At 66.3% G+C, this 111,461-nt stretch carries 104 protein-coding genes and 1 tRNA gene (1 of these 105 only partly in view); 49 read left to right on the top strand and 56 right to left on the bottom strand.

Annotation, left to right across the window (positions count from 1 at the left end):
• Positions 1–176 precede the first annotated feature (176 nt).
• From sdhC to ACFSM0_RS00795, 5 genes are all read right to left on the bottom strand, one after another.
• Positions 177–575, bottom strand: a complete 399-nt coding sequence (gene sdhC, locus ACFSM0_RS00775; RefSeq protein WP_377385726.1) for a succinate dehydrogenase, cytochrome b556 subunit — start codon at positions 573–575, stop codon at positions 177–179.
• Positions 576–866: 291 nt separating this feature from the next.
• The gene (locus tag ACFSM0_RS00780) at positions 867–1,904 is read right to left on the bottom strand and encodes a MaoC family dehydratase (RefSeq protein WP_377385729.1); all 1,038 of its coding nucleotides are present in this window, start codon (positions 1,902–1,904) and stop codon (positions 867–869) included.
• A 3-nt stretch (positions 1,905–1,907) separates the two neighbouring features.
• On the bottom strand, positions 1,908–2,111 hold the full coding sequence (locus ACFSM0_RS00785; protein WP_377385732.1) for a DUF1737 domain-containing protein: 204 nt from the start codon (positions 2,109–2,111) through the stop codon (positions 1,908–1,910).
• The gene (locus ACFSM0_RS00790) at positions 2,111–2,662 is read right to left on the bottom strand and encodes an NnrU family protein (protein WP_377385735.1); all 552 of its coding nucleotides are present in this window, start codon (positions 2,660–2,662) and stop codon (positions 2,111–2,113) included. The genes ACFSM0_RS00785 and ACFSM0_RS00790 overlap by 1 nt, the downstream gene beginning before the upstream one ends.
• A gap of 11 nt (positions 2,663–2,673) precedes the next feature.
• A complete protein-coding gene (locus ACFSM0_RS00795) occupies positions 2,674–3,543 on the bottom strand; it encodes an HpcH/HpaI aldolase/citrate lyase family protein (RefSeq protein ID WP_377385738.1) in 870 nt (289 codons plus the stop codon).
• A 247-nt stretch (positions 3,544–3,790) separates the two neighbouring features.
• Between ACFSM0_RS00795 and ACFSM0_RS00800 the strand changes: the two genes are divergently transcribed.
• Positions 3,791–4,558, top strand: a complete 768-nt coding sequence (locus ACFSM0_RS00800; protein WP_377385741.1) for a class I SAM-dependent methyltransferase — start codon at positions 3,791–3,793, stop codon at positions 4,556–4,558.
• A 108-nt stretch (positions 4,559–4,666) separates the two neighbouring features.
• On the opposite strand, the gene ACFSM0_RS00805 is transcribed toward ACFSM0_RS00800, so the two are convergent.
• Positions 4,667–5,401 carry a sulfite exporter TauE/SafE family protein gene (locus tag ACFSM0_RS00805; protein ID WP_377386163.1) on the bottom strand — a complete coding sequence of 245 codons (735 nt, stop codon included), beginning with the start codon at positions 5,399–5,401 and terminating at the stop codon, positions 4,667–4,669.
• 251 nt (positions 5,402–5,652) lie between these two features.
• Between ACFSM0_RS00805 and mdh the strand changes: the two genes are divergently transcribed.
• The 9 genes from mdh to lpdA all read left to right on the top strand — a co-directional run bounded on the left by mdh (position 5,653) and on the right by lpdA (position 16,754).
• Positions 5,653–6,615 carry a malate dehydrogenase gene (mdh, locus tag ACFSM0_RS00810; protein WP_377385744.1) on the top strand — a complete coding sequence of 321 codons (963 nt, stop codon included), beginning with the start codon at positions 5,653–5,655 and terminating at the stop codon, positions 6,613–6,615.
• 278 nt (positions 6,616–6,893) lie between these two features.
• A complete protein-coding gene (sucC, locus tag ACFSM0_RS00815) occupies positions 6,894–8,087 on the top strand; it encodes an ADP-forming succinate--CoA ligase subunit beta (protein ID WP_377385746.1) in 1,194 nt (397 codons plus the stop codon).
• Positions 8,088–8,092: 5 nt separating this feature from the next.
• On the top strand, positions 8,093–8,593 hold the full coding sequence (locus tag ACFSM0_RS00820; protein WP_377385749.1) for a hypothetical protein: 501 nt from the start codon (positions 8,093–8,095) through the stop codon (positions 8,591–8,593).
• A gap of 29 nt (positions 8,594–8,622) precedes the next feature.
• Entirely contained in the window at positions 8,623–9,507 is an 885-nt protein-coding gene (gene sucD / locus ACFSM0_RS00825) for a succinate--CoA ligase subunit alpha (protein WP_377385752.1), read from the top strand.
• 107 nt (positions 9,508–9,614) lie between these two features.
• The gene (locus ACFSM0_RS00830; protein WP_377385755.1) at positions 9,615–10,256 is read left to right on the top strand and encodes a hypothetical protein; all 642 of its coding nucleotides are present in this window, start codon (positions 9,615–9,617) and stop codon (positions 10,254–10,256) included.
• Positions 10,257–10,268: 12 nt separating this feature from the next.
• Positions 10,269–10,652, top strand: a complete 384-nt coding sequence (locus ACFSM0_RS00835; RefSeq protein WP_377385758.1) for a hypothetical protein — start codon at positions 10,269–10,271, stop codon at positions 10,650–10,652.
• Between the two features lie 71 nt (positions 10,653–10,723).
• On the top strand, positions 10,724–13,693 hold the full coding sequence (locus ACFSM0_RS00840) for a 2-oxoglutarate dehydrogenase E1 component (RefSeq protein ID WP_377385761.1): 2,970 nt from the start codon (positions 10,724–10,726) through the stop codon (positions 13,691–13,693).
• 3 nt (positions 13,694–13,696) lie between these two features.
• Positions 13,697–15,241 carry a 2-oxoglutarate dehydrogenase complex dihydrolipoyllysine-residue succinyltransferase gene (odhB, locus tag ACFSM0_RS00845; RefSeq protein ID WP_377385764.1) on the top strand — a complete coding sequence of 515 codons (1,545 nt, stop codon included), beginning with the start codon at positions 13,697–13,699 and terminating at the stop codon, positions 15,239–15,241.
• 124 nt (positions 15,242–15,365) lie between these two features.
• Positions 15,366–16,754: a dihydrolipoyl dehydrogenase gene (lpdA, locus tag ACFSM0_RS00850; RefSeq protein ID WP_377385767.1), complete on the top strand. Its 1,389-nt coding sequence runs from the start codon at positions 15,366–15,368 to the stop codon at positions 16,752–16,754.
• Positions 16,755–16,839: 85 nt separating this feature from the next.
• Here the strand turns inward: lpdA and ACFSM0_RS00855 are convergent, their stop codons facing one another.
• Both ACFSM0_RS00855 and ACFSM0_RS00860 read right to left on the bottom strand, forming a co-directional pair.
• Positions 16,840–17,343 (bottom strand): acyl-CoA thioesterase, encoded by a 504-nt coding sequence (locus tag ACFSM0_RS00855; RefSeq protein WP_377385769.1) that lies wholly within the window; start codon positions 17,341–17,343, stop codon positions 16,840–16,842.
• A gap of 95 nt (positions 17,344–17,438) precedes the next feature.
• On the bottom strand, positions 17,439–17,786 hold the full coding sequence (locus ACFSM0_RS00860) for an ArsR/SmtB family transcription factor (protein WP_377385772.1): 348 nt from the start codon (positions 17,784–17,786) through the stop codon (positions 17,439–17,441).
• 212 nt (positions 17,787–17,998) lie between these two features.
• On the opposite strand from ACFSM0_RS00860, the gene ACFSM0_RS00865 reads away from it, so the two are divergent.
• From ACFSM0_RS00865 to ACFSM0_RS00885, 5 genes are all read left to right on the top strand, one after another.
• Positions 17,999–18,343 (top strand): AtpZ/AtpI family protein, encoded by a 345-nt coding sequence (locus ACFSM0_RS00865; RefSeq protein WP_097068398.1) that lies wholly within the window; start codon positions 17,999–18,001, stop codon positions 18,341–18,343.
• 2 nt (positions 18,344–18,345) lie between these two features.
• A complete protein-coding gene (locus tag ACFSM0_RS00870; RefSeq protein ID WP_245860850.1) occupies positions 18,346–19,113 on the top strand; it encodes a F0F1 ATP synthase subunit A in 768 nt (255 codons plus the stop codon).
• Between the two features lie 81 nt (positions 19,114–19,194).
• Positions 19,195–19,431: a F0F1 ATP synthase subunit C gene (locus ACFSM0_RS00875; protein ID WP_013066486.1), complete on the top strand. Its 237-nt coding sequence runs from the start codon at positions 19,195–19,197 to the stop codon at positions 19,429–19,431.
• A 74-nt stretch (positions 19,432–19,505) separates the two neighbouring features.
• On the top strand, positions 19,506–20,066 hold the full coding sequence (locus ACFSM0_RS00880) for a F0F1 ATP synthase subunit B' (RefSeq protein WP_377385779.1): 561 nt from the start codon (positions 19,506–19,508) through the stop codon (positions 20,064–20,066).
• Between the two features lie 4 nt (positions 20,067–20,070).
• Positions 20,071–20,628 carry a F0F1 ATP synthase subunit B gene (locus ACFSM0_RS00885; protein WP_377385782.1) on the top strand — a complete coding sequence of 186 codons (558 nt, stop codon included), beginning with the start codon at positions 20,071–20,073 and terminating at the stop codon, positions 20,626–20,628.
• Between the two features lie 374 nt (positions 20,629–21,002).
• Here the strand turns inward: ACFSM0_RS00885 and ACFSM0_RS00890 are convergent, their stop codons facing one another.
• Both ACFSM0_RS00890 and lepA read right to left on the bottom strand, forming a co-directional pair.
• The gene (locus tag ACFSM0_RS00890; protein WP_377385785.1) at positions 21,003–21,923 is read right to left on the bottom strand and encodes a manganese-dependent inorganic pyrophosphatase; all 921 of its coding nucleotides are present in this window, start codon (positions 21,921–21,923) and stop codon (positions 21,003–21,005) included.
• A 105-nt stretch (positions 21,924–22,028) separates the two neighbouring features.
• The gene (lepA, locus tag ACFSM0_RS00895; protein WP_377385787.1) at positions 22,029–23,828 is read right to left on the bottom strand and encodes a translation elongation factor 4; all 1,800 of its coding nucleotides are present in this window, start codon (positions 23,826–23,828) and stop codon (positions 22,029–22,031) included.
• Between the two features lie 165 nt (positions 23,829–23,993).
• On the opposite strand from lepA, the gene ACFSM0_RS00900 reads away from it, so the two are divergent.
• Positions 23,994–24,182, top strand: coding sequence for a heavy-metal-associated domain-containing protein (locus tag ACFSM0_RS00900; protein WP_377385790.1), 189 nt, complete (start codon positions 23,994–23,996; stop codon positions 24,180–24,182).
• Between the two features lie 210 nt (positions 24,183–24,392).
• The gene (locus ACFSM0_RS00905) at positions 24,393–24,689 is read left to right on the top strand and encodes a hypothetical protein (protein ID WP_377385793.1); all 297 of its coding nucleotides are present in this window, start codon (positions 24,393–24,395) and stop codon (positions 24,687–24,689) included.
• Here the strand turns inward: ACFSM0_RS00905 and ACFSM0_RS00910 are convergent.
• The gene (locus ACFSM0_RS00910) at positions 24,674–25,123 is read right to left on the bottom strand and encodes a low molecular weight protein-tyrosine-phosphatase (protein WP_377385796.1); all 450 of its coding nucleotides are present in this window, start codon (positions 25,121–25,123) and stop codon (positions 24,674–24,676) included. The two genes, ACFSM0_RS00905 and ACFSM0_RS00910, sit on opposite strands and share 16 nt — an antisense overlap.
• Before the next feature lie 28 nt (positions 25,124–25,151).
• On the opposite strand from ACFSM0_RS00910, the gene ACFSM0_RS00915 reads away from it, so the two are divergent.
• Both ACFSM0_RS00915 and rpmB read left to right on the top strand, forming a co-directional pair.
• Positions 25,152–25,850 (top strand): NAD-dependent deacylase, encoded by a 699-nt coding sequence (locus ACFSM0_RS00915; RefSeq protein WP_377385799.1) that lies wholly within the window; start codon positions 25,152–25,154, stop codon positions 25,848–25,850.
• A gap of 134 nt (positions 25,851–25,984) precedes the next feature.
• Entirely contained in the window at positions 25,985–26,272 is a 288-nt protein-coding gene (gene rpmB / locus ACFSM0_RS00920) for a 50S ribosomal protein L28 (RefSeq protein ID WP_377385802.1), read from the top strand.
• Positions 26,273–26,326: 54 nt separating this feature from the next.
• Here rpmB and meaB read toward each other — a convergent pair whose 3' ends face one another.
• Positions 26,327–27,319, bottom strand: coding sequence for a methylmalonyl Co-A mutase-associated GTPase MeaB (meaB, locus tag ACFSM0_RS00925; RefSeq protein WP_377385805.1), 993 nt, complete (start codon positions 27,317–27,319; stop codon positions 26,327–26,329).
• A gap of 122 nt (positions 27,320–27,441) precedes the next feature.
• On the opposite strand from meaB, the gene ACFSM0_RS00930 reads away from it, so the two are divergent.
• On the top strand, positions 27,442–28,176 hold the full coding sequence (locus ACFSM0_RS00930; protein ID WP_377385808.1) for a DUF3108 domain-containing protein: 735 nt from the start codon (positions 27,442–27,444) through the stop codon (positions 28,174–28,176).
• A gap of 7 nt (positions 28,177–28,183) precedes the next feature.
• Positions 28,184–30,622 carry an ATP-dependent helicase HrpB gene (gene hrpB, locus ACFSM0_RS00935; RefSeq protein ID WP_377385811.1) on the top strand — a complete coding sequence of 813 codons (2,439 nt, stop codon included), beginning with the start codon at positions 28,184–28,186 and terminating at the stop codon, positions 30,620–30,622.
• Here hrpB and ACFSM0_RS00940 read toward each other — a convergent pair.
• The 3 genes from ACFSM0_RS00940 to ACFSM0_RS00950 all read right to left on the bottom strand — a co-directional run bounded on the left by ACFSM0_RS00940 (position 30,619) and on the right by ACFSM0_RS00950 (position 33,432).
• Entirely contained in the window at positions 30,619–31,164 is a 546-nt protein-coding gene (locus ACFSM0_RS00940; RefSeq protein ID WP_377385814.1) for an isochorismatase family protein, read from the bottom strand. The two genes, hrpB and ACFSM0_RS00940, sit on opposite strands and share 4 nt — an antisense overlap.
• Before the next feature lie 87 nt (positions 31,165–31,251).
• A complete protein-coding gene (gene argF / locus ACFSM0_RS00945) occupies positions 31,252–32,178 on the bottom strand; it encodes an ornithine carbamoyltransferase (RefSeq protein WP_377386166.1) in 927 nt (308 codons plus the stop codon).
• A 72-nt stretch (positions 32,179–32,250) separates the two neighbouring features.
• A complete protein-coding gene (locus tag ACFSM0_RS00950; protein WP_377385817.1) occupies positions 32,251–33,432 on the bottom strand; it encodes an aspartate aminotransferase family protein in 1,182 nt (393 codons plus the stop codon).
• Positions 33,433–33,915: 483 nt separating this feature from the next.
• Between ACFSM0_RS00950 and ACFSM0_RS00955 the strand changes: the two genes are divergently transcribed.
• The 6 genes from ACFSM0_RS00955 to ACFSM0_RS00980 all read left to right on the top strand — a co-directional run bounded on the left by ACFSM0_RS00955 (position 33,916) and on the right by ACFSM0_RS00980 (position 41,487).
• Complete coding sequence (locus tag ACFSM0_RS00955; protein WP_377385820.1) at positions 33,916–35,877, top strand: heme lyase CcmF/NrfE family subunit; 1,962 nt, start codon at positions 33,916–33,918, stop codon at positions 35,875–35,877.
• Between the two features lie 4 nt (positions 35,878–35,881).
• On the top strand, positions 35,882–36,340 hold the full coding sequence (locus tag ACFSM0_RS00960; protein ID WP_377385823.1) for a cytochrome c-type biogenesis protein: 459 nt from the start codon (positions 35,882–35,884) through the stop codon (positions 36,338–36,340).
• Positions 36,341–36,678: 338 nt separating this feature from the next.
• Positions 36,679–37,449: an enoyl-CoA hydratase-related protein gene (locus ACFSM0_RS00965; protein WP_377385826.1), complete on the top strand. Its 771-nt coding sequence runs from the start codon at positions 36,679–36,681 to the stop codon at positions 37,447–37,449.
• 62 nt (positions 37,450–37,511) lie between these two features.
• Positions 37,512–37,597, top strand: a tRNA-Leu gene (locus tag ACFSM0_RS00970).
• A gap of 80 nt (positions 37,598–37,677) precedes the next feature.
• Positions 37,678–39,468, top strand: a complete 1,791-nt coding sequence (locus ACFSM0_RS00975) for an ABC transporter transmembrane domain-containing protein (RefSeq protein ID WP_377385829.1) — start codon at positions 37,678–37,680, stop codon at positions 39,466–39,468.
• Between the two features lie 126 nt (positions 39,469–39,594).
• On the top strand, positions 39,595–41,487 hold the full coding sequence (locus tag ACFSM0_RS00980; RefSeq protein WP_377385832.1) for an acyl-CoA synthetase: 1,893 nt from the start codon (positions 39,595–39,597) through the stop codon (positions 41,485–41,487).
• A 30-nt stretch (positions 41,488–41,517) separates the two neighbouring features.
• On the opposite strand, the gene trmD is transcribed toward ACFSM0_RS00980, so the two are convergent.
• The 7 genes from trmD to ffh all read right to left on the bottom strand — a co-directional run bounded on the left by trmD (position 41,518) and on the right by ffh (position 46,599).
• Positions 41,518–42,333 carry a tRNA (guanosine(37)-N1)-methyltransferase TrmD gene (trmD, locus tag ACFSM0_RS00985; RefSeq protein WP_377386169.1) on the bottom strand — a complete coding sequence of 272 codons (816 nt, stop codon included), beginning with the start codon at positions 42,331–42,333 and terminating at the stop codon, positions 41,518–41,520.
• 119 nt (positions 42,334–42,452) lie between these two features.
• Entirely contained in the window at positions 42,453–43,268 is an 816-nt protein-coding gene (locus ACFSM0_RS00990) for a hypothetical protein (RefSeq protein WP_377385834.1), read from the bottom strand.
• On the bottom strand, positions 43,265–43,774 hold the full coding sequence (gene rimM, locus ACFSM0_RS00995; protein WP_377385837.1) for a ribosome maturation factor RimM: 510 nt from the start codon (positions 43,772–43,774) through the stop codon (positions 43,265–43,267). The genes ACFSM0_RS00990 and rimM overlap by 4 nt, the downstream gene beginning before the upstream one ends.
• A 75-nt stretch (positions 43,775–43,849) precedes the next feature.
• The gene (gene rpsP / locus ACFSM0_RS01000; protein ID WP_377385840.1) at positions 43,850–44,203 is read right to left on the bottom strand and encodes a 30S ribosomal protein S16; all 354 of its coding nucleotides are present in this window, start codon (positions 44,201–44,203) and stop codon (positions 43,850–43,852) included.
• A gap of 44 nt (positions 44,204–44,247) precedes the next feature.
• Positions 44,248–44,544, bottom strand: coding sequence for a chorismate mutase (locus tag ACFSM0_RS01005; RefSeq protein WP_097068521.1), 297 nt, complete (start codon positions 44,542–44,544; stop codon positions 44,248–44,250).
• Positions 44,541–45,080, bottom strand: a complete 540-nt coding sequence (locus ACFSM0_RS01010) for a GNAT family N-acetyltransferase (protein ID WP_377385843.1) — start codon at positions 45,078–45,080, stop codon at positions 44,541–44,543. Before ACFSM0_RS01010 ends, ACFSM0_RS01005 begins: the two co-directional genes overlap by 4 nt.
• Before the next feature lies 1 nt (position 45,081).
• Positions 45,082–46,599: a signal recognition particle protein gene (ffh, locus tag ACFSM0_RS01015; protein ID WP_097068523.1), complete on the bottom strand. Its 1,518-nt coding sequence runs from the start codon at positions 46,597–46,599 to the stop codon at positions 45,082–45,084.
• 228 nt (positions 46,600–46,827) lie between these two features.
• Between ffh and ACFSM0_RS01020 the strand changes: the two genes are divergently transcribed.
• Entirely contained in the window at positions 46,828–47,751 is a 924-nt protein-coding gene (locus ACFSM0_RS01020) for a LysR family transcriptional regulator (RefSeq protein ID WP_377385847.1), read from the top strand.
• 10 nt (positions 47,752–47,761) lie between these two features.
• Here ACFSM0_RS01020 and ACFSM0_RS01025 read toward each other — a convergent pair whose 3' ends face one another.
• Genes ACFSM0_RS01025 through ACFSM0_RS01040 form a run of 4 tightly spaced genes read right to left on the bottom strand, consistent with a single transcriptional unit; the run spans position 47,762 to position 52,616 of the window.
• Positions 47,762–48,934 carry an OpgC family protein gene (locus ACFSM0_RS01025; RefSeq protein WP_377385850.1) on the bottom strand — a complete coding sequence of 391 codons (1,173 nt, stop codon included), beginning with the start codon at positions 48,932–48,934 and terminating at the stop codon, positions 47,762–47,764.
• On the bottom strand, positions 48,927–50,750 hold the full coding sequence (mdoH, locus tag ACFSM0_RS01030; RefSeq protein WP_377385853.1) for a glucans biosynthesis glucosyltransferase MdoH: 1,824 nt from the start codon (positions 50,748–50,750) through the stop codon (positions 48,927–48,929). The genes ACFSM0_RS01025 and mdoH overlap by 8 nt, the downstream gene beginning before the upstream one ends.
• A 4-nt stretch (positions 50,751–50,754) precedes the next feature.
• Positions 50,755–50,970 carry a hypothetical protein gene (locus ACFSM0_RS01035; RefSeq protein WP_377385855.1) on the bottom strand — a complete coding sequence of 72 codons (216 nt, stop codon included), beginning with the start codon at positions 50,968–50,970 and terminating at the stop codon, positions 50,755–50,757.
• A complete protein-coding gene (locus ACFSM0_RS01040; protein WP_377385858.1) occupies positions 50,967–52,616 on the bottom strand; it encodes an OpgD/OpgG family glucan biosynthesis protein in 1,650 nt (549 codons plus the stop codon). The genes ACFSM0_RS01035 and ACFSM0_RS01040 overlap by 4 nt, the downstream gene beginning before the upstream one ends.
• A 395-nt stretch (positions 52,617–53,011) precedes the next feature.
• On the opposite strand from ACFSM0_RS01040, the gene ACFSM0_RS01045 reads away from it, so the two are divergent.
• Complete coding sequence (locus tag ACFSM0_RS01045; RefSeq protein ID WP_377385861.1) at positions 53,012–53,863, top strand: asparaginase domain-containing protein; 852 nt, start codon at positions 53,012–53,014, stop codon at positions 53,861–53,863.
• 43 nt (positions 53,864–53,906) lie between these two features.
• On the opposite strand, the gene ACFSM0_RS01050 is transcribed toward ACFSM0_RS01045, so the two are convergent.
• Positions 53,907–54,407, bottom strand: a complete 501-nt coding sequence (locus ACFSM0_RS01050; RefSeq protein ID WP_377385863.1) for a DUF4405 domain-containing protein — start codon at positions 54,405–54,407, stop codon at positions 53,907–53,909.
• Positions 54,408–54,563: 156 nt separating this feature from the next.
• On the bottom strand, positions 54,564–55,799 hold the full coding sequence (pepT, locus tag ACFSM0_RS01055) for a peptidase T (RefSeq protein ID WP_377385866.1): 1,236 nt from the start codon (positions 55,797–55,799) through the stop codon (positions 54,564–54,566).
• A gap of 103 nt (positions 55,800–55,902) precedes the next feature.
• Here pepT and ACFSM0_RS01060 point away from each other — a divergent pair, with 103 nt between their 5' ends.
• Together ACFSM0_RS01060 and ACFSM0_RS01065 are read left to right on the top strand one after the other, a co-directional pair.
• Complete coding sequence (locus tag ACFSM0_RS01060) at positions 55,903–58,212, top strand: Tex family protein (RefSeq protein WP_377385869.1); 2,310 nt, start codon at positions 55,903–55,905, stop codon at positions 58,210–58,212.
• Positions 58,213–58,311: 99 nt separating this feature from the next.
• Positions 58,312–58,455 (top strand): hypothetical protein, encoded by a 144-nt coding sequence (locus tag ACFSM0_RS01065; RefSeq protein WP_377385872.1) that lies wholly within the window; start codon positions 58,312–58,314, stop codon positions 58,453–58,455.
• A 3-nt stretch (positions 58,456–58,458) separates the two neighbouring features.
• On the opposite strand, the gene ACFSM0_RS01070 is transcribed toward ACFSM0_RS01065, so the two are convergent.
• Positions 58,459–59,268 carry a division plane positioning ATPase MipZ gene (locus ACFSM0_RS01070; protein WP_377385875.1) on the bottom strand — a complete coding sequence of 270 codons (810 nt, stop codon included), beginning with the start codon at positions 59,266–59,268 and terminating at the stop codon, positions 58,459–58,461.
• 353 nt (positions 59,269–59,621) lie between these two features.
• On the opposite strand from ACFSM0_RS01070, the gene ACFSM0_RS01075 reads away from it, so the two are divergent.
• Both ACFSM0_RS01075 and ACFSM0_RS01080 read left to right on the top strand, forming a co-directional pair.
• The gene (locus ACFSM0_RS01075) at positions 59,622–63,383 is read left to right on the top strand and encodes a sensor domain-containing protein (RefSeq protein WP_377385878.1); all 3,762 of its coding nucleotides are present in this window, start codon (positions 59,622–59,624) and stop codon (positions 63,381–63,383) included.
• 145 nt (positions 63,384–63,528) lie between these two features.
• Complete coding sequence (locus ACFSM0_RS01080) at positions 63,529–64,143, top strand: class I SAM-dependent methyltransferase (protein WP_377385881.1); 615 nt, start codon at positions 63,529–63,531, stop codon at positions 64,141–64,143.
• A 53-nt stretch (positions 64,144–64,196) separates the two neighbouring features.
• On the opposite strand, the gene ACFSM0_RS01085 is transcribed toward ACFSM0_RS01080, so the two are convergent.
• From ACFSM0_RS01085 to ACFSM0_RS01140, 12 genes are all read right to left on the bottom strand, one after another.
• The gene (locus ACFSM0_RS01085) at positions 64,197–64,775 is read right to left on the bottom strand and encodes a CHAP domain-containing protein (RefSeq protein ID WP_377385883.1); all 579 of its coding nucleotides are present in this window, start codon (positions 64,773–64,775) and stop codon (positions 64,197–64,199) included.
• A 154-nt stretch (positions 64,776–64,929) separates the two neighbouring features.
• On the bottom strand, positions 64,930–66,312 hold the full coding sequence (locus tag ACFSM0_RS01090; protein ID WP_377385886.1) for a glutamine synthetase family protein: 1,383 nt from the start codon (positions 66,310–66,312) through the stop codon (positions 64,930–64,932).
• 171 nt (positions 66,313–66,483) lie between these two features.
• Complete coding sequence (gene nhaD, locus ACFSM0_RS01095; RefSeq protein WP_377385889.1) at positions 66,484–67,809, bottom strand: sodium:proton antiporter NhaD; 1,326 nt, start codon at positions 67,807–67,809, stop codon at positions 66,484–66,486.
• 297 nt (positions 67,810–68,106) lie between these two features.
• Entirely contained in the window at positions 68,107–69,771 is a 1,665-nt protein-coding gene (locus ACFSM0_RS01100) for a urocanate hydratase (protein WP_377385892.1), read from the bottom strand.
• Entirely contained in the window at positions 69,764–70,864 is a 1,101-nt protein-coding gene (locus ACFSM0_RS01105) for a DUF917 domain-containing protein (protein ID WP_377385894.1), read from the bottom strand. Before ACFSM0_RS01105 ends, ACFSM0_RS01100 begins: the two co-directional genes overlap by 8 nt.
• Entirely contained in the window at positions 70,861–72,102 is a 1,242-nt protein-coding gene (locus ACFSM0_RS01110) for a Zn-dependent hydrolase (protein ID WP_377385897.1), read from the bottom strand. Before ACFSM0_RS01110 ends, ACFSM0_RS01105 begins: the two co-directional genes overlap by 4 nt.
• Entirely contained in the window at positions 72,099–73,481 is a 1,383-nt protein-coding gene (locus ACFSM0_RS01115; protein WP_377385899.1) for a dihydroorotase, read from the bottom strand. The genes ACFSM0_RS01110 and ACFSM0_RS01115 overlap by 4 nt, the downstream gene beginning before the upstream one ends.
• A gap of 9 nt (positions 73,482–73,490) precedes the next feature.
• Complete coding sequence (locus ACFSM0_RS01120) at positions 73,491–74,234, bottom strand: ABC transporter permease (protein ID WP_377385901.1); 744 nt, start codon at positions 74,232–74,234, stop codon at positions 73,491–73,493.
• Entirely contained in the window at positions 74,234–75,160 is a 927-nt protein-coding gene (locus ACFSM0_RS01125; protein ID WP_377385904.1) for an ABC transporter ATP-binding protein, read from the bottom strand. The genes ACFSM0_RS01120 and ACFSM0_RS01125 overlap by 1 nt, the downstream gene beginning before the upstream one ends.
• Positions 75,157–76,341: an ABC transporter permease gene (locus tag ACFSM0_RS01130; protein WP_377385907.1), complete on the bottom strand. Its 1,185-nt coding sequence runs from the start codon at positions 76,339–76,341 to the stop codon at positions 75,157–75,159. Before ACFSM0_RS01130 ends, ACFSM0_RS01125 begins: the two co-directional genes overlap by 4 nt.
• 90 nt (positions 76,342–76,431) lie before the next feature.
• Positions 76,432–77,343 (bottom strand): glycine betaine ABC transporter substrate-binding protein OsmF, encoded by a 912-nt coding sequence (gene osmF / locus ACFSM0_RS01135; RefSeq protein WP_377385910.1) that lies wholly within the window; start codon positions 77,341–77,343, stop codon positions 76,432–76,434.
• Between the two features lie 37 nt (positions 77,344–77,380).
• Positions 77,381–79,009: an aromatic amino acid lyase gene (locus ACFSM0_RS01140; protein WP_377385913.1), complete on the bottom strand. Its 1,629-nt coding sequence runs from the start codon at positions 79,007–79,009 to the stop codon at positions 77,381–77,383.
• Between the two features lie 106 nt (positions 79,010–79,115).
• Here ACFSM0_RS01140 and ACFSM0_RS01145 point away from each other — a divergent pair, with 106 nt between their 5' ends.
• On the top strand, positions 79,116–80,318 hold the full coding sequence (locus ACFSM0_RS01145) for a LysR family transcriptional regulator (RefSeq protein WP_377385916.1): 1,203 nt from the start codon (positions 79,116–79,118) through the stop codon (positions 80,316–80,318).
• Between the two features lie 15 nt (positions 80,319–80,333).
• Here ACFSM0_RS01145 and ACFSM0_RS01150 read toward each other — a convergent pair whose 3' ends face one another.
• The 3 genes from ACFSM0_RS01150 to ubiA form a co-directional block, all read right to left on the bottom strand.
• Positions 80,334–80,669: a cation:proton antiporter gene (locus ACFSM0_RS01150; protein ID WP_377385919.1), complete on the bottom strand. Its 336-nt coding sequence runs from the start codon at positions 80,667–80,669 to the stop codon at positions 80,334–80,336.
• Positions 80,670–80,679: 10 nt separating this feature from the next.
• Positions 80,680–83,070, bottom strand: coding sequence for an OmpA family protein (locus ACFSM0_RS01155; protein WP_377385921.1), 2,391 nt, complete (start codon positions 83,068–83,070; stop codon positions 80,680–80,682).
• A gap of 61 nt (positions 83,071–83,131) precedes the next feature.
• Positions 83,132–84,115 carry a 4-hydroxybenzoate octaprenyltransferase gene (ubiA, locus tag ACFSM0_RS01160; protein ID WP_377385924.1) on the bottom strand — a complete coding sequence of 328 codons (984 nt, stop codon included), beginning with the start codon at positions 84,113–84,115 and terminating at the stop codon, positions 83,132–83,134.
• A gap of 11 nt (positions 84,116–84,126) precedes the next feature.
• Between ubiA and ACFSM0_RS01165 the strand changes: the two genes are divergently transcribed.
• From ACFSM0_RS01165 to ACFSM0_RS01175, 3 genes are all read left to right on the top strand, one after another.
• Complete coding sequence (locus ACFSM0_RS01165; RefSeq protein WP_377385927.1) at positions 84,127–84,852, top strand: 16S rRNA (uracil(1498)-N(3))-methyltransferase; 726 nt, start codon at positions 84,127–84,129, stop codon at positions 84,850–84,852.
• Between the two features lie 26 nt (positions 84,853–84,878).
• Complete coding sequence (locus ACFSM0_RS01170; protein WP_377385930.1) at positions 84,879–85,349, top strand: hypothetical protein; 471 nt, start codon at positions 84,879–84,881, stop codon at positions 85,347–85,349.
• A gap of 64 nt (positions 85,350–85,413) precedes the next feature.
• Complete coding sequence (locus ACFSM0_RS01175; protein ID WP_377385933.1) at positions 85,414–86,784, top strand: glutamate--cysteine ligase; 1,371 nt, start codon at positions 85,414–85,416, stop codon at positions 86,782–86,784.
• Positions 86,785–86,928: 144 nt separating this feature from the next.
• Here the strand turns inward: ACFSM0_RS01175 and ACFSM0_RS01180 are convergent, their stop codons facing one another.
• Genes ACFSM0_RS01180 through ACFSM0_RS01205 form a run of 6 tightly spaced genes read right to left on the bottom strand, consistent with a single transcriptional unit; the run spans position 86,929 to position 91,363 of the window.
• A complete protein-coding gene (locus ACFSM0_RS01180) occupies positions 86,929–87,348 on the bottom strand; it encodes a DUF805 domain-containing protein (protein ID WP_377385936.1) in 420 nt (139 codons plus the stop codon).
• A gap of 48 nt (positions 87,349–87,396) precedes the next feature.
• Positions 87,397–88,008, bottom strand: a complete 612-nt coding sequence (plsY, locus tag ACFSM0_RS01185) for a glycerol-3-phosphate 1-O-acyltransferase PlsY (RefSeq protein WP_377385940.1) — start codon at positions 88,006–88,008, stop codon at positions 87,397–87,399.
• Positions 88,008–89,297 (bottom strand): dihydroorotase, encoded by a 1,290-nt coding sequence (gene pyrC / locus ACFSM0_RS01190; protein ID WP_377385942.1) that lies wholly within the window; start codon positions 89,295–89,297, stop codon positions 88,008–88,010. Before pyrC ends, plsY begins: the two co-directional genes overlap by 1 nt.
• On the bottom strand, positions 89,294–89,920 hold the full coding sequence (locus ACFSM0_RS01195; RefSeq protein ID WP_377385945.1) for a hypothetical protein: 627 nt from the start codon (positions 89,918–89,920) through the stop codon (positions 89,294–89,296). Before ACFSM0_RS01195 ends, pyrC begins: the two co-directional genes overlap by 4 nt.
• On the bottom strand, positions 89,917–90,402 hold the full coding sequence (locus ACFSM0_RS01200; protein WP_097068573.1) for a hypothetical protein: 486 nt from the start codon (positions 90,400–90,402) through the stop codon (positions 89,917–89,919). The genes ACFSM0_RS01195 and ACFSM0_RS01200 overlap by 4 nt, the downstream gene beginning before the upstream one ends.
• On the bottom strand, positions 90,395–91,363 hold the full coding sequence (locus ACFSM0_RS01205; RefSeq protein WP_097068574.1) for an aspartate carbamoyltransferase catalytic subunit: 969 nt from the start codon (positions 91,361–91,363) through the stop codon (positions 90,395–90,397). Before ACFSM0_RS01205 ends, ACFSM0_RS01200 begins: the two co-directional genes overlap by 8 nt.
• 94 nt (positions 91,364–91,457) lie before the next feature.
• On the opposite strand from ACFSM0_RS01205, the gene ACFSM0_RS01210 reads away from it, so the two are divergent.
• From ACFSM0_RS01210 to ACFSM0_RS01220, 3 genes are all read left to right on the top strand, one after another.
• A complete protein-coding gene (locus ACFSM0_RS01210) occupies positions 91,458–92,297 on the top strand; it encodes a uracil-DNA glycosylase (RefSeq protein ID WP_377385948.1) in 840 nt (279 codons plus the stop codon).
• 168 nt (positions 92,298–92,465) lie between these two features.
• Positions 92,466–93,935 carry an efflux RND transporter periplasmic adaptor subunit gene (locus tag ACFSM0_RS01215; protein WP_377385951.1) on the top strand — a complete coding sequence of 490 codons (1,470 nt, stop codon included), beginning with the start codon at positions 92,466–92,468 and terminating at the stop codon, positions 93,933–93,935.
• A 3-nt stretch (positions 93,936–93,938) separates the two neighbouring features.
• Positions 93,939–97,379: an efflux RND transporter permease subunit gene (locus tag ACFSM0_RS01220; RefSeq protein WP_377385953.1), complete on the top strand. Its 3,441-nt coding sequence runs from the start codon at positions 93,939–93,941 to the stop codon at positions 97,377–97,379.
• 3 nt (positions 97,380–97,382) lie between these two features.
• Here ACFSM0_RS01220 and ACFSM0_RS01225 read toward each other — a convergent pair whose 3' ends face one another.
• Positions 97,383–98,177 (bottom strand): protein-disulfide reductase DsbD domain-containing protein, encoded by a 795-nt coding sequence (locus ACFSM0_RS01225; protein WP_377385956.1) that lies wholly within the window; start codon positions 98,175–98,177, stop codon positions 97,383–97,385.
• A gap of 157 nt (positions 98,178–98,334) precedes the next feature.
• On the opposite strand from ACFSM0_RS01225, the gene ACFSM0_RS01230 reads away from it, so the two are divergent.
• Positions 98,335–98,886 carry a YqgE/AlgH family protein gene (locus tag ACFSM0_RS01230; RefSeq protein ID WP_377385959.1) on the top strand — a complete coding sequence of 184 codons (552 nt, stop codon included), beginning with the start codon at positions 98,335–98,337 and terminating at the stop codon, positions 98,884–98,886.
• 6 nt (positions 98,887–98,892) lie between these two features.
• On the opposite strand, the gene ACFSM0_RS01235 is transcribed toward ACFSM0_RS01230, so the two are convergent.
• The 5 genes from ACFSM0_RS01235 to ACFSM0_RS01255 are packed head-to-tail and all read right to left on the bottom strand — an operon-like array spanning position 98,893 to position 104,720.
• Entirely contained in the window at positions 98,893–99,105 is a 213-nt protein-coding gene (locus ACFSM0_RS01235) for a formate dehydrogenase subunit delta (protein WP_377385962.1), read from the bottom strand.
• Entirely contained in the window at positions 99,102–99,893 is a 792-nt protein-coding gene (locus ACFSM0_RS01240; protein WP_377385965.1) for a formate dehydrogenase accessory sulfurtransferase FdhD, read from the bottom strand. Before ACFSM0_RS01240 ends, ACFSM0_RS01235 begins: the two co-directional genes overlap by 4 nt.
• Positions 99,890–102,766: a formate dehydrogenase subunit alpha gene (gene fdhF, locus ACFSM0_RS01245; protein WP_377385968.1), complete on the bottom strand. Its 2,877-nt coding sequence runs from the start codon at positions 102,764–102,766 to the stop codon at positions 99,890–99,892. The genes ACFSM0_RS01240 and fdhF overlap by 4 nt, the downstream gene beginning before the upstream one ends.
• The gene (locus tag ACFSM0_RS01250) at positions 102,763–104,271 is read right to left on the bottom strand and encodes a formate dehydrogenase beta subunit (protein ID WP_377385971.1); all 1,509 of its coding nucleotides are present in this window, start codon (positions 104,269–104,271) and stop codon (positions 102,763–102,765) included. The genes fdhF and ACFSM0_RS01250 overlap by 4 nt, the downstream gene beginning before the upstream one ends.
• On the bottom strand, positions 104,268–104,720 hold the full coding sequence (locus ACFSM0_RS01255) for a formate dehydrogenase subunit gamma (RefSeq protein ID WP_377385973.1): 453 nt from the start codon (positions 104,718–104,720) through the stop codon (positions 104,268–104,270). The genes ACFSM0_RS01250 and ACFSM0_RS01255 overlap by 4 nt, the downstream gene beginning before the upstream one ends.
• Before the next feature lie 149 nt (positions 104,721–104,869).
• Between ACFSM0_RS01255 and ACFSM0_RS01260 the strand changes: the two genes are divergently transcribed.
• The 8 genes from ACFSM0_RS01260 to moaD all read left to right on the top strand — a co-directional run.
• The gene (locus ACFSM0_RS01260) at positions 104,870–105,688 is read left to right on the top strand and encodes a S49 family peptidase (protein ID WP_377385976.1); all 819 of its coding nucleotides are present in this window, start codon (positions 104,870–104,872) and stop codon (positions 105,686–105,688) included.
• 4 nt (positions 105,689–105,692) lie between these two features.
• Positions 105,693–105,866, top strand: coding sequence for a hypothetical protein (locus ACFSM0_RS01265; RefSeq protein ID WP_377385978.1), 174 nt, complete (start codon positions 105,693–105,695; stop codon positions 105,864–105,866).
• 6 nt (positions 105,867–105,872) lie between these two features.
• Positions 105,873–106,823, top strand: a complete 951-nt coding sequence (locus ACFSM0_RS01270) for a calcium/sodium antiporter (protein WP_377386172.1) — start codon at positions 105,873–105,875, stop codon at positions 106,821–106,823.
• Positions 106,820–107,299 (top strand): Rossmann-fold NAD(P)-binding domain-containing protein, encoded by a 480-nt coding sequence (locus ACFSM0_RS01275; protein ID WP_377385980.1) that lies wholly within the window; start codon positions 106,820–106,822, stop codon positions 107,297–107,299. The genes ACFSM0_RS01270 and ACFSM0_RS01275 overlap by 4 nt, the downstream gene beginning before the upstream one ends.
• A gap of 438 nt (positions 107,300–107,737) precedes the next feature.
• Positions 107,738–109,513, top strand: coding sequence for an excinuclease ABC subunit UvrC (gene uvrC / locus ACFSM0_RS01280; protein ID WP_377386174.1), 1,776 nt, complete (start codon positions 107,738–107,740; stop codon positions 109,511–109,513).
• Between the two features lie 31 nt (positions 109,514–109,544).
• A complete protein-coding gene (locus ACFSM0_RS01285) occupies positions 109,545–110,600 on the top strand; it encodes a lysine-2,3-aminomutase-like protein (RefSeq protein WP_377385983.1) in 1,056 nt (351 codons plus the stop codon).
• A 50-nt stretch (positions 110,601–110,650) separates the two neighbouring features.
• Positions 110,651–111,280 carry a CDP-diacylglycerol--glycerol-3-phosphate 3-phosphatidyltransferase gene (pgsA, locus tag ACFSM0_RS01290; protein WP_097068587.1) on the top strand — a complete coding sequence of 210 codons (630 nt, stop codon included), beginning with the start codon at positions 110,651–110,653 and terminating at the stop codon, positions 111,278–111,280.
• A protein-coding gene (gene moaD / locus ACFSM0_RS01295) for a molybdopterin converting factor subunit 1 (protein ID WP_377386177.1) crosses the window boundary here: on the top strand, positions 111,273–111,461 show its 5' portion. The gene runs 60 nt beyond the window's last position; 189 of the gene's 249 nt are visible here — the first part of the coding sequence; its start codon is at positions 111,273–111,275; its stop codon lies off the right edge, out of view. Before pgsA ends, moaD begins: the two co-directional genes overlap by 8 nt.

The raw sequence follows: 111,461 nt of genomic DNA on the forward strand, positions 1-111,461 counted from the left end.
TCACCTCTTCTTGCGAGCCGCCGATGGCGGAGCCGAAAACGAAGATGAACACGGGCACGAGGAAGGCGAGCGCAACGGAGGACATCGTCATCCACCAGAAATGCTCGGTGCCGGAGCCGGAAGCCCCCTTGCCGACGGCGCGTTTGCGATCGGTCAGATAGCGCATGGGAACCTCCTCAGACGATCCAGAGAACGATGAGCGTGAACAGGGTCAGCCCGGTGGCGCCATAGAACGCGCCCCAGCCGAGCTTCTCGGCGGTCTCGATGTCGAGGCCACGCCCGCTGTCCCACCACAGGTGCCGCAGGCCGGTCAGATAATGGAACCACATCGACCAGGCCATGCCGGCAAAGAGCAGCCAGCCGATCCACGAAGTCACGATCCAGTTGACGAAAGCGAAGTGACCGGGGCTCGAGACGGCGGCGATCAGCCACCAGGCGCCGAGCAGGAAGCCCACAATCAGCGCATTGCCCGTGATGCGGGTCATGATCGAGCCCATCGACGTCATCTGAATGCGGTAATAGAGGCCGAGCATGAACGGAGAAAGGGGCCGCTCGACCCGTTTCGTTTCAGCCATTGGAGAACCCTCTGTGCTGGGCCGCCTGCGACTGGACCCGTGAAGGAGGCGCGGGCGGGTTGGCCGGAATTATGTATTTTCCTTAGGCCGATCCGGCGGCCAAGTCACGCATCCAGATCAAAAAATCCTTTCGCAAATGCAAAAAAATCAGCGAAAGGCGGTTTTGTGATCACAAAGTCCCGCGACGGAAGCCGCGGTTGAGCGCAAACATTCAAATCCATGTTCCGCATTGCGCAAAGCAAAGGGCGGCGCCTGCGCACCGCCCCGCAAAGGCCCCGAGTCGCCCGCGTTTCAGAGCGGCATCAGCGCCCAGTAATCGAGATCGAGCAGCACCTCGGGGAGGTATTTCCCGTCGTCGCCTTTGAGCGCGAAAGGCGTCGCGCCCTGTTTGGTCGCCACGAGCCGGAGCCGGATCGCCCCAACCCCGGGCGCGCCGGTTTCTGCCGTGTCGAGCACCTCGGACCAGGCCTTGATCGTATCGCCGGCAAAACAGGGGTTGGCATGCGCGCCGCCATTGAGCGCGACAATCATCTGCGCATTCGCGAGCCCGTTGAACGAGAGCGCCCGCGCCATCGAGATCACATGGCCGCCATAGATCAACCGCTTGCCATCCTCGCGGAAGGTGGCGTCGAAATGCACCTTGGCGGTGTTTTGCCACAGCCGGGTGGCGAGCATGTGCTCGGCCTCCTCGATCGTCACGCCATCGACATGGTCGATCTTCTCGCCGATTTCGTAATCGGAAAGCCGGTGCGGCTCGCCCGCCAGCGTGAAATCGTAATCCTCGAACGTCAGCCCCTCGGGGATCACCAGATCCTCGACCGGCACCACCTTGCGCAGCTCCGGGAGCACCGGCACGGGCGCGGGGCTTGCGGCGTCGCGTTTGCGCACCATCACCCAGCGCACATAGTCGAGCACGATCTCGCCGTTCTGGTTGAGGCCGAGCGTGCGCACATAGACATTGCCCGACTTGCCGTTCGAGTTCTCCTTCACCCCGATCACCTCGGAGACAGAGCGCAGCGTGTCGCCGGGATAGACGGGCAAGAGCCAGCGCCCCTCGGCATAGCCGAGGTTGGCGACAGCATTGAGCGAGACATCGGGCACGGTCTTGCCAAAGACAACATGGAAGGCCGCGAGGTCATCAAGCGGCGAGCCGTCAAGCCCGCATTCGGCAGCGAAGACATCGCTCGAATAGAGCGCATGCCGGGCCGGATAGAGCGCGTGGTAAAGCGCGCGCTCTCCTTCGGCGATGGTGCGCGGCACGGCATGCTCGATCACCTGCCCCACCGCGTAATCCTCAAAAAAGCGGCCCGGATTCGTCTTCGTTGCCATCACTCAAAGCTCTCCCAGTTTCAGATCGGGGTGATAATCGCCCTCCACCTCCTTGGTGACGGCCTGCGCGCAGCGCATCACGCCGCGCGCGGCGTCAAAGGCGTAGCTCGGGCTGCCATGGAGCACCCAGCCCTTTGCGAGCGCGAGCGAGACCTTGTGGCAGAAGGCGGAGGTGTCGTCCTCGGTCAACAGTCGATAGACGTGCATCAGTAATTCCCCATGAAAGGGTTGTGCCCCAAAAGCGTGTGCACCCAGGTGATCAGCCCATAGATCAACGCAGAGCCGATCAGGTTTTTCAGATCGCCCGTCCATTTGCCGGGCTTGGGGCGTTTCCACGGGCTGGCGCGGTTGATCAGCACCATCTCCGCCACGGCCCAGAGCCCCAGCGCGCCAAACAGCACGATCGAGGCGAGATCACCGTTCACCAGCAGGTGCGCCAGCGACCAGAGCACCATGCCGGTGAGCATCGGATGGCGCAGCTTGTCGATCAGCACCGAGCGCGCGCCGCCGACCCCGAACAGATAGATCGAGACGAGCATGATCGCATTGTTTGCATGCCCCATCCCCGGCAGCGGGTCATAGACCGGCACCACCGGCGCCAGCCGGTAACCGATCACCATCAACACGACCCCCACCAGCACGAAACCCGCGACCATCCCCTTCACCTGCGGCATCATCATCAGATGCCGGTGCGGCGCGAGGCGCTTGAACATGTGCGGCATCACCCAAAGCAAGATGCCCAAAATGAGAATCGTCATGGCCGTGTCCCTCAATTGGCGAGCGCGGCAATCGCCTCCGCCTTCGCGAGGACTTGCCGCGCGGTCACGATATGCAGGTTTTCAACGATCTTTCCATCCACAACCGCAACGCCGAGACCCTGTGCCTGCGCCTCTTCAAAAGCGGCGATCTGGCGGCGCGCGAGGTCGATTTCAGCCTCCGAGGGGGCAAAGGCCGCATTGGCAATCTCAAGCTGCGCGGGGTGGATCAGGGTCTTGCCGTCAAAGCCCATGTCGCGGCCCTGATCGCATTCGACCTTCAGCCCCGCCTCGTCCTTGAAGGCGTTGTAAACGCCATCGACAATGATCCGGCCATAGGTTTTCGCCGCGAGCAGGCAAAGCCCGAGCCCGGTGACAAGCGGCAGCCGGTCGGCGCGGAACCGGCTTTGCAGTTCCTTGGCAAGATCATTCGTGCCCATCACCATGCCTTCGAGCCGCGGATGGGCGGCAATCTCGGCGGCGTTGAGCATGCCCATCGCGGTTTCCATCATCGCCCAGAGCGGCACGCCGTTGATCAGGTTCGCCACCGCATCAAGATCCCCCTTCATCGACACTTTCGGGATCAGGATCGCGTCGATTTTCGCGCCGGCGTGGATCGCTTCCGCCATCGCGATCACATCATCGCGGCCCCATGCGGTATCGAGCCCGTTGACGCGCACAATCCGCGCGCGGGCGCCGTAATCCGCCTCGGTCAGCGCCCGGGCCAGCGTGGCGCGCGCATTGACCTTTTCCTCCACCGCCACCGCATCCTCAAGGTCGAAGATGATCGCGTCACAGGCCAGCGTCGTGGCCTTTTCCAGCGCGCGGTCCTTGGAACCGGGGATATAGAGCACCGAGCGATAAGGGCGGGCGGCGGCGTTCATGATTCTCTCCTCGCAATAATCTTGCGCCAAAGAACATGAGGCAGACACATTCGGCAAGCCCTCATTTGCCGCGGCGCAGAATGCGCCCGGACGCGGCGCCCTCGCCCAAGGATTGCGCGGCTTCTGGCCGATCCGCGCCGCGGCGCGCAAACAGCGCGCGGGAACCGCCAAATGCCCTTGCACCATGCATAAGATGCGGCGAGGGTTCTGCCGGACAGGACGTCCTGACCTGCCAAAAGGGGATTCTATGACCGCACATGAGATTGCCGAATTGAATATTGCCGCGGATGCGGAACAGCCCGAAATCCGCGCGCTTGACGTGTCGATGTTCGACCGGGCCGATTTTCTCAACATGCTTTTGCAGCGCTCGGAAACCCTGTTCGACGTGCCGCGCGCGGGGCGCATCATCAAGGCATGGAGCGAGGGCGACGAGGCGCCGATCGCCGCGCAGATCGACCGACTCGGAGACGAGATCGCCCGGCGCACCGCGGCGGTGATCTTGGGCGAATATCGGGCGATGCAGGCCCGGATCAAGGATCTCAATCCGCGCCGCGTTGCCGATATCGGCTGTGGCTATGCCATCTGGGATCTGCTCGCGCATCGCGACACCGGCTGCGAAATCGTGCTGATCGACATCGAGGAGAACGGCCAGCGGCATTTTGGCTACGCAAGCGAGGGCGCGGCCTATACCAGCCTGCAAAAGGCGCGCGCCTTCCTGATCGCCAATGGCGTGCCGGAAGACAAGGTGCTGACGCTGAACCCGAAAACCGATGATCTTGCAACAGCCGGGACGCTTGACCTTGCCGTCAGTTTTGTCTCCTGCGGCTTCCATTACCCGGCCTCGACCTACAGCGCCTTTTTCCGCGATCAGGTCGCCCCGACGGGCGCGGTGCTGCTCGATCTGCGCCTCAAATCCGTGGAGCCGCAGGTTTGGGACTTGGCCGCGATGGGGCCGCTCGAATTGCTCGCAGGCCATCCCAAGGCGCGCCGCGTGCTTTTGCGCAAGGCCGCGTGAGCGCTCCAAACTTCTGGACGGGCGCGAGCCGGAGGGCCGGACCGCCCGCCCAACCTCATCCGCGCGGTGCGGGCTTTGCGCAATTGCGACCCAGCGCCCGCGGCACGATCAGAAAATCACGTCCCAGAGCAATTTCAGCGAGATCGCAAGCAGCGCCCAGGTGACGATCTTGTAAAAGGTCTCATGCGGGATCACCCGCACCAGCCGCACCCCCGCCCAGACCGCGACAGCGGCGAAAGGGGCGAGTTTGAGCGCAAGCTCGAGGCTCGAGAAATTGAGCTGCCCAAGCGCGGCATAGGGAACGAGCTTGATCGCATTGACCCAAGCGAAGAGAATTGTCGACGTGCCCGCAAACACCGTGCGCGGCAGGCCAAGCGGGATCGTGTAGGCCTGAAACGGCGGCCCGCCCGAATGGCTGACAAAACTCGTGAAGCCGGTCAGCACCCCCCAAAAGACCCCGGGCGCCACCTTCGCCTCGCGCGCCATGCCCAGATGCGGGCGGATCAGCGCATTGAGGGCAAACACAACGCCGATGCCCCCCACCAGCGCCGTCACCGCGCGCTCGGGCACAACCGAGGCCGTGGCCCAGCCAAAGCCGACGCCCAGCGCCGCCGCGGGGATCATGATTTTCAGCACCCGCGGCTCAAACACGCGGCGATAGGCGATCAGCCCGAACACATCAGAGATGATATAGACCGGCAGCAACAGCCCCGCGGCGGCCACCGGGTTCATCACCCCCGCCAGAAGCGGCACCGAGAGCGAGGAGGCCATCGGCAGCCCGCCCTTGGAGATGCCCACGCTGATCGCCGCCAGGATCGCCATCGCCCAGCCGAAGCCGTCCAGTTCCATTCCGCCTCCGAGATTCGGCGCCGGTCCGGGTCGGCTCCGCCCGGCCCTGGCTCTCCTGCCCGGATGAACCATCACCGCCGCGCCTGCAAGGAAATGTTTAGCGCAAACAGTGGCAAAATACGGCATGCAATCGCATACAATTCACATCCGTCCGCCGCGCGGCACCGCAGCGCTATGGACAGACGGGCGCCGAAACGCTAGTCCTTCGCGCAACACCCATAACAGCTTGACCTCTGGAGGAACCCATGGCTCGACCCAAGATCGCCCTCATCGGCGCCGGTCAGATCGGTGGCACGCTTGCCCACCTCGCCGCGATCAAAGAACTGGGGGACGTTGTCCTCTTCGACATCGCCGAGGGCACGCCGCAGGGCAAGGCGCTCGACATTGCGGAATCCGGCCCCTCCGAAGGCTTCGACGGCTGCTTCAAGGGCACCAACTCCTATGAAGACATCGCCGGCGCGGATGTCTGCATCGTCACCGCCGGTGTGCCGCGCAAGCCGGGCATGTCGCGCGATGACCTTCTCGGCATCAACCTGAAAGTCATGAAATCGGTGGGCGAAGGCATTGCCGCCCATGCGCCGAACGCTTTCGTGATCTGCATCACCAACCCGCTCGACGCGATGGTCTGGGCGCTGCAGCAATTCTCCGGCCTGCCCGCTGAAAAAGTCGTCGGCATGGCTGGCGTGCTCGACTCGGCGCGCTTCCGCCACTTCCTTTCGGTCGAGTTTGGCGTGTCGATGAAAGACGTCACCGCCTTCGTGCTGGGCGGCCATGGCGACACGATGGTGCCGCTCGCGCGTTACTCGACCGTTGCCGGCATCCCGCTGCCGGATCTGGTCGAAATGGGCTGGACCACGCAGGAAAAACTCGACGCGATCATCCAGCGCACCCGGGACGGCGGCGCCGAGATCGTGGGCCTTCTGAAAACCGGCTCGGCCTTCTACGCCCCGGCCACCTCGGCGATCGAGATGGCGGAAGCCTATCTCAAGGATCAAAAGCGCCTGCTGCCCTGCGCGGCCTGGGTGGATGGCGCCTTCGGGCTCGACGGCATGTATGTCGGCGTGCCGACGATCATCGGGGCCGGCGGCATCGAAAAGATTGTCGACATCAAGCTCAACGATGCCGAACAAGTGATGTTCGACAAGTCGGTTGACGCGGTCAAAGGCCTCGTTGCCGCCTGCAAGACCATCGACCCGTCGCTCGCCTGAGCCCGCACGGTCACTGTTTGCCCCCAGCGGGGCGGAAAGGGCGGAGTTTCTCCGCCCTTTTCCTTTGCGCAGGCGCGGCCCCGATGATGCTGCGCCGCGGCTGATTCCGTTATCGCAAGCATTTTCCGGCCCCCGAAGTTTTGTGATCACACTTCGCAAATGCGTGATCACAAAAATCGTTTTCTTCGCCATCTGCCTGCAAATCACGCATTTATCGTTTTGTTACAACAGAGGGATGTGCCACACCGGGTCGAACATATCAGCATGGGAACCAAGCCATGAATATTCATGAATATCAGGCCAAGCAGCTCCTCAAGAGCTACGGCTGCCCGGTCTCCGAGGGCCGCGTCGTGCTCAAGGCCGACGAGGCGAAATCGGCGGCGGGCGAGCTCGACGGGCCGCTTTGGGTGGTCAAGGCGCAGATCCACGCCGGCGGCCGCGGCAAGGGCCATTTCGTCGAGCCCGAGGCGGGCGAAAAGGGCGGCGTGCGGCTGGCCCGGTCGGTGGCCGAGGCCGAGACCGAGGCGCGCAAGATGCTGGGCCGGACGCTTGTCACCCATCAAACCGGGCCGGTCGGCAAGCAGGTCAACCGCGTCTATATCGAAGAGGGCTCGGACATTGACCGCGAGCTTTATCTCGCGCTCTTGATCGACCGCAAGACCTCGCGGATCTCCTTTGTCTGCTCGACCGAGGGCGGCATGGATATCGAGGAAGTCGCGGCCAAGACACCCGAAAAGATCCTGTCCTTCTCGGTTGACCCGGCCACCTCGCTCAGCGACTTCCACGGCCGCCGCATCGCCTTTGCGCTCGGCCTTGAGGGCAACCTGATCAAGCAATGCGCCCAGCTCGTCAAAAAGCTCTACAAGGCCTTCCTTGAGAAGGACATGGAGATGCTGGAGATCAACCCGCTGATCGTCACCACCGACCACCACCTCAAGGTGCTCGACGCGAAGCTCGGCTTTGACAACAACGCGCTCTACCGCCAGCCCGACATTCTCGACCTGCGCGACGTGACCGAGGAAGACCCGAAAGAGCTGGAAGCCTCGCGGTTCGACCTCAACTACATCGCGCTTGATGGCGAGATCGGCTGCATGGTGAACGGCGCGGGCCTTGCCATGGCGACGATGGACATCATCAAGCTTTACGGCGCAGAACCGGCGAACTTCCTTGATGTGGGCGGCGGCGCGACCAAGGAAAAGGTCACCGAGGCGTTCAAGATCATCACCTCCGACCCGAAGGTGAAAGGCATCCTCGTCAATATCTTCGGCGGCATCATGCGCTGCGACATCATCGCCGAGGGCGTGCTCGCCGCGGTGACCGAAGTGGGGCTGAAGGTGCCGCTCGTGGTGCGCCTTGAAGGCACCAACGTCGAACTGGGCAAGGAGATCATCGCGAAATCCGGCCTCAACGTGATCGCGGCCGATGATCTGGCCGACGGTGCGAAAAAGATCGTGGCCGCGGTGAAAGGCTGATCGGGATGCGCCGTTTGCTTCTGTCTCTCGCGCTTGCGCTCGTGCCCGGTTGGGCGGCGGCGGATCAATACGCCGCCCGCTACACCCCGGTCATGCTGCAAATGCAGAAGACCTGCGTCGATTTCGTTCTGCACAAGGTCAATGACGGGGCGAACCTGGCGCAGGCCGGTCTGGCGATGACGCGCCAGACCAAAAGGAAGACGATCTACGAAGCCAAAGCCGGCCTGCGCGCCAATTTCGACACCGTGTATTCGATCGAATTGGGCGAGAACAATCGGGGTGTGCGTGGCTGCCGTATCGAGGTGATCCGCACCGAATACGACACCGCGCGCGCGGTCTTCGACGCTGCCCTGAGAGACATGGCAAAAAAGGGTGGAAAGTCTGTTGGCGCGCCTTCGGGGGGCGACTTCAGCTACCAGCGTTTTGCCTTTGGTGCGACCGTCATTCAGGTCAAGTCGGTCTTCTCGGCCAACTCACTCATCATGGATTATTACATCCCGCGGTAAACGCGCGGACAATGTAGGAGCAACTGCACATGGCGGTCCTCGTCAACGAAAACACCAAGGTCATCTGCCAGGGCTTCACCGGCTCGCAGGGCACCTTCCACTCCGAACAGGCCATTGCCTATGGCACCAAGATGGTCGGCGGCGTGACGCCGGGCAAGGGCGGCTCCGAGCATCTCGGCCTGCCGGTCTTCAACTCGGTCCATGAAGCCAGGCACGTGACCGGCGCCGATGCGACGGTGATCTATGTGCCGCCGCCCTATGCCGCGGACAGTATCCTTGAGGCGATCGACGCCGAGATGGAACTCATTGTCTGCATCACCGAGGGCATTCCGGTGCTCGACATGATGCGGGTGAAACGCGCTCTGGTGGACAGCAAATCGCGCCTGATCGGCCCGAACTGCCCCGGCGTGATGACGCCCGACGCCTGCAAGATCGGCATCATGCCGGGCTCGATCTTCAAGCGCGGCTCGGTGGGCGTGGTGTCGCGCTCGGGCACGCTGACCTATGAGGCGGTGAAGCAAACCACCGATGTGGGCCTTGGCCAATCCTCCGCCGTGGGCATCGGCGGCGACCCGATCAAGGGCACCGAACATATCGACGTGCTCGAGATGTTCCTCGCCGACCCGGAAACCACCTCGATCATCATGATCGGCGAGATCGGCGGCTCCGCCGAGGAAGAAGCCGCCGAATTCCTGATGGCGGAAAAGAAAAAGGGCCGCTGGAAACCCACCGCGGGCTTCATCGCGGGCCGCACCGCGCCTCCGGGCCGCCGCATGGGCCATGCCGGTGCCATCGTGTCGGGCGGCAAGGGCGATGCCGAAAGCAAGATCGAGGCGATGAAACGCGCGGGCATCGTTGTGGCCGACAGCCCGGCGAGCCTTGGCGAAGCCGTGCTCAAAGCGATCAAGGGCTGAGGCCCGACCCATCGGGAGGGGGCCACGGCCCCTTCCCTTCAGGGGCCGTGGCCCCTGCACTGCAACTGGCGCCGCAGCCGGGTGCGGGAATTTGACTGGAGGTCGAGATGACGATGAAACGCGCGCCGGCTTGGATTGCGGCTTTGGCTCTCGCAGGATGCGGCAGCACATCGGGGACGGCGCCGCCGCCCCCCGGCCCGGTCACGACCGTGCCGGTGCGTGCCGCCCATTCCACCACGCCGGCGGGAATGGTCTCCACCGGCGCGACGGGCTATGCCGTCGCAACGCCCGGCAGAGCCCCCGACGAGATCGTGACCAGCGCCCTGGCGGCGCCTGCGGCAGGTCCCGCTCTCGAAACGTCAACCGCGGCGCAGCCGCTGGTCGAAACCTTTGGGGCGCTCTGTGCTGCCCATCTCGACGATCCGGCGGGCATTGCCAATGCGGCACGGGCGCGCGGTTTCGGCCCAAGTGCGCTCAGCGGCTCGCAGCTGCTTGGTCCTTCCGCCTATATCGCCCGCAACTCCGCCCTCAATCAGAGCGTTCAGGTCAATGTCACCACCCCGCACGGGTTCGAATGTGCCGTGACCGGCGCCGATGTCGCCGCGCCCGAGCTGCTGCGGCAGGCGTTCTTTGCCGCGCAGGGCCTGGCGGGCAGCGCCAGCACCGCACAGAAGGTGGTGAACGGCAAGCGCTACACCTTCGTTTTCAACACCAATGGCGGCGAAGCCCTCGTCGTCTATCGCGACTGAGGGAAAATGCTCATGTCCCCGCTCCGTTTTTTGTCCTCCCGGCCCTCGCGCCTCCGCTCCGGCCTGTTCGGTCTCGCCACGCTCGCCCTTTCGGCCTGCATGAGCCCGGCCCCGCAGGGCGCAGCCGATCTCGCGCCACCAATCCCGCGCGATGACCGGCCCAAGGCCGAGTTCACCGCACTCACCGGCATCAACAGCGATGCGGTGGCCGCGCTCTCGGGCGACGCCCGCCAGAGCGTGATCTATTACGACCTATTTGCCGCCGACAAGGCGGCGGTCGCGGCCGCCCCGGCGCGGCTGTGCGGCCAATATGGCCGGGCGCTGAAAGACTCGCATGTCACCGAACCCGGCGACCGGGTGCCCGGCATGAAAGCGCTCGTGGTGCACTGCACCTGAAACCGACCGGCCCCGGCGCCGCCCCCGCGCCGCAGCCCAGCCCCTCAACCGATCTCGCAAGGATCACGCCGATGAATGATCATTCTCCGAACGACCAGCTGCACGCCTCGTCCTTCCTGCAGGGCGCCAATGCCGATTACGTCGAGCAGCTTTACGCCAATTACGCCAATGACCCGGGCTCGGTCGACCCGGCATGGGCCTCGTTCTTTGCCTCGCTGGGCGACAGCGAGGTGGATGCGAAACGGTCTGCCCACGGGCCGAGCTGGGCCCGCGCGGACTGGCCACCGACGCCCGAGGATGATCTCACCGCGGCGATGACCGGCGAATGGGCGATGCCGGTGGCCCCGAAGGAATCGAAAGCCGCAGCCGAAAAGATTGCCGCCGCCGCCAAGGCCGCGGGCGTTCAAGCCTCGGAGGAATCGATCAAGCGCGCCGTGCTCGATTCCATCCGCGCGCTGATGATCATCCGCGCCTACCGGATCCGCGGCCATCTGATCGCCGATCTCGACCCGCTCGGCATGCGCTCGGGCGACCCCCATCCCGAGCTTGACCCCCGCTCCTATGGCTTCTCCGAAGAAGACATGGACCGGATGATCTTCATCGACAACGTGCTCGGGCTGCAAATCGCCTCGATGCGCCAGATCATCGACGTGCTCAAGCGCACCTATTGCGGCACCTTCGCGCTGCAATACATGCATATCTCCAACCCCGAGGAAGCCGCCTGGCTGAAAGAACGGATCGAGGGCTACGGCAAGGAGATCCAGTTCACCCGTGAGGGGCGGCGCGCGATCCTCAACAAGCTCGTCGAGGCCGAGGGGTTCGAAAAGTTCCTGCACGTCAAATACACCGGCACCAAGCGCTTTGGCCTTGATGGCGGCGAAGCGCTCATTCCAGCGATGGAACAGATCATCAAGCGCGGCGGCAATCTCGGGATGAAAGAGATCGTGTTCGGCATGCCGCACCGCGGCCGCCTCTCGGTGCTCGCCAATGTGATGATGAAGCCCTACCGCGCGATCTTCCACGAATTTCAGGGCGGCTCTTACAAGCCTGACGATGTCGATGGGTCGGGCGATGTGAAATACCACCTCGGCGCCTCCGCCGACCGGACCTTTGACGAGCACACCGTGCACCTGTCGCTCACCGCGAACCCCAGCCACCTTGAGGCGGTGAACCCGGTGGCGCTGGGCAAGGTGCGCGCCAAGCAAGACCAGCTCAACGACCCGGACCGCACGCAGGTGATGGCGGTGCTGCTGCATGGCGATGCGGCCTTTGCGGGCCAGGGCGTGGTGGCGGAATGCTTCCAGCTTTCCGGCATTCGCGGCCACCGCACCGGCGGCACGATCCATATCGTCGTCAACAACCAGATCGGCTTCACCACGGCGCCGCACTTCTCGCGCTCGTCGCCCTATCCGACCGACATCGCCCTGATGGTGGAAGCGCCGATCTTCCACGTCAATGGCGATGACCCGGAGGCGGTGGTGCATGCCGCGAAAGTGGCCACCGAATTCCGCCAGAAGTTCCACAAGGACGTGGTGCTCGACATCTTCTGCTATCGCCGCTTTGGCCATAACGAAGGCGACGAGCCGATGTTCACCAACCCGGCGATGTATAAAAACATCAAGGGCCACAAGACCACGCTGCAGCTCTACACCGAGCGGCTGGTGGCCGACGGGCTGATCCCCGAAGGCGAGATCGACGACATGAAGGCCGCCTTCCAGGCCGTGCTGAACGAGGAATACGAGGCTGGCAAACAGTTTCGCCCGAACAAGGCAGACTGGCTCGATGGCCGTTGGAAGCACCTTGACCGGCAGACCTCGGATTATGACGCGGGCGTCACGCCGATTTCGCCGGAATTGATGGCCGAGGTCGGCAAAGCCCTCACGAGCCACCCGGAAGATTTTGACATCCACCGCACCGTCGCCCGCCAGCTTGAGGCGAAAAAGGCGATGTTCGAGAGCGGCACGGGCTTTGACTGGGCCACGGCAGAGGCGCTCGCCTTCGGCTCGCTTCTGGCCGAGGGCTTCCCGGTCCGCCTTGCCGGGCAGGACTGCACCCGCGGCACCTTCTCGCAGCGCCACTCCGGGCTGATCGACCAGACCACGGAAGAGCGGCACTACCCGCTCAACCACATCAAGCCCGGTCAGGCCAAATACGAGGTCATCGACTCGATGCTCTCGGAATATGCGGTGCTCGGCTTTGAATACGGCTTCTCGCTGGCCGAACCGAACGCGCTCACCCTCTGGGAAGCGCAATTTGGCGATTTCGCCAACGGCGCGCAGATCATGTTCGACCAGTTCATCAACTCGGGCGAGCGCAAATGGCTGCGGATGTCGGGGCTGGTCTGCCTGCTGCCGCATGGCTTCGAGGGTCAGGGCCCCGAGCACTCCTCGGCGCGGCTGGAGCGCTTCCTGCAACTCTCGGCGGAGGATAACTGGATCGTCGCGAACTGCTCGACGCCCGCGAACTACTTCCACATCCTGCGCCGCCAGATCCACCGCAACTTCCGCAAGCCGCTGATCCTGATGACGCCGAAATCGCTGCTGCGCCATCCGCTCTGCATCTCGCGCGCCGAAGACTTCACCACCGGATCGTTCTTCCGCCGCGTGAACTGGGACGATGCCGATCCGCAGCATCCGGGCAACTCCGAGCTGACGGTGAAACCCGATGCCGAGATCAGCCGCGTCGTGATCTGCTCGGGCAAGGTCTATTACGACCTGCTTGCCGAGCGCGACAAGCGCGGGCTCGAAGATGTCTACATCCTGCGGCTTGAGCAGTTCTACCCGTTCCCGGCGCATTCGATGGTGACCGAGCTTGGCCGCTTCAAGGATGCGCAGGTGATCTGGTGTCAGGAAGAGCCGAAAAACCAGGGCGCCTGGACCTTCGTCGAACCCAACCTCGAATGGGTGCTCTCGAAGATCGGCGCGAAACATCAACGCCCCCGCTATGCGGGCCGCGCCGCCTCCGCCTCGCCCGCCACGGGCCTCGCCTCGCGCCACAAGGCCGAGCAGGACGCGCTCGTGAACGACGCGCTGGAGGGCTGATCCATGACTGATGTTCGTGTGCCCACGCTCGGCGAAAGCGTCACCGAGGCGACGGTCGCCACCTGGTTCGTGAAACCGGGGGCGGCGGTCGGGCCCGACGAGATCCTGTGCGAACTCGAAACCGACAAGGTGACGGTCGAGGTCCGCGCGCCCGAGGCGGGCGTGCTGGGCGAGATCGTCGCGCAAGAGGGCGAGACGGTGGGCGTGAATGCCCTTCTCGCCACGCTCCTGCCCGCAGGCGCCAGTGCCGCGCCCGCGCAATCCAAATCCGAAGGCCCGGCCGCCCCTCAACCCGCCGCGCCCAATTTTCAAGAGGTCAAGATGACGGATGTAATGGTGCCTGCGCTGGGCGAAAGCGTGTCGGAAGCCACCGTTTCCACCTGGTTCAAAAAGCCGGGCGACGCCGTGGCGCAAGATGAGATCCTGTGCGAACTCGAGACCGACAAGGTCTCGGTCGAAGTGCCCGCCCCCGTCGCGGGCACGCTGCGCGAAATCCTCGCCGCCGAGGGGGAAACCGTCGCCGCAGGCGGCAAGCTCGCGGTCATGGCCGAGGGCGCAGGCGGGGCGGTTGCCGCGCCCAAAGCCGCGGCGCCCGCGGCGGCGCCCGCCCCCGCCGCCGGGGGCAAGGATGTCGAACATGCGCCCGCGGCGAAAAAGGCCATGGCCGAGGCCGGGCTCTCGCCCGATCAGGTCACCGGCACCGGCCGCGATGGCCGGATCATGAAGGAAGATGTGGCGGCTGCCGCGGCGGCCCCCACGCCCGCTCCGGCGCCGGTGCAAACCACGCAGGTCTCGATTGCGCCGCCGCCCGCTTCGGTGCCGCGCGCGCCCGTTCCGGCCGAGGATGCCGCGCGCGAGGAACGGGTCAAAATGACCCGCCTGCGCGCCACCATCGCGCGCCGCCTCAAGGATGCGCAGAACACCGCAGCGATGCTGACCACCTATAACGAGGTGGACATGTCGGCGGTGATGGATCTGCGCACCGCCTACAAGGACCAGTTCGAGAAAAAGCACGCCGTCAAACTCGGCTTCATGGGCTTCTTCGTGAAGGCCTGCTGCCACGCGCTCAAGGAAGTGCCCGAGGTCAATGCCGAGATCGACGGCGGCGACATCATCTACAAAAACTACGTCCATATGGGCGTGGCCGTGGGCACGCCCTCGGGCCTCGTCGTGCCGGTGGTGCGCGATGCCGATGCCAAGGGCTTCGCGCAAATCGAAAAGGAAATCGGCGCGCTCGGCAAACGGGGCCGCGACGGCAAGCTCACCATGCAGGAAATGCAGGGCGGCTCCTTCACGATCTCGAACGGCGGCGTCTATGGCTCGCTGATGTCCTCGCCGATCCTCAACCCGCCGCAATCGGGCATCCTTGGCATGCACAAGATCCAGGAGAGGCCCGTGGTGGTGAACGGCCAGATCGTGATCCGCCCGATGATGTATCTGGCGCTCAGCTACGATCACCGGATCGTCGACGGCAAGGGCGCGGTGACCTTCCTCGTGCGCGTGAAAGAAGCGCTCGAAGATCCGCGCCGCCTGCTGATGGACCTCTGAGCCCTGCGGGGGCGGCACGCCGCCCCCTTCCCTCTTCCCGCCCCCCTTCGACTTTGTGCAAATATCCTCGGGGGGTCCGGGGGGCAGACAGCCCCCCGGCGCCAGCCATCAAAGGACGAAACCCATGGCAGAATTCGACGTTATCGTGATCGGCGGCGGCCCGGGCGGCTATGTCTGTGCGATCCGCTGCGCGCAACTTGGCCTGAAAACCGCCTGTGTCGAGGGGCGCGGCAGCCTTGGCGGCACCTGCCTCAACGTGGGCTGCATCCCCTCCAAGGCGCTGCTGCATGCCACCCACGAACTTCACGAAGTGCATGAAAACTTCGAGAAAATGGGGCTGATGGGCGCCAAGGTGAAGGTCGATTGGGCAAAGATGCAATCCTACAAGCAGGATGTCATCGACGGGAACACCAAGGGCATCGAGTTCCTGTTCAAAAAGAACAAGATCACCTATCTGCAGGGCTGGGGCTCGATCCCGGCGCCCGGTCAGGTGAAAGTGGGCGAGGAGGTGCATTCGGCCAAGAGCATCGTCATCGCCACCGGCTCCGAGGCCGCGAGCCTGCCGGGCATCGAGATCGACGAGCAGATGGTCGTCACCTCCACCGGCGCGCTCAGCCTGCCGAAAGTGCCAAAATCGATGGTGGTGATCGGCGCGGGCGTGATCGGGCTTGAGCTTGGCTCGGTTTACCGCCGCCTCGGCGCCGAGGTGACGGTGGTCGAATATCTCGATGCGATCACGCCGGGCATGGATGGCGAAGTGGCCAAGGGGCTGCAGAAGATCCTTTCCAAACAGGGCCTTAAATTCGTGCTCGGCGCCGCCGTGAGCGGGGTCGAAAAGACCAAAGGCAAGGCCACGGTGAAATATGCGCTGCGCAAGGACGAGAGCACGCATGAGATCGAGGCCGAGGTGGTGCTGGTGGCAACCGGGCGCAAGCCCTTCACCGGCGGGCTCGGGCTGGAGGCGCTCGGCGTTGAAATGCTGCCGCGCGGGCAGGTGAAGACCGACAGCCACTGGGCGACCTCCGTTCCCGGCATCTATGCGATCGGCGATGCGATCGTGGGCCCGATGCTGGCGCACAAGGCAGAAGACGAAGGCATGGCCGTGGCCGAGGTGATCGCGGGCAAGCATGGCCATGTGAATTACGACGTGATCCCCGGCGTGATCTACACCACGCCCGAGGTCGCTTCGGTCGGCAAGACCGAGGAGCTGCTCAAGCAGGAGGGCCGCGCCTACAAGGTTGGCAAATTCTCCTTCATGGGCAATGGCCGCGCCAAGGCGGTGTTCCAGGCCGATGGTTTCGTGAAGATCCTTGCCGATGCGGCAACCGACCGGATTCTCGGCTGTCACATCATCGGCCCCGGCGCGGGCGACATGATCCACGAGATCTGTGTGGCGATGGAATTCGGCGCCTCGGCGCAAGATGTGGCGCTGACCTGCCATGCCCACCCGACCTATTCGGAAGCGGTGCGCGAGGCAGCCCTTGCCTGCGGCGATGGCGCGATCCACGCCTGACTGGTTTCGCCCCGCTGGCGCGGGGCGCGACCCGCCGGGGGGCTGCGCCCCCCGGACCCCCTGCTGGTTGCGCAAAGCCGTGCGCTTATTCGGATTTGCCGAGGGCCGCCGCGTCCATCTGCTGCTCATGCTCGCGGCGCAGCGCCTTGCGCAATTCCGCAGCCTTCCAGCGCAGTATTTCGGTTTCGGTCTCGGGCTCCAGAGGCGGCACCGGCACGGTTTTGCCCGCCTCATCCACCGCCACCATGGTGAAATAGCAGCTGTTGGTATGGCGCCGCGTGCCCTCGCGGATGTTTTCCGCCTCGACCCTAATGCCAATTTCCATCGAGGAGCGCCCGGTATGGTTCACGCTGGCGCGAAACCGCACCAGCTCACCCACATGGATCGGCTCCTTGAAGATCACCTGGTCCACCGAGATCGTCACCGCATAGCGCCCCGAATAGCGCGAGGCGAGCGAGAAGGCGACGCGGTCCAGCCAGTTCAGAAGCGCCCCCCCATGCACCTTGCCGGAAAAATTGGCGAGATCCGGTGTCATCAGGACGGTCATCTCAAGCGTCTTGCGCTCGGCTTCGGCGATCGTGTTGGTCATGGCGCTCTCCAACGGAAATCCTGCCCCTGACTAGCGGTTTTGCGCGCCCGATGCCACGCCCGATCCGGGCCGCGCGCCTGCGACGAAGCGCGCGTTCAGCCGCCCTCGCCCGGCCCCAGTTCGGCCTCGAGAAAGCGCTCGAACGCGTCAAGATCGAGCGGCTCGAACTGGCCGAAACTCTGGATCCAGGTGATCGCCCCCTCCATCGCCGCGGGCTCGAGCTTGCACCATTTCACGCGGCCGCGCTTTTCCTGACTGATCAGCCCGGCCTCGGCAAGGATCGCCAGATGCTTCGAGATTGCCGCAAGCGACATGGCAAAGGGCTCCGCCACATCGGTCACGGCCATGTCGTCCTCGAGCAGCATGGTGAGGATGGCGCGCCGGGTCGGGTCCGCCAGCGCGGCAAAAACGGCGTCAAGGGCGAGGCTGGGCGGGGCAATCATGGCCACAGAATGCGCGCGCGCCCCGGAAACGTCAACCGATCGGTTGAATATGCACGCGCAGCGAGATTGCGCTAACGCCAGCGCCCCTCGCCGCGCGGAAGACTCGAATGCGAACAAAATCAGGTGCTTGCGCTGTGCCAAGCCAAGCCCCAACGGCGTTGACTCAGGGGCCTCTCATGGTTAGACAAACCTCAACCTGCGGGGGGCGTCTTATGTCGGATCCAGTTTCGGAAGAACCCGATCCCGAGCGCCTCGCGGCGCTGGAAAAACGCCTTGCGACACTGCGCAAGGAAGAAGCCACGCCCAAACCTGCGGCAACGGGTGATTTTCGGATGGCCGAGATGGGCTACCGGATGATCATCGATCTGATTGCGGGGCTGGGGATCGGCTTCGGCATCGGCTACGGGCTCGACGCCATTCTTGGCACCAAGCCTTTCCTGATGCTGGTGTTCATCTTCCTCGGCTTTGCGGCGGGCGTGAAGGTGATGCTGCGCTCCGCCGACGAGATGACAAAGGCACAGGCGGCGGCCCAGTCCGCTGGCAAAGAGGGGAAATAGTCGTGGCAGAAGAAGCTGGCACCGGCCTTGTGTTCCACCCGATGGAACCGTTCAAGATCCATCCGCTGTTCGGCGATGGTCCGATCCACTGGTACACCCCCACCAACGTGACGCTGTGGATGTTCATCGGCATTCTGGCAATCACGCTGTTGCTCGTTGTGGGCACGCGCGGTCGCGCCGTGGTGCCGAGCCGGGTGCAATCGGTTGCCGAACTCGCCTATGGCTTCGTGCACAAGATGGTCGAAGACGTCGCGGGCAAGGACGGGCTGAAGTATTTCCCCTATATCTTCACGCTGTTCCTGTTCATCGTCTTCTCGAACTTCCTTGGCCTGATCCCGATGGCCTTCACCCCCACCTCGCATATTGCGGTGACCGGGCTGATGGCGATTGCGGTGTTCCTTGGCGTGACGATCCTTGGCTTCGTCAAGCACGGCGCGGGCTTCCTCGGCCTGTTCTGGATCACCTCCGCGCCGCTTGCGCTGCGCCCGCTTCTGGCGCTGATCGAAGTGATCTCCTACTTCGTGCGCCCCGTCAGCCACTCCATCCGGCTTGCGGGCAACATGATGGCCGGCCACGCCGTGATGGAAGTGTTTGCCGCCTTTGCGCCGCTGATCCTCGTTTCGGCCGTCGGCATTGCCGTCACGCCGCTCTCGGTCCTCGCGATCACCGCCATGTATGCGCTTGAGACGCTGGTGGCCTTCGTGCAGGCCTATGTTTTCACCATCCTGACCTGCGTTTACCTGAAGGACGCGCTGCATCCGGGCCACTGAGCCCCCTCAGCCGCGCGCCCCAGGGCCGCATCGCAAGTCTTCAACCTATCTAGCCAATTCCAACCTCAAGGAGTGTCGATCATGGAAGGCGATATCGTTCAAATGGGTGCCTACATCGGTGCCGGCCTCGCGTGCACCGGCATGGGCGGCGCTGCCGTCGGTGTGGGCCACGTCGTGGGCAACTTCATCTCGGGCGCGCTGCGCAACCCCTCGGCGGCTGCCTCGCAAACCGCCACCATGTTCATCGGTATCGCGTTCGCCGAAGCGCTGGGGATCTTCTCGTTCCTCGTCGCGCTTCTGCTGATGTTCGCCGTCTGATCCCACTACCTCATCCTTGCGGTCGGGTGGGCGCATCGTGCCCACCCGGTAACTGAGGGGTCCAGGGGGACGACATGGCAAACGAAACACAGGCGGTCGACGCCGCTGCCGCTGTCGCCGGTCATGCCGCCGAAGCCGCAGAAAAAGGCGGGATGCCGCAGCTCGACTTCTCGACCTTCCCGAACCAGATCTTCTGGCTTCTGGTGTCGCTCGGCGTCATCTACTGGCTGCTGACGCGGATTGCGCTGCCGCGCATCGCCTCGGTGCTGGCGGACCGTCAGGGGACGATCTCGGGCGATCTGGCGGCGGCCGAGGAATACAAGCTCAAGGCCAAGGACGCGGAAGCGGCCTATGCCAAGGCGCTCGCCGATGCTCGCGCGCAAGCGCAAAAGATCATCGCCGAGACCCGGGCCGAGATCCAGAAAGAGCTCGACGCCGCGACGGCCAAGGCCGATGCGGAAATCGCCGAGCGCGTTGCCCAATCGGAAGTCGCCATCGGCGAGATCCGATTGGGTGCGCTTGAGGCGGTGCAAGCCGTTGCAGCCGAAGCGGCGGCGGAAATCGTCGTGGCGCTCGGGGGCAAGGCCGACAAGGCCGCGCTTGGCGCGGCGGTCGATGCGCGGGTGAAGGGGTAACACGATGAAGAAACTGATGTTCCTGCTCGTGACCCTTTCGGCTTCGCCGGCTTTCGCTTCGGAAGGGCCGTTCTTCTCGCTGCGCAACGCGCATTTCGTCATCTTGGTGGCGTTCCTGATCTTCATCGGCGTGCTGCTGAAGGTGAAGGTGCCCTCGATGCTGGCGGGCATGCTCGACAAGCGTGCGGCGGGCATCCGCTCGGAGCTTGAAGAGGCGCGGGCGCTGCGCGAAGAAGCGCAGACGATCCTTGCCTCCTACGAGCGCAAGGCGCGTGAAGTGCAAGCCCAGGCCGAAGAGATCGTGGTGGCGGCAAAGCGCGATGCGCAGCTTGCAGCCGATCAGGCCAAGGACGATCTGAAGGTGGCGATCGAACGCCGCCTGAAAGCGGCCGAAGACCGGATCACCTCGGCGGAAGCCGCGGCGCTGAAGGAAGTCAAGGACCGTGCCGTGCAGGTGGCCGTTGCCGCCGCGGGCGAAGTTCTGGCAAAACAGATGTCGGCTTCGGACAAGGCCGGTCTGATCGACAAGGCGATTGGCGACGTGGAAACGCGCCTGAACTGAGCCGACCCGGTCCAGAGAAAATCCAGAAACCCGGCCTCGTGCCGGGTTTTTGCGTTTGCCAAAGGGCTTTCTTTCGCCGCGCTTACACGCGGCGACCCGCGCGGGGGCTCCGCCCCCGCCCCCCCGGGATATTGAGAGCAAGGTGAAAGGCAAAGCCTTCCGCGCCGGATCGGCTCGGGCAGATTGCGGCGCTCACGCGCGGCGGACCCAATCTTTCAAAGCTCTTTCGGGGATGTAGGCGGGGGACAAAAGGCAAAGCGCGAAGGCGTATTCCCCTTCGACTTTGCGCAAATATCCCGGGGGGTGCGGGGGGCAGCGCCCCCCGCCCGGGTCGCGCCCGCTTACGGGCGCGAAACCGTTCCTCTCGATCCGGCTCAGACCTTGAGCGCGGGGATGATCTGTTTCTTGCGGCTCATGATGCCCGGCAGCACGACGCTGTCGCCGGTGACGGTGCAGCCAAAGCTCGCCTCGGCGACGGTCTTGACGAAATCGTTCGGCACCAGCAGCGTGGCTTCCTCGTTGAGGATATCGACGACGAAAAGGAGCACCTGATCGGCGCCGTCTTCCTTGGCCACATCGACCATCGAGGCCATCAGGCTCGCCTTGCGGTCAAGCACCAGCTTCGGCGCGGTGGTCTCGAGCACGCTCACGCGCAGCTCCTTGCCGTCGACGGTGTATTCCTTGCTGTCCATGCGCAGCAATTCCGCATCCGAAAACGCCGAGACATCGGATTTCGCCTCGAACATCGCCGTGGCAAGCGCGCCCATGTCGACGCCGAGATCGGCGGCCAGCGCGGCGCAGACCTCTTTGTCATGCGCGGTGGTGGTGGGGGAGCGGAATTCGAGCGTATCGGAGAGGATGCACGACAGCATCGCGCCCTTGATGCCGCGCGGTGCCTTGGCCACGGCATCGCCCATCAGGTCATACATGATGGTGGCGGTGCAGGCGAGCGGGCGGATCGTGATGTCGATCGGGCCCTTGGTCTCAAGCCCGCCCACCAGCTTGTGGTGGTCGATGATCGCGGTGATGTCGGCCTTGTTGATGCCCTCGGGCAGCTCGGCGGGGTTGTTGGTGTCGACGATCACCACTTTCTCGCCTTCGGCCACGCCGGAGATGATCTCGGGCTTTTCGAGCGCCCAGTGCTTGAGCACGAAAGCGGCTTCGGTGTTGGGCTCGCCCAGCAGCGCCGCGCGCGCGGGCTGTCCCAGCACTTCGGTCATGTACCAGGCCCAGGCGATGGGCGAGCCGGTGGAATCGGTGTCGGGAGATTTATGGCCGAAAACCTTGGTGGTCATGCGTTCCTCGGGTGATCTGATGGGTGTGAAGTCGGACGCCTTATAGGCACTGCCGGGGCGCTTGTCACCTCCCGGCAGCGGCTTTCACACCCGCGCCCGAGGGGCTCAGTCGTCCATCTTCAGCGCGGCGATAAAGGCGCTTTGCGGGATCTCGACCTTGCCGAACTGGCGCATCTTCTTCTTGCCCGCCTTCTGCTTTTCCAGAAGCTTCTTCTTGCGGGTGGCGTCGCCGCCATAGCATTTCGCGGTCACGTCCTTGCGCATGGCGGAAAGGGTCTCGCGCGCAATCACCCGCCCGCCGATCGCCGCCTGAATCGGGATCTTGAACATGTGGCGCGGGATCAGCTCCTTGAGCTTTTCCACCATCGCCCGGCCCCGGCCCTCGGCGCGGTCACGGTGCACCATGATCGAGAGCGCATCCACCGGCTCGTCATTCACAAGGATCGACATTTTCACGAGGAAATCCTCGCGATATTCGGCAAGCTGATAGTCAAAGCTCGCATAGCCCTTGGTGACGGATTTCAGCCGGTCGTAGAAGTCGAACACCACTTCCGAGAGCGGCAGGTCATAAACGACCATCGCGCGCGAGCCCGCATAGGTGAGGTCGAGCTGGATGCCGCGGCGATCCTGGCACAGCTTGAGCACGTCGCCCAGATATTCGTCGGGCACCATGATCGTCGCCTTGATGCGCGGCTCTTCGATATGGTCGACATAGGTGAGGTCGGGCAGGTCGGCGGGGTTGTGGAGTTCCCGCACCTCGCCATCCTTCATGTAGAGCTTGAACACGACCGAGGGCGCGGTGGTGATCAGATCAAGATCATATTCGCGCTCGAGCCGGTCACGGATCACCTCGAGGTGCAACAGCCCAAGGAAGCCGCAGCGGAAGCCGAAGCCGAGCGCGGCCGAGGTCTCCATCTCGGAGCTGAAGCTTGCATCGTTGAGCGCAAGTTTTTCAATCGCGTCGCGCAGGGCGTCGAAATCGTTGGCGTCAACCGGAAAGAGGCCGCAAAACACCACCGGCTGCGCCGGTTTGAAGCCCGGCAGCGGCTTGTCACAGGGCTTTTTCTCATGCGTGATCGTGTCGCCCACGCGGGTGTCGCGCACCTGCTTGATCGAGGCGGTGAGCACGCCGATCTCGCCCGGACCAAGCTCGGCAATATCGACCATTTGCGGCTTCAGCACGGCCAGCTTGTCGATGCGGTAGGCTGCACCGGTTTGCATCATCTTGATCTGGTCGCCCTTGCGGATCACCCCGTCCATGACGCGGATCATCACGACAACACCGAGATAGGCATCATACCAGCTGTCTACCAGCATCGCCTTGAGCGGCGCGTCGCGCTCCCCTTCGGGCGGGGGCAGACGATGCACGATGGCTTCGAGCACATCGGGAATGCCGAGCCCGGTCTTGGCCGAAATCGGGACCGCGTCAGAGGCATCGAGGCCGATCACATCCTCGATATTCGCCTTCACCGCGTCCGGGTCTGCCGCGGGCAGGTCGATCTTGTTCAGGACCGGCACGATCTCATGGCCCGCATCGAGCGCATGATAGACGTTGGCGAGCGTCTGCGCCTCAACGCCCTGGGAGGCGTCAACCACCAGAAGCGAACCCTCCACCGCGCGCATCGAGCGCGAGACTTCATAGGCAAAGTCGACATGGCCGGGGGTGTCGATCAGGTTCAGGATGTAGGTCTGGCCATCCTTCGCCGGATATTCGATCCGCACGGTGTTCGCCTTGATGGTGATGCCGCGCTCACGCTCGATATCCATGCTGTCGAGCAGCTGTTCCTTCATGTCGCGCTGCGCCACCGTGCCCGTCATCTGGATCAGACGATCGGCGAGCGTGGATTTGCCGTGGTCGATATGCGCCACGATGGAAAAATTGCGGATGTGATCGAGCTTTGTCATGCCGCGCATATAGCGGCAAAGAGGCAAGCCGGGAAGGGGTCACGAGAGGGCGGCGCGGGGCATAATGCGGGCGCGCCCCCGGGCGTTTCCAAGCGCCGCGATATTGCCATTGACCGCGCGCTTCGCTTGGCTAATCAATCGCTCCACAGACCCCCGGAGGCCCCCATGATCCTGTCCGTTCCCAACATGACCTGCGCCCATTGCAAGGCTGCCGTCGAGAATGCCATCACCGAGGTGGGCGGCTCCGCCCTCGTCAGCCTCGAAGACCGCGAAGTCGAGGTGAACGGCCTGCCCGAGGAGACGGTGCTCGCCGCGCTCAAGGCGGCCGGTTACGAGGCCGAGGTGATCGCCTGAGAACGGCGCCCGCCACGCCCCGACCGCGCCATTTATGGGTGTGCGCGGCAGGGTTCCCCAATATCTCGCGTGCGCAGGCCCAATCGGCAAGAACCCGCCGAGCGCATTGTGCCCGGTTGCCAAAAGCGTTAAAATCCATGCCAAATTGACGGGCCCGGCACGAACCGCGCCCGCAACTGGCAGTATTCAGGCAACCTTGGGAACAGCAGCATGAAGACCCTCGTTATCGCCGCCGCGCTCACCCTTGCGGGCAGCGCAGCCTTTGCAGGCCCGATCGACAGCGCTTGTGTGAAGGCGGGCCGCACCGCCGACCGCGGCTTGTGTGGCTGCATCCAGCAAGTCGCGGATGCGACCCTCTCGCGCGCCGACCAGCGCCGGGCGGCGAAATTCTTTACCGACCCCGACATGGCGCAAGATGTGCGCATGTCCGACAGCCGCTCGGATGAGGATTTCTGGCTGCGCTACAAGGGCTTTGCCGAGGCCGCCGAGGCTTATTGCGCGCGCTGAAGCCGCGCCAGCAGCGCCCGCGCCCCCGCCTCGATGATATCGAGACAGCCATCGAAATCGCGGGTGTAATAGGGATCGGGCACCTCTGAGGCGCCCTTTTCCGGCTGCAAAAACATCTCAAGCCGTGCCGTTGCGCCTGCCGGGCGCAGGGCCTCTGCATCGCGCAGGTTTTGCCGGTCCATCGCGAGAATCAGATCGAACGTCGCGAAATCGGCCTGGGTGATCTGCCGCGCCCGGAGCTGGCTCAGATCATACCCGCGGCGCGATGCCGCGGCCTGCATCGGCGCGTAGGGCGGCTCGCCCGCATGCCAGCCGCCGGTGCCTGCGCTGTCGAGTGTGGCCGCAAACCCGGCCTGCGCCGCCAGCGACCGAAACACCCCCTCCGCAGCCGGAGAGCGACAGATATTGCCAAGGCAGAGAAACAGGATACGCATGAGGCATCTGTAGCGAAGGAGCGCGCCCATGGCCAGAATCGTGATTCTCACCGGCGCGGGAATTTCGGCGGAAAGTGGCATCCGCACGTTCCGGGCCGCGGATGGGCTGTGGGAAGAGCACCGCATCGAAGAGGTGGCCACCCCGGAGGGATTCGCCCGCAACCCGGACCTGGTGCAGCGCTTTTACAACGCGCGCCGGGCCGCCGCGGCCGCGGCAGCGCCAAATGCCGCCCATCTCGCGCTGGCCGCGCTGGAGGCGGACGGGCGGCATGCCGTTCTGGTGGTGACGCAGAATGTGGATGACCTTCACGAGCGCGCGGGCACGCAAAACCTGATCCACATGCACGGCACGCTTGCGGGGGCAGTTTGTGCGGGCTGCGGCCATCGCTGGCCCGCGCCGGCGCAGATGCACATCACCGACCCCTGCCCCGCCTGCGGCAAACCCAAGACGCGGCCCGATATCGTCTGGTTTGGCGAAATGCCCTACCGGATGGAAGAGATCTGGGCCGCGCTGCGGCAGGCGGATCTCTTTGTCTCGATCGGCACCTCGGGCAATGTCTACCCGGCGGCGGGCTTTGTCGCCGATGCGATGCATGCGGGCGTGCCGACGCTGGAACTCAACCTTGAGCCCTCGGCGGGCACGCGGATGTTCGACACGGCCCGCCATGGCCCCGCCACCGAGGTCGTGCCCGCATGGGTGCGCGAGATGCTGGCGGACAAGACCTGAAAGGGATATGAATCGCTTGACGCGGAGCGGCTTTGCCCTTATGCCCCGCGAACGGATTTCCGGGAACCGCGCCAGCGGGTCTCGCAGTATTGGAAGTGGGCCGCGAGCGCCCGAGGAAACGAAGGAACATCGCCATGTCGCGCGTCTGCGAACTGACCGGCAAAGGCCCGATGTCGGGCAACAACATCAGCCACGCGAACAACAAGACGCGTCGCCGGTTTCTGCCGAACCTGAACGACGTCACCCTGATTTCGGACGTTCTGGGCCAATCGTTCAAGCTGCGCGTCTCGGCCGCTGGCCTGCGCACCGTTGACCACCGTGGTGGCCTCGACGCTTTCCTGATGAAAGCCTCGGACACCGAGCTTTCGGCCAATGCGCTGAAAATCAAAAAAGCCATCCAAAAAGCTCAGGCCGCCGCCTGACCGCTTCCGATGGTTCGTGCAAGGCCCCGCTTTTGCGGGGCTTTTTGCATTTATTCAGTGCGATAGCGCCGCGAGCATTTCGGCTGCAGCGGCGGCGGGGGCGGCCCGGCCTTCGGCCACCGCTGCCCCCAGCGCCTGCATCTTGGCGCGCACGGCAGGGTCGGTGTGAAGCCGCGCCAGAAGCCCCTCGCGCACCTCGGTTTCGAACCAGTGCCGGGCCTGTTGCGCCCGGCGGCGCTCAAAATGGTGATGCTCCCGGCGCCAGTCGGCAAGCCCGCACATGTCGCCCCATGCCGCTTTCAGCCCTTCTTCGGCCAGCGCCGAGACCGCGACGGCCTTCGGAAACCCCTCCGGGTCTTGCGGGCGGCGCCGCAAAAGCCGGAGCGCGCCCGCGTAATCAGACATCGTGCGCAGTGCCGCGGGCTTGAGATCCCCGTCCGCCTTGTTGACGAGAATCATGTCGGCCATTTCCATGATGCCGCGCTTGACGCCCTGCAGCTCATCGCCCCCCGCAGGCGCCATGAGCAGGATGAAAAGGTCGGTCATCTCGGCCACGAGCGTTTCGGACTGCCCCACGCCGACCGTCTCGATCAGCACCACGTCAAAGCCCGCTGCCTCGCACAGGCTCACCGCCTCGCGGGTGCGGCGCGCCACGCCCCCCAGTTGCGCCTGGCTCGGCGAGGGCCGGATGAACGCCATCGGCTCGCGCGAGAGCCGCTCCATCCGCGTCTTGTCGCCCAGAATCGAGCCGCCCGACCGCGCCGAAGACGGGTCCACCGCCAGCACCGCAACCTTGAGCCCCTGCCCCACCAGCATCATGCCGAAGCTTTCGATGAAGGTCGATTTGCCCACGCCCGGCGTGCCGGAAAGGCCGATCCGCAGCGCCTGCTTGCCCGCCCCCGCCAGCGCTTCGAGCAGCGCCGTGGCCTGCGCGCGATGATCTGCCCGCCCCGATTCGACCAAGGTGATCGCCCGCGCCAGCGCCCGGCGCTCACCGGCAAGGAGTCGCGGGGCAAGATCGGTCACGGGGTCGGTCGTCACGGTCATCTTTGCCTCCTCAAAGCACGTCTAACGAAACTGTCATCGGGTCGTCGATCTGTTCCGGTTTCATGCCCGAGGCGGGCAGTGTATGTCCAGAGTGAAGACCCCCAGACAGTTTCGAGGCACCGATGAGAGCTGCCGTCCGCACCCTGACTGCACTTGCCACCGGGCTCGCGCTCGCGCTGGCGCAACCGGCTCAGGCCGACCAGACCGACCATATCGTCTTTGATGTCCTGCTCGGCGGGGTCAAGGCGGGCGAGCTTGTCATCGATGGCAAGATCGCCGCGGGGCGCTACGGCGCGCAAGGCCTCATGCAGACCACGGGGCTGGCAGGGATGCTGAAAAAGATCCGCTACGAAGCCACGGCAGATGGCCGGGTAACGCGCGGCGGCTTCTCTCCGCGCAGTGTCGAAGTGGTCTCGCAACGCGGCGATGCCCGCTCGCGCAACACGGTGATCTATAATGGCGGTGTGCCGGCCTCGGTGATCCACGAGCCGCCCCGCACGCCGCGCCCCAATGATGTCGACCCCGCCAAACAGGGCGGCACGATCGACCCGCTCACCGCGCTTTACGCGGTTTTGCGCGACGTCTCCCCCGATGAGGCGTGCAAACTCTCCGTCACGCTCTTTGACGGCACGAAACGCTCGCAAGTGGCGCTGTCTGCGCCCGAACCCGCCGGAGCCGGGCTGCGCTGTGCGGGCGAATATCGCCGTCTTGAGGGGTTTTCCGAGAAGGATATGGCGGAAAAGACCCGTTTCCCCTTCACCCTCACCTATGCGCCCACCCCGGACGGGGCCCATTTGCAGGTGGTCGACATTTCCACCGAGACGATCCTTGGCAAAGGCCGCCTGAAACGGCGATAAGGGCCGGGTGAAAGACGCACTGCCCATCGACGCGATCCTGCCTGACCTCTGCCGCACGCTCGCTGCGGCGGGGCGCGTTGTGTTGATGGCGCCCCCCGGTGCGGGCAAAACCACACGGGTGCCGCTTGCGCTTCGCGATCAGGTCGCGGGCCGAATCCTGATGCTGGAGCCGCGCCGCCTCGCCGCGCGGGCCGCCGCCGAGCGGATGGCGCAAACGCTGGGCGAGACCGTCGGCGAAACTGTGGGCTACCGCATCCGCGGCGAGGCGAAGCTCTCGAAGGCAACCCGGATCGAGGTGGTGACCGAGGGCATCCTCACCCGCATGCTGCAATCCGACCCCGAGCTTGCGGGCGTGGGCTGCGTGATCTTTGACGAATTTCACGAACGCTCCCTCAATGCCGATCTCGGCCTCGCGCTCACCTGGGAGGCGCGCGCGGCGCTGCGCCCCGATCTTGCGCTGGTGGTGATGTCGGCCACGCTCGACGCCGCGCCGGTGGCGGCACTTCTGGACGATGCACCGATCCTGCGCTCGGAGGGGCGCGCCTTTCCGGTTGAAACGCGCTGGCTGCCGCGCCCCGTCGCGCCGGGGATGCGGCTTGAGGCGGCAGTCGCGGGGCTCGTGCACCAAGCGGTGGAAGAGACCACGGGCGGCGTGCTGGTGTTCCTGCCCGGCGAAGGAGAGATCCGCCGCGTCGAGGCGCTTTTGCGCGACCGTCTGCCCGCCGATGTGGCCCTGCGCCCGCTCTTTGGCGCGATGGAATTTGCCGCCCAGCGCGCCGCGATTGCGCCTTGCGAGCGGGGCCGCAAGGTGGTGCTCGCCACCGCCATCGCCGAGACCTCGCTCACCATCGAAGATATCCGCGTGGTGGTCGATGCAGGCCGCGCGCGGCGGCTGCGCTTTGACCCCGCCTCCGGCATGGCGCGGCTGGTCACCGAACGCGTCTCCCGCGCCGAGGCCGAACAGCGCCGCGGCCGCGCGGGCCGTGTCGCCGAAGGGATCTGCTACCGGCTCTGGACCAAGGGCGAAGAGGGCGCACTGCCCGCCTTTGCGCCGCCCGAGATGGCGGTGGCGGATCTCGCTGCGCTGGCGCTCGAGCTTGCGGCATGGGGCTCGGATGGCGCGGACCTTGCCTTTCTCACCCCGCCGCCCGGCCCGGCGCTGGCCGAGGCCCGCGCGCTTCTCGAAAGCCTTGGCGCGCTCGATGCGGGCCGCATTACTGCGCATGGCAAGGCCCTCGCCGCGCTGCCGCTGCATCCGCGCCTTGCGCATATGCTGGTGATGGCCGGGCCCGAGGCCGCGCCGCTCGCCGCCCTCCTTGAGGAGCGCGACCCGATCCGCGGCGCCCCGGCAGACCTCACGCTGCGGCTGAGCGCGATCCGCGATCCGGGCCGCTACGAGGCGCACCACCCCGGCCAGCTCCATCGCGGCACGCTGGAGCGTATCCGCAGCGAGGCCAAACGCCTCGCGCGCATGGTCCCGGCCCCGGCCGAGCGCTACAGCCCCGCCGAAATGCTCGCCCTCGCCTACCCAGACCGGATCGGCCTGCGCCGGAAGGGCGATGCCGCGCGCTATGTGCTCTCGGGCGGCAAAGGCGCGGTGCTGGACGAGGCCGACGGGCTTGGCAAGCATCGGCTGATCGTGGCCTCCGACCTTGACGGAGACCCCCGCGAAGCGCGGGTTCGCCAAGGCCTCGCGCTCGCCGATGCCGAGTTGCGCCGCCTTTATGAAAACCAGATCGCCTGGCACGACGTTTGCGCCTGGTCAAAGCGCGAGGGGCGCGTTGTGGCGCGCCGCCAGGAGCGCTTTGGCGCGCTGGTGCTCGAAGATCGGCACTGGCCCGAGGCCCCGCCCGAAGCGCTGGCGCGCGGCGCGCTCGACGGGCTGCGCCAGATCGGGCTCCCGCTGACGCCCGCCGCCGCCCGCTTCCGCGCCCGTGTCGATATTTTGCGCGGCGATGGCGCCGCATTCCCGGACCTTTCCGACGCGGCCCTGCTCGCGGGTGAGGCCCTGCTGCCATGGCTCAAACGCGCGCGCACCGAATCCGAGCTGCGCGGTCTCGATCTCACCGAGGCGCTGCGCGCCCAGCTCGACTGGGCCCAGATGGCTGATCTCGACCGGCTCGTGCCCGGCCATTTCGAAACCCCGCTCGGGCGGCGTGTGCCAATTGACTATGGCGCCGAAGTGCCGACGATCGAGGTGAAACTGCCCGAGATGTATGGCGTGACGCACCACCCCACCGTGGGCCCGAAACGCCATCCCTTGCGCATCGCGCTCCTCTCGCCGGGAGGCAAGCCAATTCAAGTGACGATGGACCTGCCCGGCTTTTGGGAGGGCTCTTATGCCGAGGTGCGCAAGGATATGCGGGGCCGCTACCCGCGCCACCCCTGGCCGGAAAACCCGCGCGAGGCCGACCCGACCACGCGCGCAAAACCGCGCGGCACCTAGAGCCCGGCGATCACCGCCTCCGAGCGCGACAGCGTGGCGAAATCGGCGCCGAGCACACCAAAGGTCACGGCGGCGATCTCCTCAGCCGAAAGACCCATCATCGGCAGATCGAAGCCCAGACAGGCATCGCGCGGCAAAATCACCTCAAAACCCAGATCGGCGGCGGCCCGCACCGCGGAGGTGACACAAAAGCCGAGCACCGCACCGGTGACGATGAGCCGGGTGATCCCCGCGGCGCGCAAATGCGCGGCAAGATCGGTCGAGGCAAACGCCGAAGAGGTGGATTTGTAAAACACCGCTTCCCCCGGCAGGGCCTCGGCGCAGGGCATCGGCTGCGCCCCGGGCGCTGCGGGATAAAAGGGCGAGCCGGCATCGGCGTCATGATGGCGCACATGCACGACCGCGCGCCCCGTGGTCCGGCAGGCCGCGGCAAGCCGGGCAATAGCGGCCGCCGCATCGGGGTTCACCGCCGCGCGCCCCTCATCCAGTCGCGCCTGCATCTCCATCTGCATGTCGATGATCAAAAGCGCCGTCTTGCCCATCCTCGCCCCTTCGACTTTGTGCAAATATCCCGGAGGGTGAATTTTGCGCGTCAGCGCAAAAGAGGGGGGCAGCGCCCCCCTTCTTCCTTACTTCCCCAAAGCCCAGCGCATCACGGCCTTTTGCGCATGGAGCCGGTTTTCCGCCTCGTCGAAAATCACCGAATGCGGGCCATCCATCACCGCGCTGGTCGCCTCATCGTTGCGATGCGCGGGCAGGCAATGCATGAACAGGCAATCGGACTTCGCCTTGGCCATCAGCGCCTCGTTCACCTGATAGGGGCGCAACTGGTTATGGCGCCGCTCCTTGGCCGATTCCGGGTCATGCATCGACACCCAGGTGTCGGTCACGATCAGATCCGCGCCCTCGACCGCCTTCGCCGGATCCCGCTCGATCGTCACGTTGACGCCCTTGGCACGCGCAAATTCGATCCATTCGCGTTCGGGATCGAGCGTCGAGGGGCCGGTAAACGTGAGGTCAAAGCCAAACTGCCCCGCCGCCTGCAGGAAGGAGGCGCAGACATTGTTGCCGTCGCCCGACCAGACCACCTTGCGCCCGGCGATCGGGCCGCGGTGCTCCTCATAGGTCATGATATCGGCCATGATCTGGCAGGGATGGGTGCGGTTCGTCAGCCCGTTGATCACCGGCACCGAGGCATATTCGGCCATCTCAAGGAGCGTCTGCTCCTCGAAGGTGCGGATCATGATCAGATCGACATAGCGGCTCAGCACGCGGGCGGTGTCGGCGATGGTCTCGCCATGGCCGAGCTGCATTTCCTTGCCCGAAAGCACCATCGTCTGGCCGCCCATCTGCCGCACGCCCACGTCGAAGCTCACCCGGGTCCGGGTCGAGGGTTTCTCGAAAATGAGCGCCACCATGCAGCCATCGAGCGGCTTGTCGTCATCGGGCGCCCCTTTCGGGCGACCAAGGCGGGCGGTTTTCATGGCCCGGGCGCTGTCGATCATCGCGCGCAGTTCGGTCGGCGCGGTGGTATGGATGTCGAGGAAATGGGTCATCATCTTTTCTTTCTTGCGACGCCGGGGGCTGTCTGCCCCCGGACCCCCGAGGATATTTTCGGCAAGATGAAATCAGGCCGGGTTCTGTTCGAGATGCGCGGCGGCGGCATCAAGGCGGCGCACGGCCTCGGCCATGTCGTCTTCCGAGATCGTCAGCGCGGGCAGGAGGCGCAGCACATTATCCGCCGCGGGCACGGTGAGCAGATGCTCCGCATAAGCGGCTTTGACCACATCGGCAGGCGCGGGCACGCATTTGAGGCCCAGCATCAAGCCTTGGCCGCGCACCTCGGTGAACACCTCGGGATGGGCCGCAACGAGCCCCTCAAGGCGCTGGCGCAAAAAGGCCGCCTTGCGGCTCACCGCGTCAAGGAACCCTTCGGCGGTGACAATCTCCATCACTTTCGCGCCGATGGCACAGCCAAGCGGGTTGCCGCCATAGGTCGAGCCATGGCTGCCCGCGGTCATGCCGGAGGCGGCGTTTTCGGTGGCGAGCACGGCGCCAAGCGGAAAGCCGCCGCCGATGCCCTTGGCCACCATCATCACATCGGGCGTGACGCCGGCCCATTCATGCGCAAAGAGCTTGCCGGTGCGGCCCATGCCGCATTGCACCTCGTCAAACACCAGAAGCGTGCCGGTCGCATCGCAGATCTCGCGCAGCCCCTTGAGGAAAGCGTCCGTCGCCGGGCGGATGCCGCCCTCGCCCTGCACCGGCTCGATCAGGATCGCGGCGGTGGTCTCGCCGACCGCGGCCTTTACGGCCTCAAGGTCATCCCAGGGCAGATGCACGAAGCCCGGCAGCAGCGGGCCAAAGCCCTTGGTCATCTTTTCCGAGCCGACCGCGGCGATGGCGGCAGAGGACCGGCCATGGAAGGCACCGGCAAAGGTGATGATGTCGGTGCGCTCGGGCGCGCCTTTCTCATACCAGTATTTGCGCACCATCTTCACCGCAAGCTCGCAGGCTTCGGTGCCGGAGTTGGTGAAGAAGACGGTATCGGCAAATGTGGTGGCCACAAGCAGATCGGCAAGCTTTTCCTGCTCGGGGATCTGGTAGAGGTTCGAGACATGCCAGAGCTTGCCCGCCTGTTCGGTGAGCGTGGCCACAAGCGCGGGCGCGGCATGGCCAAGCGCATTCACCGCGATGCCCGCGCCGAGGTCCAGATATCGGCTGCCATCCGCCGCCTCGAGCCAGGAACCTTCGCCCTTCACAAAGGCGAGGGGCGCACGGGAATAGGTGGGCAGGATGGAAGCGATCATTTTGTGCTCCGAAAAAGGAAGGCCAAGGGGTGCAACAGGCGCGCGGCGGCTGTCAACACTGTCTGGCCGGGATGGGCGGATTTGTGGAGAGATGTGGCGAGAAGCCACGGCAGATCAGGCGTCAGGCGCGGGTGCGGCGACGTCGGGGACGGGCGATGAGGGCGGTCCGGGTGATCATGGGCTGCGCTTAGCGAATCCGCTCCGCGCTGTCAAAGTGAAACCGCAAGAGCGCAAGGGAGGCCCCGATATCGCCCCCTGAAAGACACGTCCGCAAACCGTCTCCAATGCCCCGGAGAGCAAGCGCCATCGTCCCAATCTCTCTCGTGAACTCGCGCGCGTGCGGCGCGACGCAGGCTTGCCCGCGCTCGGCGCAATGCGCTGCGCTTTTCACGCTTTTGCGAAAGATGCAGGGCAGATGCGCAACTGACTTGGCCCGGGGGGCGCGCGCCTCTATGATCCCACCGACTTGAGGAGGACCCCCGGATGATCGTCGAAACCGGGCATTTTGCCCTGATCCTCGCGCTGTTCGTGGCGCTGGTGCAAACCACCGTGCCGCTTGTGGGCGCGCACAAGGGCTGGTCGGGCTGGATGGCGGTCGCCGCCCCCGCGGCACTGGCGCAATTCCTGCTCATTGCCACCGCCTTTGCGGCGCTGACCTATGCTTTCGTCGTCTCGGATTTTTCGCTCGAGCTCGTCTATGCCAATTCGCATACCGACAAGCCGATGCTCTACAAGGTCTCCGGCGTCTGGGGCAACCATGAGGGCTCGATGCTCTTGTGGGTGCTGATCCTGTCGCTGTTCGGTGCGGCAGCGGCGGCCTTTGGCGGCGCGCTGCCCGAGCGGCTGCGCGCGCGGGTGCTCTCCGTGCAGGGCTCGATCGGGCTTGCCTTCCTTGCCTTCATCCTCTTCACCTCGAACCCGTTCACGCGGATTGTCGATGTCCCCTTCAACGGGCGCGACATGAACCCGCTTTTGCAAGACCCCGGCCTCGCCTTCCACCCGCCCTTCCTCTATCTCGGCTATGTCGGGCTCTCGATGGCGTTTTCCTTCGCCGTCGCCGCGCTGATCGAGGGGCGGGTCGATGCTGCCTGGGCGCGCTGGGTGCGGCCCTGGACGCTCGCGGCCTGGGTGTTCCTCACCATCGGCATCGCGCTCGGCTCGTGGTGGGCCTATTACGAACTTGGCTGGGGCGGCTTCTGGTTCTGGGATCCGGTCGAGAATGCCTCTTTCATGCCCTGGCTGCTCGCAGCGGCGCTGCTGCATTCCGCCATCGTGGTGGAGAAGCGCGAGGCGCTGAAAAGCTGGACGATTCTTCTGGCGATCATGGCCTTCGGCTTTTCGCTGATCGGCACGTTCCTCGTGCGCTCGGGGGTCATTTCCTCGGTGCACAGCTTCGCCAATGACCCTGAACGCGGCGTCTTCATCCTGATGATCCTCGCCGCCTTCACCGGTGGCGCGCTGATGCTCTTTGCGGCGCGGGCCGGGGAGATGCAGGCCAAGGGCATCTTCTCGATGGTCAGCCGCGAATCGGCACTGGTGATCAACAACATCCTGCTTGCCGTGGCGGCGCTTGTCGTGTTCACCGGCACGGTCTGGCCGCTGGTGGCAGAACTCTTCTGGGATCGCAAGCTCTCGGTCGGCGCGCCCTTCTTCGAGAAGGCCTTCACCCCCTTCATGGTGGCGCTGGCGGTCCTGCTGCCGATCGGCGCGATGATGCCCTGGAAACGGGCCAACCTTGCCCGCCTGGTCGGCCCGCTCGCGCCCGCCGCGATCCTCACCCTTGCGGTGATGGCGTTCGTCTGGACGATGGCCACCGGGCGGCCGGTGCTCGCCCTTGTCTCCGCCGGGCTCGGCTCCTGGCTCGTGTTCGGGGCGCTTGCCGAAATCTGGCAGCGCGCGGGCCGCACCCCCGCCCGCATCGCGCGGCTGCCGCGCGCCGACTGGGGCAAGGCGCTCGCGCATGGCGGGCTTGGCATCACCATCGCCGGGATCGGGCTGTTGATGGCCGGTCAGGTCGAGGATATCCGCGTGGCAAAAGCGGGCGACAGCTTCACGGTTGCGGGCTTCGAGATCACGCTTGACGGGGTCGAGGCCGTGCCGGGGCCAAACTACACCGCGCAGCGCGCAACGATGGAAGTGCACCGCGGTGACACGCTCATTGCCACACTCCACCCCGAAAAGCGCGTTTATCCGGTGCAGGCGATGCCCACGACCGAGGCCGATATCGACAACGGCTTCTGGCGCGACATCTATCTTGTGATCGGCGATCCGCAAGAGGGCGGGGGCTGGGCGGTGCGGACCTATATCAAGCCTTTCGCCACCTGGATCTGGGCGGGCTGCCTGATCATGGCCTTTGGCGGGCTGATGAGCCTCTCTGACCGGCGCTACCGGGTTGCCGCCGGCGCGCGCAAGGCCGCGCCCCTTACGGCTGTTGCTGCGGAGTGAGCCGATGTTGAACCGTGTTTTGCTGCTTGTCCTTCTCACCCTTGCCGCACCGGCCCATGCGGTGCAGCCCGACGAGGTGCTCGCCGATCCCGCGCTCGAGGCGCGGGCGCGGCAGATCTCCCAAGTGCTGCGCTGCCCGGTCTGCCAAGGCGAAAATATCGACGAATCAAACGCCGGGGTGTCGCGCGATCTGCGCCTTGCCGTGCGCGAACGGCTCGTCGAGGGTGATACCGACACCCAGGTGATCGACTATGTGAAGGATCGGTTCGGGGAATATGTGCTCTTTGAACCCGAGCGCCGCGGCGCGAACCTGATCCTTTACTGGATGGGCCCGGTGGTGCTGATGATTGCGCTGGGCGGCGTGTTCCTGTGGCTGCGCGGTCGACGCAAGGAAGAGCAGGCCCCGGCAGTGGCGCTCAGTTCCGAAGAGCAAGCGCGGCTGAAGGAACTGCTGCAAGACTAAACCGCGGGCCCAGATCGCAGCTTTCGCTTCGGCAGAGCCGAAGCGACCCGCCGGGGGGCGCTGCCCCCCGGACCCCCCGGGATATTTCTGCAAAGTCGAAAAGGCCGGTCGGTTTTCCGCGCCGATCTTCGCCATGCGGTCCGGGAGCTTGTGCGTCCATCCACATTGAGCGAAGGCTGCCCTTTCTCCTTGCCCCAAATATCCCGGGGGTCCGGGGGCGGAGCCCCCGGCGGGTCGCACCGCGCCAGCGGGGCGAAATCAATCCTCTCGTGACGCGGGGTTCCGCTTTGCGCCACCTCTCCCGCGCGGCAAGATCGCGCGAGCGAGGGAGGCACGAGATGGGCTACGAAACGATCCGATACGATTTTGCCGAAGGGCTGGCGGTGATCACGCTCAACCGCCCCGAGGTGATGAATGCGCTCAATACCGTGATGCGCGCCGAGATCACCGCCGCTTTGCTGCGCGCACAGGCGGAGGCCCGCGCGGTGGTGCTGACGGGCACCGGGCGCGCCTTTTGCGCCGGGCAAGACCTCAACGACAGCGGAGCGATCACGGATCTCGAGACCCTCCTGCGCGCGGAATACGAGCCGATGCTGCGCGCCATCACCGAAGCGCCGGTGCCGGTGATGGCCGCGGTCAACGGCGCCGCCGCAGGCGCGGGTGCCAACCTTGCGCTGGCCGCCGATGTGGTGATTGCCGCGCATTCCGCGAGTTTTCTGCAAGCCTTTACCCGGATCGCCCTGATGCCCGATGCGGGCGGCACCTGGACCTTGCCGCGTCAGGTCGGGCTGGCGCGGGCGATGGGGTTGGCGCTCTTCGCCGAAAAGATCAGCGCAGCGGAGGCCGCCGCGCTCGGGTTGATCTGGGAGGCGGTGCCCGACGTGGATTTCGACGCACATTGGCGCGCACGCGCCACCCATCTCGCCACGGGGCCCACCGCAGCCCTGCGCGCCACCAAACAGGCGCTCCGCGCAAGCTTTGGCAATGACCTGACCACGCAACTCGCGCTCGAGGCGCGGTTGCAAGGCGCATTGGGCCGCAGCGCCGATTGCCGCGAGGGGGTGGCCGCCTTTCTCGAAAAGCGTGCCCCGCGCTTCAGCGGCACCTGAGCCGGGCGGGGCGGCATCGGGGCGCTTGCCCGCCCGCGCGCCCCGCGTTAGGCAGGGCCGGCGCGGGCGTGGCGGAATGGTAGACGCATGGGACTTAAACTCCCTCGGAGGCAACTCCATACCGGTTCGAGTCCGGTCGCCCGCACCAGCCGCTTCACGCGGGGCGGATTCCGCGCTTGCCCCGCCCTGCCGCCGCTCCTAAACCGGGTCAAGCCCGGAGGAGGAGCCATGGCCCGCAGACCACAGACCCCGCTCGAAGAGCGCCCGAAAACACGCCGCGTTGCCGGGTTGAGGGGCCTTGCCCCCTTTCTCGCCCCCTATCGCGGCATGGCGTTTGCCACGCTCGCCGCGCTTGTGCTCACCGCCTGCGTCACGCTGCTTCTGCCCGTTGCCGCGCGCCGCGTGGTGGACAGCTTCCAGTCCGGGGGCGAACTGCTCGATGAGTATTTCCTCGCCGCCCATATCATCGCCATCCTGCTCGCCGTCGGCACCGCCACCCGCTACTGGCTGGTGACGCGGTTTGGCGAGCGCGTCGTCGCCGATATCCGCAAGGCGGTGTTTGACCGCGTGATCGGGCTCTCGCCTGCCTTTTACGAGCGCGTGCTGACCGGAGAGATCATCTCCCGCATCACCACCGACACGACGCTGATCCAATCCCTGATCGGCTCCTCTGTCTCTGTCGCGCTGCGCAACATCCTGATCCTCGCGGGCGGGCTTTTCATGCTGCTGCTGACCTCGGCCAAGCTCACTGGCCTCGTGCTGTTGATCGTGCCACTTGTTGTGGTGCCGATCATCGTCATGGGGCGACGGCTGCGCCGGCTGAGCCGCGAAAACCAGGACTGGATCGCCTCCTCTTCCGGCTCCGCCTCAGAGGCGCTCTCCTCGGTGCAGACGGTGCAGGCCTTCACCCATGAGCCGCGCACCCGGAGCGCCTTCGCGGATGTGACAGAGAAGGCCTTCGCCGTCGCCTCCGCCCGCATCACCATGCGCGCGGCAATGACGGCACTCGTGATCTTCCTCGTGTTCGCGGGCATCGTTGGCGTGCTCTGGATTGGCGCGCGCGACGTGCGCGCCGGCGCGATGACGGTGGGCGAACTCGTGCAATTTGTCATCTATGCGGTGATGGTGGCCGCGGCGGTGGGTGCGCTCAGCGAGATCTGGGGCGAGCTTTTGCGCGCCGCAGGCGCGACCGAGCGGCTCGTCGAACTTCTGGGGGCAGAGGATCAGGTTTCAGACCCGGACCAGCCCGAGGTGTTGCCAGCGCCCGTGCAGGGCGCCATCGCCTTTGAAACCGTCACCTTCCACTACCCGTCGCGGCCCGAGATGTCGGCGCTCGACGCGGTCAGCCTCACCATCGCGCCGGGCGAGACGGTGGCGCTGGTCGGCCCCTCCGGGGCGGGAAAAACCACGATCATCCAGTTGATCTTGCGGTTTTATGACCCGGAAACCGGCCGCGTGACGATTGACGGGCACGACCTGCGCACCCTCAAACGCGCCGAATTCCGCCGCGCCCTTGCGCTTGTGCCGCAAGACCCGGTGATCTTTGCCACCACCGCGCGCGAAAACATCCGCTTCGGTCGCCCCGAGGCAAGTGATGCCGAGGTTGAACAGGCCGCGCGCGCCGCCCATGCGCTCGACTTTCTGCAGGCCCTGCCGCAGGGGTTTGACACCTATGTGGGCGAGCGGGGCGTGATGCTTTCGGGCGGGCAAAAGCAGCGCATCGCCATCGCCCGCGCGATCCTGCGCGATGCGCCGATCCTGCTGCTTGACGAGGCGACCTCGGCGCTTGACGCCGCCTCCGAGCGCGCGGTGCAGGCCGCCGTGGACGAGATGCGCGCCAGCCGCACCACGCTCATTGTGGCGCACCGGCTTGCCACGGTGAAGAAAGCGGACCGGATTTTGGTCTTTGACCATGGCCGCATCGTCGCGCAGGGCACGCATGAGAGCCTTGTTGCCGAGGGCGGTCTCTATGCCGAACTGGCGCGGCTGCAATTCACCACCGGGGGGCTCACGGACTGAGCCCCTCACGCGGCGTCAGGCCGCGCCATGACGTGACGTTTCGTCGCCCCTCGGCCTTGCCCGTCAGCGCAGGATTGCGCAAAGTGACGGGCAGGCTCGGGGAGGAACGGGCCGGGGAGGACCAGCATGACCGAAACTTTTGCGACCGTGGCCGACCGCGACCGCGTTGAAGCACAGATGCCATGGGAAGAGCGCGACCGGGCGCTGACGATGTATGACTTTCTGACCCGGGTCAAACAGCGCCATGGCTCCCGCCCGGCGCTGAGCTTCCAGATCACCTCCGGTCCCAAAGATCCGGCCGTAACCTGGACCTGGGATCAGGTTCATGCCCGGGTGACGCAGGCTGCGAACCTGCTGCGCAGCCTCGGCGTGAAGGAAACCGACACCGTCGCCTACCTCCTGCCCAATTGCCTTGAAACGGCGGTGGTCCTGCTTGCCGGCTCGGTTGCGGGGATCGTGAACCCGATCAACCCGCTCCTTGAAGCCGAACAGGTCGCCGCGATCTTGCGCGAAACCAAGGCCAAGGTGCTGGTCACGCTGAAAAGCTTCCCGAAGACCGATGTGGCGCAAAAGGCTGCCGAGGCGGTGAAACACGCGCCCAATGTGCAGGTGGTGCTGGAGGTTGACCTCAACCGCTATCTCACCGGCGCGAAAAAGTTCATCGTCCCCTTCCTGCGTCCGAAGACCCATTTCAAGCATCATGCCGATGTCTATTGCTTCAACCTCGCCTGCGACGGCATGCCCGCCGACCGGCTCGTGTTCGAGGATGCGACGGGCGACCGGGTGTCTGCCTATTTCCACACCGGCGGCACCACCGGCATGCCCAAGGTGGCGCAGCACAAATATTCCGGCATGATCTACAATGGCTGGCTCGGCGGCACTTTGCTCTTTGATTACAAGGATGTGATGATCTGCCCTTTGCCGCTGTTTCACGTTTTCGCGGCCTATCCGATCCTGATGTCGGCCATTGCCTCGGGCGCGCATGTAGTGTTCCCCACCCCAGCGGGCTATCGCGGCGAGGGCGTGTTCGACAATTTCTGGAAGCTCGTGGAGCGTTGGCAGGTCACTTTCCTGATCTCGGTGCCCACCGCCATCGCCGCGCTGATGCAGCGCAAGGTCGATGCCGATATCTCAAGCCTGCGCACGGCGATCTCGGGCTCGGCACCGCTGCCGGTGGAGCTTTACAACCGCTTCAAGGAGGCGACCGGGGTTGAAATCTGCGAGGGCTACGGGCTCACCGAAGCCACCTGCCTTGTCGCGGTGAACCCGGTTGACGGGGTGAAGAAGGTCGGCTCTGTCGGCCTGCCGCTGCCCTATTCCCACGTGCGGATCTTGCGCAAGACCGAAGGCGGCTTCACCGAATGCGGCATCGACGAGGTGGGCGAGATCTGCGTGGCCAACCCCGGCGTGTTCGAGGGCTCGACCTACACGGAAGTCGACAAGAACCACGATCTTTTTGCCGAAGACCGGTTCCTGCGCACCGGCGACCTCGGCCGGCTCGACCCGGATGGCTATCTCTGGATCACCGGCCGCGCGAAGGATCTGATCATCCGCGGAGGCCATAACATCGACCCCGCCGAGATCGAAGAGGCGATGCTCGCGCATCCCTCCGTCAGCTTTGCAGGCGCGATCGGCCAGCCCGACGCCTTTGCGGGCGAACTTCCTTGCGTCTATCTTGAGCTGATGGATGGCGCGAGCGTCGAGATGGACGAGTTGATCGCCCATGCCAAGCGCCACATCCACGAACGCGCCGCGATCCCGAAGCATATCGAGGTGATGGCAGAACTGCCGAAAACCGCGGTGGGCAAGATCTTCAAACCGGAGTTGCGCAAGCGCGCGATCACGCGCGTCATCAATGCCGCGCTGGCCGAAGCAGAGGTGACCGCGCGTGTGCTCGCCGTGGTCGAGGATAAAAAGCGCGGGCTTGTCGCGCAACTCGCCAGCACCGGCGCGCTTGACGAGGCCAAGCTGCGGCAGGTGATGGGGCAGTTCACCGTGCCATGGGACTGGGCAGAGTAACGCCGCGCGGCAGAGGAACGCGGCGGCGCGTTACTCCTTGGCGGTGAACTTCTGCCACAGGTCGGGGCGGCGTGCGCGCGTGAGCGCCGCGCTCATCTCGCGCCGCCACGCCGCGATTTTCTTGTGATTGCCCGAGGTCAAGATCTCGGGAATCGCGCGGCCCTGCCATTCCGCCGGGCGGGTGTATTGCGGATGCTCCAAAAGCCCGTTCGAATGGCTCTCCTCGGTGGCGCTGTCGGCATTGCCGAGCACCCCCTCGCGCAGGCGCACCGTGGCATCAAGCACCACCTGCGCCGCAAGCTCGCCCCCCGTGAGCACAAAATCCCCGATCGAGATTTCTTCGACGCCATAGGCTTCAAGCACGCGCTCATCGACCCCTTCAAACCGGCCGCAGAGAATCGTCACCCCTTCGGCGGCAGCAAGGCGGCGGGCGTCTTCCTGCGTGAACGGCTTGCCGCGCGGCGACATGTAGATCACCGGCCAAAGGGTGCGGTCCGCGGGCGTGCCGCGCGCGGCGTCATCAAGCGCCGCAGCCACCACATCGGCGCGCAGCACCATCCCCGCGCCGCCCCCGGCGGGCGTGTCGTCAACATTGCGGTGCTTGCCGATCCCGAACAGACGAAGGTCGATCGTCTCAAGCCCCCAAAGCCCGGCCTCAAGCGCCTTGCCGGTGAGGCTGAGGCCAAGAACGCCCGGAAACGCCTCGGGAAAGAGCGTCACGATCCGGGCGCGCCAGGCGGCCTTTGCCTCGGCGGTCTCGGCCATCAGATCACGCGGCCGAACCACCGCGCCCAGCGATGTCACCACCGAGCGGCTGCCATGCGAGCGCGCGGCCGGCCCCGGCATCGGGCCCGCATCCGTGCGCAGATCTGCGGCAAGATCGAAGGTGGAAAGCTTTACCGCACCCGCTTTGGGTGGGCGCGCCGGCGCGGGGCCGGGCTCTTTTTCCGGGTCTTCGGGCGTGCTCAAAACGTCTCTCCTTCGGGCGCGATCAGCCCCGCGCGCTGCAACACCGCGTGTTTCGCCGCGGCGAGCTCTGCATCGGGCAGATCCGCGCGATTGAGCGCGATCAGCTCTTCGGTCACGGCCCGCGGCGGGGCAACATTGCGCGCGGGCACAGCCACGAACTGATCTTGCACGTCCCGCGGAAGGCTCAGAAAATCAACGAACGGCTGGCCCGCGCCAAAGCGCATGGACGCAAATTCCGAAACGTCATGGCTGACGACCTTCTGCCCCGGCAGCGCGGCGCAGATCCGCGCGAGCTGCGCGCGCAGCGGCATCTGGTCAAGCCCGGCGCGGAAGCTTTCCAGATCTTCGCAAAACGGCACAAGCTGATCCTTGCGCGCCTGATGCGCCCAGATGCTCTCGCCCCAGCTCGCCTGCGCGCGGGTGGAAAAATAGAGCGTCACCTCGACCGGCCAGTCAAACATCTCGAACGCGGCCAGAAGCGCGGATATGCTCTCGCCCGCAGCCGGATAAGGTGCCGCATCAAGCCCGAGCGGCATCGGCCCGAGCAGGTTTTCGGCACTGATGATCAGCCTGCGCTTGGGCCCGAGCGTGAGCCCGGACAAAAACGCCCGCATCGCCGCCGTGATCGCCTCGGCGCTCCGGGGATTGCGGGCAAAGCAATGCTCAAAAACGGCATGCGAGACCGCGCGCATGCGCCCGGGCAGCGCAAGGGCGGCGCGCGGCCAGATCAGCTCGCGGTTTTCGTGCAAAAAGGCCTGCGCCGAGGAGGTGGCGGTTTTATGAAAGCCAAGATGCAGAAACACCTGCATCATTCAACCTCCTCGGGCGGGTCGGCGATGATGCGCCCCGCCGAGAGGTCAACCGTGGGCACCACGGCGCGGGTGAAGGGCAGCAACAGCGTAGTCTTGCGCCCGGGCGCGTAGATTTCGAGAATGTCGCCGGCGCCGAAATTCTGCACCGCACGCACCTTGCCGATCACCGCGCCGCCGGTGTCGCGCACCTCAAGGCCGATGAGATCGGTGTGATAAAATTCATCATCGGGCAAGCTCGGCAACCGCGCGCGATCTGCCCAGAGCGTGACCCCCTTGAGCGCATCGGCCGCTTCTTTCGTCGCAACGCCCGAAAGCCGCGCGCCAAGCCCGCCGGTGACCGGCCGGGTCAGCGTGACGGAATAGCTCACCGCCCCGTCCTCGGTGAAGAGCGGGCCGTAAGCGGCAATGTCTTCGGGCTCGGTGCAAAAGCTTTTCAGCCGCACTTCGCCGCGCACGCCAAAGGCGCCGGCAATGGCCCCCACGCAGACACGATCCGGTTTCGACATCACCCCTCCAGATGCACAGGCCGGGCATCGCTGCCCGGCCTCCAAGTCATAGCGAAACGAGGTTCCTTGCGGAACTCATTCCTCGGCCGGAGCGGCAGCCTTGGCGGCTTTCTCTTCGGCGCGTTTCTTCGCCTTGTCGCCCGGCTCGGCTTTTTTCAGGTTCTTGCGCTCGGTTTTCGGCATCGCCCCGGCGGCTTCAAGGAAGCGGGCCACGCGGTCGGTCGGCTGGGCGCCTTGGCCGAGCCAGTATTGCACGCGCTCCATGTCCATTTTCACGCGGTCTTCGCTGTCTTTGGCGAGGAGCGGGTTATAGGTGCCCAGCTTCTCAAGGAAGCGGCCGTCGCGCGGCATGCGCGAGTCGGACGCGACGATCGCGTAATGGGGGCGCTTTTTCGAGCCGCCGCGGGCGAGACGGATTTTCATAGCCATTGTGTATCTCCTTCAGATGGCTGGGTGAGGGCCTTCGGCGGCCGTCATTTCTGGAAAGTCTCGTGATGCCGGATCACTTCCGAAATCACGAAGGTGAGGAATTTGCGGGCGAATTCCGGGTCAAGATCGGCTTCGCGGGCAAGCTGTTGCAGCCGTTCGATCTGTTGCGCCTCGCGCGCGGGGTCGGAGGGCGGCAGATCGTGCTCCGCCTTCAACTTGCCCACGGCTTGCGTCTGCTTGAACCGTTCGGCGAGCGTATAGACGAGGATCGCATCGAGCCGGTCGATCGAGGCGCGATGTTCGGCCAGAAGCTGCGCGGCGCGGGCGGCGGCATCGCTCATGCGAGATCCTCCGGTTTCGGATGGCGGTAGACAAGCGCCTCTTTTTCGCCCGGGAAGGGCGTGGCCGAGGCATCGAGCGTGGCGCCAAGCCGCTCGGCCAGCGCGATCGAACGGGCGTTGTCGGGCGCGATATAGCTCACCGCCGTGTCCCATTTCAGCGTGCGGTAGGCGTGGTCGATGGTGGCGCGGGCGGCCTCGGTCATCAGGCCACGGCCCTCATGCATTTCAGACCAGCAGGTCCAGCCGATTTCGTGCTCGGGCCAGTTGATCGGCGCCCAGGGGCCGGTCATGCCCAGCGCGGCATCGCTTTCCTTGGTGGTGATGACAAAGCTGCCCCAGCCGCGCATCACCCAATGGCCGATCACACCGGCCCAGGCGCGCCAGGCCTGCGCCTCGTCGATGCTCTCCGTGGCCCGCACAAAGCGGCCACGCTCGGAGAGCAGAAAATCGCACCACGCCGGAAAGTCCCGCGCCGCGGGGGCGCGGAGCACGAGACGCGCGGTCTCCAGAACCGGGGTGGGGGACAGTGCGACCATGTTACTTCTTCTTGCCGAGCCCAAGGCCCGAGAGGCCCGGCGGCAGCTTCACGCCGCCAAGGTTGCCCATGCCGGGCATGGCGCCGGGCAGGCCCTTCATCTGGCCAATGGCGCGGGTGGCCTCTTCCATCTTCGCGGGATCGAGATCATCCTTGCCCGGCAGGCCGCCGAACTTGCCCTGCATCGCGGCCATCGCCTGTTTCAGCATGCCGCCTTTCATGTTGCCGAGCTTCTTCATCGTGTCGGCCATCTGCCGGTGCATTTTCAGAAGCTTGTTCAGCTCGGAAACATCAACGCCCGAGCCCGCGGCGATGCGGCGCTTGCGGCTCGCCTGCAGCATCTCGGGGCGCGCGCGCTCCTGCTTCGTCATCGACTGGATCATGGCGATCTGGCGGCGGATGGTGCGGTCGTCAAAGCCCGCCTCCTCGGCCTGCTTTGCCATTTTGCCCATGCCGGGCATCATGCTCATCACGCCCTGCATGCCGCCCATCTTCATCATCTGCTCAAGCTGGGACTTCATGTCGTTCATGTTGAACAGGCCCTTCTGGAAGCGCTTGACCATGCGCTCCGCCTGTTCCTTCTCGAACACTTCCTGCGCCCGCTCGACGAGGGCAACAATGTCGCCCATGCCGAGGATGCGGCCCGCGATCCGCTCCGCCTCGAAGGTTTCGAGCGCATCCATCTTTTCGCCAAGGCCGACAAAGCGGATGGGCTTGCCGGTGGTGGCGCGCATCGACAGCGCCGCACCGCCGCGCCCGTCGCCATCCATCCGGGTGAGCACCACGCCGGTAACGCCGATCTTGTCGTCAAACTCCTGCGCCACCTCAACGGCAACCTGCCCGGTGAGGCCGTCGACCACAAGCAGCGTCTCGCGCGGCGAGACCGCATCGCGAACGTCCTGCACCTCGCGCATCAGCACATCGTCGATCTGCAGACGGCCCGCGGTGTCGAGCAGATAAACGTCATAGCCGCCCATCGCGGCCTGCGTCTTCGCGCGCTTGGCGATTTGCACCGCGCTCTCGCCCGCCACGATCGGCAGCGTATCAACGCCGATCTGCGTGCCGAGAATGGCAAGCTGCTCCATCGCCGCCGGGCGGTAAATGTCGAGCGATGCCATCAGCACGCGCTTTTTCTCGCGCTCTTTCAGGCGGCGCGCAAGCTTGGCGGTGGTGGTGGTCTTGCCGCCGCCCTGCAGGCCGACCATCAGGATCGGCGCGGGCGGGTTGTCGATTTTCAGCGTATCGGCCGGTTCTTCGCCCGACAGCATCGCCACGATTTCATCATGGACGATCTTCACCACCTGCTGGCCGGGGCTGATCGACTTTGTCACCTGCGCGCCGGTGGCCTTGGCCTCGACCCGCTTGACGAAATCGCGCACCACAGGCAGCGAGACATCGGCCTCCAGCAGCGCGGTGCGCACCTCGCGCATCGCGACCTTGACATCCTCGGCCGTCAGCGCGCCCTGTTTCGTCAGTCGCTCGAACACCCCGCCAAGGCGTTCGGAAAGAGACTCGAACATCGTGCCCTCCTGCGCCGCACACGCGGCCTGAAAAACGACAAGCGCACCAGTGGGCGCAACGCGCTGACTGGTGGCGATCCCTGCACATGCGGGGACCGGAGGCTTCGTCCTCCGGGAATCCGTGTTGGCTTAGGCGAAAAGCGCCCCCGAGTCAACGACGGCGCTCCCTTTTGCCCGGAATGCCCCCGCGCGACGCCGCACCGCCTTGCAGACGGGAACAAAATCGCGATGATGGCCGCGACTTCGTTCATGGGTGCACAAATGCGGCTGGAAAACTGGGATGAAATTCGCACCGCCTATCAGGTGGCGCGCGTCGGTACGGTTTCGGGCGCGGCGGAAGTTCTTGGCGTGCACCATGCCACCGTGATCCGCCATGTCGATGCGCTTGAGGCGCGGCTCGGCACCAAGCTCTTTCAACGCCATCCGCGCGGCTACACGCCGACCGAGGCCGGGGTGCAGCTTCTGGCTGTCGGGCAGGCCACCGAGGATCAGTTCGCGCAACTTGCCGCCCGGATCGCGGGCGCGGGCGAGGAGATGCGGGGCGAGCTGATCATCACCTCCCTGCCCGCGCTTGCCGGCCTCGTGATGCCCGCGATGTCGGAGTTGATGCGCGACCACCCCGCGCTGGTGCTGCGCTACATCACCGATCAGCGCGTGTTCCGGCTCGAATATGGCGAGGCGCATGTGGCGATCCGCGCCGGTGCCCGCCCGACCGAGCCGGACAATGTGGTGAGCCAACTCGGCATCAACCGCACCGCTCTTTATGGCTCGCCGGAATATCTGGCCCGCTTTGGCACGCCGAAGGGGATCTCTGATCTCGCCGGGCACCGCTTCATTGGCCCCGACAGCCGCGACAGCCGCGCGCCCTTCTTCCGTTGGCTGACACAGACGCAGCCTGCCGATGCGGTGGTGTTCATGACCAACGAGATCGCCTCGCAGGCGGCAGCCGTGCAGGCGGGGCTTGGTCTTGGCTTTCTGCCGATCTTGCAGGCGCGCTCGGACCCGCGGATCGTCGAGGTGATCGGCCCGCAGCCGGAATGGGACAGCCCGTTCTGGCTCGTCACCCATGTCGATCTGCATCGCACGCCAAAGGTGCAGGCCGCGCTCAAGGCCCTGCGCGCGGCGGCGGTGCGGCTCGATCACGCCGGCTGAGCGGCGGCGCTCAGGCCGCCGCCAGCTTTGAAGGATGGGTGGGGTGGGGCTTGATATATTCGCGGATCGCCGCGAAGGCCCATTGAATCCCGAGCCCCCCGAGGATCAACACGCTGTCTTGCGCAAAGCCCGCAGGATGGGAAGTTTTGATCGCCTGGCTCAGGATCGCGAGCACCGTTCCCAGCGCAAACACCTGAAGCCCCTGCTTGCCAAGCGTGCGGATCGGCTTGACCCAGCGTGAGGCGGCAAGCGTCGGCACGCCCCACGGCAGCGAAAGCACATAGGCGAGCGCCATGAAGTGCAGCAGCCGCGGCCCCGAAACATAGGTCTTGTCGAATTCGACAAGGAAGAACGGCACGCCCCATTGCCGCATCACCCAGATCGCATGGCCAAGGCCTTCCATCATCCCGGGGGATTGCACCCAGATCGCCGAGAAGATCAGCCACGCGACCGAAGGCCAGATCAACCACGGTGTCACGGGCACGAACCGTTGCCCCCCGCGCAGCGCGAGCCCGGTGAGAATGCCGAGGCAAAACAGGAGTTGCCAGGCAAAGGGGTTGAAGAACCAGCCGCCGTCGAACGGGTAATTGGGCGGATCGAGGCGGGTGAGCCCGGTCAGCACCCAAAACCCGAAGGTGAAGGCCAAAAGCCCCTTGGGCGAGCGCTGCCCGAGCCGGATCAGGAAGGGGGCGCCAAGCAAGATCACCGCATACATCGGCAGGATGTTCACATAGCCGAGCTGATGGCCAAGCGTGGCAATGCCGATCAGAAAGGCGAGCGGCTTGTCGTTGAGCGGGCCGAAGGCGTTGTGATGCAACATCTCCTCGCCGCCAAACCAGAGCGCGGCAGAGGCGGCAATGGCAATGGCCCAGACCGCAGTGAGGATATGGACCATGTAAAGCAGCCAGGCCCGGCCCCAGATCTTGCGGATGCCGGGCCAGTTCAGCCCGTCTTTCAGCTTCGGCCCATAGGCGAGCGCCGCGGCGCAGCCCGACATGAACACGAAGCCCTCGGCGGCGTCGGAATGGCCAAAATTGCGCGAGGTGAAATTTTCGTAGATCGTGCCGGGCACGTGGTTGATGTAGATCATCACGAGGCTGAGGCCCCGGAAGAAATCAAGGCGTGGATCGCGCGCGCCGGGCGGAAGGCCGCCGGGCTGCGGAGCGGAACGGAAATCAAACATTCTGAACGGCCATACCCTTGGCTGGCGCGGCCACCTTGGCCGACTGGCGCGGTTCCTGAGCCTCGGAACGCTCTGCGTCAAGCGCCCAACGGTCAAGGATGACATCGTGAAGCACCACCACCGCGGGTTTGGCATATTCGCTCGGCACGCCCATCAGCCGCGAGCGCGAGGGCCGTGAGGACCACGCGAGGATCACCGGCGCAAGCACCATCGGCAGGCCCACCGGCACCAGCCACAGAAACAGGCCCGGCGCGAAGGTCCAGGTCGCCATCAGGCCGACGAGGCCGATGGTGACGATCCAGTGCGAGGCGGCAAAGGCGTCCTTGAGGCTCAGCGTGCCATCACCCCGGTTGTTGGTGGGCCAGCCGCCGTCCCGGCCCAGCAGCACCTGCATCACCGAGCGGGTGGAATAAAGCAGCAGCACCGGCGCGGTGATCGAGGAAAGGAGCAATTCCGCCAGCGTCGACACAAAGGCAATCACCGGACCACCGAAGGCCTTGGCCTCCCCCGTGATCGCGGCCCGGGCCGCAATCAGGATTTTGGGCAGCAGCAGAAGCCCGAAGATACCGATGGCAAGACCGATCGCCTTGGAGGCCTCTGACGGCGGGAAATAAGGGATCGGCCAATCCGGGATCGGGAAGTAATCCGGCGGCGGGGCCATTAGCGGCGCGGCGATCGAGGCCAGGATGAAGCCGAGCCAGAACAGCGGCGAAATATAGGCCATGATGCCCTGCGCAAACACAAAGCGCGACCATGGCTTGAGCCCCGGCGCGCCGATGATGCGCGAATGCTGCAGGTTGCCCTGACACCAGCGCCGGTCGCGCTTGGCGTGATCGACGAGGTTCTCCGGGCCTTCCTCATAGCTGCCGCCAAGGTCGTCATCGAGCCGCACGATCCAGCCCGCCCGCGCGAGCATCGCCGCCTCAACGTAATCATGGCTCATCACATGGCCGCCAAACGGCGGCTTGCCGCGCAGGGGCGGCAGGCCACAGCTTTCGGCAAAGGCACGCACGCGCACAATCGCATTATGGCCCCAGAACGGCCCGGTGCAGCCCTGCATCATCGCAAGGCCGCGCGCAAAGACCGGCGAGAAGAAGGAGGCCGAAAACTGCATCGCCCGGCCAAAGCGCGAGCGCGCGCGGATCACTTTCGGCAGCGTTTGCAACAGACCGAGCCGCGGCTCCGCCTCGATCCGGCGGATCATCTGCAAGATCGTCTCGCCTTCCATCAGACTGTCGGCATCGAGGATCAGCGCATACTCATAAGCGCCGCCCGAACGGGTGATGAAATCCTCGATATTGCCCGCTTTCTTGCCGGTGTTCTGCTCACGGCGGCGGTAGAAAAACCGCCCGACGCCATTTCGTTCGGCCACAAGCTGCGCAAAGACCTGCTTTTCGCGCGCCGCAATCATGTCGTTGCGGGTGTCGGACAGAACCGCAAAATGCACCTCTGCCGGGTCTTTCATGGCCGCGAGAGAGGCATCCATCGCCGCGATCCGGGCAAAGGTCACCATCGGATCTTCGTTGTAGACCGGCACCAGAACCACGGTGCGGCCCTTGATCGGCGCTTTCGGGTCATAGGCCGGGGGGCGGGCGCGCGAGGTCAGCCCGATCAGCGCCTGCACCGCGCCCCAGGCGAGCCAGAGCGTGGAGATCAGGATCAACACGGCGCGCGTGACATCGAGCGTGTCGATTCCGTCGGCGGCGCCGAACTGCAAAAACAGCACGAAGGCGCCGCCCCCGGCACAGAGGCTCAGTGCCACGGCAAAAGCGCGCAGCGCGAAGAGCCCTGCGCGCGAGAGGGCCGAGGGGGCCATCGGATTAGTGGCCGGTGCCGGGCGTGGGCGCGGCGGGCGGCAGCATCCCGGCAAGGAGACGCCGCACAAGGCCGCGGTCGTGCTCGATCACCTGATGCGGCATCGCGAGCGGCGCGACGGGCAGGGCACAGGGGCCGGCGATCAGCTCGTCGGGGGAAAGGTTGACGCGGGACGCGAGTTCAGACGCGAGCGCAGCGGGGGGGAGAGTATGCGCGGTCATGCGTGGATCCATTGGTAAAGCCAGGTTTCAGTCAGCTTACGACCATAACCCGCGATATGGGCAGCGAGTTCCACGGTGTCACCCCCAGTCGGGCGCACATCGAGGACAAGTCTCCAGATACCATCGGTTTGGTTACGAGAAAGTACCTTGGTCACAATCTCGCCATTCATCGCGCTGGCAACGATGGTCAGATCATCGGCGGCATCATGCGGCAGGGCATCCATCAGCCCGCCGACGAAGTCGATCACGAATTTGCGGGTGCCGTTGGTGTTCTCCACCCCGGAAACACCGCCCTCGCCCGCGCGCGTCTCTTTGACATGGGCGCGCTCGTCGGCCGGGTCGAACGGAATGTCGCCCCAGCGCAGCCGATAGGAGAACTCCCGGCTTTCGCCCGCCTGCGCGGGTGTGTCGGGAATCCAGAAGGCAACGATATTGTCGTTCACCTCGAGATCGGAGGGGATCTCGACCAGCCGGATGATGCCCTTGCCCCAATCCCCCATCGGTTCGACCACGCAGGAGGGGCGTTTTTCGTAATGCGCCGCATCATCCTGATAATGGTCAAATTCGCGGTCACGCTGATAAAGCCCGAAGGATTTCGGCGCGGTTTCCGAGAAATAGGAGGAGGCGAGCCGCGGCGGATTGGCCAGCGCACGCCAGAGCACATCGCCATCGGCGCGCGTGATGCCAAGCCCGTCGCTGTCATGCACATTCGGGCGGTAGTCATCAAAGGCGGCGCGGTTGCGCTCGGCAAAGAGGAACATCGAGGTGAGCGGCGCAATGCCAAGCTGCTCGACATCGGCACGGAAAAAGAGCCGCGCCGTCACATCCATCACCGTCTCGAAGCCCGGCGTGATGACAAACCGGTAAGCGCCGGTGAGCGAGGCGCTTTCAAGCGCGGCCCAGACGGTGATCGTTTCCGAGCCCGATTCGGGGCGCTGCACCCAGAACTTGGTAAAGCGCGGAAATTCCTCGGCAACCGAAAGCCCGGTATTGACCGCAAGGCCCCGCGCCGAGAGCCCATAGGCCGAATTGCGGCCCAGCGCGCGGAAATAGGAGGCGCCCTGAAACGCGACAAGCTCGTCAAAGAGGTCGGGGCGGTTGAGCGGCGCGTGCAGGCGGAACCCGGCCACGCCCGGCAGCGGAATGTGTTCCGGCACCTTGTCGCGGCTTTCGCGCTCGTAGATGAAATCGTCGGTGCCGAATTCCATCGGCTGCGCCATGCCGTTCTCGACCTGATAGAGCAGCACCGGCTCCTTGAAGAGCCAGCCCATGTGGAAGGCATGGAGCAGGAAATGGCTGTTTTCGACATCGGAGAACCGGGCGCGCTCCGGGTCGAAGCGGATCAACCGGTAAAGGTCATAGGTGAGCTTCGACAGGAAGCTGTCCGGCAGCGTGGCGGGGGCATCGGGGCCCGCGGCGGCCAGCGCGCGCATCGTGTCGGTCAGGGTTTCGAAGCTGAACGGCTGTTGCACAACGGCGGGCGGCGCCTCGGGCGCAGGCATGTCTGCGGGCGGCGCGGCAATCTCTTGCGCGTTCAGGCGCGCCGGGACCAGGCCCGCCCCGGCCAGCACCGCAGCCGAAGACAACGACGCCAGAAGCTGACGGCGGCTCAGGGAGAGAGGGAGGTCGGAACGGCGGGAGGACATGGTTTTCGTTCAAACTCATATAGTTCTAAAGGCCACCTAAAGGTCGCCCAACTGCTGTTTCTATAGTCACAGCGCTTAAAAACTGGCAAGAGAGATTGCGTCACACCCCTGTCAAATGGGCCGGCATGTGCCCGTTTCGGCGCAAAGTTGCGCAACCCCGGGCGAAGCTGTCATGAAGTTGCTCATTGCGCACAGTGGAGCGCCTTTCCGCGCTGGAAAACAAGGCCTTCCGCAAAGATTGGCCAAGCGGATTTCCGCCGGTGCCGGGGTGGCGCCGGGGCTGCGGGCCGGGTGAGTCGCGGCCTTGCGGCGCGGGGGGCTTGCGCATGCGGCCGGTCTGGGCGATGGCCGCGCGGAAGGGCGCCGGTTGCGCCCGGTAACCAGTGGGAGGCGCCATGACGCTTTTGCTCATCCATACCGGCGGCACCATCGGCATGGCGCCCGGCCCGGAGGGCCTGCGCCCCGAACCCGGCCTTGTTGAAGCGGCAATCGCCGCGCGCCTGCCCAGGGGCGTCGCGCTCAGGGCGCATCTCTTTGCGCCGCTGAAAGACAGCGCCGATATCGGCCCGACAGACTGGAACCGCATGCTCGATCAGATCGAGGCCGCCCCGGCCATGCCCACGCTGATCACTCATGGCACCGACACGATGGCCTTTACCGGTGCGGCGCTGTCGCAGGCGCTGGCAGGCCAGCCGCGCCGGGTTGTTCTGTGTGGCTCGATGCAGCCGCTCGGGCAAGGCGGCGATGCCGAGCGCAACCTCGACCTTGCGCTCACCGCTGCGCAGGCCCCCGGCGCGGGGGTGGATCTTGCCTTCAACGGGCGCCTTCTGCCCGCCGCGGGGCTGGTGAAGCACCACAGCCATGCCGCCGACGCTTTTCGCAGCCAGCCGCAAGAGGCCTTCCCTGCCCCCGCGCGGCGCCGCTTTGACCCGGCACGGCGGCTCGCGGTGCTGACCCTTTCGCCGGGCCTGCCCGCCCCGGCGCTTGCCGCGGTGCTCGCGCAGCTCGACGGGGCCGTTTTGCGGGTGTTTGGCGCGGGCACGGTGATGGCCGACAGCGCCGTGCTCGACGCCCTGAAAGAGGCCCTTGCCGCAGGCAAACGCTTGCGCGCGGTGAGCCAGTGCGAGGCGGGCGGGCTGGCACCCGGCGCCTATGCGGCGGGGGCCGCGCTCTGGGCCGCGGGCGTTGAAAACGGTGGGCAGGAAACCCCGGAAGCCGCGCTCGCAAGGCTTTGGCTTTGCACTTGAAAAGGGCCCCTCGCGGGGCCCCGGTCATCCCTTCAAATGCAGCTCACTGCGCCGGCGGCGCCACCAAAGCGGCCGCCAGCGCTTCGACCGAGGCGCCAGAGCCTTCGGCCACCGCGGTCAGGCTTTCGCTCGGGTCCGCGACGGTAAAGCCCGCGGCGGTGAGTTTTGCCGCAAGCCCGGCGCCATCGGTGCCAAAGATCGGCGCCACGTCCGTCACCGAGCCCTGCATCACTTTCATCGCCAAGGCAAATTGCGGCGGGCCCGAGCGGCCTCCCCCCGAGGGGATCGCAAAGGGCACGGCAACGGCGAGCGACACCGCCAGGCCAATCCACATCGGCGCGCGCTTGAGATAATTGGCGATCGAGCGCCAGTTCTTCCAGGCATGGAGCACGAAGGGCGCGATCAGCACCATCGAAAGAACCTCGTGCATTTCGTGGAAGCTCGCTTGCCCCACATGGAAGAACAGCGCGACGCCCGAGACGAGCGAGACAAGGAAAAGGCCGGTAATGAAGGGGGTGGCGTAACGGCTAAGAACAGCGTTCATGGCATGTCTTTCTAAGGTTTGTGACGGAGCATAGGCCCCGCTTGGGAAGGTTCCTTCACCAAACGGGGCGCTCCCCCAACTCCGTCGCCGCGGGACAAAAATTTCTTTATTGCCCGGTGTGTTGCGCACCCGCCATGCGGCGGCCCCGAGCGCGCCTCAAGCCTCTGCGGCGCTTTGAAGCAGCCGCAGGCAGACATCGGTTGCCTGCGCCATGTCCTGCACCGAGATCCATTCGAGCGGCCCGTGAATGTCTTGCATGCCGGTGAAAATGTTCGGGCAGGGCACCCCCATCTCGGTCAGGCGCGAGCCATCGGTGCCGCCCCGGATCGGCACGGAGAGGGGCGTGATTCCGGCGGCGCGGCAGGCCTCGCGGGCAAGCTCGACCGGGGTCATGTCCTTCTCGATCCAGTAGCGCATGTTGCGGTATTGCGGCTTGATCGTGCAGGTGATGGTCGCGCGCGGCTCGATCGCGGCAACGGCGGCGCAGACCTGCTGCAAAAGCGCGCCGCGCGCGGCAAGGCCCTCCAGCTCGAAATCGCGCAGGATGATGGAAAACTCGACCTCCGCCGCCGTGCCCGCGATGTTGGTGATGTGCCAGAAACCGTCGCGGCCCTCGACCGCCTCGGGCGTCTGCGTGGCCTGCGGCAGCATCTCGATGATCTTTGCGGCCAGATGCAGCGCATTGACCATCTTGCCCTTCGCGGTGCCGGGGTGGGTGGAAACGCCCACCACCTTCACCTTCGCGCCATCGGCCGAGAAGCTCTCATATTCGATCTCGCCCACCGCGCCGCCATCGAGCGTATAGGCGAAATCGGCGCCGAGGTCTTTGGGCAGGCGGGCCTCAACGCCGCGGCCAATCTCTTCGTCCGGGGTGAATGCAAGGCGCAGTTTTCCGTGCGCAATGGTGGGGTTGGCAATCAGATGCTCGGCGAGTGTCATCAGAATCGCCACGCCCGCCTTGTCATCCGCGCCCAAAAGCGTGGCGCCCGAGGCGGTGATCAGATCATGGCCCAGCTTCTCGCCCAGATAGGGGTTGTGCGCGGGTGAATTCACCAGCCCCGGCGCCTCCGGGTAGGTGATCTCGCCGCCATCATAACCGCGGATCACCCGCGGCTTCACGCCGGTCGCATTATAGGCGGGGGCCGTGTCCATATGCGCGAGCATGCCGATCACCGGACCCTTGGCGGTGGCCGGAACGGTGGCGAGCACGGCGCCATATTCGGTGATTTGCACCTCTTCGGCGCCGATCTGGCGCAACTCCTGCGCGAGAATATTCGCAAGGTCGAGCTGGATCGCGGTGCTGGGCGCGGTCAGGCTTTCCTCGTCGCTTTGCGTGTCAACGGCACAATAGCGGATCAGGCGCTCTTCGAGGCGGGGGCAAAAATCGGTCATGTGAGGCTCCTTTGGCGCAAATGGGCGCCCCTGCCCCGGCAGTGTCAAGCCTTGCCCGAGCGCTTCGGGGCAGCTAAATCAGCCCTCCAGCCCGGAGGAACGCATGGACACCGCCACCCGCATTGCCCGCACCATCGCCACCGAAATCAACGCCACGCCCGCGCAGGTCAGCGCCGCCGTGGGGCTTCTGGACGAAGGCGCAACGGTGCCCTTTGTCGCGCGCTACCGCAAGGAAGCGACCGGGGGGCTTGATGACACGCAACTGCGCAAGCTTGCGGAACGGCTCGATTATCTGCGCGAGCGCGAGGCGCGGCGCGCGGCGATCATCACCTCGATCACCGATCAGGGGAAGATGACGGACGATTTGGCGAAAGCTTTGGTGGCCGCCGAAACCAAGGCCGAGCTTGAAGATCTTTACCTGCCCTACAAGCCCAAGCGCCGCACCAAGGCGATGATCGCGCGCGAAAACGGCCTTGCCGGGCTGGTCGACGCGATTCTCGCTGACCGCAGGGCCGTGCCGGAGGCGCTGGCGGAGGGATATCTCGGCGAAGCCGTGCCAACGGTGAAAGAGGCGCTCACCGGGGCGCGCGAGATCGTGGCCGAGAGCCTTGTCGAGAACGCGCCGCTGCTCGGGAGCTTGCGCGATTTCCTTGCCCGGGAAGCGTATCTGAGCGCCAAGCTGGTCGAGGGCCAGCAGGAGAAGGGCGCGAAATTCTCGGACTATTTCGACCACCGTGAGCGTTGGGCCGATGTGCCGAGCCACCGCGCGCTCGCCATGCTGCGCGGCGCGAATGAGGGCGTGCTGACGCTCGACATCGCGCCCGATGACGAGGGCAAGGCGCGCGCCGAGGCGATGGTGGCCGCCGTGCTGGAGGCCCGCACGGCCACGCCGGGCGATACCTGGCTGCGCGCCTGTGCGGGCTGGACCTGGCGGGTGAAGCTGAGCCTGTCCATGATGCTCGACCTTCTGGGCGAGATGCGCGCACGCGCGCAGGAAGAAGCGATCCGCGTTTTTGCTCGCAATCTCAAGGATCTGCTTCTGGCCGCCCCGGCGGGCGCAAAGGCGACCCTGGGCCTTGATCCGGGCATCCGCACCGGCGTGAAAGCCGCCGTGGTCGATGCCACGGGCAAGCTTTTGGCCACGGATACGCTCTACCCCTTCCCGCCCAAAAGCGACATGCGCGGCGCGCAGGCGGCGCTTTTGCGGCTGATCACGGCGCATCGGGTGGAGCTTATTGCCATCGGCAATGGCACCGCGAGCCGCGAGACCGAGCGGATGGTGGCGGAAACGCTGAAAATGCTCCCCGCCAGCGTCAAGGCGCCGGTGAAAGTGGTGGTCTCCGAGGCCGGCGCCTCGGTCTATTCCGCCTCTGAACTCGCCGCGCGCGAGTTTCCCGAACTGGACGTTTCTTTGCGCGGCGCGGTTTCGATCGCGCGGCGGCTGCAAGATCCGCTTGCCGAACTGGTGAAGATCGAGCCCAAATCCATCGGCGTTGGCCAATATCAGCATGATGTTGACCAGTCCAAGCTTGGCCGCGCACTTGAGGGCGTGGTGGAAGATGCGGTGAACGCGGTGGGGGTTGATCTCAACACCGCCTCAGCGCCGCTTCTTGCCCATGTCTCGGGGCTCGGGCCGGGCCTCGCGGAGGCGGTGGTCGCGCATCGCGACACGAATGGCGCCTTCAAGAGCCGCAAGGAGCTTCTCAAGGTCTCCCGCCTCGGGCCGCGGGCGTTTGAGCAATGCGCGGGCTTTTTGCGCATCACCGATGGCGCCGAGCCGCTTGATGCCTCCTCCGTCCACCCCGAGGCCTATGATGTCGCCCGCGCCATCGTGAAGGCCTGCGGGCGCGACATTCGCAGCCTGATGGGCGACAGCGCAGCGCTGAACCGGCTGAAAGCGCAGGATTTTGTCACCGAAAAATTCGGCCTGCCCACGGTGCGCGACATCTTGAGCGAACTCGAAAAACCCGGCCGCGACCCGCGCCCGAGCTTTGTCACCGCGGCCTTTGCCGAGGGGGTCGAAGACATCAAGGATCTGCGCCCCGGCATGCAGCTTGAAGGCACGGTGACGAATGTCGCCGCCTTTGGCGCCTTTGTCGATATTGGCGTGCACCAGGACGGGCTCGTCCATATCAGCCAGTTGGCCGACCGCTTCGTGAAAGATCCGCATGAGGTGGTGAAGGCGGGCGATGTGGTGAAGGTGCGCGTGACCGAGGTTGATGTGCCGCGCAAGCGCATCGGGCTCACCATGCGCAAGGATGGGGGCAGCTCGGCGCGCGAGGACCGCGCCGCCCGCGGGCCCGAGAACGCAAAGGGGCCCAAGGGCAAGGCGCCGATGCAGGCCGGCCCCAAGGGGGGCGAGAGCACCGGCGCGCTTGGCGCCGCCCTTCTCGATGCCATGAAGCGGCGCTGAGCAGCCCCGCAAATTCCCTGCACCTGCCGCGCTTTGGCCGCAAAGCGCGGCGAGGCTGGGGCAATGGCTGAAAACGGCCCGCCCGCATGGAGAACCCAAATGCACAAGCTGTTCCGCCTTCTGGCGCGCCTGCGCCCGACCGAAGACGCCAAATTTGCCGCGCGCCTTTCAGCGCTGTGCAGCGCGCCGCAGAGCGGCTCCGCGCATGGGCATATTTCGCCCTTCCGGGCGGCCCGCGCCTGAGCCTCAGAAATCGACCTCGACGCCCGGCAGATTGAGCATCCGCACCAGATCGCGCAATTCCTGACGCGCCGCGACATTGGAGATGTTGAGGTTCTCCACGCCGAGATCGCGCAGATCCAGAAGCGTCATGCCGCGCGGGAAAAGCTCGCGGAAGATCACCCGCTCTGAAAACCCGGGCGCAACGCGAAAGCCGATCCGCTTGGAGAGCTGGTCGAGCGCCTCGCCCACCTTGCGCTTGTTATGCGCTTGCTGCGCCCCCATGCGGTTGCGCAACACGATCCAGTCGATCGGTTTCAGCCCCGCGCGCGCGCGCAATTGCCGCGCCGACCACACCATTTCGGAATAGATCGAAGGGCCGGTCACTTTTGAGGTTTCCGGGTCGATGCGGGCGAGCAGGTCGAAATCGATGAAGCTGTCGTTGAGCGGCGTGATCAGCGTATCGGCGAGCGAATGCGCGACCTGGCTCAGCCGCGTATGCGAGCCGGGGCAGTCGATCACCACGAAATCGCAGATCGGGTCGAGTTCGGCCACCGCAGTGGAAAGCCGGTGGTCATAGGGGTTTTCGCCGGGGGCAAGGGCTGCCGGATCGGCCTCGGGCAGCTCGCGGTATTCCGGGCTCGGCAGGTCAAGCCCTTCGCGCGCCACGAAGGCGAGCCGGTTCTCGACATAGCGCCCAAAGCTGCGCTGGCGCAGATCCAGATCAAGCGCGCCGACCCGGTGCCCCATGCGCACAAGCGCCGTGGCCAGATGCATGCTGGTGGTGGATTTCCCCGACCCACCCTTCTCATTGCCGACAACGATGATATGCGCCACTTCAGCACCCCGTTTTTCGGCCCCGACGGGCCCGACGTTTATAGGACGCTCCCGCTATCGGGGAAAGAGGCGCGGCGCAAGGGGGCTGCGAGATGCGCGTTCTGCGCGCCTCTCGCGGCCAACCGGCAGATTTCCGCCCGGCTCGACCGGCCCCTTCACCTCTGCAAAGTGCCTGCAAAACACCCTTTTCTGCCCCGCGACCGGCTGCGCCAAGGCATGCAGCACAAATCCCCTGTATTTGTATGAAATTTTTGCCCAGTCATTAACATCGGGTTAACCTTGAAATGGTCTCTTGGCACTATCGGACAAGAAGCCTTTGTCGGCCCCCCCGGCAAAGACGGCGGAGGTCTCGGATGACGATTGAACTGGTGAGTGCACAGCTTGGCCGTGGGGCCCCCCTTCCCGCCGCCCCCCTTCCCGGCCCCGCCGCGGAGCCCGCGCCGGGGTTCTCGTTTGATGGCGATGGCCGCATCCTTGCGGCCGATGCAGCGCTCTGTGCCCGGCTCGGCCATACCCCTGAACAGGTGCTGTCTGAGCCGCTGTGCTCGCTCTTTGACGCCGCAGATCACCCCGCCCTCACGGCATGGCTCACCTCGGATGCGACCGAGGCCACTCTGTCTCTGGCGGCCTCCGCGCGGCGCTTGCCTTCCGCAACCGGCACGCTGCAGCTGATGCTGCTGCGGCTCGGCCCCGGGCTCGCGGGGCGCGGCCTGCTGGTGGAAAGCCCGCCCGCCGGCAGCGCGGCGCGCGCGCAAGACCCGCTCTCGGTGCTGATCGAGAGCGCCGATCTCGGCTTTTGGCAGTGGAACGTGCAGACGGGCGAATCGATCCTGAGCGAGCGCTGGGCGGAGATACTCGGCTACCAGCTGAGCGATCTCGCCCCGATCGACGTGGAACGCTGGGCGGGGCTGTGGCATCCGGAAGACCTGCGCCGGGCCCGCGCCGAGCTCGAACGCCATTTTGCCGGCGAAAGTGACTGGTACGAGATCGAGGCGCGGCTGCGCCACAAATCCGGCCGCTGGGTCTGGGTGCGCGATCTTGGCCGGGTTCGGACCTGGACCGCGGATGGCCGCCCCGAATGGATGTCTGGCATCCACCGCGACATCGACGCGTGGAAACGGCGCGAATCGCGGCTGCTGCAATCGCAAGATCTGCTCGAGCGCGCCGGCATGCTGGCCGGCCTCGGCGGTTGGGAAGTTGATCTGCGCAGTGGCGAGCTGTTCTGGTCGGACGAGACCTGCCGCATTCATGGGGTTGCGCCGGGCTATACGCCGACGATGGAAGGGGCGATCGCCTTTTACGCGCCCGAAGGTCAGCCGCTGATCCGCGCCGCGATCGCGCGCGGCATCGAACACGGCATGCCCTGGGATATTGAACTGCCAATCCTGCGCCCCGATGGCGAGCGTGTCTGGGTGCGCGCGGTGGGCGAGGCGGCCTTCGAGGATGGCAAGCCCGTGCGGCTGAGCGGCGCCTTCCAGAATATTTCCGACCGCAAGGAAACCGAGCACCAGCTGGCCGAGGCCGCGGCAGTGGCGCAGCGCGCGCGCGACCGGCTCAACACGCTTGCCGACAATGTGCCTGGCGCATTGTTCGAGCACCGCCAGCATGTCAATGGCGAGGTCGACCTGCCCTATTTCAGCGCCCGCCTGCCCGAGCTTCTGGGCGTGACGCGCGAGGAAATCCTTGCCGATGGCACCGCCGCGGCCAAACACATCCACCCCGAGGATGCCGAAATGCTGGGGCGGGCCATCGCGGAATCTCGCGCGCAGATGCGCCCGCTCGAGATCCGGTATCGCCTCAATCATCCGCGCCGCGGTCTGCGCTGGATGAGCCTCGATTCCATGCCATGCCACGCCCCCGACGGCTCGGTGACATGGCACGGCAGCGTGTTCGACGTGACCGAGGAAAGCGAGACCGTCGAGGCCTTGCGTGTTGCCCATGAGCGGCTCAACACCATCGCCGAGAACGTGCCCGGGGCGCTGTTCGAATACCGCCGCGAAGTCGACGGGCGCACGTGGTTTCCCTATTTCACCCAGAAATTGCCTGACCTGCTCGGGATCGCGCCGGAGGATTTCGGCCGCGACCCGGAACGCTCCTTTGGCAATGTGCCCGCCGAAGACCGGCAAAAGATTGTGGCGCGTTTCGCTGCTTCGCGCGAAACCCTGACGCTGGTGGAGTTTCGCACCCGGGTCGGCCTTGAGGCCAGCGATCAGCGCTGGCTGCATGTCTGGGCCGCCCCCGTCGCCCGGCCCGACGGGGCGCTCACCTGGTTTGGCATGGCGCTCGACATCTCCGACCGCGTTGCCGTCGAGGCGCAGGCCGAAGCCGCCGCGGAAGAGCTCCGCCTTGCCCATACCCGGCTCAACTCGATCACCGACATTGCGCCGGTGGGGCTTTTTGAATTTCGCCGCTACCCGGACGGGCGCACCGAATACCCCTATGCCAGCGCCCGCTTCAAGGAACTCCTCGGCGTCGGCCATCTTGAATTCACCGGCGTCGGCACCGCAATGAGCGACCGTGTTGTGCCGGAAGACCGGGCGAAGATGAACGTTCTGACCGCCGAAAGCGCGCGCAAACTGATCCCCTGGCGGATGCGGTTCCGCTTCCTGCATCCGCAGCGCGGGCTGATCTGGCTCAGCGCCTCCTCACAGCCGGTGCGCCAGAACGACGGCACGATCGTCTGGACCGGGGGGCTGCACGATGTCACGGCCGATGTCGCGCGCGAGACCGAGCTGGAGCGCGCCTATGGGCTGGCGGAACGGATGCGCGCGCGCAACGAGCATCTGGCGCTGCACGACGGGCTCACCGGCCTGCCAAACCGGCGCTATTTCGACCGCCGTCTCGAAGAGCGGATGCAGGCCGCCCGTGCGGGCACGCTGGCGCGCGACTGCGCCCTGATCCAGATCGACATCGACCACTTCAAGCATATCAACGACACGCTCGGTCACGAGGCGGGCGACCGCGCGCTGTGCCGGGTGGCGGAAGTGCTCGAAACCTGCCTCGGCCCGGACGATTTCGCGGCCCGGCTTGGCGGCGACGAATTCTCCGTGTTGCTGGCGCCCGGGCGCAGCCGCACCGAAGCCGAAGCGATTGCCACGCAGATGCGTGCGGCCCTGCGCGCGCCGTTCCACTATCGCGGCACGCAAAGCCGGATCAGCGCGAGTTTCGGCATTGTCTGCGTGCCCGATGTGACCGGGCTCACCGAGGAGTTGCAGGTCAGCGTCGATGCCGCGCTGTATCGCGCCAAGGCGGCGGGCCGCGACCGGATCGAGGTGGTCTCGGGCAATCTGACGCGGCGGCTGCATGACAACCGCACACTGGTGATGGATCTGCAGGAAGCGCTGGAGAGCGAAGCTTTCGAGCCGCGCTTTGTGCCGCAGATCTTTACCCGGACGGGCGCGCTTGCGGGGATTGAGGCGCAGTTGCGTTGGCGCCATCCGAAGCGCGGGTTGCTGCCGCCCCATGTGTTCCTGCCTTTGGCGGAACAGGTGCAGATCTTGCCCGAACTCGAGCGCATCCTGATTAACAAGAGCGAGACGGTGCTTGCCGGGCTGCGCGCACAGGGGCTTGTGGTGCCAAAGATCGGCTTTGATCTCGACACCGATCACCTCCCCCATCCCGAACTGCTCGCGCCTTGGCGCGACCGCGATTTCGGCACGACACAGGTTGCGGTGCAGTTGCGCGGCCCGTTGCGGCTTGATGCGGCGATGGGGCAAGGCCGCGCGCAACTGCGTCAGCTCAAAGAAGCGGGCATCGCCATCGAAATCGCCGGATTTGGGGCCGGGCCAACGGCGTTGCTCGAATTGATGGAGTTGCGCCCCGCGGCCCTGAAAATTGCTCCGGCGCTTGTCGCTCAGCTCAATCGCGGTTCCGAGAACGACACGCTTGTGCGCGCGGTGATCAACCTTGCCGGCGCCCTTGGCTGCATGACGATTGGCGAGGGGGTCGAGACCGAGGCAGAGGCCAGGGCGCTGCGCGCGCTTGGCTGCGACGTGATCCAAGGCACGGCCTGTGCGGCCCCGCTTGATGCCGCCCAGCTTGCCGATTACATTGCACAGCTGCCGCCGTTTCCGGCCCTTCTCCCAGACTCCGGGGATCACTTTCTGGCCCGCTGACAGCGGCGCTTGCAGATCACGCAGATGTGCCGTCCATAAGCGCCGCTTTGGGCGCAAAAACCGACGCAGTCCTTGCCATATCGCGGGCGATACGCCAGTTTCTGCGCGATTTGAGCGACCCCGGACCCGCGGAGGACAGGATTTCATGCATGAAGACGCAATTGCCCGCAGCTATCGGCGCTGGGCGCCTATCTATGACAAGACTTTCGGCAAGATCACCCATGCCGGGCGCCACCGCGCCGCGCATGAGGTGAACACGACAGGCGGCAAGGTGCTTGAGGTGGGCGTGGGCACCGGCCTCGCGCTGGCGCTTTATCAGCCGCATGTGGAGGTGACGGGGATCGACCTTTCCCCCGAAATGCTGGCGCAGGCAAAGGCCCGCGCCGATCGCGAGGGGCTCGCGAATGTGCAGGGGCTGCATATCATGGATGCCCGCCATCTCACCTTTGCCGATGCGAGCTTTGATCATGTCGTGGCGCTGCATATCATGTCGGTGGTGCCCGAGCCGGAGCGCGTGATGGCGGAAATGGCGCGGGTCTGCCGCCCCGGCGGCACGGTGCTGATCACCAACCATTTCGCGCAGCAGTCAGGAATTTGGGGCTATGCCGCAAAAGCCGCGGCGCCGCTCGCCGACGCGCTTGGCTGGCATTCCGATTTCGAGCGTGATCAGGTGATGGCCGAGCCGCGGCTGGAACTGATCGAGGAACACCGGCTGCCGCCGCTTGGTCTGATGACCTATTTGCGGTTCCGCCGCCGTTGACCACCTCCGGGGCGCCTGAACGCGCCCCGGCTCTCCGCCTCCGCAGCGCCGCCTCAGCCGCGCCGCGACTCCGCGTAGATGAAGCCCGAAACCGGATAGGGGCGGCCAAGGTTGCCCGGCTCGCTCATCACCCGCACAAGGCTCCAGTCATTCTTTTTCGACACGTCGATGACGGTCATCCCGAACGAAAGCTGGTTGCGGCGCCAGTTCGCATGGTCAATGCGGATCTCGCGCTCGGAGATCACCTCGGACACCACGGCAACATGGCCAAGCGGCAGTTTGCGGGTGGCAGAGAAGGCCATCACGGCGCCGACTTTCGGCGCATGGCTGCGCTCGTAGCGACCATCGGCCTGCGACCACCAGGTGCGGGCATTGCCGCGCAAATCGACCCCGGAGGCGTTGCGCGCAAACGGCACGCACCAGACGCGTTGGCCGCGGGCCCGCAGTTCGTGCGCCACCGAGACGGCAAAGGCCTTGCGATCAGGGTCAATCTGCGTCGTGTCGTCTTGCGGGCTGGCGAAGCGCATCTGCCCTTCGGCGTCGCGCCCGACGCAGGCCGAAAGGCTGGCGGCAAGGCTGATTGCAAGCACAAGTTTAAGGGCACGCGCGCCCAGAGTGGAAAGCGTCGTCATCGGTTCCAGTTGAGTCTGTTGAACACTGCTCGTTATTGACCGTTCGTTTACCGTCCTCGCCGAATTCCGAAAACCCCCCGGATGCGCGCACCCCGGCAGACCGGCGGAAACTCGCCGCTTCAGGGGTTACGCACCTGTTGCAGAGGGAACCCGGTCAGACCGTGTGCAGATAAAGCGCGTAATCGACATCGGCGATCCAGCGCGCCACGCGGTCGAGCTCGGCTGCCTTGATCGCGGTGAAGGTGCGGTGCATGTCTGCCCCGAGCGCATCGCGCAGAAACGCCGAGCCTTGCGCCGCTGCAATCGCCTCTCGCCAATCACGCGGAATCGCCGCCGCTTCCGCACTCTCGTCGGCATAGCCGTTGCCAGTGGTCTCCGGGCCGGGGTCGATACGGTTTTTGAGCCCGTGGCGAATGCCCGCCAGCACCGTCGCCGCCACCAGATAGGGGTTGGCATCCACCCCCGCGGGCCGGTGCTCGATGCGCCGCGCCGCCAGCGGGCTGACGGGAATGCGCAGCGCCACAGAGCGGTTGTTCACCCCCCAGTTCGGCGAGACGGGCGCGTAGCTCTGCCCCACGAACCGACGCCACGAATTGCCGTGCGGCGCGAAGACCAGCATCGATTCGGCCATCGTCGCGCGCAGGCCCCCCAGCGCATGCCGCAACGGGTCGTTCCAGGTGCCTTCCTGCGCTTCGGCAAAGATGTTGCGCCCGGAGGCATCGCAAAGGCTGACGTGGAAATGCATGCCGGAGCCGGCATATTTCTCGACCGGTTTGGCCATGAAGCAGGCCACCACCCCATGCCGGCGCGCCTGCAACCGCACGATTCGCTTAAGCCGCACAAGGTCATCGGCGGCCTGCATCACATCCTTGCGGTAATCGAGGGTGAGTTCATATTGCCCCGGCGCATATTCGGAAATCACCGTTTCGGCGCGAATCCCCATCGCCTCGGCCGCGCGGTAAATATCCGAGAACAGCGGCTCCATCCCGTGCAGATGATCAACCGAATAGACCTCGGTCCAGTCGGAGCGTCGCCCGTCGAGCACCGCGGCGGCCGGGCGCACGCCCTGCGCGGTATCGGGATCAAGGAGGAAGAATTCAAGCTCGAAGGCGCCCGCGGGGGAAAGCCCCTCCGCCGCCATCGCCGCCACTTGCCGGGCAAGCGCATGGCGCGGGTCGGAGCGCATCTCGCTGCCATCGAGATGATACATGCTCATCAGCACTTCGCCGCGCGCGGGCTGCGTGCCATGCAGCGCCTTCAGGCTCCCCGGCACCGGCCAGGCGCGCAGATCGCCATCGCCCTGATCCCAGATCAGCCCGGTCTCGTGCACATCCTCGCCCACGATATCGAGGCCGAGAATCGAAATCGGAAAATGCCGCCCGCCGGTATAGATCCCCATCAGCTCATGACGGCGGATGATCTTGCCGCGGCCAATGCCATTGGCATCGTGCAAAACGATGTCGATGGCCTCGATCTCGGGATGGGCGGCCAGAAAGGCCTCGGCTTCTTCTGGCAGGGCACCGTTGGGGGCTGGCATGATCTCGGCTTCGCTGAGGCAGGCGCAGGGCCTGCGGGATCGCGCCAGATCATCACGCAGTGGCGGCAAAGGCAACCGGTCGCAGGCCGCCAATCCGGGCAGTGTTATCGCAAACTGACAAGGCCCGGGCAGAGCCCGGGCCTTGTCTTGTCCGCCCCCGCTGGCGCCGGCTCAGTGCACGCGCGCCATCACCTCGAAATGGTGGGAGTTGATCAGCAGATGGACCCCGATCGAGGCGAAATAGCCCAGCGCGATCGCCCAGGTCCATTTCAGGTGCCCCGAGAAGGTGTAGAGCCCGCGGGCCTGCCCCATCAGCGCCACGCCCGCTGCCGAACCGATCGACAGGAGCGAGCCGCCGACGCCGCAGGTGAGCGTGATCGTCAGCCAATCGCCATGGCTCATCTGCGGGTCCATCGTCAGCACCGCAAACATCAGCGGGATGTTGTCGACCACTGCCGAGAGCGCGCCGAGGATCATGTTGGCAGGCGTCGGGCCGAGGCCCTCGTAGAGCGTGGTGGAGAGCATGTCGAGATAGCCCAGCACGCCCAGCCCGCCTACGGCGAAGATGATGCCGAAGAAGAACAAAAGCGTATCCCATTCGACGCGCTCGAACTGCTTGAAGCTGTCGAGCACCAGCTCTTCCCGTTGCAGCCGCTTGCCCTTGCGGGTGAGGAAATAGGTGAAGATCTGCATGTAGCCGAGCCCCATCATCATCCCCATTGCCGGCGGCAGATGCAGGAAGTTCTTGAAGCTGATCGCGGTGATGATGGTCGCGGCAAAGAGCCAGACCACGACCGCGCCGCCCGGCTTCATGCGGGCATTGTCGGTGGTGGGGGGCGGCACGTCATGCGGCACGGCAAAGGACATGATCAGCGCCGGCAGGCCCCAGTTCACCAGCGAGGGCAGCAGCAGCACGAAGAACTCGAAAAACTCGATCACGCCCTTTTGCCAGACCATCAGCGTGGTGATGTCGCCAAAGGGGGTGAAGGCGCCCCCGGCATTGGCGGCAACCACAATGTTGACGCAGCCCGCGGTGACGAATTTCATCGAGGTCCGCCCCACGGCAACAACGACGGCGCCCATCACGAGCGCGGTGGTCAGGTTGTCGAGCACGCCGGAGAGGAAAAAGGCCAGGATGCCGGTCAGCCAGAACAGCTTGCGATAGCTCAGCCCGATGCCGACAAGCTTGGCACGCAGCGCATCGAACACGCGCCGCTCTTCCATCGTGTTGACGTAAGTGATCGCCACCAGCAGGAACAGGAACAGCTCGCCATATTCCTCGACGATGAACGTGGCATGTTCATGCGCCACATCCGACATGTCGTTCATTGCATAGGCGATGCCGATCAGCGTCCAGATCAGCCCCGCCGCCAGCATCACCGGCTTGGATTTCCGCATATGGGTGGATTCTTCGAAAATCACCAGCACATAGGCGCCGAGAAAGATCAGGACTGACAGGATGCCAAAAAAGCTCCCGGTCAGATTGAGTTCGTGCATCTGTTCGCTCTCCAAACTGCTCCGCCCATCGAGGACCAGCCCGGAAGCGCTTTGCGCCCCTGAAGATCGTCCCGTAAGGCACACGGCCACGTGGGATCTGTGCGGCCGGGCCGCTGCCGGGTTTAGCCGGTCACTCACGTTTGCGCAAACTCTATCGACCTGAGAGACGCGCACAAGCGCAACGGCGGCCCCGATTTCGCACCGGATGCAAACGCCGTTCCAAGCCCGGCTGTCAGGGCCGCCGAGGGGCCGCCAAGGGGCGCCGCCGCCCGGACAGCGCCTAGGCCCGCTGCGCCTCTATCCGGCGCAGCGAACGTGGCCGATGCCCTTGCGGGCAACCTCGTCGAGCGCCTCGGGATAGCCCGCATCCGCATAGCGGATCACGCCGAGCGCCGTGTCATTGCTCAGCGCGCGGCGCAGCCGGTCCTCGGCGCTGGCACTGCCCTCAGCGACAATCGTTACCCCCGCCGAGGTCATGTAGCCCGCATAACCGCCCCCGCCCGAATGCACGGTGACAAGATCGGCGCCCGAGGCGCAGAGCGTCATCGCATCAAGGAGCGGCCAGTCCGCGATCGCATCGGAGCCATCGCGCATGTTCTCGGTCATGATATTGGGATGCGCCATCCCCCCGGCGTCGAGATGGTCGCGCGAAAAGGCCACCGGCCCGGCAAGCTTGCCTTCCGCCACCATCCGGTTCACCGCCAGCGCGAGGTCGGTGCGCGCGCCATGGCCGAGCCAGGCAATGCGCGCGGGCAGCCCCTCAAACGGCACATTCTCGCGCGCGAGCCGGATCCAGTTCGTCACGATCCGGTCATCGGGGAACATCGCGAGCACCAGATCGTCGATGCGGCGGATGTCCTCCTCCTCGCCCGAAAGCGCCATCCAGCGGAACGGGCCGATGGCACGGGCAAAGAGCGGGCGCAAATAGGCCTCGGTGAAGATCGGAATGTCGAAAGCGTTCGCCACCCCGCCCTGCTGCGCCTGCGTGCGGATCAGGTTGCCGTTGTCAAACACTTCGGCGCCGCGGCTCTGGAAAGCCAGCATCGCCTGCACATGCTGCGCAATCGAGGCCCGCCCGGCCTCGATCAGCTCTTCGGGGTTTTGCGCCCGCAGCCGTTGCACGCGCGCAAGGTCATAGCCCGCAGGGATGTAGCCATAAACGAGATCATGCGCCGAGGTCTGGTCGGTGACGATATCGGGGGTGATGCCGCGCCGCGCGATCTCGGGGTAGATCTCGGCAGCATTGCCGATCAGCGCCACCGAGAGCGCCTTGCCCTCGGCGCGGGCGGCGTCGATCATCGCCAGCGCGCTCTCCAGATCGGGCGCGATCGCATCGAGAAAACCGATTTCGCGGCGCATCTCGGCGCGCGCGGGATCAACCTCGACACACAGGATCGCCGCCCCCGCCATGCGCCCGGCCAGCGGCTGCGAGCCGCCCATGCCGCCCAGCCCGGCCGTCAGGATGAACCGCCCCGCGAGGGTGCCGCCAAAGCGGCGCTCGGCAATGCGCATGAAGATCTCGTAGGTGCCCTGAATCACGCCCTGCGAGCCGATGTATTGCCACGCCCCGGCGGTGAGCCCCCCCCAGCAGATCAGCCCCTTGCGCTCAAGCTCGTAAAAGACCTCGGCCTTCGCCCATTGCCCCACGATGTTGCAATTGGCCATGATCACCATCGGCGCGCCCGGATGGGTCTTGAGCAGCCCCACCGGCTTGCCGGACTGGATGATCAGCGTTTCATCTTCCTCGATCTCGGTGAGGCTCTTGACGATGGCCTGATGGGCGGGCCAGCTCCGCGCCGCCTTGCCAAGCGCGGCATAAACCACGAGCCGCTCGGGCGCCTCACCCACCGAGAGCACGTTTTCAAGAAGCCGCAACAGCCCCTCGGCGCGCCAGGTCCGCGCCCGCAGCTCCGGGCCGCCGGGGATCGGAAAATCGGGGTGGCGCGGGTTGGCTTTAGGCATTGGTCTTCTCCAGAGCATAGGGCGCGAGGGCGATCCCCATCGCCTTCTCGCAGGGTGGGTAAACGGCGGGATCGAGCACCCCCGCCCCCAGCGGCAGCAGCGTCTTGGGCACATGGAGCACATGCACGCGCATGCCCTCGCGCAGCTCGCCCACCGAAAGCGGCTCCGCCGCGGTCGAAAGCGTGGTGATCACATCGGGGAAAGAGGCGATCCGGTTGCCCTCGGCATCATCAATCGCCATGTATTCGTTCATCACATGCAGCGTGATCGCGCGCGCGCCGTCCCCCACAGTCACCGTGCCGATGTCGAACGCCTCGTTGGTGTAACGCACCTCTTTGCGGGTGATCACGCCCTCGGCCAAAAGCCGCCCGCCGGTTTTTTCAACAATCGCATCAAGGATCGCGGCAGGCCCCTTCGGCGCGGCGGCAAGGATCGCATGGCCCAGATCAAGCGCCATCGAGATGCCGCCAAGCGCCGCATTTTTTGCCACATAGGCGGCGGGGAGCGGGTTGCGGGCAGAAGCGATGAACCCGCCCGACATATCCGAGGCCGTGCGCAGGATCGGCGAGACTTTCGCCGTGGCGCCGCGGGTCACCAGCTCGATATAGCGCCCCTCGGCGCGGTTGCCGCCCACTGCGGTCTGGATCATCGGCTCGGGGCTGCCCGCCATGCCAATCGAGCCCATGTCGCCGGTTGGATGGGCGCGAATATCGCCCACGGCATCAACCACCTTGCAGCCGAGCGCCGCAGCCGGAAGCCAGCCGTTCAGCGTTGAGCTTTTGCCATTTTGCCCGACCATGAGCCCGGCCACCGGAGTGCCAAGCGCCTCGTTGAGAAGCTGCACCGCCTTGACGTAATCGCCGCCGCGCATCTCCCATGCCGTGGTCGAGGCGGGCGCCCCGATCGCGGCTGCCGTCGCCACCCAATCATCGGGGGAAAGCTCGTCGATCGAGACAAGCTCGGGGCGGCCCATGCCAAGCGCGGTGCGGCCCAGCATGCGGCCATGATCGGCCCAGCCGCCGCCACCCGCCGCATAGACGGACCCGCCGCGCACAGCGGGTTCGATATCGGCTTCGGTCAGGATGCGTTTCATGCGGGATCTCCTTCGGTTGCCGCGTCGAAGGCAAGCACGGCCTCGGCCATCACTTCTGCCCCCAAGGCGATATCTGCGGTTTCCGCCCATTCCTCGGGGCAGTGCGAGCGGCCCTCGCGGCAGGGCACAAACAGCATCGCGGCGGGCGCGATCCGGGCCAGAAAGGCCGCATCATGGCCCGCGCCCGAGGCCATGTGCAGCGCGCGCGCGCCACAGGCCTTGGCCGCCGCCTCCAGCCGGGCAATCAGCTCCGGGTCCATCGGCGTTGGCAGATTGTCCGAGAGCACCCGGCTTTGCGCTGCGATCCCGGCAGGGAGGGCGGCAAGCGCGGTCTCGAGCCAGACGAGAAACGCCTCCATCTGCCCGCGCGCAACCGCCCGCGCATCAATCAAAAGCCGCGCCGTGCCCGGCACCACATTCGCCGCGCCCGGGGTGATCGCGAACTCGCCCACCGTGGCGGTGAAATGCACGCCCTTCGCGGCCTCAGCGCGGGCCTTCGCATCAATCGCCTGCACCAGTCCCGCCGCCGCCACCAGCGCATCGGCGCGCAAATGCATCGGCGCCGTGCCCGCATGATCGGGCCGCCCCGTCAGGAGGATCTCGATCCGGGTGATGCCGGCGATTGCGGTGACAAGCCCGATATCGAGCCCGCCGCTTTCGAGCACCGGCCCCTGTTCGATATGCAGCTCGAAAAAGGCGCAGATGTCGTCGCGCTTGGACTCCCGCTCCGGGTCTCCGCCCACCGCGCGCAAAGCCTCGGCAAGGCTGCGCCCGTCATGGGTGAGGGTGAGCCAATCCGGCGGGCGCACCCCGGCCATCGCCCGCGAGCCGATGCAGGAAACGCCAAAGACCGAGACCTCTTCGGCCAGAAAATCGGCGATGCACAGATCATGGCGCAGCGTGAGGCCGCGCTCTTCCAGCATCCGCGCCACTTCGAGCGCCACGACCACCCCCGCAACACCGTCAAAGCGGCCGCCATCGGGCACGGTGTCGGAATGGCTGCCAAGGCAGATCGTGCCCCCCCCCGCGCGCCCCTTGCGGGTGCCAAGCAGGTTGCCGCCCGCATCCGTGGTCACCTGCAGCCCCGCCGCGGCGAAGCGCGCGGCGAGCCATGCCCGGCCCGCATCGAAACGCGGCGAGAAGGCGCGCCGGGTCCAGGGCCGGTCGGGGTCGGTGATCGCCGCAAGCGAAGCCAGATCGGCGGCGATGCGCTCGGCATTGACGCGCAGGTTTCTCATGCGTGCACCGGCGCGCGCAGCCCGAGCGGGCGGGCGGGTCGCACAAAGCGCCCGGTGCCCGGCGCCGCCACCGTGGCGCCGTCAAACACCTGCGCGCCGCGCAGCCAGGTGGCCGCAACGGTCCAGGGCAGCACCATCCCGTGATAGGGCGACCAGCCCGCCACGGAGACCCGGCTCGCCGTCGCATCATAGCGTTTCTCGACCGGTTCGAGCACCGTCAGATCGGCGTCGCGCCCGAGGGCAATGCCGCCCTTGGCAGGATCAAGGCGGAAGTGGCGGGCGGGGTTTTCCGCCATCAGCCGCGCCGCCCAGACCGGCGAGATCCCGCGCGCGAGCGCCCCTTTCAAAAACAGCGGCACCATCACCTCCAGCCCCGGCACGCCAGAAGCGTTTTTCAGCATTTCCGGGTGGGTCTTGCGGTCCTCCGACCAGCTCACATGGTCGGTCGAGACCATCGAGACATTGCCCGCCGCCACATGGCGCCAGAGCTTTTCCACCTCGGCGCGCGGGCGCACCGGCGGGTTGATCTTGGCCTTGCCGCCAAGCCGCGCCACGTCGTTTTCCTCGTCGAGCGTGAGGTAATGGATGCAGGCCTCGATGGTGGCGTGATGGCCCTCGGCGCGGTAGCGCGCGGCGATCTCGTAGCCGCGGCCAAGCGAGCAATGCACCACATGCGCCGGGCAGCCCGTGGCCGCGCCGGTCTCGTAAATCTGCAACAGCGCGAGGATCTCGGTCATCGGCGGGCGCGAGAGCCCATGCGCGCGCCAGTCGGTGATCCCGGAGGCTTCGACCGCGGCGATGGCATCGCGCACAAAGGCATCGTCTTCATTGTGCACGCCCGCGGCCAGGCCGGTTTTTGCCACCTCGGCAAAGCAGGCCATGAGCAGCGCGGGCGGAATGCGCGGAAAGCGCTTCGGATCGGTGCCGAAGGTCGAGAACTTGTAGCCGCAGACCCCGGCCTCGGCCTGCTCGGCGATGCGGGCGGGGCCGTCTTGCGGGTCGATGGTGCCGTAAAGCGCCACATCGACGCGCGCCTCCGCCTCGGCCTGCGCGGCCTTCAGGCGCACCGCCTCTGCCGAGCACACAAGATTGCCCTCGTCATAGGGCATGTCGACGATCGTGGTGACGCCACCGGCCGCTGCGGCGGCGGTTGAGGCAGCAAAGCCCTCCGCGCCCTTTTGTGAGAGCGAATGCACCTGCGCATCCACCGCGCCGGGCAGGATCATAGCGGCGCCAAGCGCATGGCGCTCGCGGGCCGCGGGTGGGGCGCCCTCGCCGATCAGCGCCACGCGGCCATCGCGCACGGCGACAAAGCCGCCCTCGACTTCACGGTCGCACAGGATCACACGCCCGGACAGGACGAGATCAAAATCGGACATCGGATCACCTCATCGTGGTCGAATCTGCCCGGCCCGCCGTGCGGACCAGAGTTCGAGCTTCTGGAAAGCTTCGTAAATCAGGATCGCGAGCAGCCCGACGATCAGCCCGCCCTGCACCACAAAGGCGGGGTTGGCCGAGAGCAGCCCGGCGATGATCACCTCGCCCAGCGTTTTCGCGGCGACGGTGGAGCCAATCGTGGCGGTGGCAAGCGAGATCACCGCGGTGAGCCGCACACCGGCAAGGATCACCGGCGCGGCAAGCGGCAGCTCCACCTGCCAAAGCCGCTGGCGCCGGGTCAGCCCCATGCCGCGCGCCGCCTCGATCACCGAGGGCGGGAGGGTGGAAAGCGCGGTCAGCGTGTTCTCGAACACCGGCAGCAAGCCGTAGAGAAAGAGCGCAACGAGCGTCGGCCCGGCGCCAAAGCCCATCGCGGGGACGGCGAGCGCCAGCACCGCCACCGGCGGAAAGGTCTGCCCGACCGAGGCGATGGTGCGCGCAAGCGGCAGAAATTCGCGCCCCGCAGGCCGGGTCACCAGCACGCCCCCCGCCACCGCAACGAGGGTAGAGGCGGCAACGGCAAGCGCGACAAGCCCCAGATGCGACAGCGTGAGCTGCAACAGGCTCGTTTGCAGATAGATCGGCGGCGCATTGTTGTGGGTGAGCGGCACAAAGAGCGGCGCAAAGCGCTCGGGCACGGCCAGAAGCGCGCACAGGAGTGCCGCCGCCGCCAGCAGGAAGAGCCGCCCGACCATCACACCCGCCCCCCCTCGGCGCGGGCTTGCAGCGCCGCCAGCGTGACAACGCCGCCCCCGGCAACCGGCAGCGCTGTGCGGCCCTGCCAGAGGCAGAGCGCAAGCGCCTCGCGCAGCGTGGTCTCGGGGGCGATCTCGGGGCCCGGCGCCGTGCCCGCCTCGCGCAGATCGGCCACAGAGGTGAGCGACAAGAGCCGGAACGGGCGCTCGGCACTGCCCACCAGCGCCTCCACAAAGGGGGTGGCGGGGGCGGTCAGGATCTCGGCGGGGGGCGCGTATTGCAAGAGCCGCCCCTTGTCCATCACCGCGATCCGGTCGCCAAGCGTGATCGCCTCTTCCATGTCATGGGTGACGATCACCAGCGTGGTTCCAAGCTGGCGCTGGATCGCGCGCAGGTCGGTTTGCGCCCGCGCCCGGATCACCGGATCAAGCGCGCCAAAGGGCTCATCCATCAAAAGCAGTTCGGGCCGCGCCGCGAGCGCCCGCGCCACGCCCACGCGCTGTTGCTGCCCGCCCGAAAGCGCATGCGGCAGCCGGTCCCGGTAGAGCGCGGGATCAAGATCAAAAAGGTGCATCAACTCGTCGATCCGCGCGCCGATCTCCGCCTCGCGCCAGCCTAAAAGCCGCGGCACGGTGGCGATGTTCTCGCCCACGGTGCGGTGCGGAAAGAGCCCGTGGCCCTGAATCGCATAGCCGATCCGGCGGCGCAGCAGGTGCGGCGCGAGCGTGGCGGCATCGGTATCGCCGATCCAGACCCGGCCCGCCGAGGGCTCGACAAGGCGGTTGATCATCCGCAGCAGCGTTGTCTTGCCCGAGCCCGAGGTGCCGACGAGCGCGCCGATCTGCCCGGTTTCCACCGTCAGGCTGACATCGTCGACAACGGTCACGTCGTGGTAGCGTTTGCTCAGATGGTCGAGGCGGATCATGGCGTGCTCCGTTCGGGATCTCGCCGCGACAGCGCCTCGACGATCAGATCAAGGCCGATGCCCGCGACAAGGGCAAGGAAGATGGTGGGCAGGGCGCCGAGCAAGATCAGATCCATCGCGGTCTGGTTCAGCCCCTGAAAGACAAAGCTGCCAAAGCCGCCGCCGCCGATCAGCCCGGCAATCACCGCAAGGCCGATGTTTTGCACCAGCACGATGCGCACCGCGGCCAGCACCACCGGCAGCGCAAGCGGCAGCTCGACGCGGGCCAGCACCTGCGCGGGGGTCATGCCGATGCCGAGCGCGGCATCACGCACCGCGGGCGACACCGCGGACAGCCCGACCCATGTGTTCGAGACCACGGGCAAAAGCGCGTAGAGAAAAAGCGCCATCAGCGCGGGGAACGGGCCGATCCCCGCCACGCCAAGTTCGGCCGCCCCCGGCACATGCGTGGCAATCCAGCCAAAGAGCGGGATCATGATGCCGAAAAGCGCGAGCGAGGGGATTGTTTGCAGCATGTTCAACAGGCCGAGCACGGGCTTGCGCAGCGGCGCCAGCATGAAAATGGCAATCCCCGTCGGCAGGCCCACGACAAAGGCCATCGCCAGCGAGCCGAAGGAGAGCAAAAGGTGCTGCCACAGGCTGCGCGAGAACATCTCTGCCCGCGCCGCATATTCGATCATCACCGAGGTGTGGTCGAGCCAGCCGGAGCCAAGCAGCCCGGCCACCGCGATCACCGCGCCCAAAAGCAGCGCCGCGCGCAGCTTCAGGCTCGGGCGCAGCCGGGCCAGCGCATCGGTCGCCATCAGCCCGAAGGCGAGCAGCAAAAGCCAGAACCCCGCGGCAGGAGAAACCCGCGCCATGCGGTTGCCCGCGGGCATCAGGGCATCGGCGGCGAGGCCCAGCGCAAGCAGGCTCAGGCACAGCCCGGCAAGCGCCAGAGAGAGCCGCAAGATCAGGCCGCGCCGGGCATCGAGCCCGATCAGAAGCGGCAGCACAAGGGCGAGCGCCAGCGCCCATCCCGGCGCGCCGGGCAGCGCCGCGACCAGCTCGAGCCCGGTGCCCGGCACGATCCGGTTCGGCTTGAGCTGCACCAGCGGCAGCCACAGCCCCGCCGCGCCGGCAAGCGCGAAGAGCAGGCCCGGGGCACTCAGCTCTGATCGGGTGGGCAGGGCAAGGCGCATCGTTCACCAGCGGTTGAAAGGGGGCGGTCCGCCAGGCGCGGCAGACCGCAATAAGGGGGGCGTGAGGGCGCCCCCCGATGGCTCACAGACTCAGTTCAGAAAGCCGTGGGTCGCCAGGTAGTCACGCGCCACCGCATCGGCAGGCTCGCCGCCCACCTGAATGCGGCCATTGAGCTCTTGCAGGGTCGTCAGATCGAGCCCGGCAAAGATCGGCGCCAGCACATCGGCGATCTGCGGATAGGCCTCCAGCACCTCTTCGCGCACGATCGGCGCGGGCTGGTAGACCGGCTGAACCGATTTGTCGTCCTCCATCACCTTCAGCCCGACCGAGGCGATCGCGCCATCGGTGCCATAGACCATCGCGGCGTTGACGCCCGAGGTCTGGCTCGCCGCCGCCGCGATCGTGGCCGCGGTATCGCCGCCCGAAAGCTGGACGATCTGGTCCGGGCTCAGCTTGAACCCGTAGGTGGTCTGAAACGCCGGAAGCGCGGCGGGCGCGGTGACAAATTCGGTCGAGGCGGCAAGCTTGATGGTGCCCCCTTCGGCGATGAACTTGCCCAGATCCGACATTGTGGCAAGCCCGTTCGGCTCGGTCACATCGGTGCGCACCGCAATTGCCCAGGTGTTGTTGGCGGGCGCGGCGGGCAGCCAGACGATCTTGTTCGCGGCGAGATCGAGTTCGGCGGCGCGGGCAGCCCCCTTGGCGGCATCTTTCCAGACGTCGCTGTCGGCCTCATTGAAGAAGAAGGCCGCGTTGCCGGTGTATTCGGGGTAGATGTCGATCTGGCCCGAGGTGATCGCATCGCGCAGGATCGGCGTGCCGCCCAGTTGCAGCTTGTTCTCGACCGGCAGACCGGCATGTTCGAGCGCGAGATAGATCACATTGCCCAGAAGCCCGCCCTCGGTGTCGATTTTCGAGGAAACGGTGATCGGGTCGGCCAGCGCGGGAAGCCCCGCAAGGGCAAGCGCCGCGGCGGCGGCAAAGGTTTTGGTGGGGGTCATGTCCGGTCTCCTGTTGGAAGGGTTGGCGCGGGGGTCATCAGGTTGGTTGATCCAACGTCTTGAGGTCGTCTGATCTGTCGTCACCGCTTGGCAACGGTGCGGCCTCCGCCGCGACAAAAAGCGGAAGATCCGCCGCGGTCTCGGGCAGGAAGGCGCATCCCGAGAGCAGCGTTTGCAGCGTGCTCTGCGCATCAAGCGTGGCGCGCAAGGCCGAGAGCGGCGCGCCAAGCGGCACGTCACCCTCGAACGGGGCAAGATGCTGGCGCACCAGCGCCGTCATCTGCGCGGCAAGCCCCGCCGTCGGCACGATACCACGTTGCGCCACCGCCTGCACCGAAACCGCGGCAATGACGGTGAGCACCCAGCCCAGCGCCTCCGCCTGCTCGGCGAGCCGCTCGGCGGTGAGCGGCAGCAGCAAGGCCTCGTCCTCAAGCCCGGCCGCAAGCGTCAGCGCAAAGGGGGCCACCGGTGCCGCCGCCGCCGCAATGCGGGCATTTTGCTCGGCCACCAGCTTCATCAGCGGGCCATACCCGGTTGCCGCAACCCCCGGCGGCACAAGGTTGACCGGAAGCCCCGGAAGCTGGCCCCCCGTCAGCATCAGGCAATGATTGGCAAGGTTGCGCGAAAGCTGCGCAAGCGCGCCCTGCAGCGCGCCAAGGCGCAGCGCGATCACCCCGTGATGGCTCGCGCCTGAGGTGAGCACCCGCCCCTCATGATCCAGCGCGGGATTGTCATCCACCTGCGCGCTGGCCAGATGCAGCGCCTCTGCGGCCTCTTGCGCCGCAATCAGGCACGGTGCCAGCACCTGCACCAGAAACCGGCCCGAAAGCGCGTCATGCACGCTTGCGCGCGCGGGCCATTCGGCCTGCAGCGCCGTGGCCTCGCCCAGAAAGCGCGCAAGCTCGCGCTCCATCGGCATCAGGCTTTGCGCCGCCGCCGCCCAGACCGTCCGGTCAAGCCCCCAGGCAAGCGCCGTCACCGGCGCCTGCGCCAGCGCAAGCCGGATCCGGTCGCGCGCGGCAAACACCGCCGCCGCAGCCGCCGCGAGCCCGTAACTGTTGGAGGCAACCGCCGCGAGCCCCTCGCGCGGGGCCATCTGGTAGGGGCTCAGCCCCACCGCGGCAAATGCCTCGGCTGCGGGCATCTCGCGCCCCTGCCACACCACATCGCCCGCGCCGCCCATCACCGCGGCAAGCTGGCCCAGCTGGCCCAGATCTCCGCAGCCCACAGAGCCGCGCCGATGCATGCGCGGCAGAATATCCTGCGCGATCATCCGCACCAGAAACCGGGCAAAATCCTCGGTCACGCCAACCCGACCGCTGGCGATCGTGTTGAGCCGGAGCAGCAGCGCCAGACGGGCAACCCCGACCGGGACCGGCTCCCCCACCGCCACCGCATGCGCGAATCCAAGCCCCTGATTGAAGGCCGCCATCTCCGCGCCGGCATGGCTCTTGTGCTTCATCGCGCCAACGCCGGTGGTCATGCCGTAGATCGGTTGCCCCCCCTCAGCCGCCCGCTCCAGCGCCGCGCGGCCTTGCCGCACCGCCGCCCAGGCAGAGGCGCTCAGATCCACCCGCACCGGAGCGGCCAGAACCGCCCGCATCAGCCCCAGCGAGAGCGGCGTTGCATCAAGAAGGATTTGCGGCGGAGCCAGAGGGATCGTCATCGCGGGTCTTTGGTGGGTGGGGTCAGTTCCGTGACGATAGGCAATTGCATCGAGCGCGAACATATGTCTTTTTCTGCACACCCGATGCAGTGGCACTGGCGGAAAAATGCGCAGTTCGAGTCTCATCCTTGCAGAGGCGGCGTTACGGCTGGGCAGCATCCGACTGGCCGCGCGCGAGACGCGCCAGCCCGCCTCCACCTGCAGCCTCGCGCTGCGGCGGCTTGAGGAGGCGCTTGCGGTCACGCTGGCGCGGCGCAATACCGATGGTCTGGCGCTGACACTTGAGGGGCGGCGGGCGCTGCCCCTGCTGGGGCGGCTCGCGGCGGGGCTGCGGGCGCTGCATGCCCACCCCGGCCCCACCGTGCCCGAACGCGCGCTTGCGCTCGAAACGCTGTTTCGCACCGCCGAGGCGCTGCGCCGCGGCTCGATCCGCAGCGCGGCGCGCGCGCTCGGCCTTGGTCAGCCGCAACTCTCCCGGCAGGTTGCGATGGTCGAGGCGGTGCTCGGCGTCTCGCTTGCCCTGCGCGACGATGCCGGGCTGACCGCCAGCGCCGCGGGGCAAACCTTTGAAACCCGCGTCAGCGCGCTTGAGGCAGACTGGCAGGCGTTGCGCAACCCCGGTCGCGCCCCCGCCCCGGCACGCCGCCTGCGCCCCGTCAGCCTGGGCTCGGTGATCCCCGCCACGCCCGACGGCGCCCTTTCCCAGATGCTCGGCGGGTTGATCCGGCGCCTGCGCGAGGGCCACGCCCTGCCCTTCAGCCTTGTCTCGACCCTCGCCGAAGATCTGCTCAGCGGGCTCGACAGTGGCCGGTTCGACTGTGTGTTCCTCGATGCACGGCTGGATGACCGCTATTACAATCAGGTCGAATTGCAGCGCTCTCCGGTGGCACTTTGCGGCCTGCCCGCCACCTCTGCGCCGGGCGATGCGATGCCGGACCGCGCCAAGCTGCGCGCGCTTTTGGAAAGCCACCCGCTCGTGCTGCAATCACGCCGCAGCGGGTTGCGCCAGCGCGCCGAGGCATTTTGGGAAGCGCAACTGGGGGCAGACTGGCGCAGCGCGGCGCAGATCGTGGAAATCGACTCGCTGCCGATCATCGTCAATGTGCTGGTGGCGGGGGGCTATCTGAGCGTGCTGCCGCAACATGTGGCGCAAGATTTCTTTTCCGACCGCCACATCCTTTTGCCGCCCCGCTACGACCAGCGGCTGATGCTGACATGGCGCAACACCGGAAAGCCGCGCCGGATCGTGGCGTTGATCGCACAGGAATTGCAAAACGCGGCAGCGCCGGACTGCACAGCGCAAGAGTGAGCGGCGCGGGCCGGATCAGCTCGTGCGCCCGGCCTGCATCCGCTCGATATAGGCGCGCAATTCCTCGGCCTCGTGGCGCGCATCGCGCAGCCCGTCCATCGCGGCGCGCAACTCTGCCTCGCTCTGGTTGAGCTGATTGACAAGCTCCGCCTCGCGCCCGTTGGCATAGGCTATCGCCTGATCGCGCAGTTCCTCCGCCTCATGCAGCGCCTGCGCCATCTGCTCAAGCTCGCCCATGTCGGCGGCGCTCACCCGGGTCAGCCGATGAATGAGCCAAGACGCGAACCAGCCCAGACAAAAGGCGAGGAACAGGATGATCGCCGTGGCGATGACAAATTCGGTTCTGTTCATGCCGGTCTCCTCAGTCTTGCGCGGGGCCAAGCCCTGCGGGGCGCGGTTTCGGACGCCCGGGCGCCTCTGCGCCGGGCAGAACGGGGATGCCGGGCGCGGCCTCGACGGGGGCGGCCTCGGCGGGCGGCGTCTGGGTGGGCGGCGTCTGGGTGGGCGGCGTCTGGGCCGCCTCGGGGGCCGCAGGCTCCGCGCCCGCCTCAACCGCGGGCTCTGAAGGCTCGGGCGCGGTTTCGGGCGCGGCAGCTTCGGGCGTTGCAGCTTCAGGGGCGGCAGCGGGCGCCTCTGGCGCGGCGCTTTCGGGCTCGGAGTCTGCGGGAACGGGGGCCGCCTCGGGCGCAGTCTCCACAGGTGCGGCCTCTGCAGGCGCGGCCTCTGCAGGCCCGGCGTCTGTGGCAGGTTCCGTAGCTTGCGCTGCGGGCGCCTCTGCAGGCGCGGCGTCACTCGGCTCGGGCATCGGCTCGCCATGCGCATCTTCCATCGGCGCATCGACAAAACCGCTCTCGTCGAACACCGCCTCGGGGGCCGCCTCGACCGGTTCAGCGCTCAGCGCATCTTCGGAAACGGGCAGATCGACCGGCACATCCTCGCCCACGGGCGTGGCATCGAGCAGCACAAATTCGATGCGCCGGTTCGCCTCGCGCCCTTCTTCGGTGCTGTTGTCGGCAATCGGCTGCGCCTCGCCATAGCCCTTCGCCACCAGATTGCGGGTGAGCACGCGGCGCGCGCGCAGCGCCTCAAGCACCGCCTCGGCGCGGTTCTGGCTGAGCTTGAGGTTGCCCTCCTCGCTGCCCTGGCTGTCGGTATGCCCGGCCACTTCCATGCGGAAATCCTGGCATTGCTTCATTGCCTTGGCGAGCGCCTCCAGCTGCGGCGCGGCGCTCTCGGGGATCGTCGCGGAGGCGGGCTCGAACGTCACCTTGTTGTCTTGCAACACCGCATTGAGGCGGCGCACGCATTCCGCCCCGTCGGGCAGCGCGAGCGTTTCATCGAGCCGCTTGTCATATTTTACCGACAGCGCGATCTGCGCCTCTTCGCCCAGCCGCTGCGCAAAGAGCCGCGCCGCCTTGTCGGAGGCCTGACGGTCACCGGTGATGCCGGTCAGCCGGATCAGATCCGGCGTCACGCTCACCATGCCGTCGTGCATCAACCGCAGCGCCTCCAGGGCGGAAAGGGTGCGCACCGGCCAGCCCTCCGGCAGATTCGGGTCGAGCCGGGTCGCCGTGTAAACCGCCTCGGCCCCGAATTGCGCGCGCGCAAAGCTCTCCACCGCCGCGCGGGCGCGTTCGCCCCCCACCCGGCCGCGCAGCACCACATGGCCATCCTCGCGCAAGAGCGCCGAGAAGACCGGCACGGCATCGCCCGCCTCTGCCTTTTTCGTCAGCTCGGCCTTGAGCGAGAACACGTCGGGCAGGTTCGATTCAAGCTCGCCCACCACAGTATCGAATTGCGCCGGGTCCGTGCCCTCTGCTGCAACCAGCGCCACATCGGCATCCGAGAACGTCACCGTGCCCGCGCCAAGATCCTTGAGCGCGCCGAGCGCCTTGACCACCGCATCGGCCCATTGCGGCGAGGGCGTGCCCATGCCGATGGTGCAATCGAGATCGCCCTTGGCCCCGGCAAGCCGGGCCGCCGCCAGAATGCGGGTCCGCGCGCGGGTGGTATCGGCGGAGCAGGCATCAAAGCGCGCGCCCTCCGCATCAATCAGGAACCGCAGCGTGAAGGGGGTGATCACCGGGCGCGGCGCGGCGATCTCTGCATCAAGCCGCACATCGGCGGGGCGCTCGCGCTTCAGATCCGCCTCGACGCGGGCCTTTTCCTCGGGGCTGTCGGTGATCGCCTCAACCGCGATATGGCCGGGGTCGATCGAGACTTTGGCGCGCGGCAGTGCCTCCAGCGTCTCAAGGCCGAAAGCGAGCGCTGGCGCCCAGCCCGCGGGCACCGGGTAATCCGCGCTCTCAAGCATGTCGGTCACCTTGCCTTCGCCCGCAAGCCCATCGAGCCGCTTGAGCAAGGCCTCCCGGTCGGTGCCCTTGGGCACAAGGCCGATGAGCGAGATCCCTTCATCATTGCGCAGCATTTGCAGCGAAAAGGCAGGCGGCGCGATCGGCTTGACCACCTCGGCATCGGTATTGTCGACGATGCGGGAGCTGTCGACCACGGTGGAAACGATGGTGAGCGCGCGAAACCGCTCTGCCTCGCTTGGCGCGGTGCCAACAAGATTGACCAAAAGCCCATCGGTATGGACCTGCACCCAGGATTGGCCTCCGGCCTCAAGGGCGAGCCGCACCGCCTTGCGCGAGCGTTGTTCGATGATCGTCGCCGAACCGCCCGCGACAAAGGCAAAAGCCACCAGCGCGAAGACGAAAATGGCGATGGTCAGGGCGGTGATGCGGGCGCGCATGGTCCTTGGCCTCCTCCCTTTCGGGTCGGTCTCTCTTACGGGGCGGGGCGCCGGGGATCAATCACACGATTGCCGAGGCGGCAAGAAACAGCGCAGCCAAGAGCCCGGTGTCGCGGCTTTTGCGAAACAGGCTCAGGCAAATATCCGCATTGTCGATGTCAAGCTTGCGCAGCTGGCCCAGCATGTGCCAGCCCATCGCCCAGGGCGCGCAGATGCCAAGCGCGAGGGCAAACGGGTTGCCAAGCGGCAAAAGGGCCGTGAGCACGGAGCCCGTCATCAGCGTCACCGTGAGCACAAGAAACACGCCCAGCCAGCGCGGCGTATGGGTGCCAAACAGCCGCGCGGTGGATTTTACCCCGATCAGCGCGTCATCTTCCTTGTCCTGATGGGCGTAGATCGTGTCGTAAAAAAGCGTCCAGATCATGCCCGAGAGGTAGAGCAGCACCGCCGCCCAGGAAAGGCTGCCGGTATGGGCCACCCAGCCCAGAAGCGCCCCCCAGTTGAAGGCGATGCCAAGGAAGGCCTGCGGCCACCATGTGAAGCGCTTGGCAAACGGGTAGATCGCAACAGGCAAGAGCGCGAGCACCCCCATGCCGATCGCCGCCCAGTTGAAGGTGAAGAGAATCAGCGCGGCAAGCGCAGTCTGCGCCACCATGAAGCCCACCGCCTGCTTCACCGTTACCTGCCCCGAGGGGATCGGGCGCGAGCGCGTGCGCGCCACGCGGCCATCAAAATCGCGGTCGGTGATGTCGTTCCAGGTGCAGCCCGCGCCGCGCATCAAAAACGCGCCAATCGCGCAGCCGATGGCAAGCCAGAGATCGAAGAGCCGGAACCCGTCGGTCGCGGCAGCAAGGGAGATGCTCCACCAGCAGGGCAAAAGCAAAAGCCAAGTGCCAATCGGCCGGTCGGCACGCGCAAGCCGCAGATAGGGGCGCGCAAACGCTGGCGCGAGATGATCGACCCAATTGCCGCGATAGGCATCGGCCACCTGCCCTGCCACGCCGCCGGCGATCTGGGCCTCTGGCATTTCGCTGTTGCCGGTCATAGTCTCCCCCCATGGAACGCGCGAAGATACGACTCTGTGTAGAGCACCCGTTGGGGGAGGGGCAAGCCGTGCCCCTGACCGCCGATCAGGCGCATTACCTGTTTTCGGTGATGCGGCTGGGCCTTGGCGCGCGGGTCGCGCTGTTCAACGGGCGCGATGGCGAATGGACCGGCGAGGTGGTCGAGGCGGCAAAAAAAACGGGCCGCCTTCTCTGCCTCGGTCAGGCCGCGCCGCAACTTGATCCGCCCGATCTGTGGCTTCTGTTTGCCCCGATCAGGAAGGAGCGCACCGATTTCATCGTCGAGAAGGCGGCGGAGTTGGGCTGCGCGAAAATCCTGCCGGTGCAGACCGAGTTCACCAATGCGCAAAGGATCCGGCAAGACCGGCTTCAGGCCCATGCGCTTGAGGCCGCCGAGCAATGCCTTGGCACCTATGTGCCCGAAGTCCGCGATTTGCAGCCGCTCGCGAAAGTGCTGCAGGACTGGGATCCGGCGCGCCGCATCCTTTGGGGCGACGAATCGCGCGTCGGCCCCGCCGAGACGCTGGCCGGGTTCGCCCCCGGCCCTTGGGCGATCCTGATCGGGCCCGAGGGCGGCTTTTCCGAGCCGGAGCGCGCGCGCCTGCGCGGGTGCGATTTTGTCACCCCCGTCTCGCTCGGGCCGCGCATCCTGCGCGCCGATACTGCCGCCTGCGCGGCGATCACGCTGTGGCAATCCGCGCTGGGGGACTGGCGGTGATTCGGCCCGAGCTGCGGGCCCACCTCATGCAGCATCGCGAAACGCTCGCGGCCGGGCTCTGTCTCGGCCTCGCGCTCTGGATCGCCAGCCGCGGCGGCTGGCTGCTTGCCGTTTTGGGGCTTGGCCTGGCGGTTCTGTGTGGCGCATGGGCGCTTCTGGCGTGGCGCCGCACGCGCTTTGCCCGCCCCGTCGCCGCCCCCGGCGTGGTCGACCTCGACGAGGGGCGGATCGGCTATTATGGCTCCGGCGGCGCCACGCTCGGCGGCTATATGGCGCTGGCCGATCTGATCGAGATCCGGCTCCTCCATCTGAACGGCGCGCCCTGCTGGCGGCTCAAGAGCCGCGACGGTCAGGCGCTGCTGATCCCTGTCGCCGCGGCTGGCGCCGAAAAGCTCTTTGATGCCTTCGCCACGCTGCCCGGAATCGAGCTTGGCCGCCTCAGCGCCGCGCTCTCTTCCCGCATTGCCGCACAGAGCCTGTGGCAGCGGCGCGACTGATCCGGCTTGACTTGCCCGGGCCTGCGCGCCACCTGTGGCACCAACCAGCGCAAGAGGTGCCCCCATGTCCATTCCGCAACAGGGCGGCGGCCCGATCGAAGACTATTCGCAACTCGCCGAATATATCGCCTCGGGCGAGAAGCCGAAGGCAGACTGGCGCATCGGCACCGAGCATGAAAAGTTCGGCTATTGCCGCGATGTGCTGAAACCGCTGCCCTATGATGGCCCCCGCTCGATCCGCGCCATGCTCGAAGGGCTGGCCGAGGTGTTCGGCTGGGAGCCGGTGCGGGAAGAGGGCAATATCATCGGCCTCACCCGCAACGGCGCCAATGTCAGCCTTGAACCGGGCGGGCAGCTGGAGCTTTCCGGCGCGCCGCTCGAAACGCTGCACCAGACCTGTCAGGAGGTGAACGAACACCTCACCGAGGTGCATCGCATCGCCGACCGGATCGGCGCGCAGTTCATCGGCCTTGGCGCCGCCCCCGAATGGCGCGAGGCGGAGATGCCGATGATGCCGAAGGGCCGCTATCGGCTGATGAAAAGCTACATGGACAGCGTCGGCACCATGGGCAAGACAATGATGTTCCGCACCTGCACGGTGCAGGTGAACCTCGACTTCGCCTCCGAGGCGGACATGGTGCAAAAGATGCGCGTGGCGCTGGCGCTGCAGCCCGTGGCCACCGCGCTTTTCGCCAACTCTCCCTTCCTCGATGGCAAGCCGAACGGCATGAAATCCTGGCGCGGCCATATCTGGCAAAACCTCGATGCCGCGCGCACCGGCATGCTGCCCTTCTTCTTCGAAGAGGGCATGGGCTATGAGCGCTACGTTGATTACGTGCTCGATGTGCCGATGTATTTCGTCTATCGCGACGGCAAATACATCAACGCGCTCGGGCAAAGTTTCCGCGACTTCCTGAAGGGTCAACTGCCCGCACTGCCGGGCGAAAAGCCGACGCTTTCGGATTGGGCGGACCATATGACCACGGTCTTCCCCGAGGCACGGGTGAAGAAATACATCGAGATGCGCGGTGCCGATGGCGGCCCGTGGCGGCGGCTTTGCGCGCTGCCCGCGCTCTGGGTCGGGCTGATGTATGATCAAGGCGCGCTCGATGCCGCCTGGGATCTGGTGAAGGGCTGGGATGCCGAAACCCGCGAGGGGCTGCGCGTGGCGGCGGCAAAGGATGCGCTGCAAGCCGAGGTGAACGGGATTCGCATGCATGATCTTGCCCGCGAAGTGGTGGCGATCTCGAAAGCGGGCCTGGCTGCGCGCGCGCTTCCGGGCGCGGGCGGGCTCATTCCCGACGAGACCTATTTCCTCAATGCGCTCGAAGAAAGCATCGACACCGGCAAGGTGCCCGCCGACCGCCTGCTCGATAAATACAATGGCCCCTGGAAGGGCGATCTGAGCCGGATCTACGGCGAGTTCTGTTACTGAGGGAGCGGGGGCGCTGCCCCCCTTGCCGCTGCGCGGCAATTCCCCCCGGGATATTTGCACAAAGTCGAAGCCGACAGGTTCCTTCGACTTTGCTCAAATATCCCGGGGGGTGAGGCGAAGCCGAGGGGGCAGCGCCCCCTTTCGTCACGGCAGGGGCGGCGGGCTGCGGTCCGGCGCCGGGCCGAAAGCGTTCGGGCCGGGCTGCGAGGGCTGCACGTAGAAATAGAGCAGCACCAGCGTGCCGAAAAACGGCACGAGCGAGATCAGCAGCCACCAGCCCGATTTGCCCAGATCATGCAGGCGCCGCACCGCAACGGCGAGCAAGGGAACAACCATGCCCAGCGCGAACAGCCCTGTCAGCGGGCCGCCATTTGACTGCCATGCCCAGCCCCCCGGAACACGCTCCACCGCGCCAAAGCCAAGAAAGCGCGTCTCGATCATGGCCAGAAGGGCCGAGCCGATGAAGAAAAAGAGCCCGAACCACCAGAATTCGGACCGGGGCGCACGGCCACGAAAGCCGGCGTAATTGCGAAAGCAGGTCTTTATGGCGGTGAAGAAATCCATCCTTGCCTCCCGAATGACATCTCATCAGGCGCCCGGATGGCGGGAACTTCAAGCCTTCTTGCCGATCCGCGGTTCGGTTCCCGCGACGATGCGCAAGATATTGGCGCGGTGGCGCCAGAAGATCAAAACCGCCATCAGCGCGCAGATCGGCATCAACGCCTGATCGGAGAGCGCCCAGGCGAGCGGCACGGAGGCCGCCGCGGCAAAGAGTGCCGAGGCGGACGAGATCCGCCCGACCACCGCCGCCAGAAGCCAGGCACCGCAGGCCGCGAGGCCCAGCACCCAATGCAGCGCGATCAGCGTGCCAAGGAAGGTTGCAACCCCCTTGCCGCCCTTGAACTTCAGCCAGACCGGATAAAGATGGCCGAGAAACGCCGCCCCCCCGGCGACAATCGCCGCTGTTTCGCTGCCAAGGATCAGCCGCGCGAGCAGCACCGCGACCGCCCCCTTGGCGCCATCAAGCACCAGCGTTGCCGCCGCGGCCGCCTTGTTGCCGGTGCGCAGCACATTGGTGGCGCCGATATTGCCCGAGCCGATCTGGCGCAGATCGCCCAGCCCCATGAGCTTCGTGATGACCACGCCAAAAGGCACCGAGCCGAGCAGATAGCCCAAGCCCGCCACCGCCAAAAGGAGCGCGGCTCCCGCGTGCAGATCTGCCATTACTCCCCCGAGTCCTGCGCCACCTGCCCGAAAACCTGCACCCCGGCGACGAAAGTGGCAAGCACCTTCCCGCTCATTTTTGCGCCGTCAAAGGGGGTGTTCTTGGATTTCGAGGCGAGCTGGAAGCGGTCCAGAACAAAGGGCGCATCCGGGTCAAAGAGCACGAGATCTGCTGGCGCGCCCTCACAGATACGGCCCTGCGGCAGCCCGAGCAGCCGCGCCGGGTTGAGCGCCAGGGCGCGGAAAATCTGCGACAGCGAGAGGCTTCCTGCGTGATAAAGCCGCAGCGCCGCGGGGAACAGCGTTTCCAGCCCGACCGCGCCCGCCGCCGCCTCCTCGAAGGGCAGCCGTTTGCTCTCTTCATCCGCCGGCGTGTGCATCGAACAGATGATGTCGATGGCGCCGGAGGCCACCGCCTCGACCATGGCGCGGCGGTCATCCTCGCTGCGCAAGGGCGGCGTGAGCTTGAAGAAGGTGCGGTAATCGCCCACGTCGAATTCGTTCAGCGTCAGGTGATGCACCGAGACGCCCGCGGTCACCGCAAGCCCTGCCGCGCGGGCGCGCGCCAGCGCAGGCAGCGCGCGGGCGGTGGTGATCTGGTCGGCGTGGTAGCGCACCCCGGTCACCTCGACGAGCGCGAGATCGCGGTCGAGCCCCATCTGTTCGGCAATCGGGCTGACGCCGGGCAGGCCGCGCAGGCTTGCGAATTTCCCCGAGGTAGCGGCGGCGCCCTGCGAGAGGCCCGGCTCCTGCGGATGGCCGATCACCAGCGCGCCAAGGCTCTTGGCATAGGTGAAGGCGCGGCTGAGCACCTTGGTATCGGTGGTGACATGGAACACGTCGGAAAAGGCGACGGCGCCCGCATCCATCAGAAAGCCGATCTCGGTCATCTCGCGGCCCTCGCGGCCCTTGGTCAGCGCGGCCATGTGGCGGATGCGCACCGGCACCTCGGCGGCGCGGCGGGTGACGAATTCGAGCATCTCGGGCGTGTCGATGGCGGGCAGCGTATCGGGCCGCGCGATCATCGTGGTGACGCCGCCGCGCGCCGCCGCCTGCCCCGCGGTGCGGAAGCTCTCGCGGTGGCGCTCGCCCGGCTCGCCGATCTTCACGCCGATGTCGATGATGCCCGGCGCCAGGCATTTGCCGCCGCAGTCGATCACCTCGGCTCCGGCGGGGGCCTGCATCTGCCCGATCGCCGCGATGATACCACCGTCGATCACGAGATTCGCGGTGGTTTCCCCCTCGGCTTCGGGGTCGATCAGCCGGGCATCTTGCAAAAACAGCGTCATTCGCGCGCATCCCTTGCATGTTTGAGGAGCGCGAAAACCTCCGGCGCTCCGATGATATCGAAAAAGCCGACCGGCTCGATCTCGGCCTCCTTGCCGCGCCCCGTGGTGCGGCTGGCAAAGATCACGTCGCCGGCCTTGTCTCCGCCCTGAAGCGCGATCTCCATGCCCGCGCGGATCGGCCAGCTCTCAAGCACCCGGCCCTTCGCCCAATGGCGCCGCGCGATATAGGCGGCGCGGTCGGAGAGGGTAAAGAACGTGTCGTTGCGCCGCATCCGCTCATCAAGAAGCGTCACGACAAGCGCCGCGATGCCAAGGAGGCAAAGCACGAGCCCGACCAGCCAGAACAGGCTCCCCTCGCGGGCCGCAGCAAGGCTGAGTGCGCCGCCGATGCCGCAAAAGCCAAGCGCAAACACGACGCCAGCCACCAGCTTGCCCCAGCGGATGCGGCGGATCGGCTGTCCGCGCCACAAGATCTGCTCGCCGGGCTGCAGGATGCCGTCCCAGCCCGCGGGCCCCTGCACGGCAGGGGCGGGCATCGGCGGCGGCGGCTCGGAAAGCCGCACCGGTGCGGCCTGTGCGGCAGCCTCCCGCTCGGCCCGGGTGGGGGCGCGGGGTGGTCTCATCGGCGGCTCCGGGCACGGGCGGCGCGCGCCGCCTCGATTGCGGCCATCACCGGCGCCGCCTCGGCCAGATGCCGGATCAGGTGCTTGTCACCCGCTTTCGTGACGATCTGCACATCGCCCATCAGCGCGCGCACGGTCTCGATTTCGAGCAGCATCACCTGCCGCCCCTGCGGGCCGATCAGGCGCCGGTCGGTCAGCTGCCAGCGCCGGGCAAAGGCTTCGGAGCGGAAATAAAGCGCGCGGAGCGCCATGCCGACGAGGATCGCAATCACCGCGACCAGCACCTGATCGAGCTTGCCAAGCCAGATCAGCACCGCAGAGACGAGCACCGCGCCCAGCCCGCCAAGAACGAGATGGTCCATCCAGTAGCGGCGCAGATCGGGGCCGAACACGTCAGAGACGGTCTCGCCCGGCTCAAGGGGCAGTTCGCTTTCTGCGCCGGGGCGATAGTTCAGAACCGGATCGCGCCGCATCTCAGACATCGACCGCCTCCGAAAGCGCGGCCCGGCCCCGCTCTGCGCGCAGGTTCTGTGCCAAGAGATCCATCACCGCCATGCGCACCGCCACGCCCATCTCCACCTGCTCCTGAATCACCGAGCGGTGGATGTCGTCGGCAATCGTGCCGTCGATCTCCACGCCGCGGTTCATCGGCCCGGGGTGCATGACAATCGCATCCTCTTTCGCAAAGCTCAGCTTTTCCGCATCAAGCCCGTAGCGGTGGAAATATTCGCGCTCCGAGGGGATGAAGCCGCCGTCCATCCGCTCGCGTTGGAGCCGCAGCATCATCACCACATCGGCGTCGCGCAGCCCCTCGCGCATATCTTGATAGACCTCGGCGCCGATCTGATCGAAGCCCGAGGGCATCAGCGTCGGCGGGCCGATCAGGCGCACCCGGTTTTCCATCTTGCCAAGCAAAAGCAGGTTCGAGCGCGCCACCCGGCTATGAGCGACATCGCCGCAAATCGCCACGGTCAGCCGCTGAATCCGGCCCTTGGCGCGGCGAATCGTGAGCGCATCGAGCAGCGCCTGAGTCGGGTGCTCGTGCTTGCCGTCGCCCGCGTTCACCACCGCGCAATTGACCTTTTGCGCGAGCAGATCGACCGCGCCCGAAGCGCCGTGCCGCACCACCAGAAGGTCGGGATGCATCGCATTGAGCGTCAGCGCCGTGTCGATCAGCGTTTCGCCCTTTTTCACGCTCGAGGTTTGCATCGACATGTTCATCACATCGGCGCCGAGCCGCTTGCCGGCCAGCTCGAAGCTCGACTGCGTGCGCGTCGAGTTCTCGAAGAACATGTTGATCTGCGTCATCCCCTCCAGCGCATCGGTGCGCTTCACCGTGCGGCGGTTGAGGTCGACATAGCGGTCGGCGAGGTCGAGGACGGTGCGGATATCCTCGGGGGAGAGATGCTCGATCCCCAGAAGATGGCGGGCGCGGAAAGCCATGACTTCCTCCGATGTTGTCGGGCTGCTTATGGCAAAAGGGGGGGCGTGCGTCCAGCGGCTTTGACCGGGTCGGGCCGCCGTGCGATAGAGAGCCATGCAGACTCACCCGCCCCCAGATGCAGCCCATGCAGGCCCCCCCGAGATCGGCTTCGAGGCCGCGCTCGCGGCGCTGGAGTGGATGCTGGAACTTGGTGTGTGCGAGCCGGTGGGCGATGCGCCGGTCAATGCCTATGATCTGCCCGAGCGGCTGGCGATGCCCGAACGCGCCATGCCCGCGCCGCAACCGCGCGCAGAGCGCCCGCAGCCGCCGGTGCGGATCGTGGCCGCCGAAGGGCCGGACCCGGTCGCCGTGGCGCAGCAGGCCGCGGCAAAGGCCACCACGCTTGAGGAGCTGCGCGCCGCAATCGAGAGCTATGATCTCTGCCCGCTCAAGCAGGGCGCGCGCAACACCGTCTTTGCCGATGGCACCGCCAAGGCGCGGGTGATGCTGATCGGCGAGGCGCCCGGGCGAGACGAAGACCTGCAGGGCAAGCCCTTCGTGGGCCGCGCCGGGCAATTGCTGGACCGGATGCTGGCCGCGGTAGACCTCGCGCGCACCGCCCCGGACCCGGCGCGCGCGGTCTATATTGCGAATGTGCTGCCCTGGCGCCCGCCGGGCAACCGTGATCCGGAGCCGGCCGAGATTGCGCAGATGCTGCCGTTTCTGGCCCGGCACGTCGCGCTTGTCGATCCCGACCTGATCGTCTTGATGGGCAATACCGCCTGCGCCGCGGCCCTGGGCACGCGCGGCATCACCCGGTTGCGCGGCACCTGGACCGAGGCCTTTGGCCGCCCGGCCCTGCCCACGTTGCACCCGGCAAACCTGTTGCGCACGCCTGCCAACAAGCGCCTCGTCTGGGCCGATCTGCTGAGCCTGCGCGCGCGGCTGGAATAACGGGCCCGGCCCGTTTTCAATGATTAGAGTTCCATGAATTCTTCGTGATATGCGACGGGATCACGCGGAGCGCCCGTATCTCTCATGCAAAAGCTTGTGAAATTCGACCGCCTTCCTACTTTCGTGCAATGCCCAAGCGGCCCCAGCCAGAGACTGCAGGACCCTGACATGCGTTTTCTCGTTCGATCTCTTACCGGGCTTTTCCTTGCCGCGCTCGCGCTGGCGCTGCTGGCGGTGGGAGGGGTCACGATGAAATCGGCCCTTGATGCCCGCGCCAAGGCGCCGGGGCGCCTGCATGCGAGCCAGGAGCGGGTCTTTGCGGCCAATGTGGTGACGCTCGATTTCGGCACCCGGCGCCCGGTTCTGACCGCCTATGGCGACTTGCGCACGCTGCGCGAGCTTGAGATCCGCGCCCCCGCGGCGGGCACGCTTCTCGCCCTGTCGCCCAATTTCGTTGAAGGCGGCGCGGTCGAGGCGGGCGAGCTCCTGGTGCAACTCGACCCGGCCGAAGCGCGGGCAGCACGCGATTCCGCGCGCGCCTCGAAAGCCGAGGCCGACTCCGCGCTTGCGCTGGCCGGGCGCACACTTGATCTCGCCGGGGGCGATCTGGCCGCCGCGCAACGGCAGGCAGAATTGCGCAAAGCGGCGCTGGAACGCGCCCGCTCGATTGGCGCGCGCGGCTTTGGCGCCACTGCCGATATCGAAACCGCAGAACTCGCGCTCTCTTCCGCCGAGCAGGCCGTGCTGACGAAACGCTCCGCCCTCTCCTCTGCCGAGGCCGGGCTCGATCAGGCAAAAAATGCGCTGCGTCGCGCCGAGATTGCGCTCTCGGAGGCGGAACGGAAGCTCGCGGAAACCGAGATCAGGGCCGATTTTGCGGGCCAGCTGTCGGGCGTGAGCACGGTCGCGGGGCGGCCCGTCTCCAACAACGAGATCCTCGCCACGCTGATCGACCCGGTCACGCTTGAGGTCGCGTTCCGCCTGTCGACCGCGCAATATGTGCGCCTCACCGATCCCGAGGGGCGGCTGATGCCCTTGCCCGCCGAGGTCTCGCTCGACCTCGGTGAGCGGCGGATCACCGTGCCGGCCCGCCTTGCGCGTGCCGGGGCGGCGGTGTCCGAGGGGCAGGCGGGGCGGCTCGTCTTTGCCCGGCTCGAAGCGGTGCGGGGCCTCAAGGCGGGCGATTTCGTGACGGTCGCGCTTGAGATGCCGGCCCTTGAGGCGGTGGCACTGCTGCCTGCCGCCGCCGTGGGGGCCGATGGCAAGGTGCTGATGCTCGACGCAGAGGAGCGGCTTCGTGCGGTGCCGGTGCAGGTGGTGCACCGGCAGGGCGACGATGTGCTGATCCGCGCGGCAGAGCTTGCGAGCGGGCAGGAAGTGGTGGCCGAGCGCACGCCGCTTCTGGGCGAGGGGCTGAAGCTCCGGCCGCTGCGCCGCGATGCCAGCGGGGCGCCGGTCGCGCCGGCGAAGGCGGCCGATGTGGTGCTTGATGAGGCGCGGCGCGCAAGGTTGATCGCCGCGGTCGAGCGCAACACGCGCATGGGGGCCGAGGCCAAGGCGCGGCTGCTCGCGCAACTCCATCAGGAGGCAGTGCCCGCCGAGGTGGTCGCGCGGATCGAAGCGCGGATGGGGGGCTGAGCGATGACCATGCCCCCCCCCGCGACCGACGGCCCGCAGACCTCTGCCGCCGTTGCGGCCCATGCCGAGGGCGACTTTGCCCGCCCCGGCGAGGCGCTCCCAAAACCACACGGGATCATTGCCCTATTCACCCGTCACCGCACCCTCGCCAACCTGCTCCTTGTGGTGCTGCTGCTCGCAGGCGCGGTCACGCTGCCAAAGATGCGCGCGCAGTTCTTCCCCGACTCGGTCGAGGAGACCGTCACCGTCTCGGTGGTCTGGGAGGGCGCGGGCGCGGAAGAGATCGACCGCGCCATCGTGCAGGTGCTCGAACCCTCGCTGATCGCCGTCGAGGGGGTGTCGGAATCGGAGAGCCGCTCGATCGAGGGCGCGGCGCGGATCACCCTCACCTTTGAAGATGGCTGGGACATGAGCCGCGCCGTTTCCGAGGTGGAGCAGGCGGTCAATACCGCGGGCGATCTGCCCGAGGCCTCGGAGGAACCCGAGATCAAGCGCGGCGCCTGGCGCGACACGGTGACGGATGTGGTGATCACCGGGCCGCTCTCGCCCGAGCAGATCGGGCGTCTCGCTGATGAGCTTGTCACCCGGCTCTATGCGGAGGGGGTGACGCGCACCACGATTCAAGGCTTCCTCGCGCCGCAAACGGTGGTGGACCTGCCCACCGTGCAGATGATGCGCCACAATGTGACGCTGACGGAGATTGCCGCGGTGATCGGCGCCGAGGCCGCCACCTCGCCTGCGGGCGATGTGGCCAATGGCGCCCAGCGCGTGCGGGTCGGCGAGGAGCGGCGCGAGGCGCGCACCATTTCCGAGCTAGTGCTGCGCGAGGAGGAGGACGGCTCCTTGCTGCGCGTGGGCGATGTGGCCCGGGTGCGCGTTGAGGGCGGCAACCGGGAGCGCGCCTATTACGTGGGCGACAATCCGGCGATTTCGATCAACGTCGGGCGCTCTGCCGAGGGCGATGCGATCGCGCTGCAGCACAAGGTCGAGGATATCGTGGCGCAGATGCGCCCGACCCTGCCCGCAGCCACCTCGATGGACCTGATCCGCTCGCGCTCGGAGGCGATTCAGGCGCGGCTCGACCTCTTGATGCGCAACGGCACGCAGGGCCTTGTGCTGGTGGTGGTTCTGCTCTTTCTCTTTCTCAATGCGCGCACCGCGTTTTGGGTGGCGATGGGCATTCCCACCGCCATCGCGGCGGCGCTTTTTGCGATGTATCTCGCCGGCATGACGCTCAACATGATCTCGATTTTCGCGCTGATCCTGACGCTCGGGATCGTCGTTGACGATGCGATCGTGGTGGGCGAGCACGCCGATTTCCGCGCCCGCGCGCTGGGCGAGCATCCGGTGCTGGCCGCCGAACAGGGCGCGCGGCGCATGCTCGCACCGGTGATGGCCTCTTCGCTCACCTCGATCATCGCCTTTGGCGGGCTCACCATGATGGGCGGGCCGATGGGGCGGATGGTCTCCGACATCCCCTGGACGGTGATCGCGGTGCTCTCTGCCTCGCTCGTCGAATGCTTCCTGATCCTGCCCAACCACATGGCCCATGCGCTCGCCCATACCGCCAAGGAACGCTGGTATGACTGGCCCTCGCGCAAGGTGAACGCCGGGCTTGACTGGTTCCGGCTGCAGATCATGCGGCCCTTCGTGCGCATGGTGCTGGTGGCGCGCTATACCGTGCTGGCGGGCGCCATTTCGCTGATGCTCGCCGCGGTCGCGCTCGTCGTTGGCGGCGCGGTGCAATGGCGGTTCTTCAGCCCGCCCGAACAATCCATGGTGTCAGCCGCCTTCTCCATGCTCGCGGGCGCCAAGCGCGAAGATACGCTCGCGCAGATGCGTGCCCTGCAAGCCGCCGCCGAACAGGTGGGCGCCGGCTACGAGCAGGAATACGGCACCAATCCGGTGACCTATGTGGTGGCCCAGATCGGCGGCGCGGTCGGCCGCTCGCTCGCCTCGGCCGACGGCAAGGATGCCGATCTTCTTGGCGCGATCACCATTGAATTGATTGATCAGGATTACCGCAGCTATTCCTCAGCCGATTTTCTGGCCCGGTTCGAGGCCGCGGCGGAAAAGCATCCGCTGATCGAGGAGCTGAGCTTCCGCTCCTTCTACTCCGGCCCCTCGTCGGACGGCATCTCGGTGAAATTCGCCGATGCCGAGAGCCGGGTGCTGAAAGACGCGGCAGAGGATCTCAAGCTCGCGCTTGCCGCCTTCCCCGAGGTTTCCGCGCTTGAAGACAATCTCGCCTATGACAAGGAAGAGCTGATCCTCGACCTCACCCCGCAGGGGGCCGCGCTCGGCTTTGACATCGACATGCTCGCGCGCGAATTGCGCGCCCGGCTCAACGGCATTGAGGCCGCAACCTTCCCCGATGGCACGCGCGAGGCGGCAATCCGCGTGGAGATGCCGGAGGAAGAGCTGACCGCCGATTTTCTTGAACGCATGCAGATGCGCACGCCCGCAGGCGCTTGGGTGCCACTCTCCGACATCGTCTCGGCGCGCACCAGCATCGGCTTTTCAACGATCCGGCGCGAGGATGGCGTGCGCTCGGTCGAGGTGACGGGGAACATTTCGGAGGACAATGCCGAGCGCGCCAACGAGATCGAGCGGCAGATGACACAGGTGATCTTGCCGCGCATCGCCGAGGAATATGGCGTGAGCTGGAGCCTTGGCGGCGCCGCCGAGCGCGAACGCGAGTTCATGGGCGATGCGATGCTCGGGCTCACCCTCGTGCTGATCGGCATCTACATCTGCCTCGCCTGGATCTTCTCGTCCTGGACCCGGCCTCTGGTGGTGATGTCGGTGATTCCGTTCGGGCTGATCGGCGCCTTCTGGGGCCATTGGCACTGGGGGGTGCCGCTGTCGATGTTCTCCATCGTCGGGCTGATCGGCATGACCGGGATCATCATCAACGACGCGATCGTGCTGATCTCGACCATCGACGAATACGCCACGCGGCGCGGGCTGCGCCCGGCGATTGTCGATGCGGTGGCCGACCGGCTGCGCCCGGTGATGCTGACCACGCTGACAACGGTGCTGGGCCTCGGGCCACTCCTTTACGAGCGCTCATCCTCGGCGCTGTTCCTCAAGCCGACGGTGATCACGCTGGTCTACGGGCTGGGCTTTGGCATGGTGATCGTGCTGATCGTGGTGCCCGCGGCGCTCGCGGTGGGCGAGGATTTTGGCCGCGCACTGCGGGCGCTGCGCCGCGGCCTCAGGGCCGGGCATGGCGCCGGGCGGCGGCTGCGCACGGTTTTGGGCGCGGCCACGGCCATTGTGGCGCTCGCTTTTGCCGCAACGCTGGGCCGCGCGCTCTGGGCGGGCACGGGCACAATGTCGGCGCTGGGCCTGTTTGTCGGGATCGCCCTTGTGGTGACACTGGCCGCCGGGGCCCTTGCGCCGCGGCTGTTGCGCGGGGCTGGCCGGGCCGCGGCGGAGTAACGCTCAAGGGGCGGGGCAACCGTCGATCTGGACCGCGCCCGCGGCGCTCACCACCGTGATGCGCAGATCGCCCTGATCAAGCGGGAAGGGCGTGCCGCTCTCGGGCACGAATTCGGCGCTTGCCATCAGCATCGGCCCCTCGCGATGCTGCAGCGTGTCAGAGACCCACATCGGGGTCGATGCAAGCTCGAACAGCGCCACCTCGCCGGGCATCGGCGGCAGCGCGATGGCGGCCTTCACCCGCATCCCGTCCCGGATCGGCTCAACGTGGCAGCGCGCGTGATCGGCGATCCGGCGCGGCGCGGTGGCCATCGCCGCGGCGATCACCGGATCGGGCGCCCCCGGGCCCTCAAGACGCGCGGAGAGATCAAGGTGAACCGGCACGCAAATCTCGTGGCAGATGCCGAAATCGAGATCTGCGCGCAGCGTCACCGGCGCGGCGGCATCCTTGGGCGTGACCCGGAGCGGCAGCACCAGCCCGTCATGATAGCCCACCGTGCGGATGCCGTTTTGCTCAAACACATCCGGCGCGGGCCAGACGAGGCTCACCCCGGCAAGGTTTTCCGACCCTTCAAAGCGCAGGATCGGCGGCACCCCGGCCTCACCGGGCACCCGCCAATAGGTCTTCCAGCCCGGCGCAAGCCGCAGTTGCACGGCGGCCACCCGCGTGCCATCGGGCGCGCTCCAGCCCGGCCGGATCTCGGCGCCCAGAAGCCCGGGCTGCAGCATGGCCTCCTGCGCGCAAAGCGGCAGGGCGGCGGCAAGAAGGGCAGGAAGGGCTGTGAGGATCGGTCGCATGTCTTCCGATAGCCGCTCTGCGCCGCTCGCACCAAGTCACAAAAGCGCCAAGCACGCGGGGCATGCGCCTTGCGTGGCGGCTTTGCCGCAACCGGGGCTTGATTGCAGCCCCCCCGCGCGCCACCTTTGAGGGGAGAACCGCGGCAGGGAGACGAAGATGGATCTGACCGGAAAACTTCTGATCGCCATGCCCGGCATGGAAGACCCGCGGTTCGAGCATTCGGTGGTGGTGATCTGCGCCCATTCGCCCGAGGGCGCGATGGGGCTCATCGTCAACAAGCCGGTGCCGGAGCCGGACCTTGGCGGGCTTTTTGCGCAGATCGGCATTCCGCTCACCGCGGGCGGGCGGGCGGCGGCGCCGATCCTGTTTGGCGGGCCGGTGGAAACGGGGCGGGGCTTCGTGCTGCATTCAGCCGATTGGTTCGCCGCCACCATGCCCGTGGGGGAGGGGCTGGCGATGACCGCGACACGCGACATTCTCGAGGAATGGGGGGCCGGGCGCGGCCCGGCGCAGGCGATGCTGATGCTCGGGTATGCAGGGTGGGGGCCGGGCCAGCTGGAGCGGGAAATCCTCGCCAATGGCTGGCTGATCGGCGAGGGCGACCCGGCACTTGCGCTTGATGGCGCGCATGCCACCAAATGGGCGCGCGCGCTTGGCGCGATGGGGGTGGACCCGCGCTCGCTCTCGGCTGCCGCGGGGCACGCCTGAGGCGGCTCAGCCCGGCGGGCGGATCTGCGGCGCCGCAGCGATCACCAGCGCATCAAGCCCCGTGCCCCCTGCGGCAATATGGGTGAGCAGCGCGGCGCGCATCGGCGCGGCCCAGCTTTCCGATATATGCGCCGCGACCGCCTCGGCCTGATCGCCGCGTTGCACCGCAAAGAACGCGGCAATCTGGTTTGCCATTCGGATCAGTTTTTCTTCGCTCATGCCGCGCCCTCCCCGGCTGCGCAAAAAAGGACCGGGCCCTCCGGCCCCCGCGCGATCAGCGCAAGCCCCGCGGCCCGCGCCTCTTCCACCGCAAGCGCCGTCGGGCTTGAGGCGCCAATCAGCGCGCCTGCCCCGATCATCGCCGCCTTCTGCACCAGATCGACCGAGATCCGCGAGGTCATCACCACCGCACCGGTTCCCGCATCGAGATCTGCCCGTGCCAGCGCGCCCGCCAGCTTGTCGAGCGCATTGTGCCGCCCCACATCCTCGCGGCAGAGCACCAGCCGCCCCGCGCACCAAAACCCGGCCGCATGGCTCGCGCGCACCCGATCGTGCAAGGGCTGCGCCGCCCGCAAGCCCGCAAGGGCCGCCTTGGCAAGGGCGGCGGGGGCGCCGAGCGCCAGTGTGGCGCCCCCGCCGCGGGGCGCGCGCGGCAGCGGGCGGAGCGCCTCGGAGAGGCTCTCGATGCCGCAAAGCCCGCAGCCTACCGGCCCCGCCATCGCCCGGCGCCGGGCGGTGAATTGCGCCGCCGCCGGAGCGGCAAGCCAGCCGCGCAGCTCGATGCCGCGGGGCTGCATCACCCGTTCGCTGCGCACAATCTCCCCCGGCGCGGCAATCAGCCCCTCGGTCAGCGCGAAGCCGAGCTGAAAATCGTCAAGATCCGCGGGCGTCGCCATCATGACCGCCTGCGTCACGCCTTCAAAGACAAGCGCGACCGGCACCTCTTGCGCGAGCACCGCCGCCCCTGCGGGCAGCTCGACCAACACGGCACCGGTCGGCAGGCTCATTCCGCCGCCTCGATCCGCCGCGCCGCCGCCGTTTGCGCCGCGTAATCCTCTTGCCAGCTCGAAGGGCCGTTCGATGCCGCGACCTGCACCGCCGTCACCTTGTATTCCGGGCAGTTCGTGGCCCAGTCGGAATTGTCGGTGGTGACGACATTCGCCTGCGTGTCGGGGTGGTGGAAGGTGGTGTAGACCACACCGGGAGAGACCCGGTCGGTGATGGTGGCGCGCAGGCTCGTTTCACCCGCGCGCGAGCTGAGCCGCACCCAGTCCCCCTCGCGCAGGCCCCGCACCTCGGCATCGGCGGGGTGGATCTCCAGCCGGTCTTCGTCGTGCCAGAGCTGGTTGTCGGTGCGCCGGGTCTGGGCGCCGACGTTATACTGGCTCAAAATCCGCCCGGTGGTGAGCAAAAGCGGGAAGCGCGCGCCGGTGCGCTCTTCGGTCGGCAGATAAGCGGTGCGGATGAACCGGCCCTTGCCGCGGACAAAGCCATCGACATGCATGATCGGCGAGCCCTCGGGGGCGGTTTCGTTGCAGGGCCATTGTACCGAGCCCCGCGCATCGAGAAGATCATAGCTCACCGAGGCAAAGCCCGGTGTCGTCGCCGCGATCTCGTCCATGATTTCGGAGGGGTGGGTGTAGCCCCAATCCGCCCCCATCGCATTGGCCAAAAGCTGCGTCACCTCCCAATCGGCATAGCCGGCCTTCGGGCGCATCACGCGCCGCACCCGGTTGATGCGCCGCTCGGCATTGGTGAAGGTGCCGTCCTTCTCAAGGAAGGTGGAGCCCGGCAGGAACACATGGGCGTAATTCGCGGTCTCGTTGAGGAACAGATCCTGCACGATCACGCACTCCATCGCCGCAAGCCCGGCGGCCACATGGCGGGTGTCGGGGTCGGATTGCAGGATGTCCTCGCCCTGAATGTAAAGCGCCTTGAAGCGCCCCGCGACCGCGGCATCGAGCATATTGGGGATGCGCAGCCCCGGCTCGGAGGAAAGCTCCACCCCCCAGGCCTTTTCGAACACCGCCCGCGCGAGGTCATCGGCCACGTGGCGATAGCCCGGAAGCTCATGCGGGAAAGAGCCCATGTCGCACGAGCCCTGCACGTTGTTTTGCCCCCGGAGCGGGTTTACCCCCACGCCCGGGCGGCCAATGTTGCCCGTCATCATCGCAAGGTTGGCAATGGCGATAACCGTGGTCGAGCCTTGGGAATGTTCAGTCACCCCGAGCCCGTAATAGATCGCGGCATTGGGCGCGGCGGCATAGGCGCGCGCGGCCGCGCGGATCGTTTCGGCCCTCACCCCGGTCAACGGCTCAACGGCTTCCGGCGCGTAATCGGGGCTCGCCACAAACTCGGCATAATCCGCCCATTCCTCCGCGTCGCAGCGCGCCGCGATAAAGGCGGCGTCATAAAGCCCCTCGGTCACGATCACATGCGCCATCGCCACCAGCACCGCCACGTTCGTGCCGGGCCGCAGCGGCAGATGCCAGCTCTCCCCCAGATGCGGGGTCTCCAGCAGGTCGATGCGGCGCGGGTCGAGCACGATCAGCTTGGCGCCCGCGCGCAACCGCTTGCGCAGCCGCGAGGCAAAGACCGGGTGGCCATCGGTCGGGTTGGCGCCGATCACCAGCGCCAGATCCGTCGCCTCGACCGAATCAAAATCCTGCGTGCCCGCAGAGGTGCCAAAGGTCTGCTTGAGCCCGTAGCCGGTGGGCGAATGGCAGACCCGCGCGCAGGTATCGGTGTTGTTGGTGCCAAAGACCGCGCGGGCAAGCTTTTGCACCAGATAGGTTTCCTCATTGGTGCAGCGCGAGGAGGTGATCACGCCCAGAGCATCCGGCCCGTGGGTGTCGCGCGCTGCGGTAAGACGCGCGGCGGTGAACGCCAGCGCCTCTTCCCAGCTCACCTCGCGCCAGGGCTCAGAGACGCGCTCGCGGATCATCGGATGCACAATCCGGTCGCGGTGGGTGGCGTAGCCATAGGCAAAGCGCCCCTTCACGCAGCTGTGGCCGCGGTTGGCGCCGCCGCCCTTGAAGGGCACCATCCGCACCAGTTCCTCGCCGCGCATCTGCGCCTCGAAGCTGCAGCCGACCCCGCAATACGCGCAGGTGGTGACCACGCTGCGCTCGGGCGTGCCGATCGCCTCGACCGATTTTTCGATCAGCGTTGCGGTGGGGCAGGCCTGCACGCAGGCGCCACAGCTGACGCAATCCGATTGCATGAAGCTCTCGGCGGCGGGTGAGATCCGGGCCTCAAACCCCCGCCCCTCGATTGTCAGGGCAAACGTTCCCTGCACCTCCTCGCAGGCCCGCACGCAGCGCATGCAGACAATGCATTTGGCCGGGTCGTAGCTGAAATAGGGGTTCGAGGTATCTTTCGGGATGTAGCGCGGGTTGGGCCCCATGCCCTCGCGCGGGCGAAAATGGGTCTCGACGGGCTGATACCGCACCTCGCGCAGGCCCACGGCCCCCGCCATGTCCTGCAATTCGCAATCGCCATTGGCGGCGCAGGTGAGGCAGTCGAGCGGGTGGTCGGAGATATAAAGCTCCATCACGCCGCGGCGGAGTTTTTGCAGCTTGGACGTCTGGGTCTGCACCTGCATGCCCTCGGCCACCGGGGTGGTGCAGGAGGAGGGGGTGCCGCGCATCCCCTCGATCTCCACCATGCACAGACGGCACGAGCCCACGGGCTCCACGCTGTCGGTCGCGCAAAGCTTCGGGATCGTCACGCCCGCCTCGGCGGCGGCGCGCATCACCGAGGTGCCCGCGGGCACGGTGATGGCAATTCCGTCCACCGTCAGGGTGACGGGCGCACCTTGCCGCGCGGGGGTGCCCATGTCCTTCGTCCACTCCAGCGGCGGGATGATCAGGTCTTTCATTCGGCAGCCTCCCGGAACACAGGGAAATCGTCAGGAAAATGGCGCAGCGCAGAGAGCACCGGATAGGGGGTGAAGCCGCCCAGCGCGCAGAGCGAGCCGAGCTTCATCGTCTCGCAGAGGTCTTCGAGAAGCGGCAGGGCCGCCGCGTCGCCCGCGCCGATCCGGTCCAGCGTTTCCACGCCGCGCACCGCGCCGATGCGGCAGGGCGTGCAGGTGCCGCAGCTTTCGATGGCGCAAAATTCCATCGCGAAACGCGCGAGTTTGAGCATGTCGGCGCTTTCGTCATGCACCACAAGCCCGGCGTGGCCCACAAGCCCGCCCTGCCCCGAGAAGCACTCATAGCAGAACGGCAGGTCAAAATCCGAAATCGGGTGATAGGCGCCCAATGGGCCGCCCACCTGCACCGCTTTTACTGCTCGCCCCGAGGCTGTGCCGCCGCAGATGTCCATCACGAGTTGGCCCAGCGTGATGCCGAAGCCGGTTTCATAAAGCCCGCCGTATTTGACGTTGCCACCGATCTGCAGCGGGATCGTGCCGCGCGAGCGGTCCATGCCAAAGCTTTGATAGGCGGCGCCACCATGCGCCAAAATCCACGGCACCGCGGCGAGGGAGAGGAGGTTGTTCACCACCGTGGGCTGGCCGAAAAGCCCCTTGAGCGCCGGAAGCGGGGGCTTGGCGCGCACCGTGCCGCGCTTGCCCTCGATCGAGTTCAGCATCGCGGTTTCTTCGCCGCAGACATAGGCGCCCGCGCCCACCCGCACCTCAAGCGCGAAGCCGGCCTCTGCCAGCACGCCCGCAGCCTCCGCCCGCGCGATCGCGGCGCGCATCATGGTGATCGCATCCGGGTATTCGGAGCGGATATAGACATAGCCCTGCGTGGCGCCCACGGCATGGCCCGCAATCGCCATGCCCTCGATCAGGCAGTAAGGGTCGCCCTCGATCAGCATCCGGTCGGCAAAAGACCCGCTGTCGCCCTCGTCGACGTTGCAGACAATGTATTTCTGCGCTGCTTCCGCCCCCAGAACGGTGCGCCATTTGATCCCGGTCGGAAAGCCCGCACCGCCGCGACCGCGCAGGCCGGAGGCGAGGATCTCTTCCACCACCTCCGCCGGGCGCATCGCAAGCGCCTTGCGCAGCCCGACCCAGCCGCCCTCGGCTGCGTAGTGCTCCAGGCTCAGAGGTTCGATCCGGCCGCAGCGGGCAAAGGTGAGCCGGGTCTGGCTTTTGAAGAACGGGATTTCTTCCACCAGGCCCAGCGCTTTGGGGTGGCTTTCGGGGGTGTCGAAGAGCGCGGGCACATCGGCGGGCGTCATCGGGCCAAAACCGATCCGGCCCGCGGGGGTCTCGATCTCCAGAAGCGGCTCAAGCCAGCTCATGCCGCGGGTGCCGTTGCGGCACAGCGTGATCTCCACGCCCCTCCGGGCGGCCTCCATCATGAGCGCCACCGCAACCTCTTCTGCGCCGCAAGCCTTCGCGCTTGCATCCAGCGGAAGCCAGACCTTCATCCTCGCACCTCGCGCGCAATCGTCTCAACCGCGCCCACGTCGAGCCGCCCCACCAGCCGGTCATCCACCATTGCGGCGGGGGCACAGGCGCACAGCCCAAGGCAATAGACCGCCTCCAGCGTGACATCGTTTTTCGTTTCGCCGAGCTTGAGACCCAATGCGGCCTCCAGCCGGGCCTGAACCGATTCTCCGCCCATCGCCTGACAGGCCTCGGCGCGGCACAGCTTGATCACATGCCGCCCCGCGGGCGCGCGGCGAAAGTCGTGGTAAAAGCCCAGGACCCCAGCCACCTCGGCGCGGCTGAGCCGCAGCGCCGAGGCAATCGGCGCCAGCGAAGCTTCCGGGATATGCCCGAATTCGGCCTGCACATCGTGCAGGATCGGCAGAAGCGCCCCCTCCCGGCCAGCATGGGCCGCGAGGATGGCGCCAAGACGCGCAAGATCGGTCATCATGTCCTCCCTGACAGGATGGTGCGGCGAAGCGCCGCGCATGGCAATGCGATTTCCGACACAAGAGCGGTCGGAAGCGAAACAGGGCATGCCGAATTTCCCGTGCAGGGGCGCTTGTCGCTTTGGCGCGCAGCGCCTACATCGAGCCCATGACCCTGCCGCGCCTCGCCTTGCCCGCCCGCTTGAAACGCCCGCCGAAAGTGGCGGTGATCCGCCTCAACGGGGCGATTGGCGCCGTGCGTCCGGGCGCGTCCGGGCTCTCGGATGCCACGCTCGCGCCGCTGATCGAGCGCGCCTTCACCAAGGGCAAGCCGGTCGCCGTGGCGCTGATCGTCAATTCGCCCGGCGGCTCGCCGGTGCAATCCTCGCTGATCGCCGCGCGAATCCGCCATTTCGCCAAGAAGACCGGCCTGCCCGTCCATGCCTTTGTCGAGGATGTGGCGGCCTCGGGCGGCTATTGGCTTGCCTGTGCCGCCGATGACATCTGGGCCGATCCGGCCTCGATCGTCGGCTCGATCGGGGTGATCTCGGCAGGATTCGGCTTTGCCGATCTGATCGCGCGCCATGGCATTGAACGGCGCGTTCATACCGCGGGCACGTCAAAAAGCACGCTCGACCCGTTCCGCCCCGAAAAGGCCGAAGATGTCGCCCGGCTTGAGGCGCTGCTCGACGACATCCATCAGGGGTTCAAGGATTGGGTCCGCACCCGCCGCGGCGACAGGCTGACGAAGGACAAGGATCTGTTCACCGGGGAGTTCTGGACCGGCACCCGCGCGCTGGAGCACGGGCTTGTCGACGGGCTTGCCCATCCGCTGGAGAAACTGCGCGCGCTCTACGGCGAAAAGGTGAAACTGGTGGCCTATGGCCAGCGCCGCTCACTGTTGCGCCGCTTCGGGGTGAGCCTTTCCGCCGAGGCGCTCGTAAGCGCCGCAGAGGAACGCGCGCTCTGGGCGCGGTTTGGATTGTGAGCCGATGATGATCAAGATCATGTCGCTGTTCCTGATCGTGATGGTCGGGCTGGCGCTGTTCGGGCGGCTGAGGTTGCCCGGCCCGAAGCGCCCGGCGCGCCATCGCACCTGCCCGCGCTGCGGCCGCCCGCAGATCGGCCCCGGCCCCTGCCCCTGCACGAACAACGGAGAGGCCTGAGTGCTGATTGATCTTGTCAAGATTGCACTTGGCCTCGTTTTGTTGCTGCTCGCGGGCGATGTTCTGGTCAAGGGCGCGGTGGCGCTCGCCCTGCGCCTTGGCATCCCCTCGCTGATTGTCGGGCTCACGGTGGTGGCCTTCGGCACTTCCGCGCCCGAACTGCTGGTCTCGGTCAATGCCGCGCTGGCCGGTCAACCCGGCATCGCGCTTGGCAATGTGGTCGGCTCCAACATCGTCAACATGCTGGTGATCCTTGGCCTTCCCGCCTTGATCTCGGTGATCCACGCCAGCCAGATCGACACGCGGCGCAGCTATGCGATGATGCTCGCCGCCTCCGCGCTGCTGATCGGGCTGGCCTTCATGGGCACGATCGGGCGCTGGCAAGGGCTGGTGCTTCTGGGCGCGCTGGTGCTGATTTTGGCCGACAATCTGCGCTCGGCACGGGCGCACCGCAATGCCCGCGCGGCCGAAGAGGAAGATCTCGGCGACCCGCATATGCCCTGGGTGAAGATTTCCGGCTTCATCGGCCTCGGGCTTCTGGGCCTCGCCTTTGGTGCGGATCTGCTGGTTGATGGCGCGGTGGCGGTGGCCCGCATCGCGGGGCTCAGTGAAACCGTGATCGGGCTCACGCTCGTGGCCATTGGCACGTCGCTGCCCGAGCTTGTCACCTCGGTCATGGCGGCGCTGCGCAAACAGGCCGATGTGGCTCTGGGCAATGTGATTGGCTCGAACATCTTCAACATCGCCGCGATCCTCGGCACCACGGCGGTGATCGCGCCGCTGCCCGTGCCCGCGGAAATGCTGCAATTCGACCTTTGGGTGATGCTGGCGGCGGCCCTGACGCTCGCGCCTTTCGTGGTTTTGCGCAAGGACATCGGGCGGCTTTCGGGCCTTGTTTTGCTGGTGCTCTACCTCCTTTATATGGGGGTGTTGCTGTGGGGGGGCATTGGCGCATGAGCGTGATCTGCACAGACCTGCCCGAACGCTGGCGCGCCGGGATCGAGGCCGCGCTGGCGGCGGCAAGCCCCGCGATCACGGCAACAGACGTGCTGCTTTTGGGCGGCGCGGATGCGGGCGCGGCGCGCGCGCATATCGCGGCCTTTGCGGCGAAAGCTCCGGCCGCCGCAACCGAGGGGCAGGACCGGCTCGCCCGGGCGCAAGTGATCTGGATTCTACCGGAGGATGCAGAAAGCACCTTGGCCGGAGCACTGCGTCAGGCGGCAAGAGACCATGCGCCAGACCTGCGCATAAATGGCATCGTCCTCGGCCCCGTGCATCCGCAGCCCGAACCCTGGCAGGCGGCATGGGCGCCGGCGCAGGCGCCCTGCCCCGCCCGGCCCGCACCGGAAGCGCTTGCACAGGCCCTGACTTACCTGCTTGGCCTGCCTTCCGTGACGGGGCAAATTCTGCACACGCACTCGCCTTTAAGGTGAATCCGCAAAGCGGGAAAAATGTTGAACCATGCCAAGTTGTCCACGCTGCGCAAAACTGTAAGGAAAGGGTTACAAATCTCTTAATCCTTTCAGGGACTTGCCTTAAACTAATTATTTTTTCGTTTATTTTCTTATACTTGCCGCACCGCTTAAAACTTGTGCAACTCGATGAATTTGTCGTGAATCAAGGGAATTTCGCGACTCGCAAAACTTTCCCAACAAGTTTATCCACAGATTCAGTGGACAGCTTTCCCCTTGAACTCGCCGCCGGAAGGTTGCAGCCAGAACGAGAATCATGACGCGACCATGACTGATCCTGACCCCGCCCTCGATCCCGCCCCGGAGCTTGCCGCCACAACGCACGAACCGCGCTTGAAGGGGCATGCCCTGATCGCCGATTACGTCACCCGGCTGGATGGCTCGCCCGGCGTGTACCGGATGCTGAACGCAAGCCAGGAGGTGCTTTACGTCGGCAAGGCGCGCAACCTGAAGGCGCGCGTGTCGAACTATGCTCGCCCCTCCGGGCATTCGGCGCGGATCGCGCGGATGATCCATGAAACCGCCTACATGATGTTCCTGACCACGCGCACCGAGACCGAGGCGCTGCTTTTGGAACAGAACCTGATCAAGCAGCTCAAGCCGCGCTACAACGTGCTGTTACGGGACGACAAGAGCTTTCCCTATATCCTGATCGCGCAGGATCACCCGTTCCCGATGATCCGCAAGCATCGCGGGGCGCGCAGCGTGAAAGGCGCCTATTTCGGCCCCTTCGCCTCGGCCTCGGCGGTAAACCGCACGCTCAACCATCTGGAACGCGCCTTCCAGCTTCGCAACTGCTCGGATGCGATGTTCGGCGCGCGCACACGCCCCTGCCTGCAATATCAGATCAAGCGCTGCTCGGCGCCCTGCACCGGCAAGATTTCCGAGGCGGATTACGCCCGCACCGTCGCCGATGCGCAGCGCTTCCTTGAGGGGAAATCCTCAAGCATCCAGCAGGATCTGGCCGCCGAAATGATGGCCGCCTCCGAGGCGCTCGAATTCGAGCGCGCGGCGGCCTTGCGCGACCGGATCGGCGCGCTCACCACGGTGCAGCAAAGCCAGGGCATCAACCCGCGCGGCGTGGCCGAGGCGGATGTGATCGCGGTGCATATGGAGGGCGGGCAGGCCTGCGTGCAGGTGTTTTTCATCCGCGCGCATCAAAGCTGGGGCAACCACGACTTTTACCCCCGCACCGGGGCGGGGGCAGAAGAGGCCGAGGTGCTCGAGGCCTTTCTCGGCCAGTTCTACGATGCCAAGGAACCGCCAAAAACGATCCTGCTGTCGCATGCGATCGAGGATGCCGATCTGATGGAGGATCTGTTGGCCACGCGCGCCGGGCACCGGGTCGAGCTTCTGGTCCCCAAGCGCGGTGAAAAGGCGGAACTGGTGGAGAACGCGCTCAGAAATGCGCGCGAAAGCCTTGGGCGCAAAATGTCGGAATCCGCCGCGCAGGCCAAACTGCTCGCGGGCGTGGCCGCGGCCTTTGATCTGCCCGCCCCGCCGCGGCGCATCGAGATCTATGACAACTCCCATATTCAGGGCGCCCATGCGGTGGGCGGCATGGTGGTGGCGGGCCCCGAAGGGCTGATGAAATCGGCCTATCGCAAGTTCAACATCAAGAACACGGAACTCACTCCGGGCGACGATTTCGGCATGATGAAAGAGGTGCTCACGCGCCGGTTCGAGCGGCTGTTGCGCGAAGACCCGGAGCGCAAGAGCGATGCGTGGCCGGACCTTTTGCTGATTGACGGCGGCGCCGGGCAGGTTTCGGCGGTGCATGAAATCATGGTCGCGCTCGGGGTGGAAGATGTGCCGATGGTGGGCGTGGCCAAGGGCATCGACCGCGACCTCGGCAAGGAGGAATTCCACCGCATCGGCAAGCGCCCGATCGCGCTGCCCCGGCAAGACCCGGTGCTGTATTACATCCAGCGGCTGCGCGACGAGGCACACCGCTGGGCGATCGGCGCGCATCGCGCCAAGCGCGCCAAGGCGACGATGGCCAACCCGCTCGACGAGATCCCCGGCATCGGCGCCACCCGCAAGCGCGCGCTTCTTGCGCATTTCGGCTCGGCCAAGGCCGTGAGCCGCGCCGGGCAGAATGATCTGATGGAAGTGCCGGGCATTTCCGCCGCGATGGCCGAAACGATCTGGAACTTCTTCAATGACCGGGGTTGACGCAAGCCGCAGCCCAAAGTAGCGCCGCGCCATGACCGCCCTGCCGCCCAAACCCGCGCTGACCCGCCCCGAGGACCTTGTGCACGAGGGCCTCGTTGCCGAAGCTGATCTCGCCGCGCTCGCGCAGGTGGCCGAGAGCTTCCGCATGCGCCTCACCCCCGCGATGCACGCCGCCATCTCTGCCCCGGGAGACGCGGTCGCGGCACAATTCGTGCCCACGGCGGCGGAACTCACCACCCGCCCCGAAGAGCTTGTCGACCCGATCGGTGACGCCGCCCATGCGCCGGTTCCGGGCCTCACGCATCGCTACCCGGACCGCGCGATCCTGCACATCACCAAAACCTGCGATGTCTATTGCCGGTTCTGCTTTCGGCGCGAGACGGTGGGCGAAACGGGGCCGCTTGCCCCCGCCGCTCTGGATAAAGCCCTCGCCTATATCGCCGCCACGCCCACCTTGCGTGAGATCATCCTGACGGGTGGCGACCCGCTCACCCTCTCGGCCCGGCGGATCGCGGAGGTGCTTTCCCGCCTCTCGGCCATTCCCCATCTCACCACGCTGCGCATTCATTCCCGCGTGCCGGTGGTGGCGCCCGAACGCATCACCGAGAGCCTCGCCGGGATTTTGCGCGCCCCGCGCCCCGCGCTCTGGCTCGTGGTGCACACCAACCACGCGCAAGAACTCACCGCCCCCGCCCGCGCAGCGCTTGCCCGGCTGGCCGATGCAGGTGTGCCGCTCCTGTCCCAATCCGTCCTCCTCAAGGGAGTGAACGACACCCCTGAGGCGCTGCGCGCGCTCTTTGGCGCGCTGCAGGACAACCGCGTCAAACCCTATTATCTGCATCACTGTGACCTCGCGCCGGGCACATCGCATTTCCGCACCACCATCGCCGAGGGCCGCGCCCTGATGGCAAGCCTGCGCGGCCCCTTGAGCGGTGCGGCCCTGCCCACCTATGTGCTCGACATCCCCGGCGGCTTCGGCAAAGTGCCGGTCACGGCCGATCATTTCGCCCCGGGCGCGGGGCCGGGGCTGTGGCGCGTCACCGACTGGCAGGGCCGGGTTCACGATTACGCAGACCCGCAAAGCTGACTCAACTGTCCCCCCTTTTCCTTCGCTCCGGGCGGGGATAGGGTGCGCGCATGAGATGGACCCTGCCCAATATCCTCACTGTGCTCAGGCTTCTCGCCGCCCCCGGCGTGGCGGTGATGTTTCTCTATTTTCACCGTCCCTGGGCGGATTGGTTCGCGCTCACCCTCTTTATCGGCGCCGCAATCACCGACTGGTTTGATGGCTATCTGGCCCGCGCCTGGAGCCAGGAAAGCAAGTTCGGCGCGATGCTCGACCCGATTGCCGACAAGGCGATGGTGGTGATCGCGCTTGTCGTCATCACCGGCTATTCCGGCATGAACCCCTGGCTGATCCTGCCCGCCACGGTGATCCTGTTCCGCGAGGTCTTCGTTTCGGGGCTGCGCGAGTTCATTGGCGCCGATGCCGGCAAGCTCAAGGTCACGAAGCTTGCAAAATGGAAGACCACGGCGCAGATGGTGGCGATTGCCACGCTCTTTCTCGGCACCGGGCTCGATTACCTTGCCAAGGGCCGCGCGCCACGCGCCGGTGAGGGCGACCTGCCGCAGGGCCTCAGCCTCGCCGATATGGCCAACCATCTTGGGCTCGCGCTGATCTGGGTCGCGGCGATCCTGACCGCGATCACCGGCTGGGATTATTTCCGCAAGGCGCTCCCTTTCCTGCGCGAGCCGCATGATGGTTGAGGTGCTCTATTTCGCCTGGCTGCGCGAACGCGTGGGGGTGGCGCGTGAAAGCGTCGAGACCTCCGCCGTCTCGGTCGCCGATCTGGTGGAGGAGCTGAAGGCGCGCGACCCGCGCTATGCTGCCGCCTTTGGTGATACCTCCGTTGTGCGCGTCGCGCTCGATCAGGATCTGGCCGATATC

It is taken from the genome of Rhodobacter lacus (genome assembly GCF_042683065.1).
In the GTDB taxonomy this organism is placed as follows: domain Bacteria; phylum Pseudomonadota; class Alphaproteobacteria; order Rhodobacterales; family Rhodobacteraceae; genus Rhodobacter; species Rhodobacter lacus.

Bases quoted from the DNA above. Each gene is read 5' to 3' on its own strand.
- ACFSM0_RS01130 (WP_377385907.1), bottom strand. From the start codon at position 76,341: ATGCGCCTTGCCCTGCCCACCCGATCAGAGCTGAGTGCCCCGGGCCTG.
- ACFSM0_RS00965 (WP_377385826.1), top strand. From the start codon at position 36,679: ATGGGCTACGAAACGATCCGATACGATTTTGCCGAAGGGCTGGCGGTG.
- fdhF (WP_377385968.1), bottom strand. From the start codon at position 102,766: ATGAAAGACCTGATCATCCCGCCGCTGGAGTGGACGAAGGACATGGGC.
- ACFSM0_RS01080 (WP_377385881.1), top strand. From the start codon at position 63,529: ATGCATGAAGACGCAATTGCCCGCAGCTATCGGCGCTGGGCGCCTATC.
- ACFSM0_RS00855 (WP_377385769.1), bottom strand. From the start codon at position 17,343: ATGACCAACACGATCGCCGAAGCCGAGCGCAAGACGCTTGAGATGACC.
- ubiA (WP_377385924.1), bottom strand. From the start codon at position 84,115: ATGACCGGCAACAGCGAAATGCCAGAGGCCCAGATCGCCGGCGGCGTG.
- ACFSM0_RS01255 (WP_377385973.1), bottom strand. From the start codon at position 104,720: ATGACCGATCTTGCGCGTCTTGGCGCCATCCTCGCGGCCCATGCTGGC.
- uvrC (WP_377386174.1), top strand. From the start codon at position 107,738: ATGCTGAACGCAAGCCAGGAGGTGCTTTACGTCGGCAAGGCGCGCAAC.
- ACFSM0_RS00840 (WP_377385761.1), top strand. From the start codon at position 10,724: ATGAATGATCATTCTCCGAACGACCAGCTGCACGCCTCGTCCTTCCTG.
- lpdA (WP_377385767.1), top strand. From the start codon at position 15,366: ATGGCAGAATTCGACGTTATCGTGATCGGCGGCGGCCCGGGCGGCTAT.
- sucC (WP_377385746.1), top strand. From the start codon at position 6,894: ATGAATATTCATGAATATCAGGCCAAGCAGCTCCTCAAGAGCTACGGC.
- ACFSM0_RS00950 (WP_377385817.1), bottom strand. From the start codon at position 33,432: ATGATCGCTTCCATCCTGCCCACCTATTCCCGTGCGCCCCTCGCCTTT.
- ACFSM0_RS01250 (WP_377385971.1), bottom strand. From the start codon at position 104,271: ATGAAGGTCTGGCTTCCGCTGGATGCAAGCGCGAAGGCTTGCGGCGCA.
- ACFSM0_RS01050 (WP_377385863.1), bottom strand. From the start codon at position 54,407: ATGAACGCTGTTCTTAGCCGTTACGCCACCCCCTTCATTACCGGCCTT.
- ACFSM0_RS00780 (WP_377385729.1), bottom strand. From the start codon at position 1,904: ATGGCAACGAAGACGAATCCGGGCCGCTTTTTTGAGGATTACGCGGTG.
- ACFSM0_RS01145 (WP_377385916.1), top strand. From the start codon at position 79,116: ATGCGCAGTTCGAGTCTCATCCTTGCAGAGGCGGCGTTACGGCTGGGC.
- ACFSM0_RS01115 (WP_377385899.1), bottom strand. From the start codon at position 73,481: ATGTCCGATTTTGATCTCGTCCTGTCCGGGCGTGTGATCCTGTGCGAC.
- ACFSM0_RS01195 (WP_377385945.1), bottom strand. From the start codon at position 89,920: ATGAGACCACCCCGCGCCCCCACCCGGGCCGAGCGGGAGGCTGCCGCA.
- ACFSM0_RS01105 (WP_377385894.1), bottom strand. From the start codon at position 70,864: ATGAAACGCATCCTGACCGAAGCCGATATCGAACCCGCTGTGCGCGGC.
- ACFSM0_RS01210 (WP_377385948.1), top strand. From the start codon at position 91,458: ATGCAGACTCACCCGCCCCCAGATGCAGCCCATGCAGGCCCCCCCGAG.
- ACFSM0_RS00960 (WP_377385823.1), top strand. From the start codon at position 35,882: ATGTTGAACCGTGTTTTGCTGCTTGTCCTTCTCACCCTTGCCGCACCG.
- ACFSM0_RS01175 (WP_377385933.1), top strand. From the start codon at position 85,414: ATGTCCATTCCGCAACAGGGCGGCGGCCCGATCGAAGACTATTCGCAA.
- ACFSM0_RS01230 (WP_377385959.1), top strand. From the start codon at position 98,335: ATGGATCTGACCGGAAAACTTCTGATCGCCATGCCCGGCATGGAAGAC.
- ACFSM0_RS01075 (WP_377385878.1), top strand. From the start codon at position 59,622: ATGACGATTGAACTGGTGAGTGCACAGCTTGGCCGTGGGGCCCCCCTT.
- lepA (WP_377385787.1), bottom strand. From the start codon at position 23,828: ATGACAAAGCTCGATCACATCCGCAATTTTTCCATCGTGGCGCATATC.
- ACFSM0_RS01180 (WP_377385936.1), bottom strand. From the start codon at position 87,348: ATGGATTTCTTCACCGCCATAAAGACCTGCTTTCGCAATTACGCCGGC.
- ACFSM0_RS01025 (WP_377385850.1), bottom strand. From the start codon at position 48,934: ATGTTTGATTTCCGTTCCGCTCCGCAGCCCGGCGGCCTTCCGCCCGGC.
- ACFSM0_RS01010 (WP_377385843.1), bottom strand. From the start codon at position 45,080: ATGGTCGCACTGTCCCCCACCCCGGTTCTGGAGACCGCGCGTCTCGTG.
- nhaD (WP_377385889.1), bottom strand. From the start codon at position 67,809: ATGCACGAACTCAATCTGACCGGGAGCTTTTTTGGCATCCTGTCAGTC.
- ACFSM0_RS01060 (WP_377385869.1), top strand. From the start codon at position 55,903: ATGGACACCGCCACCCGCATTGCCCGCACCATCGCCACCGAAATCAAC.
- ACFSM0_RS00910 (WP_377385796.1), bottom strand. From the start codon at position 25,123: ATGCGTATCCTGTTTCTCTGCCTTGGCAATATCTGTCGCTCTCCGGCT.
- ACFSM0_RS00955 (WP_377385820.1), top strand. From the start codon at position 33,916: ATGATCGTCGAAACCGGGCATTTTGCCCTGATCCTCGCGCTGTTCGTG.
- mdoH (WP_377385853.1), bottom strand. From the start codon at position 50,750: ATGGCCCCCTCGGCCCTCTCGCGCGCAGGGCTCTTCGCGCTGCGCGCT.
- ACFSM0_RS01220 (WP_377385953.1), top strand. From the start codon at position 93,939: ATGACCATGCCCCCCCCCGCGACCGACGGCCCGCAGACCTCTGCCGCC.
- ACFSM0_RS01235 (WP_377385962.1), bottom strand. From the start codon at position 99,105: ATGAGCGAAGAAAAACTGATCCGAATGGCAAACCAGATTGCCGCGTTC.
- ACFSM0_RS00890 (WP_377385785.1), bottom strand. From the start codon at position 21,923: ATGACCACCAAGGTTTTCGGCCATAAATCTCCCGACACCGATTCCACC.
- meaB (WP_377385805.1), bottom strand. From the start codon at position 27,319: ATGACCGTGACGACCGACCCCGTGACCGATCTTGCCCCGCGACTCCTT.
- ACFSM0_RS01125 (WP_377385904.1), bottom strand. From the start codon at position 75,160: ATGATCCGCCTCGACCATCTGAGCAAACGCTACCACGACGTGACCGTT.
- ACFSM0_RS00860 (WP_377385772.1), bottom strand. From the start codon at position 17,786: ATGATTGCCCCGCCCAGCCTCGCCCTTGACGCCGTTTTTGCCGCGCTG.
- pgsA (WP_097068587.1), top strand. From the start codon at position 110,651: ATGAGATGGACCCTGCCCAATATCCTCACTGTGCTCAGGCTTCTCGCC.
- plsY (WP_377385940.1), bottom strand. From the start codon at position 88,008: ATGGCAGATCTGCACGCGGGAGCCGCGCTCCTTTTGGCGGTGGCGGGC.
- ACFSM0_RS00865 (WP_097068398.1), top strand. From the start codon at position 17,999: ATGTCGGATCCAGTTTCGGAAGAACCCGATCCCGAGCGCCTCGCGGCG.
- ACFSM0_RS00900 (WP_377385790.1), top strand. From the start codon at position 23,994: ATGATCCTGTCCGTTCCCAACATGACCTGCGCCCATTGCAAGGCTGCC.
- ACFSM0_RS01265 (WP_377385978.1), top strand. From the start codon at position 105,693: ATGATGATCAAGATCATGTCGCTGTTCCTGATCGTGATGGTCGGGCTG.
- ACFSM0_RS00975 (WP_377385829.1), top strand. From the start codon at position 37,678: ATGGCCCGCAGACCACAGACCCCGCTCGAAGAGCGCCCGAAAACACGC.
- ACFSM0_RS01240 (WP_377385965.1), bottom strand. From the start codon at position 99,893: ATGAGCCTGCCGACCGGTGCCGTGTTGGTCGAGCTGCCCGCAGGGGCG.
- ACFSM0_RS01155 (WP_377385921.1), bottom strand. From the start codon at position 83,070: ATGCGCGCCCGCATCACCGCCCTGACCATCGCCATTTTCGTCTTCGCG.
- ACFSM0_RS00820 (WP_377385749.1), top strand. From the start codon at position 8,093: ATGCGCCGTTTGCTTCTGTCTCTCGCGCTTGCGCTCGTGCCCGGTTGG.
- ACFSM0_RS00915 (WP_377385799.1), top strand. From the start codon at position 25,152: ATGGCCAGAATCGTGATTCTCACCGGCGCGGGAATTTCGGCGGAAAGT.
- osmF (WP_377385910.1), bottom strand. From the start codon at position 77,343: ATGACCCCCACCAAAACCTTTGCCGCCGCCGCGGCGCTTGCCCTTGCG.
- pyrC (WP_377385942.1), bottom strand. From the start codon at position 89,297: ATGACGCTGTTTTTGCAAGATGCCCGGCTGATCGACCCCGAAGCCGAG.
- ACFSM0_RS01065 (WP_377385872.1), top strand. From the start codon at position 58,312: ATGCACAAGCTGTTCCGCCTTCTGGCGCGCCTGCGCCCGACCGAAGAC.
- ACFSM0_RS01035 (WP_377385855.1), bottom strand. From the start codon at position 50,970: ATGACCGCGCATACTCTCCCCCCCGCTGCGCTCGCGTCTGAACTCGCG.
- ACFSM0_RS01215 (WP_377385951.1), top strand. From the start codon at position 92,466: ATGCGTTTTCTCGTTCGATCTCTTACCGGGCTTTTCCTTGCCGCGCTC.
- mdh (WP_377385744.1), top strand. From the start codon at position 5,653: ATGGCTCGACCCAAGATCGCCCTCATCGGCGCCGGTCAGATCGGTGGC.
- rpsP (WP_377385840.1), bottom strand. From the start codon at position 44,203: ATGGCTATGAAAATCCGTCTCGCCCGCGGCGGCTCGAAAAAGCGCCCC.
- rimM (WP_377385837.1), bottom strand. From the start codon at position 43,774: ATGTCGAAACCGGATCGTGTCTGCGTGGGGGCCATTGCCGGCGCCTTT.
- ACFSM0_RS01045 (WP_377385861.1), top strand. From the start codon at position 53,012: ATGACGCTTTTGCTCATCCATACCGGCGGCACCATCGGCATGGCGCCC.
- ACFSM0_RS01275 (WP_377385980.1), top strand. From the start codon at position 106,820: ATGAGCGTGATCTGCACAGACCTGCCCGAACGCTGGCGCGCCGGGATC.
- ACFSM0_RS01085 (WP_377385883.1), bottom strand. From the start codon at position 64,775: ATGACGACGCTTTCCACTCTGGGCGCGCGTGCCCTTAAACTTGTGCTT.
- ACFSM0_RS01200 (WP_097068573.1), bottom strand. From the start codon at position 90,402: ATGTCTGAGATGCGGCGCGATCCGGTTCTGAACTATCGCCCCGGCGCA.
- ACFSM0_RS00980 (WP_377385832.1), top strand. From the start codon at position 39,595: ATGACCGAAACTTTTGCGACCGTGGCCGACCGCGACCGCGTTGAAGCA.
- ACFSM0_RS00785 (WP_377385732.1), bottom strand. From the start codon at position 2,111: ATGCACGTCTATCGACTGTTGACCGAGGACGACACCTCCGCCTTCTGC.
- ACFSM0_RS01165 (WP_377385927.1), top strand. From the start codon at position 84,127: ATGGAACGCGCGAAGATACGACTCTGTGTAGAGCACCCGTTGGGGGAG.
- ACFSM0_RS00885 (WP_377385782.1), top strand. From the start codon at position 20,071: ATGAAGAAACTGATGTTCCTGCTCGTGACCCTTTCGGCTTCGCCGGCT.
- ACFSM0_RS00795 (WP_377385738.1), bottom strand. From the start codon at position 3,543: ATGAACGCCGCCGCCCGCCCTTATCGCTCGGTGCTCTATATCCCCGGT.
- ACFSM0_RS01205 (WP_097068574.1), bottom strand. From the start codon at position 91,363: ATGGCTTTCCGCGCCCGCCATCTTCTGGGGATCGAGCATCTCTCCCCC.
- ACFSM0_RS01170 (WP_377385930.1), top strand. From the start codon at position 84,879: ATGCAGCATCGCGAAACGCTCGCGGCCGGGCTCTGTCTCGGCCTCGCG.
- argF (WP_377386166.1), bottom strand. From the start codon at position 32,178: ATGACCCATTTCCTCGACATCCATACCACCGCGCCGACCGAACTGCGC.
- pepT (WP_377385866.1), bottom strand. From the start codon at position 55,799: ATGACCGATTTTTGCCCCCGCCTCGAAGAGCGCCTGATCCGCTATTGT.
- trmD (WP_377386169.1), bottom strand. From the start codon at position 42,333: ATGCCGGGGCCGGCCGCGCGCTCGCATGGCAGCCGCTCGGTGGTGACA.
- ACFSM0_RS01140 (WP_377385913.1), bottom strand. From the start codon at position 79,009: ATGACGATCCCTCTGGCTCCGCCGCAAATCCTTCTTGATGCAACGCCG.
- sucD (WP_377385752.1), top strand. From the start codon at position 8,623: ATGGCGGTCCTCGTCAACGAAAACACCAAGGTCATCTGCCAGGGCTTC.
- ffh (WP_097068523.1), bottom strand. From the start codon at position 46,599: ATGTTCGAGTCTCTTTCCGAACGCCTTGGCGGGGTGTTCGAGCGACTG.
- ACFSM0_RS00990 (WP_377385834.1), bottom strand. From the start codon at position 43,268: ATGATGCAGGTGTTTCTGCATCTTGGCTTTCATAAAACCGCCACCTCC.
- ACFSM0_RS01260 (WP_377385976.1), top strand. From the start codon at position 104,870: ATGACCCTGCCGCGCCTCGCCTTGCCCGCCCGCTTGAAACGCCCGCCG.
- ACFSM0_RS00835 (WP_377385758.1), top strand. From the start codon at position 10,269: ATGTCCCCGCTCCGTTTTTTGTCCTCCCGGCCCTCGCGCCTCCGCTCC.
- ACFSM0_RS01100 (WP_377385892.1), bottom strand. From the start codon at position 69,771: ATGCCTAAAGCCAACCCGCGCCACCCCGATTTTCCGATCCCCGGCGGC.
- ACFSM0_RS00930 (WP_377385808.1), top strand. From the start codon at position 27,442: ATGAGAGCTGCCGTCCGCACCCTGACTGCACTTGCCACCGGGCTCGCG.
- ACFSM0_RS00875 (WP_013066486.1), top strand. From the start codon at position 19,195: ATGGAAGGCGATATCGTTCAAATGGGTGCCTACATCGGTGCCGGCCTC.
- ACFSM0_RS00880 (WP_377385779.1), top strand. From the start codon at position 19,506: ATGGCAAACGAAACACAGGCGGTCGACGCCGCTGCCGCTGTCGCCGGT.
- ACFSM0_RS01110 (WP_377385897.1), bottom strand. From the start codon at position 72,102: ATGAGAAACCTGCGCGTCAATGCCGAGCGCATCGCCGCCGATCTGGCT.
- ACFSM0_RS01285 (WP_377385983.1), top strand. From the start codon at position 109,545: ATGACCGCCCTGCCGCCCAAACCCGCGCTGACCCGCCCCGAGGACCTT.
- ACFSM0_RS01040 (WP_377385858.1), bottom strand. From the start codon at position 52,616: ATGTCCTCCCGCCGTTCCGACCTCCCTCTCTCCCTGAGCCGCCGTCAG.
- rpmB (WP_377385802.1), top strand. From the start codon at position 25,985: ATGTCGCGCGTCTGCGAACTGACCGGCAAAGGCCCGATGTCGGGCAAC.
- ACFSM0_RS00790 (WP_377385735.1), bottom strand. From the start codon at position 2,662: ATGACGATTCTCATTTTGGGCATCTTGCTTTGGGTGATGCCGCACATG.
- ACFSM0_RS01090 (WP_377385886.1), bottom strand. From the start codon at position 66,312: ATGCCAGCCCCCAACGGTGCCCTGCCAGAAGAAGCCGAGGCCTTTCTG.
- ACFSM0_RS00830 (WP_377385755.1), top strand. From the start codon at position 9,615: ATGACGATGAAACGCGCGCCGGCTTGGATTGCGGCTTTGGCTCTCGCA.
- ACFSM0_RS00940 (WP_377385814.1), bottom strand. From the start codon at position 31,164: ATGGGCAAGACGGCGCTTTTGATCATCGACATGCAGATGGAGATGCAG.
- odhB (WP_377385764.1), top strand. From the start codon at position 13,697: ATGACTGATGTTCGTGTGCCCACGCTCGGCGAAAGCGTCACCGAGGCG.
- ACFSM0_RS01225 (WP_377385956.1), bottom strand. From the start codon at position 98,177: ATGCGACCGATCCTCACAGCCCTTCCTGCCCTTCTTGCCGCCGCCCTG.
- sdhC (WP_377385726.1), bottom strand. From the start codon at position 575: ATGGCTGAAACGAAACGGGTCGAGCGGCCCCTTTCTCCGTTCATGCTC.
- ACFSM0_RS01005 (WP_097068521.1), bottom strand. From the start codon at position 44,544: ATGAGCGATGCCGCCGCCCGCGCCGCGCAGCTTCTGGCCGAACATCGC.
- ACFSM0_RS01150 (WP_377385919.1), bottom strand. From the start codon at position 80,669: ATGAACAGAACCGAATTTGTCATCGCCACGGCGATCATCCTGTTCCTC.
- ACFSM0_RS00905 (WP_377385793.1), top strand. From the start codon at position 24,393: ATGAAGACCCTCGTTATCGCCGCCGCGCTCACCCTTGCGGGCAGCGCA.
- ACFSM0_RS00800 (WP_377385741.1), top strand. From the start codon at position 3,791: ATGACCGCACATGAGATTGCCGAATTGAATATTGCCGCGGATGCGGAA.
- ACFSM0_RS01020 (WP_377385847.1), top strand. From the start codon at position 46,828: ATGATGGCCGCGACTTCGTTCATGGGTGCACAAATGCGGCTGGAAAAC.
- ACFSM0_RS01120 (WP_377385901.1), bottom strand. From the start codon at position 74,234: ATGGTCGGGCGGCTCTTCCTGCTGGCGGCGGCGGCACTCCTGTGCGCG.